A 115343-nucleotide genomic window follows, 5' to 3' on the forward strand; every position below is an offset into this window, starting at 1 on the left:
CCCGTATGCAGCAGCTGGTCAGCGAGTTTCAGCACACGCTGGATGCGCTGGACAGCGTCATTGCCTCAAGGCTGATGCAGATGGCGCTGGAAGCCGCCCGTCAGGTGATCGGCCACGCGCCGGCGGTGGACAACACCGCGCTGATTAAACAAATTCAGGGTCTGCTTCAGCAGGAGCCGCTGTTCAGTGGGAAACCGCAGCTGCGCGTTCATCCGGACGACCTCCAGCGCGTGGAAGAGAGTCTGGGCGCCACGCTGAGCCTGCACGGCTGGCGTCTGCGCGGCGACCCGTCGCTGCATCACGGAGGCTGCAAGGTCTCTGCCGATGAAGGTGACCTGGATGCCAGCGTTGCGACCCGCTGGCAGGAACTGTGCCGCCTGGCAGCACCGGGAGTCGTCTGATGACTGCACGCCTCACCCGCTGGCTCAACACGCTCGATAATTTTGAAGCGAAGATGACGCAGCTGCCGTCCGTTCGCCGTTACGGACGACTCACGCGGGCCACCGGCCTGGTGCTGGAAGCCACTGGCCTGCAGCTTCCGCTGGGAGCCACCTGCGTGATTGAGCGTCAGGATGGACAAGAGACGCGTGAAGTTGAGAGCGAAGTCGTCGGTTTTAACGGCCAACGCCTGTTCCTGATGCCCCTTGAAGAAGTTGAAGGTATTCTGCCCGGTGCGCGCGTGTATGCGAAAAACATCAGCGGCGATGGACTGCAAAGCGGGAAACAGCTCCCGCTTGGCCCTGCCCTGCTTGGCCGCGTTCTGGACGGAAGCGGTAAACCGCTGGACGGCCTGCCCTCGCCGGATACCACCGAAACCGGCGCGCTGATCACCCAGCCGTTTAACCCCCTTCAGCGTACCGCCATCGAACATGTCCTCGACACCGGCGTACGCCCGATTAACGCCCTGCTGACCGTAGGCCGCGGGCAGCGTATGGGCCTGTTTGCCGGCTCAGGAGTGGGCAAATCCGTCCTGCTTGGCATGATGGCACGCTACACCCAGGCCGATGTCATCGTCGTGGGTCTGATCGGTGAACGTGGTCGCGAAGTAAAAGACTTTATTGAAAATATTCTCGGTGCAGAAGGCCGTGCCCGCTCGGTGGTCATCGCCGCACCGGCGGATGTCTCACCGTTACTGCGTATGCAGGGTGCTGCGTATGCCACCCGTATCGCGGAAGATTTCCGTGACCGCGGCCAGCACGTGCTGCTGATTATGGACTCCCTGACCCGCTATGCGATGGCGCAGCGTGAAATCGCTCTCGCCATCGGAGAACCTCCGGCGACCAAAGGTTATCCGCCTTCGGTCTTTGCCAAGCTCCCGGCGCTGGTCGAACGTGCAGGAAACGGCATCAGCGGCGGCGGCTCAATCACCGCTTTTTATACGGTTCTGACCGAAGGCGATGACCAGCAGGACCCGATTGCCGACTCCGCGCGTGCGATCCTCGACGGTCATATTGTGTTATCGCGCCGTCTGGCCGAAGCCGGTCACTACCCGGCAATTGATATCGAAGCATCAATCAGCCGTGCAATGACGGCATTGATCACAGAGAAGCACTACGCCCGCGTGCGTAACTTCAAACAACTCCTCTCCAGCTTCCAGCGCAACCGCGATCTGGTGAGCGTGGGGGCGTATGCCAAAGGCAGCGACCCGATGCTCGACAAAGCGATTAGCCTGTGGCCGCAGCTGGAGGCGTTTCTGCAACAAGGTATTTTTGAACGCGCCGACTGGGAAGACTCACTCCAGGCACTGGAGCTGATTTTCCCGCAGGTGTAACACAGGTGGAGGGCGAAGGTCATGGCGCAAAACAGCGCGTTATCAACGCTGAAAGATCTGGCTGAGAAAGAAGTTGATGATGCCGCATTGCAGCTCGGCGCAATGCGACGCGGGTGCCAGCAGGCTGAAGAGCAGTTGAAGATGTTAATCGACTATCAGCATGAATATCGCACCAACCTCAATACCGATATGACACAGGGCATTGGAAGCCAGCGCTGGATTAACTATCAGCAGTTTATTCAGACGCTGGAAAAGGCGATTGAACAGCATCGCCAGCAGCTTAACCAGTGGACCCAGAAAGTCGACACCGCGCTGAATTTCTGGCGCGAGAAAAAGCAGCGACTGCAGGCCTGGCAGACCTTACAGGACCGACAGATCGCGGCAACGACCCTGGCGGAAAACCGCCTGGATCAGAAGAAAATGGATGAGTTTGCCCAGCGCGCATCAATGAGGAAACCGGAATGATCACATTGCAACAACTGCTGATGACCGACAGCGACCTGTCGGGCGGCATGCAAACAGGGAAAGGCACCGACGGTGCACAAGACTTTCTTTCTCTGCTGGCAGGCGCCCTGACGGACGCAACAGGCCATAGCAACGATGCGCCGCTGACGCTGGCTGACCTGAAAGCAGCCGGCAGTAAGCTGTCAAAAGTTGCTCAGGAAGCCGGGGGAGAGAATACCCTGCAGGCCAAAATAGCCAACCTGCTCTCGCGTCAACCAGCCCTGACAGGCGATGAACCGACAGCAGCCACCCCGCTGGAAACCCTTGTTTCCGGGCTGGTGCCGGTTTCAAAAGGTGATGCCCTGAAGACCCTGAGCGCGGTGAAAACGCAGGATGACAGCAAAAGCGAGCTGAGCGAAGAAGAGCTGGCAGGGTTGAGCGCGCTGATGGCGATGCTGCCCCACCAGCAGACGGCAACGCCGGTGGCCTCTGGCGCGACAGGCAATGGCCTGACGGCGAAATCAACGCTGAACGCTGCCGCGCTTTCGCAAAATGGTGCAGGTCAACAGTCCATGAGCACCCTGCTGGCGGGCCATGAAAAAGCGCAACAAGCGTCGACTTATCAGGCGCAGGCGCAAAACGCCGATCCGTCTCAACCGGTCAGCGCACCGGCGACCCCGATCGTAGCCGCCGCCGCTGAGAAGCAGGATCTCGCCAGTTCACCCTCTTCAACAGCCCCGAGCGCAACGCTTGCGCCCGTCATTTCCAGCAACGTCAACAGCTACGCTGCCGCAACCGTTGCCACGGCACCGGTATTGAGCCAGCCGCTGGGAACCCAGGAGTGGCAGCAATCCCTGAGTCAGCACATTACGTTGTTCACGAAACAGGGCCAGCAGACCGCAGAGTTGCGTCTGCACCCGGAAGATCTGGGCCAGGTCCAGATTACCCTGAAACTGGATGATAACCAGGCACAACTGCAAATGGTGTCGGCGCACAGCCACGTGCGTGCGGCCCTGGAAGCTGCACTGCCTGTCCTGCGCACGTCGCTTGCTGAGAGTGGCATTCAGCTCGCGCAAAGCAGTGTCAGCAGCGAGAGCTTTGCCGGACAGCAGCAGTCCCCCTCTCAACAGCAGCAACAGGCTTCACGTTCCGGTAATACCGGCGGTTTTAATGAGGAGAGCGATGAGTTACTGCCTGCCCCTGCCGCCCTGCAATCCGCGGCGCGTGGCAACAGTGCCGTAGACATCTTTGCCTAAACGCCAGAGGTAGCGTGATTATCCCCGTCTTTTCCACGCTTTGACGACAGCAGGACACGGGATAATCACCTTATTAAGCTGTACCGAAACAGGAAGCTCGTATCAGATGACTGACTCCGCGATCACCAAAAAAAGCAAGCGTTCCATCTGGATCCCGCTGCTGGTGTTAATCACGCTCGCCGCCTGCGCTACCGCGGGCTATAGTTACTGGCGTATGCAGCAGGAACCTTCTACCGCTGCGGCCAAAGCCGAACCGCCTCCTCCGCCGGCACCGGTATTCTTCCCACTGGATACCTTCACCGTGAATCTGGGTGATGCGGATCGTGTGCTGTATGTGGGTATTACGTTACGCCTGAAAGATGAAGCCACGCGTGCGCGCCTGAATGATTATCTTCCTGAAGTGCGTAGCCGTCTGCTGCTGCTGTTCTCTCGTCAGGACGCCTCAACGCTTGCTACCGATGACGGTAAGCAAAAGCTGGTCGACGCCATTAAACAGACGCTGGCGACCCCGCTGGTAAACGGTCAACCCAAGCAGGAAGTCACTGACGTTCTGTATACAGCCTTCATACTGCGGTAACGACATGGGCGACAGTATTCTTTCTCAGGCAGAAATCGATGCGCTTCTTAACGGCGACAGCGATAAGAACGATGATCCGCAACCGGGTATTGGCGGCGATAGCGATATTCGTCCTTATGATCCCAATACCCAGCGCCGCGTAGTACGTGAACGTCTGCAGGCGCTGGAGATCATTAACGAACGCTTTGCACGTCAGTTCCGTATGGGGCTGTTTAACCTGCTGCGTCGTAGCCCGGATATCACGGTCGGTGCGATCCGTATTCAGCCGTATCATGAGTTTGCCCGCAACCTGCCGGTGCCAACGAACCTTAACCTGATCCACCTGAAACCGCTGCGCGGCACAGGTCTGGTGGTGTTTTCGCCAAGCCTGGTGTTCATTGCGGTGGATAACCTGTTTGGTGGCGACGGGCGTTTCCCAACCAAAGTGGAAGGGCGTGAATTTACCCACACCGAGCAGCGCGTCATCAACCGCATGCTGAAGCTGGCGCTGGAATCTTACAGCGACGCGTGGAAAGCGATTAACCCGCTGGAAGTGGAGTACGTACGTTCTGAGATGCAGGTGAAATTTACCAATATCACCACCTCCCCGAACGATATCGTCGTGAATACCCCGTTCCATGTGGAGATCGGTAACCTGACCGGTGAGTTCAACATCTGCCTGCCGTTCAGCATGATCGAACCGCTGCGTGAACTGCTGGTCAACCCGCCGCTGGAGAACTCACGCAACGAAGATCAGAACTGGCGTGAAAACCTGGTGCGTCAGGTTCAGCATTCTCAGCTTGAGCTGGTGGCGAGCTTCGCGGATATCCCGCTGCGCTTATCCCAGATCCTGAAATTACAACCCGGCGATGTTTTGCCGATAGAAAAACCCGACCGCATTATTGCCCATGTGGATGGTGTCCCCGTGCTGACAAGTCAGTACGGCACAATTAACGGTCAGTATGCGTTACGCGTTGAGCACTTGATCAACCCGATATTGAATTCGCTGAATGAGGAACAGCCCAAATGAGTGACATGAACAATCCGTCCGATGAAAACAGCGGAGCACTGGACGATCTGTGGGCTGACGCGTTAAACGAGCAAAAAACGACTCCGGCCAAAAGTGCAGCGGATGCTGTGTTCCAGCAGCTCGGCGGCGGCGATGTCAGCGGTACGCTGCAGGATATTGATCTGATTATGGATATCCCGGTTAAGCTGACCGTGGAACTGGGCCGCACCCGGATGACCATTAAAGAGCTGCTGCGTCTGACGCAGGGTTCCGTGGTGGCCCTTGACGGTCTCGCCGGCGAACCGCTGGATATTCTGATCAACGGTTATCTCATTGCCCAGGGTGAAGTCGTGGTGGTTGCCGATAAATACGGCGTGCGCATCACCGACATTATTACGCCATCTGAACGTATGCGTCGTCTGAGCCGTTAAGCATGAAAACCCAGGCAACAATATCACAGCCCTCTGCCGTTCCCGGCTCTCCGCTGCTCCAGGTGAGCGGCGCGTTGCTCGGTATTATTGCCTTTATTCTTATCGCCGCATGGCTGGCGAAGCGCTTCGGCCTGGCGGGTAAAACCGCCGGCACCCGCGGTCTGAAGGTCAGCGCCAGCACGACACTGGGGCCACGCGAGCGCGTGGTCGTTGTCGATGTGGAAGATGCACGGCTGGTGCTGGGCGTGACTGCCTCCAGCATCAACGTCTTGCATAAACTGCCGCCAGCCCCGGCAACGGGTGACGAGCGCGCAGAAGTCCCTGCGGATTTTCAGTCCGTCATGAAGAGTTTGCTTAAGCGTTCCGGGAGATCCTGATGCGCCGTTTGTTATCCCTTACGCTTGCGGGCGTCGGCCTGTTTGCCCCTGCGGTTTACGCGCAACTGCCCGGTCTGGTCTCAACCCCTCTTGCAGGCGGCGGGCAAAGCTGGTCGCTGCCGGTGCAGACGCTGGTTTTCATCACCTCGCTGACGTTTATTCCGGCGATCCTGCTGATGATGACCAGCTTCACCCGAATCATCATCGTCTTTGGCCTGCTGCGCAATGCGCTGGGCACCCCGTCCGCGCCGCCTAACCAGGTACTGCTGGGTCTGGCGCTGTTTTTAACCTTTTTCATTATGTCGCCGGTTATCGACAAGATTTATACCGACGCATACCAGCCGTTTAGCGAAGATAAAATCTCCATGCAGGAGGCGCTCGATAAAGGGGCTCAGCCGCTGCGGGAGTTTATGCTCCGCCAGACCCGGGAAGCGGACCTGGCACTCTTCGCCCGCCTGTCCAATACCGGCGAGCTTCAGGGACCGGAAGCCGTTCCGATGCGTATTCTGCTGCCTGCGTATGTCACCAGTGAGCTGAAAACGGCCTTTCAGATTGGCTTTACCATCTTTATTCCGTTCCTGATTATCGATCTGGTGATCGCCAGCGTTCTGATGGCGCTCGGGATGATGATGGTGCCCCCGGCCACCATTGCCCTGCCCTTTAAGATCATGCTCTTTGTCCTGGTCGATGGCTGGCAACTGCTGGTCAGTTCGCTGGCGCAGAGTTTCTACAGTTAAGGAGCCGTAATGACGCCAGAATCGGTCATGATGATGGGCACGGAAGCGATGAAAATCGCGATAGCCGTTGCCGCGCCGTTACTGCTTGTCGCGCTGGTGACCGGTCTGATTATCAGTATCCTGCAGGCCGCCACGCAGATTAACGAAATGACGCTGTCATTTATCCCAAAAATTATCGCCGTGTTCGTGGCGATTATCGTTGCCGGGCCGTGGATGCTGAACCTGTTGCTGGACTATATGCGCAACCTGTTTACCAATCTGCCGTACATCATCGGCTGACCCGACGATGCTGCACTTCACCAGTGACCAGTGGGTTCAATGGCTTGGCGTCTATTTCTGGCCGATGCTGCGTATTCTGGCGCTGATTACAACGGCCCCCATTCTCAGTGAGAAAACGATACCCAAGCGCGTCAAAGTGGGGCTGGGCATCATCATCACCATTATCGTCGCCCCTTCTCTCCCGCCCGTGGATATTCCGATCTTCTCGGCGAAAGCGGTGTGGGTTGCACTGCAACAGGTGATGATTGGCGTGGCCGTAGGCTTTACCATGCAGCTTGCCTTCGCGGCCGTGCGGACCGCCGGCGAACTGATTGGCCTGCAAATGGGTTTATCATTCGCCACGTTTGTGGATCCCGGCAGCCACCTCAACATGCCGGTGCTGGCGCGCATTATCGATCTGCTCGCCATGCTGCTGTTCCTGTCGTTCAACGGCCATCTGTGGCTGATCTCCATGCTGGTGGATACTTTCCATACGCTGCCGATTGGGGAAAACCCGGTGAACAGCAACGCGTTTCTGGCGCTTACGCGTGCGGCCGGGCTTGTTTTCCTGAATGGCCTGATGCTGGCGCTGCCGATTATCACCCTGCTGCTGACCGTGAACCTCGCCTTAGGGTTACTCAACCGAATGGCACCGCAGCTCTCGGTGTTCGTCATTGGTTTTCCGCTGACGCTGACGGTCGGTATTTTATTAATGTCATTACTGATGCCCCTTATCGCCCCCTTCTGTGAGCACTTATTCGGCGAGATATTCAATCTGTTAGCAGATATTGTCAGTGAGCTACCGCGTAAATAATAGCCCTCACAGTTGATATTGTCTTTCTGAGGATATTCCTAAAATAAAACGTGAAAAACATCTTCCAGGATATATCTGACGCGGTTTAATTGTTTCTAACCACCTCACAATACTTAATATTTACTTTACTTTAAGAAGATTCCTGGCAAATTATACGTAACTTTACGGGATAGTGAGTCCGCCTGAAAGTCTTTGTCATGCTCACAGGTTTATTAATTTTTTCCATCCCGTATGGCTGTTATGAGCTCTCAGGCAGATGGTGAATTATCGTTACGCATTGAGTGAGGGTATGCCATGTCAACGATCATTATGGATTTATGCAGCTACACCCGGCTAGGGTTAACCGGGTACCTGGCAAGCAGAGGGGTAAGAAAGAGAGACATCAACGATGCACACACCGTTGACGAACTCGCAGCCGCTTGTGACGAACTTAAACCAGGCGTGGTGTTTATTAATGAGGACTGTTTCATTCACGATCCAGCCAACAGTCAGCACATTAAGCAAATCATTAATCAGCATCCAAAAACCCTGTTTATTGTTTTTATGGCGATCGCGAATATCCATTTCGATGAGTATTTGTTGGTTCGCAAAAATTTATTGATCAGTTCTAAATCGATTAAACCAGAGTCGCTGGATGACATTCTGGGTGATTATTTGAATAAAGAAGTTAAAAATGTAGGAGCGGTTAACTTACCCACCCTATCATTAAGCAGGACTGAATCAAGCATGCTGCGAATGTGGATGGCAGGGCAAGGGACTATTCAGATCTCAGACCAGATGAATATTAAAGCCAAAACCGTTTCGTCACATAAAGGAAATATTAAAAGGAAAATTAAAACGCATAATAAGCAAGTGATCTATCACGTGGTACGCCTCACCGATAATGTGACGAACGGGATTTTCGTCAACATGCGTTAGTCGCTAAAAAAACCCTTTGCACCCTACCTTTGATCTCTGGCCTGGCCAGAGATTTTTGCTTCTGTGGACAGTGTCGGGCGCGCCAGTCGCCACCCGACGCCATGCTATTGCGCTTTCTCTACAAAGATGCCATCCGGGTGTCCCAGTTCGTTAAAAAACCAGATGCCGAGCGGGTAGTCTTCAAGTGATACCAGGTACATCGTGCCTTCACTAAATTCTTCAATTGCCAGGACCACACCCGGGCGGCGCGGTCCACCGTCCGTTTTAACGGTTACCCGATCGTTGACCTTCATACGTTCCTCCTCTGGTTTTGAGCCAGTGTAGAACAAAACGCCTTAACTGGCATCGCTGCCCGGTGTGAATGGCGTTTTTGTGCGCAGTCTATACTTACGGTTGGAGACGGCAAAATGAGGTACCCCGTAATGAAGACCGACAAAGAGTACAGCGACACCATCAAACGCGAGGTTGAGGTGGATGTCGATGCCCTGCTGGCCGCCATCAATGAAATCAGTGAGTCAGAAGTCCTTCGTTCAGACGACAATTCAGACAGGGTCATTGTGAACGGAAGGGATTATCACACCTACCGTGAACTGGCGGAGGCCTTCGAGCTTGATATTCATGATTTTAGCGTGTCTGAAGCAAATCGTTAGGACGAAAAAAATCCCGGTCATGGGGATGGCCGGGATCAAAACTTGCTTATGCAAGAAGCACTTGAAAATTCGTTACACCAGGAAATCTGATGTACACAAAACACTATCCTCAACCATTTTGTATGACAAGCATATATTCTCATGGCGAATATAATATTTGGTACATAATAAATTTAGTTATGAGGGACAACATGCGCCGAATGCGGGTTTGGCAGGAAAGATACCCTTTTGCCTCACTTAAGCATTAGGAATTTTTTTAGGAATATTCTTAGGTGGCAGTTTGTCAGTTATCAGGAGTCGTTATGCCTTCACTGCAGGATAGCCTGCTGATCTTTTCCGATCTCGACGGCTCGTTGCTCGATATTCATACGTACGAGTGGCAACCGGCCATGCCCTGGCTGGACACCCTCCAGGATAACCAGGTGCCGGTTATTCTCTGCAGCAGCAAGACCGCGGCAGAAATGCTGGATATCCAGCAGGATCTGGGCCTGGAGGGGTTGCCCTTCATAGCTGAGAATGGCGCGGTGATTCAGCCCGACGTGCGCTGGGAGACAGGTCGACGCCACATCAGGGGGATGACGCACCGTGATATTCGCCCGCTGATCGACCAGATTCGCCAGCAGCGGGGCTTTAAATTCACCACCTTTGATGACGTCGACGAACGGGTAATCAGCGAGTGGACGGGGCTGACGCGCTATCGTTCGACCCTCGCGCGCCGACACGAAGCCTCCGTTACGCTCATCTGGCGCGACAGCGATGAAAAAATGGCGCAATTTGACGAGGCGCTGGCGCAGTGCGGCCTGAAATGCCTGCAGGGAGCCCGCTTCTGGCATGTTCTGGATGCTCGCTGCGGTAAAGACGTTGCGGTTGACTGGCTGATTGAGCAGTACCGTGAGCGGGAAGGCATTGTGCCGGTCACCCTGGGGCTTGGCGATGGTCCAAATGATGCCCCGCTGCTGGACAGCGTGGACTACGCCGTGGTGATCAAGGGCATTAACCGGCAGGGCATCACGTTACGTGACGATAACCCCGCCCGGGTGTACCACACGCAACAGCCCGGACCCGCGGGCTGGCAGGAGGGGCTGGATCACTTCTTATCCTGATCGTGCCAGAACACCCGGTTGCGCCCGCACTGCTTGGCCTGATACAACCGGGCATCCGCCACTGACTGCAGCTGTTCGAAATCGTAATTGTCCTTTTCCTGGGCGCTACTTACCCCCAGTGAGGCACTGATACGCACGGTGGTACTCTTTTTCACCAGGATCTCTTTACTGTTGATGCGTGAGCGAATGCGTTCCGCAATCCCCCTCGCCTCTTCAAGCCCGCTACCGGGCAGTACCACGCAGAACTCTTCCCCACCCACGCGTCCGGCAACATCATTCTTGCGCAGTGCGCTGCCAATCAGGCCCGCGGCATGGGAAAGCACTTTGTCCCCGGCCTGATGGCCAAAGCGATCGTTAATGCTTTTAAAATGGTCGAGATCGATTTGAATCACCGAGAACGGCAGCGACTGCTGCCGACATTTTTCCGACAGCATTTTGGCACGCTCAAACAGGGCACCACGGTTATTCAGGCGGGTGAGCGGATCGTGCCAGGCCTGCCACTGCAAAGAGTGCTGAAGCGTGTACATATTGCTGACCATCCGACGGATAACCAGCCACGAGATAAGAAGCATGGCGGTGAAGAGTGCCCAGAGCAGCGCCAGCACGATACTGATACTGCCGAAGTCCCCCTTCACGCCTTCATGCAGGGTATGAACGCGTAAAATCACACCATCGAAGTGATCGAGCCTCTCCCAGCTGATAAAGCGGCTTCCGAGGCGGATCCCCCCGCCGGTATCGTTCTCGATTGCGTGTGCTATCTGCGCCGTTTCGCGTTCGTCAAACCGGTTCACCAGGCTGCCGGCCTCTTCTGACGTGGCAATCATATTCAGCCGGGTGTCGTACAGCTGATATTCCCCCTCTGTACGCTCTTGCGTTGCCTCTTCCAGCAGATGTTTCATGGTCTTCAATGAGAAATCCATCGCCACAACGCCATACCAGTAATGGTCAAAATAGATCGGCACGCTGGCCGTGATCATCCGTTCACCACCGGTCCAGGGGGACGGGCTGGAGATAAACCAGCGCACCGCGCGAGCGCGATTGTTACGTTCAGACTGCTGGGTAAACCACGGCTGGGTAACCAGATAGTAATAGCGCTGGCTAATATCACTCGTCTGTTCAGGCGCGTCCGTCGCAAGGTAAAACCCGGCGCGTGACGCATAGATAACCCGCTCTTCACTTTGCCCCACCGAGGACGCCAGTCGGAGTAAATACCCCACTTCGAGGGCGGCAGAAATTTCATTGCTGATACGCTCAGGATCACGATTCAACAGCGTGGTTTTTTCGACGAACGCATCCGACACGCCGTTAATGGGGAGAGTGCGTTTTTTATCAACGGCGAGCTGCCAGCTGGGGCGCGTGCGAAAGGCGTTAAAGCGTGAAATCGCTTCATACAGGACATCAAAGGCCAGCGGCGTCTGGATGGCATCACGCATGCTTTTGCGGAAAAAAAGCATTTTATCCACGCTGTACTGTAACTGCCGGTCCAGCGAAGTGGCTACCGTTTCCAGATGATTACGCTGGCTGGAGATATACGCATCTTCCAGTACCACCACCTCTCGCCAGGTCAGGAGCGTGGAAAATATCAGTACGATGAGAAAACAGAGATTAACAATCAACCCCGGATTGCTACGCATATGCAGCCATTGCAGAAAAGATCGTCTTACAACAAAGGTCTCGCGCTGCACACACACTCCCTGATTACTGCCCGACGCCGGATACGGAAGGTAAAAACGCCCGGCAAAGCCGGGCGTTATGTCATTAAGCCTTGTCTCGCTTGCGCTGCCCGTCTCCCGGCTGAAGCTCATCTTCACGGAACGCTTCCCGCTTGATGCTATAACCGTCGTGCCACCGGCATTCCACCATACCGCTGGAATACCCGGTGACAATCATACGTGGGCCGCCCTTCTTAGGCTTAACTTCATCACTGACCAAAAAGACCATACCTGCCTCCTGTATCAGGGTGAAACGTTTTCAATTTAGACGAGGAATGATCTTTTTGCACCCCGCAACAGGTAACAATTAGTGCGACGTTCCGCGGATTTTTTCGACCAGTTTTACGGCCCCAACCACGATAATGCCAATGATAAAGCCCAGCACAAGATTAAGCAGCGTGGGCAGAATTGCCGCCACTATGCTGCCCTGCGCCGAGGCGAAATGTTCAATAGCATGGTGCAGCGGCGCGATACCGTGAACCACAATACCGCCTCCGACAAGGAACATCGCCAGCGTACCCACCACTGACAGGCTCTTCATCAGCCAGGGCGCGGTCACCAGCAGGCTTTTGCCGATACCTTTGGCGATAGCGCTCGATTTTTCTTCCAGCCAGTAGCCGATATCATCCAGCTTAACGATAAGCCCCACCAGCCCGTACACCCCCACCGTGACCAGAATAGCGATCCCGGAGAGGATCAGGACCTGGTTCAGAAGCGGTGCTTCAGAGACAATACCTAACGTAATGGCCACGATCTCCGCCGACAGAATAAAGTCGGTACGAATGGCACCTTTCACCTTATCACGCTCGAAGGTTTTAGGATCCTGCGCGGCCAGCGCCTCAAGACGCTGCTGGCGCATTTCCGGCGTGTCGCTGTTCTTACGTGCGGCGAACGAGTGCAGGATTTTCTCAGCGCCTTCGAAGCATAAAAATGCGCCGCCAATCATCAGCAACGGCGTGATCGCCCAAGGGATAAACGCGCTGATCAGCAGCGCAAGCGGCACCAGGATCACCTTATTCAGGAATGAACCCTTCGCTACGCCCCATACCACCGGTAATTCACGGTTGGCCCGAACGCCGCTCACCTGCTGGGCGTTGAGCGATAAATCATCTCCCAGAACCCCGGCGGTTTTCTTCGCCGCCAGTTTCCCCATCACCGAAATGTCATCCAGTAAGGTGGCAATATCATCCAGTAATGTTAATAAGCTACTTCCTGCCAAAATCTCATTCCTTCTTTTTTTGGTAATTAAGTGAATAGTATGGAGCAAAAGTGTAAACCCGGAAACAGGCACCTCGCGTCAACAAAAAATTCACATCAACTACACAATTAAAGCGCTCGCCAGCCCGATAGTTTTGGCGTTTACTGTCAGCGACCTTTTCATTTTGTCGCGAGGGATTATGCGTTTCCGGCAACTGCTACCGCTCATTGGGGCACTTTTTTCGCTGTATATCATCTGGGGTTCCACCTACTTTGTCATTCGTATCGGCGTGGAGAGCTGGCCGCCGCTCATGATGGCGGGCGTACGCTTTCTCTCGGCGGGCGTGTTACTGATGGCCTTCCTGCTGTTACGGGGCCATAAGCTGCCTCCGCTTCGCCCGATGCTCAATGCCGCCCTGATTGGCCTGCTGCTACTGGCCATAGGGAATGGGTTTGTGACGGTCGCCGAGCACCAGAACGTGCCGTCCGGAATTGCCGCCGTCGTGGTCGCGACCGTCCCGCTGTTTACGCTGTGCTTTAGCCGTCTTTTCGGCATCCGCACCCGCAAGCTCGAATGGGTAGGGATTGGGATCGGGCTTGCCGGGATCATCCTGCTCAACAGCGGCGGTAACCTGAGCGGAAATCCGTGGGGCGCAGTGATTATCCTGATCGGCTCCATGAGCTGGGCATTTGGGTCGGTATACGGTTCACGAATTGAGCTGCCGACCGGCATGATGGCGGGCGCGATTGAGATGCTCGCGGCGGGAATTGTGCTGCTGATTGCCTCAACGCTGACGGGCGAAAAACTGACAGCCATGCCGGACATTTCGGGCTTCCTGGCCGTGGGTTACCTGGCATTATTTGGCTCTGTCATCGCCATTAACGCCTATATGTTCTTGATCCGCAATGTCTCGCCGGCGATCGCGACCAGCTACGCTTACGTGAACCCGGTGGTTGCCGTACTGCTGGGCACCAGCTTTGCGGGCGAAACGTTGTCCCCGGTGGAATGGCTGGCGCTGGGCGTGATTGTCTTTGCCGTTGTGCTGGTAACGCTGGGGAAATATCTGCTTCCTGCGAAGCCGGTTGTTACGCCGTGTGAGGTGGAGAAACCGTAAGCGGGTGAATACCCTGGGTGTCGATCTGCGCGGCCTGCCCGCCGCCGCAGATCCACTCTTCCAGCCGTTCTGTCAGGTCGGCATCGTTACGTCTTAATCTGCCGCGCAGCGCGCACTCCCAGACAATCAACACCCGCCAGCCCTGCGCGAGAAGCGTGCTAAGGTCACGGTTGTCCCGCGCGACGTTCTTGCCAATCTTCTCCAGCCAGAAATCCGTACGCGTCGCGGGAACCTTAAACAGGTAGCAGTCGTGGTGATGCCAGAAACAGCCGTGGGTAAAGATGATGCATTGATACGCATCGATAACGAAATCAGGACGGCCCGCAAGCGCGGCATCCTGCACGCGGAAATCAAACCCCGCCTCGGTCAGCAGCCCGGCTAGCCGCTTTTCAATGGCGGTATCACGCGTGCCGATGGCACGCATGTTTTTACTGCGCGTCGCCTTATTGTGAACATCCGTCATTGACGGCCTCACTCTCACGTAACGCCACGGCCTGTCTGATGCGGGAGGCCAGCAGTTTTGCCACCGCCGCAAACGCGGGAACGACCACCGAGTTACCAAACTGCCGATAAGCCTGGGTGTCCGACACCGGAATGCGGAAGGTATAACCCTGCGGGGTCTCAAACCCCATCAGCCGAGCGCATTCACGTGGCGTTAAGCGGCGCGGACGGTGACGCTGGTTATCGGGATCGTCAAAATCTTTCTCCCCCAGCGCTTTATCCCAGCCCCGGTCGATCAGGATCTCTGCGCCATCTTTATAGTAGCGAGCGGACAACGTGCGCGTCACACAGTGCGGATCGTTCGGATTAACCATCCCGAAGCCAAAACCGTTGCCTTTGGCCTGGTGTTTTTTCGCATAGCGGTAGAGGTATTTCCACAGCACCTGGGTGAGGATAAATTTCGCGTCGACGACAGGTTCCAGCAGGTCGGCCACGGTTGGGCGACGCGCAGGGTATAAAGAGGGAATATCCCGCAGGGTAAAATCCCCCTTCAGGTTGAGGTCGCGGCGAAAACCAACCAGCACAATGCGTTCGCGGTGCTGTGGCAGGAAATGTTTACCGTCGATGATTTTCGGGTCATCCGCGCCCATATGCTGAGCATCCGCTACGTCATACCCCAGCTCATCGAGCGTTTGCATGATAATGCGGAAGGTCTTTCCGCCGTCATGGCTCTTGAGATTTTTGACGTTCTCCAGCACGAAAATCGCCGGACGACGGGCGTCGATAATGCGGACAACATCAAAGAACAGCGTGCCTTGCGTATCGCAGGCAAAACCGTGGGCGCGTCCGAGGGCATTCTTTTTCGACACGCCGGCCAGCGAGAAAGGCTGGCACGGGAAGCCCGCCAGCAGGACATCATGGGCCGGAATTGACTGGCGAATGTGCTCAGCCGCCTCTTCATCACTCACGCCGCTTTTGTGGCTCAGCGTAACATCACGGATATCGGCGTTGAAACGGTGTTCATGGGGATCGCAGTACCAGTTGGCTTTGTAGGTACGGACCGCATGTTTGTTCCACTCGCTGGTAAACACACACTGCCCGCCAATGGCCTCAAACCCGTGTCGAATGCCGCCAATGCCGGCAAACAGATCGATAAAACGGAAGGCATAGTTCGGGTGCGCGGCTGAAGGACGCGGAAGCAGGTTTTGCAGGTAACGAAACTCGCCCTCACTCAGACGCTGCCCTGCCCGCTCGCTGGTCAGCAGTCTCTTCAGGATTGCCGGGCTCCAGTGGCTCTCACCGTGCGCCACCAGCTGATTCGCCAGCGTTTTAGCATCATAGATATCCAGCAGCTGGCGCAATAAAGCCTGCACCGTTGCCGTTGATTTCTCAGCCTGCTCTGGCGCGGGCTCACTCACTGATCGATTTTCCTGCATTCTTTTAACCGGAGAATAAAGACTGGAAACAGATTACCACAGTTCACTCGCTCAAACTGCGACGGAAGCGGCTCAGCACCTGGCTATCCAGCCCCAGGCAGTCGCCCTGTAATTCGGCACTTAATTTCGCCATAAACTGGATGAGAAAATCGGCGTTGTGTTGCGCAAGTTCGCGCCCCACGTCTGTGTGCATTGTATCAGGCAAGCGCAGCAGCTTGGTCTGAAAATGGTCGAGGGCAAAGGCGCGGTCATTAAGGGTGCGCGCATCGGCAAACGGGTCTTCAGCGTTAAAGAGCGCCACGCCCAGCGCCCCCGATACCGCAAAGACGCGCGCAAGACCAATAGCACCAAGCGCTTCCAGCCGGTCAGCATCCTGAACAATTTTGGCTTCAAGACTGTGCGGTGCGATACCGGCGCTAAAACTGTGCGCTTCAATGGCATGCTCCACGGCCGCATAGCGTTCAGAGGAGAAATCCGGAAAATCGCGACGCAGAATATCGAGCGTCTTGCTGGCCGCCAGACGTGATGACTGGCTGCGTTGGGGATGGTTTTTCGGCAGGCTGACAATGTCATGGAAATAACAGGCGGTCAGTACCACCAGTGAATCGACCGCCTGGTTCGCCATGATTTTTTGCGCCGTCATCCAGACACGACGAAAGTGCGAAATATCATGCGCGGCGTCGTGGGTCGCGTGGTTTTCATCGAGCCAACGCTCAAAGCGAGACTGCCACTGCGTAAGTTCCATCATCACGTCCTGTTGTTAAAAAGGCTACAATAGCAACTTTCCCCGCCGCTATCACGGCTTGTCCTGACAGGGACGCGTGTACCCTGCATTCCCGAGGAAATATATTTAATATCAATTGGAGATATTAAATAATACTGCCGCTAAATACTTAATGATAATTTATTTCTATACATCCTTAACTCTAATTCACCAGAAAAATAAAGCGACAGATAGAAATGTTTTGCAATATTTCTACGATTTTAATTACATTTATTTTTGAACCAAAATGACATTGCGTAGAATAGTATCAATTCTGTAATGACAGAGAGTGATTACATATATTCATATTAATTATCTTTAAAGGGAATATATAATGAAAAGAAAAGTCCTGGCAATTCTCGTACCCGCGTTATTAATGGCTGGCGCAGCACATGCAGCTGAAATGTATAACAAAAACGGCAATAAAGTTGATCTGTACGGTAAGATCGATGCGCGCCATACCTTCTCTGATCACCCTGGGGATGATGGCGATGAAACCTATGTACAAATTGGTTTCAAAGGCGAAACACAAATCACTAACGATGTTATTGGTTATGGCCAGTGGGAATATAAAACCTACGCCAATAATACCGAAGACGCCGGTGATACTTCATTTAACCGTCTGGCGTACGCTGGCCTGAAATATGGCGAATACGGTTCATTCGATTACGGTCGTAATTACGGCGTCGTGTATGATGTTGAAGCCTGGACCGATATGCTGCCCGTATTTGGGGGCGATTCTTATACCTGGACCGACAACTTCATGGTCGGCCGTGCAAACGGTGTGGCGACCTACCGTAATGCCGATTTCTTCGGCCTGGTTGAGGGTCTGAACTTTGCGCTGCAGTATCAGGGGGCAAACGAAGGTCAGGACGCAACAGAAGATCAGGAAGGGACCAAGAACGGTCATAACGACGTGCGTTTCCAGAACGGTGACGGCTTCGGTATGTCCACGACCTATGATTTCTCCGGCGATCTGTCTGGCCTGACCTTAGGCGCGGCCTACTCCTCTTCTGACCGTACCAATGAGCAGGAAGCGAAGGGTATACAAGACAGCGCACGTTTCGCCGGCGGTAAGACTGCGGAAGCGTGGACCGTTGGCGCGAAATATGATGCCAACAGCGTTTATCTGGCGATGATGTATGCGCAAACCCGTAATATGACGCCATATGGCGATACCGGGATTGCGGATGAGACGCAGAACTTTGAAGTCGTGGCGCAATACCAGTTCGACTTCGGTCTGCGTCCGTCCCTGGCATGGGTTTACTCCAAAGGCAAGGATATGACTTATCCTGGCAATGCGGGTAACCCACAGGGCCAGCATGGCGACATGGATCTGGTTAACTATATCGACGTCGGCATGACCTACAACTTTAACAAAAACTTCTCCACCTATGTTGATTACAAAATCAACATGCTGGACAACGACGAAAGCTTCTACGAAGCAAACGGCATCTCTACAGATGACATCGTTGGCGTAGGTATGACGTACCAGTTCTAACTTCCCAATACGATAAAAGCCCGCATCGCGGGCTTTTTTTATTCAACAGAGAAATGTTACGGAGCTTCCTGCAGTGCCAGACGAATAAAGCCGTTGTTCTGCGCCAGCAGTTCATGCGCCTTCCAGGCATCCAGCCCTGTCAGCACCATCAGCACCGCTGTTTTACAGTTATGGTTGCAACTCTCCAGCGCGGCTTTCGCCGCTGACCGGGTGCATCCCCCCGCTTCCATGACGATGGCAATTTGCCGTTCAGACCATTTGGTGTTGCTGGCGTCCAGATCCACGCGCAGGTTGCTGAACACGCGTCCGGTTCGAACCGCCAGGCCGGTGGTTATCATGGTCAGGATCATTTTTTGTGCGATCCCGGCTTTGGTATTGATATAACCCGCGATCGCGTCCGCGCCAAGCTCCGGGGCAATCACCATGCTCGCCAGCTGCGCGGCTTCACTTTGCGCGTCATCCGTAATAGCCGCGACCGGGGAACCCAACGACCACGCATGGCGCATCGCGCCCCAGACCCACGGTGTTTTGCCGCTGACGGTGACCGCCAGCATCATATCCTGTTCACCAAATTTGATGGCCTGCAGGTCAGCGACACCGCGCTCGTAGCTGCCCGCCTCCTCTCCCGCCGTTATGGCGATCACTGGCGTTTTTCCCGGGGCATACTCATCGGCTGCCTGCTGCGCGACACGGCCTGACGGGCCGGCGCCAACAATGACCAGACGACCACCGTGACTCAGGGTCGCAGCGGCGTTATCCACCACGCGGGCGATCATTGTTAAACATGGGGTTATTGCAGCGGAGATGAGGGCATCATCCTGGTGAATGACTTTCAGCATGTCCAGCGTGGACAATCTATCGATATTCATCGTGCTGGCGTGCCGTCTTTCCTTGACCGAACCGGTAAGCGTAATGCTCATAAACAACCTCCTTATTATGAGTACCCCTACACTATAAAGTGTTTTAGACAGGTGACCTGCGAGGAGGGTCACGAAAAGAGGACCGAATCCATGCCTTTACATGGCTTTAAGAAACGCGCGTCATCGGCGATAATTACCCCTTTCTTAATCATCGCGGAGTTTTGATGAGCGATTTGCAGCCCTTCCCCCTGACGCGCAAGCGCCCCATGAAACTGAACACCCTGGTCACGTTAATGGTGTGCGCGATTATCGGTTCTGTGCTGCTGTTGGTATTTGCGCTCTATTCCGTCCAAATCACCCGCGCCACCCGCGATGATGTTAAGGATACGGCCCTTGGGATCGCGCGAACGCTGGCCGACAGTCCCGAAATTCAACGCGGTCTGATGCAGGCTCCCCAGGCGGATATTATTCAACCCATCGCCCAGGCGGTCACCAGGCGCAACGACCTGCTCTTCACCGTCGTCACCGACATGCGCGGTATTCGTTACTCGCACCCGAACGAAGCCCTGCTAGGTCTGCACTTTATCGGCGATGACCTGACGCCTGCGCTGGAAGGAAAGGAGCATGTCGCCGTTAACCGGGGTGCCCTCGCCGAAGCGCTTCGCGTCTTCACACCCGTCTTTGATAGCCAGCACGAGCAGATCGGCGTAGTGGTGGTCGGAATCTCCCTTAAAAAAGTGGAAGATCAGATTGCCCGTGGGCGGCTTAACGCCATCTGGACCATATTATTCAGTATATTAATGAGCTCGCTGGCCATCTGGGGTCTGGTTCGCGTGCTCAAACGTATCCTGTTCGGCCTTGAGCCGTATGAGATCTCGGCGCTGTTCGAACAGCGGCAGGCGATGCTGCAGTCGCTTCGCGAAGGGGTACTGGCCGTGGATATTCAGGGTCGGGTGACGATGATTAACCACACCGCCAGAGAAATATTGCTTCTGCCTTCCGGCAAACAGACCGAAAATGCCAGTGCTCCCCTGCTGGCAAGCCTGCGGGAAGTCTCGAAGAGTGGCATTTCACGCAAGGATCAGGAGATCAGCTGCAACGGGCGACTCTTGCTGTGCAACATGGTGCCTGTTAAAAGCCAGGAGCGGGTTATTGGTGCCATCACCACTTTTCGCGATAAAACGGAAATCAGCCAGCTGATGCAGCGTATTGATGGCATGGTCAATTATGTCGATGCCCTGCGCTCCCATACGCACGAGTTTATGAACAAACTGCACGTGATCCTCGGTCTGCTGCATATGAAGCGCTACGACAAACTTGAAGAGTACATCATCCAGACGGCGCATAATTATCAGACCGATATTGGTACCATTCAGAGCAAAGTTAAATCTCCGGTGATAGCCGGGTTCCTGTTGGGTAAAATCAACCGGGCTAAGGAAGCAGGGATCGCCCTGACGCTGGCCGATGAGTGCCAGATACCGGATACCGCCAACGAAGAGCAGGTTGCGGTGCTGATTACCGTGCTGGGTAACCTCATTGAAAACGCGCTCGACGCGATGGAAGGACAGCAGGAAGGCGAAATTGGCCTGCTGCTACATTATCAGAATGGCTGGCTCAGTTGCGAAGTCAGCGACGATGGCCCCGGTATTGATCCGGCTCAGCTCGAGGCTGTTTTTACAAAGGGCTTCTCAACCAAAGGCGAAAATCGCGGCGTTGGGCTGTTCCTTGCTCGTCAGCAGATCCAGAACCTGGGCGGAGACATTACCGTCGAGTCTGAGCCTGGCGTATTTACCCAATTTTTTGTTCACATCCCCTGGGATAGCGAGAGGAATATCGCGTGATAAATGTGTTAATTGTCGATGATGATGCCATGGTGGCCGACCTCAACCGTCTGTATGTCAACCGTGTTGAAGGCTTTAGCTGCTGCGGCGTCGCCTCCACGCTCAACCAGGCCAGGGCCATCATTAACGACCCCAGCCAGCCTGTCGATCTGGTGCTGCTGGATGTCTATATGCAGCAGGATAACGGGCTGGATCTCCTTCCCGTCATCCGTGCCTCAGGCCGGCCGATCGATGTCATTATGATCTCCTCCGCCGCCGATGCCGCCACCATCCAGACCTCCATCCATTACGGTGTGGTGGATTATCTGATTAAACCGTTCCAGTTCCCGCGTTTTGAAGAGGCGCTGAACGGCTGGAAGGCAAAGCACAGCCTGATGGGATCGCATCAGTACTATGAGCAGGCCGACGTCGACAGATTGATCCACGGCGGTGCGCCGGAACTGGCGGACAGTAAAAAACTGCCGAAAGGGTTAACGCCGCAAACGCTGCGTACGATTTGTCAGTGGATTGATGCGCACCCGGAGACGGAGTTTTCCACCGATGATCTGGCAAACGCGGTCAATATCTCGCGCGTGTCCTGTCGCAAGTACCTGATCTGGCTGGCGCAAATCAACATTCTGTTCACCAGCATTCACTACGGTGCCACCGGGCGGCCGGTATATCGCTATCGCCTGCAGCCCGAGCAGACGGCACTGCTCAAGCAGTACTGTCAGTAACGCGGTAGCTGTTATCCAGCAAGGTAAAGCGGAAGTGGTGCGCTGAAGAGAGCACCACTTCTTTTGTTTTGGTCACGAAGATTGCTTCAATGTCGGGTCGTGCACGCAGCGCTGAACAGCCTTTACTGACGCCCATGCCGTACATCAGCGTGGTCCAGATATCACCATCAATGGAGTTTTTCGAAATGATGGTGACGCTGTCCAGTTCGTTATCCAGCGGATAGCCGGTGCGCGGGTCAAGTATGTGGTGATAACGCCTGCCGTTCTGCTCAAAAAAGCGTTCGTAGGTACCCGATGTCACCACCGACATGTTCTCTACGGTCATCGTACCGATCAGCGCCTCCCCGGCGAACGGTTTTTTGAGCCCCACGCTCCAGCCCCCTTCTGGTGAACCCAGCGTCTGGATATTACCGCCAAGATTAATAAGCCCCAGTTGAGCACCCTCTTTACGCAGGTAATCGCGCACTCTGTCGGCGATATAGCCTTTGGCGATGGCCCCCAGATCAATCTCCATGCCCGCCCGGGTCAGGAACACGCTGCTGCTGGCCTCATCAAGGACCACATCCTCAGGATGGGTAATGGCGAGCAACGACGCGATTTCATCGGCAGGCGGAACGCTATCTCCCCGAAAACCGATTTTCCAGCGTTTCACCAGCGGGCCGATGGCCAGGTTAAATGCGCTGTCCTTGAGCTGGCTTGCCGCTTTCGCACAGCGGATAAGCTCAAAAACCGGGCGACTGACGGTGACAGGATGCTGGCCGGCAGCATGGTTGATATCCATCACCTGCGAGCTGGCACGGTTGACGGTCAGCAGGTCTTCATACTGTTTAATCAGTCTAAAAACGCGAGAAGCGAGGGCTTCATCATGAGAGAAAAGCTTCAGGAGAATGGGCGATCCCATCAGAACGGCGGAGTAACTGTAGACGCGGTGGTCAGAAGACATGGTGCAAGCTCCCTGGTTGAAATGCCGGATACACGGGGCGTATCCGGCATACCCTTACGGCTGACTTACGCCCTTTTCGCGCGCATCGCCGCCTGATGTCCGGCAAGCGTACCAAAAATAATGATATCTGCCACCGCGTTACCCCCGATGCGGTTACCACCGTGGATACCACCGACCACTTCACCGGCCGCAAATGCCCCTGGCAGCACGTTGAGGTTGCTGTCCAGTACGCAGGTTTCGGTGTTAATGGTCACACCGCCCATGGTGTGGTGCACGCCCGGCGCAATCTGAATGGCATAGAATGGCCCTTCGTTGATTGGTGCACGCAGCGCGGTCGTACGGCCAAAATCGTCATCGTGCTGTTTTTCAACAAAGCCGTTGTAACGCTCCAGGGTCGCCAGGAAGGCGTGATAATCCATACCCAGGGCTTCAGCCAGCGCTTTAGGTGAGCTGGCGCTGGTGACAAACCCTTTGGCGATGTACTCATCTGCCGCTTTGTTTTTGGCGCGGACATGCTCATCAAAGACGATGTAAGCGTATTTCTCCGGCAGGGCGATAATTTGTGCAGAGACTTTATCGCGGGTTTCCATCTCGTTGAAGAAACGGTTCCCCTGCTGGTTCACCAGAATCGCCCCGCCACCGCGGATGGATTCGGAAATCAGGTACGAGGTTTTCTGCTCAACGGTTGGGTGGATCTGGATTTCACCCATATCGACCGTACCGGCGCCAATACGCTCCAGCAGCGCGATACCTCCCCCTGTCGCCCCTTTGTGGTTGGTGGTCACGAAACCTTCCAGGTCAGGACGGTACTTAACCACCATCTGGCTATTGGCGCTGAAACCACCGGTAGCCACAATGACGCTTTTGGTTGCTACGGTAAGGGTTTCGTTTTCTTCCGTGGTCAGACGTACGCCTGTGACTTCGCCGTTCTCGAAAAGAATGTCGCTGACCGACGTATCGAGCATGACCTCGATGTTGCGTTTGTTGACGTTACGCACCAGGCCGCTAATCAGATAGCCGCCCACCGCAGAACCGTCTTTTGGACGGTGAGTACGGTCGATGCTCATCCCGCCGGTGGTGGTGATGTCGTTGAGCATAATGCCGCGGGTCGCCAGCCACTCGATCGCCTGTGGGGCATTTTCAACAAAGCGGCGCAGCAGTGCCGGGTTGTTCTTGTTTTTACCGCCTTTCAGGCTTTCCTGATAGAACAGCTCTTTGCTGTCCTGAATCCCTTTCACCCGCTGGAAGCGTGTTTCCGCGGCGTTCATCCCCGCAGACGCTTTAATGGTGTTACCGCCGATGGAGGGCATTTTCTCGACAATCAGCACGCTTGCGCCTTCGTCATGCGCCTGGATTGCTGCGGCCAGACCCGCGCCACCGCTACCGACCACCACAACGTCAACGCTTCGGGTCTCGTTCGGGTCGACACCCTCTTCGGCTGCCAGCGCTTTGCTGGATTTCAGCATGGCTTTGGACACCGCTTTTTTGACCGCTTCACTCTGGCTGGTTGCACCGGTAATGGCATCCACGTGCGGGGTGTTTGCATCCAGAATACGGGTGCGGATCTCTTCGAAGCTGGTGACAAACTCAACGTCCTGGGTCGGGCCAGAAGCCAGTTCAATGTCGGCGATGCGGTCGGTCTCCAGGCTGACGTTAATCACCAGTTCGTTGCTATCGTCCCGAACATTCTCAATAAACATGCCCGGTTTAAATTTCGATTCACCCATGCTCATATCGCGGATCATCGCCTCCACCAGCGAGAAACGCCACAGCGGCTCAGGGATGCTTAGCGCTTCGCGTCGGGTGCTGTCCATAAACAGTTCCAGCGTTTCTCCCGCCGCGATGCGGTCTGTCCAGTCCGGATAGGCGATGGTGGCGCGGCCTACGGCGATAAGATCGTAGCCATGTTCCAGCGCCTCGTTCGCATCCGCGGCATTGACCACGCCACCGACGCCCATGACCGGCACCTGCGCCAGCGTGTCAGAACGCATTGCGCGGTATTTTTCGATAAGCGGGGTCGGATCCTGCGTGTCGACAATAGAAGGACGCAGGGTTGCGCCAACGGAGAAGTGCAGATAATCCACACCGCGCGCGGCCAGCTTTTCCAGCAGGTACATGGTGTCTTCAAAGCGGATGCCCGGCTCTTCCAGCTCTTCAGGGGAGAAGCGATAGCCGATGATAAAGGCGTCATCGGCGTACTGGCGCACCATTTTATGGGTGATGTCGAGCACGGCCAGCGGGAATTTCGCGCGGTTATCGCGGCTGCCACCCCACTCGTCGTCACGCTGGTTAGAGTTTGGAGAGTAGAACTGCTGAATCAAATAGGTGTTGGCCCCATGGATTTCAACGCCATCGAAACCCGCCTGAATCGCACGGCGTACTGCTTCACCGAACTTACCGATCATCCCTTCGACTTCTTCTCCCGTCAGGGCAACCGGCGTGGCGGCGCCGTCACGTGGCGCGGCAACGGCACTTGGCCCCACCGGCGTGCGGCCACCGATCAGTTTCGGATCAACCATGCGGCCGCCGTGGTAGATCTGCAGCAGCGCTTTAGATCCTTTGGACTTAATCGCCTCAGCGATCTTCGCCAGCCCGGCGATTTTCTCGTCGTTATCAATGCCAATCGCCCCCGGGAAGGCGAGACCGAGATCGTCAACAAAGCAGCACTCAACAATAATGGTACCAATACTGCCTGAGCGGGCGCGATAGTACTCAACCAGCTCGCTGGTCACCGTACCGTCGTAATAACCGGTACAGGTCGTCATAGGGGCCATTAACAAACGGTTTTTCAGTTCGGTACCATTCGGTAATGTGAAGGGGCTTAGAATACGTTCGTTAGTGCTCATAATAGAAACTCCAAACTTTAAAATTAAGAATTCGTTATCGGGCTCAGTTTTATTTCGATTTTTTATTCCGATGTCATAATACTAATATAATGATTTTTTTAGTTTCTAAAGCCATTACGTTAGTTAAAAAACTATTTAATCCCTTCAATAACATTAATAACACATTGGTGTTAGCAATATTAATTACTCTATTCACAATCCTTTAAACACTGTTAACGTATCAATGACCTTTTCACGATCCCAAGAGACAAAAACAAACCATTAAAAACATAGAGTTATATGAAAATGGTTATTTGAAATGTTAACAATATTGAGTAAAATCCATATCAAAAATAAATAATACCCACATACGCCAGAGTGGTTATTATCAACTGAACAAAAACACCCCCGCAATTCTATTTTTTTGATCGCGATCAAGCATCGAGACAGTCAAAAGCGCAATATATAAATATCATCAATTTTTAATTTAGCGCATCAAAAATGCGTTAAATCGCTATTACTGAAATAGCAAATGCGCACCTTTAGCAACTAAATAAAATAAAAACAAACTAAAGAAAGCAAATGAATATTTCAGCGCATAACCGAATTCCTGACAACTTAAGACGCGAAACTATGAATACAAAAACTGCTGTAACGCCCCCTGGGGCGAGTCACGCATCCAACGGAAAGGCAAAACGTCTGCTAATGATGGCATTGCCCGTTGTCGTTGCCGTGCTGTTACTGTTTGTTCCGGTCCCGGAAGGGCTTCCTCCTTACGCGTGGCACTACTTCGCTATCTTTGTCGGCGTGATTGTCGGTTTGATCTTCGAACCGCTGCCAGGCGCGGTCATTGGCCTGACCGGCGTCGTGGCGATTGCGCTCTGCAGCCAGTGGGTGTTGTTCAGCCCGGAACAGCTGGCTGACCCGAAATTCAAACTGGCGGGTGCCTCCTTTAAATGGGCCGTGAGCGGTTTTGGTAACTCTACCGTATGGCTGATTTTCGGTGCCTTCATGTTTGCCGCAGGCTATGACAAAACCCGCTTCGGCCGCCGTCTGGCACTGATTCTGGTGAAATATCTGGGTCGTCGCAGCCTGACGCTCGGTTACGCTATCACCTTCGCGGACCTGCTGCTGGCACCGTTTACACCTTCCAACACCGCGCGTAGCGGCGGGACCATCTATCCGATTATCGCTAACCTGCCGCCGCTGTATGGTTCAAAACCGAACGATCCAAGCGCGCGTAAAATTGGTTCTTACCTGATGTGGGTGGCGATCACCGCGGCCTGTATTACCAGCTCAATGTTCCTGTCTGCCCTCGCACCGAACCTGCTGGCGCTGGCGCTGGTGAAAAGCACCGTGGGGATCGACATCTCCTGGGGCACCTGGTTTATCGCATTCCTGCCGCTGGGCGTGCTGCTGATTCTGACCATGCCGCTGCTGGCCTACTGGTTCTACCCGCCTGAAGTTAAAGTGAACAACGAAGTGCCGCTGTGGGCGACCCGAGAACTGGAAAAACTGGGCAAACTGTCCCGTAACGAAATCCTGCTGCTGATTTTCGTCTGCTGTGCGCTGCTGATGTGGATCTTCGCCGCCGCGTGGATTGAACCGGCGATGGCTGCACTGTTAATCGTGGGTCTGATGCTGTGGACCGGGGTGCTGGAGTGGAACGATATCACCGGGAATAAAGCCGCCTGGAACACCTTCGTCTGGTTCGCCACCCTGGTTGCGCTGGCGGATGGCCTCTCCTCCACGGGCTTCATTAGCTGGCTGGGTAAAGAAGGCGGTCTGCTGATGAGCGGTATCTCGCCGGGTGTTGCCACCATCGTACTGCTGCTGGCGTTCTACCTGCTGCACTACCTGTTTGCCAGCACCACCGCACACACCACGGCGCTGCTGCCAGCGATGCTGACCATCGCCTCTACCATTCCGGGCATGAATATGGAGGTGTTCGTCCTGCTGATGGTGACCTCCCTGGGGGTCATGGGGATTATCACCCCTTACGGTACCGGCCCTAGCCCTATCTACTACGGTAGCGGCTACCTGCCAACCAAAGACTACTGGCGCCTCGGCACCATCTTTGGTGCCATCTTCCTGGCGGCCCTGCTGCTGATTGGTTATCCGTGGATGTCCATGATGTTCTGATCCCTGACCGCCGGGCTACCTCTCCGGCGGTTTTATTTTTTTGGAGCAATACGCTATGTCAAACAAACCGTTTTACTACCAGAACCCCTTCCCTCTCGCACACGACGATACCGAATACTATCTGCTGACCAAAGAACACGTCTCTGTTGCCGAATTTGAGGGTCAGGAGATCCTGAAAGTGGAACCCGAAGCGCTGACGCTGCTGGCACAGCAGGCCTTCCACGACGCCGCCTTTATGCTGCGCCCTTCGCATCAGAAACAGGTTGCCGCTATTCTTAACGACCCACAAGCCAGCGAAAATGATAAATACGTTGCCCTGCAGTTCCTGCGCAACTCTGAAATCGCGGCCAAAGGTGTGCTGCCCACCTGCCAGGATACCGGCACGGCGATCATCATGGGTAAAAAAGGCCAGCGCGTCTGGACCGGTGGCGGTGACGAAGCCGCGCTGAGTCAGGGTGTCTATAACACCTACATCGAAGATAATCTGCGTTATTCCCAGAATGCCGCGCTGGATATGTATAAAGAGGTCAACACCGGCACTAACCTGCCTGCGCAGATCGATCTCTACAGCGTCGACGGGGACGAGTATAAATTCCTGTGCATGGCAAAAGGCGGCGGTTCCGCGAATAAAACCTATCTCTATCAGGAAACCAAAGCGCTGATTACCCCGGCGAAGCTGAAAAACTACCTGGTTGAGAAAATGCGTACCCTGGGTACCGCGGCCTGCCCGCCTTACCATATTGCCTTCGTGATTGGGGGAACGTCGGCTGAAGCGACGCTGAAAACCGTGAAGCTCGCTTCCACGCGCTATTACGACGCGCTGCCCACCGAAGGTAACGAACACGGTCAGGCGTTCCGTGATGTTCAGCTCGAACAGGAACTGCTTCAGGAAGCACAGAACCTTGGCCTGGGCGCGCAGTTTGGCGGGAAATACTTCGCCCATGATATTCGCGTGATCCGTCTGCCGCGCCACGGTGCCTCCTGCCCAATCGGCATGGGCGTCTCCTGCTCCGCTGACCGCAACATCAAAGCCAAAATCAACCGCGACGGTATCTGGATTGAAAAACTGGAGCACAATCCGGGCCAGTATATTCCAGAATCCCTGCGTCAACAGGGTGAAGGCGACGTGGTCAGCATCAATCTGAATAAGCCGATGAATGAGATCCTGGCCCAGCTTTCTGCTCATCCGGTCTCTACCCGCCTGTCGCTGAACGGCACCATCATCGTGGCGCGCGACATTGCCCACGCGAAGCTGAAAGAGCTGCTCGACAACGGTGAAGAACTGCCGCAGTACGTCAAAGACCATCCAATCTACTACGCAGGCCCGGCCAAGACTCCGGAAGGCTATGCATCAGGCTCTCTCGGCCCAACCACGGCAGGACGGATGGATTCGTACGTCGACCTGCTGCAGTCTCACGGTGCGAGCATGATCATGCTGGCGAAAGGCAACCGTAGCCAGCAGGTGACCGATGCCTGCCATAAGCACGGCGGTTTCTACCTCGGCAGCATCGGCGGCCCGGCGGCGGTACTGGCACAAAACAGCATCAAGCGTCTGGAGTGCGTGGCCTATCCTGAGCTGGGTATGGAAGCCATCTGGAAAATCGAAGTGGAAAACTTCCCGGCGTTTATCCTGGTGGATGACAAGGGTAACGACTTCTTCCAGCAGATCCAGAATCAGCAGTGCAATGGGTGTTCACAGCGCTGAGTTTTTCCACAACGCCGGTAACAGCGACAGCGTTTCAGCGATCCTCTCTCGCTTGTCGCTTCCCGGCTTCCAGATGATCACCATCGTCTGACTTATCCCCTGGCTGCCCACTTCGGTGTGCAGCCTTTTTACCTTTTTCCACCCGGTCGGCTGGAAATGCGTCGGTAAAAATCCCCAGCCGCATCCCTGCTCCAGCAGGCCCCGCAACATCTCCAGCTCATTGGTGAAAAGGGTGTGCCCCGAAATCTGCAGACGACGTGCCACCGGCTCATCCGAGGCGGCGTGCATAATCACCTGCGGCACCAGCGACAACTCAAGCAGCGACAGCGGCTGCGTGGCTTCAGCGAACAGCGTGTTGCAGGCGTAGAAATCCATATCGATCGCCCCGAGCGCCCGCCACTCCATTTCATTACCCACACTGCGATTACGTGCCTGGCAAATGCCCAGATCCGCCTGCCCGCTGGCCAGCATCGCTTCAGCCTCATCCCGGGAGGCGCTGACCAGGCTCAGACGTAAGTGTCGCTTCGCCATCTCGCCAATCAGCGCCTGCAAAAATGGTCTCGAGGTAAAGGGATCGTAAACCAGCATGATGTCCTGCGTAGCACGCTCCGGTACCGCGCTGGCAAATGCCTCAAAGGCTTTCACCTGGCGCATCAGCAGGTGCGCCTGCCGCTGCAGCTGCTCGCCCTCAGGGGTCAGACGCAGCGTGCGTCCTTCACGCACAAACAGCCTGTACCCTAATCCATCTTCGAGAAAATCAATCAGGTCGCGCAGCGTCGTACGATCTTTCCCGAGCTTCATCGCCGCTTTTGCCAGGCCACCGTATTCCACCACGGCGGTAAACGCTTCCAGTTGGGCAAAGGAATAAATTACCGTCGACACGCCACTCTCCATTCAGTTTTCGGGGGGAATTTCCCCCATTACGCGTTTTTTATTATAAGTCGCGGGTTCTTAAACTGAAGGCGTTCCTAATCACAGCGAGAAAAATGATGAATTATCCTTCACTGAACCGCACGCTGCTGGCGGGCGTTGTAATTAGCCTGTGCAGCGGTCTGTTTGCGCCTGTCGCGCTGGCGGCCTGCGACGGTACTGACCTGAACACCTGCCCTGCTCCGTTCGACAAACAACTTCCTGACACGCACAAGATGCTCACCTGGAGCCAGGCGGATCGCGTGGTCGGCTTTCGAAATGACTACCGCAACTACGCGGGAGATGTGTTCCATCACGGCAACGCCACGCCGCTGCTCAGCGCAGAGAAACCGCTCACTGACGCCCGCTATCAGGTCAACGGCAAGACCTATAACCTGCAGGACTACCTGAAACGTCAGAACGTGAGCGGCATGCTGGTACTGAAAGACGGCAAAATCGCGTGGAAATATCTCGGCGAAGGCAATACGGATACGACGCTCTGGACCTCCCGTTCGGTCGGGAAATCCGTGGTCTCAACGCTGGTTGGCGTGGCTCTCAAAGAGGGAAAAATCCGCTCACTCGACGACCTGGTCACGCAATACGAGCCAGACCTGAAAGGCACCGCCTGGGACGGTGTGACGTTAAAACAGCTGATCACCCACACCTCCGGCGTGGCATGGAACGAAGACTACACCAATCCCGCCTCCGATTTCGCACAGCTCACCGAGTGTGAAGCGAAACCAGGCACCTATGACTGCGTGCGTAAGCTGGTGTCCGGGCTAAAACGCGAACACCCGGCAGGCCAGCACTGGTCTTACTCCTCCGGTGGCGCCTGGCTGTTGGGTGACGTGCTTGAGCGTGCAACGGGCATGACCCTGGCCGCCTATCTTGAGAAGAGCATCTGGCAGCCGTACGGCATGGCGAGCGACGGTGTATGGCATGCCTACCGTAAAGGTCAGCATGATGTCGGCGCGCATGGCTTTAACGCCACGCTGGAAGACTGGGGACGCTTCGGGGAGTTTATCCTGCATAACGGCACACTACCGAATGGCAAACAGATCCTGCCCGACAACTGGGTGAAAGACGCCTCACGCTGGACGCAGGCTGATGGATCTGTCTCTGACGCACACCCGACCGGCTTGTACGGCTATCAGTGGTGGAACAACGAAGTGCCCGTCACGGCCACGAAGGTGGTGCCCGCGGCGAATGAGTCGCTGAAAGGCTCGCTCTGGGCGCTGGGGATCTTTGGGCAGATGATCATGGTAAACCAGGCGGAAAATCTGGTGATCGTTCAGTGGTCCACCTGGCCGCAGGCCGAACCGTCGTTTAGCGCACAGCCGCTGGAAGCCTCACTGATGTTCAGTGCGATTGCCAACGCGTTGCGGTAAGTCGCGGTAAGTGATAGTTAACAGCCAGGCATCGCCTGGCTTTTGTATTCGCTGCAAACAAGGGTGCCTCTGCGCGATGTCACAAAACGGCAATATCAGTGACTTACCCAAACTGGTGAATAAAAAATCAATTAATTGTTAAGTTGTTGTTACGACAATCACTCCCGATCGGCTCTTCGCCATTGATGCGTTAAATGCATCAGTCCATGTATTAATTGCGCTTATAAATTTGGGGTTCTTGATCCAGTTTTCAGAAACAGACGAGCAAAACGTCAACAATAAACTGGAGATAACCATGTTTTCCTCAACCTCACCTGCAACCGTTCGCTCGAAAGCGGGCGCGATACTTCGCGTGACGTCCGGCAACTTTCTCGAGCAATTCGACTTCTTTCTCTTCGGCTTTTATGCGACCTACATCGCGCACACCTTTTTCCCGGCGAGCAGTGAATTTGCTTCCCTGATGATGACGTTTGCCGTCTTCGGCGCAGGATTTTTAATGCGCCCCATCGGGGCAATCGTACTGGGTGCCTATATCGACAAGGTTGGGCGCAGAAAAGGACTCATCGTGACCCTGTCGATTATGGCGGCGGGTACCTTCCTGATCGTGCTTATTCCGTCTTATCACAGCATAGGTCTGTGGGCACCGTTACTGGTTCTGACTGGCCGACTGTTGCAGGGGTTTTCTGCCGGAGCGGAGCTGGGTGGCGTATCGGTCTATCTGGCAGAAATTGCCACGCCCGGCCGCAAAGGTTTTTACACCAGCTGGCAGTCTGGCAGCCAGCAGGTCGCGATTATGGTTGCGGCAGCCATGGGGTTTGCGCTGAATGCGCTGATGGCAGAGAGCGCCATTCGTGAATGGGGCTGGCGTATCCCGTTCCTGGTCGGCTGTTTAATCGTACCGTTTATCTTTTTCCTGCGCCGCAAGCTGGAAGAGACAGAGGAATTCAACGCACGCCGCCATCATCTGGAGATGCATCAGGTCTTTAAAACCCTGCTCGGTAACTGGCAGGTGGTCATTGCCGGCATGCTGATGGTGGCAATGACCACCACGGCCTTTTATCTGATCACCGTTTACGCGCCGACTTTCGGGAAAAAAGTGCTGATGCTCAGCGCTTCGGACAGCCTGCTGGTTACGCTTCTGGTGGCAATTTCCAACTTTATCTGGCTGCCGATAGGCGGTGCGCTGTCGGACCGCTTTGGGCGTAAACCGGTGCTTATCGCCATGACGCTGCTGGCTCTGGCGACGAGCTACCCGGCACTGACGCTGCTGGCGCAGGCACCGAGCTTCTCAATGATGCTGAGCGTCCTGCTGTGGCTCTCTTTCCTCTATGGCCTGTACAACGGTGCGATGATCCCGGCGCTCACGGAGATCATGCCTTCTGAAGTTCGGGTAGCGGGGTTCTCCCTAGCTTACAGTCTGGCAACGGCGGTATTTGGAGGGTTCACGCCGGTAATGTCTACCGCGCTGATTGAATATACCGGGGATAAAGCCTCTCCCGGCTACTGGATGAGTTTCGCTGCGGTGTGCGCCCTGCTGGCAACGCTCTACCTGTACCGTCGTCGTGCAGTGACGCTGCAAAATACCGTGAAATCAGAGGGGGCGGCATGAGACTGATTCCTCGACTGACCACCAGCGCGTTGATACTGACCGTCCTGAGCTTCAGTGCCTCAGCGAAAGAGGTGACGGTCATGATCTCAGGCGGTTTTAAAGCCGCCCTTGAAAAGCTGGCACCGGAATATGAACGCCAGACCGGAGATAACATTGTGCTCATTCCCGGCCCGTCTATGGGAACGACTCCGCAGGCAATTCCTAACCGGCTTGCGCGCGGGGAAAAAGCCGACGTGGTGATCATGGTGGGCGATGCGCTGGCAACACTTGAAAAGGACAACCTGACTCAGCCAGGCTCGCGCACGGAACTTGCGGACTCCCCTGTCGGTATGGTGGTAAAAAAAGGCGCAGACGTCCCGGATATCAGTAACGAGGCGAAACTTCGCCATACGCTGCTTCAGGCGGAGTCCATCGCCTACTCCGACAGCGCCAGCGGCAGATACGTCAGCCAGACGCTGTTCAAAACGCTGGGGATTGAAAAAGAGGTGATGGGTAAAGCAACGAAGGTTGAGCGCATCCCCGTCGCCGAAGAAGTGGCGAAAGGGAAATATGCGGTAGGTTTCCAGCAGGTCAGCGAACTGCTGCCGATTCCAGGGGTGACGTTTGTTGGCAAACTCCCGGACAACCTGCAATACATCACCCGCTTTGCGGGTGCCGTGACCCGCCACGCCGACCATCCTGGCGAAGGGAAAGCGCTGCTGGATTACCTTTCCTCGACACAGTCCAGCGCCGTGATTCGCGACACGGGGATGAGCCCCGTCACGTCCCGCGGTACTGCTCAGTAATGTGTTTTTCCAGTTCAGCCGCAATGTAAGACTGGATACGCCCCCGGCGTCGAATCAACCCCACAGTGCGTTTCACCTCCGGTGCCACGAGCGGGACAGACGTCAGTAGCGAGTGCTCTGACGTCGGCATCGACATGGCGGGCACGGCAGCAATGCCGATGCCCGCCTCTACCATACCGAGCATCGTGGTCACATGGCGCGTTTCGCAAACGCTGGGACGCTCAGGCACGATATCCCCCAGCATCCGGTCGAGCAGGTTACGGTTGCCTGACGTTTTGTCGAGGATGATATAGTCCTGCTGATAAAACGCCTGCCACGTCAGGTGAGTCTTTTTTGCCAGAGGGTGATCGCGCCTGCACGCGGCGACATAGCTATCTTCCACAAGGGGGAAAAACTCGATTTCAGAGGGCAAACTCCCGGCGAAACAGATCCCGAAATCCGCCTGGCTACGGGCAACCGCATCAATGACATTCCCCGCGCTACTGTCGATGAGCTTAATCCGGACACGCGGATAACGGGACTGAAAGCGACGAATGACATCCGGCATAAAGTAATAGGCCGCAGACGGTACCGTAGCGACGGTAATCAGCCCGGTCCGCTCTTCACTCACTTTATCAATATCAGCCAGCATGGACTCAACGTTATCGAGCAACTGCGCTGAACGTTCAGCAAAGTTCTGCCCGTACAATGTCAGAGCCACGTGGCGGGTGGTCCGGTCAAACAGCTTCGCTCCCAGCGCCACCTCCAGTTTTTCAATCCTGCGGCTCAGTGCTGACGGGGACAAACAGATAGATTCAGCAGCAACCCGAAAGTTGCCGTATTCCACTAACGCTCTGAAAGCATAAAGATCGTTAAGGTCAAAATTTACGGGCATAGCGTCTGAATGTCCTGTCTGGCAATACGAACGAAAGTCAAAAATAATAGCGGCTTATTGTCCTGCCGCAACCGGTGAAGCGCCGAAATTCCTTAAGGAGTTGGTTTTCACGCTGACCTTAATGGGGTAAGTGTCATAAGATTAGGCTTCGACTGAGTTCACAAAATGAAGGTGATACCAGCAAACCGCTATCCACCGTTACGTACGAAGTGATAGTTTATCCAGGCTGGAATTGAAGCAATGACCGAATGTCTGGCATTTTAACAGAACCTTACCTTCCCCTTTTGTTCAAGTGACGAGTTTGCGAGCAAAGCGATGATTAAGTGGCCCTGGAAAACGAATGACGCTGGCCGAAATATGGCGCTGCCGTGGGATGAAGCGCTGGCGATCCCTGTTCTGGCTAATCTTCAGCCGGATGAACAATCAAAACTGGTTCAACTGGCGGATCGCTTTTTGCAGCAAAAACGTCTGGTTCCGCTGCAGGGCTTCGAGCTGGATCCCCTGAAAAACGCGCGTATCGCCCTGCTTTTCTGTCTGCCGGTACTGGAACTCGGTATTGAGTGGCTGGATGGCTTCCATGAAGTACTCATCTACCCTGCACCGTTCGTGGTGGACGATGAATGGCAGGACGATTTCGGCCTGGTGCATAACCAGCGGGTGGTGCAGTCCGGGCAAAGCTGGCAGCAAGGACCGATCATTCTGAACTGGCTTGATATTCAGGACTCGTTCGACGCATCAGGCTTTAACCTGATCATTCACGAAGTGGCGCATAAGCTGGATACCCGCAACGGGGATCGTGCCAGCGGTGTACCGCTGATCCCGCTTCGTGAGGTTGCAGGTTGGGAACACGATCTGCATGCGGCAATGGATAATATCCAGGATGAGATAGATCTGGTGGGCGAAAGTGCCGCCAGCATCGATGCCTATGCGGCAACCGATCCTGCGGAGTGCTTTGCGGTGCTGTCAGAATATTTCTTTAGCGCACCTGAGCTTTTCGCCCCCCGTTTCCCGGCCCTGTGGCAACGGTTCTGTCAGTTTTATCAGCAAGACCCTCTGCTGCGTCTGCGGCAAAATGAGGATCCTGCCGGCAATTCATCTCACCAGCTCCATTAAGACGGGTCGACATGGGTACGATTGACCGCCCGTACCCATAGGCTCATCACCAGAAACATCAGCGCCATCACCCAGGCGGCCTGCGTTAAAAATACCTCGCCGAATAAACGCGTGACGACAGGCACCAGCAGCGCACTCAGGCCGTAGCCCAGCGTGTGGCTGGTGGCAATCACTCCCGCCCCTTTTCCGGTGGTCAGCCGTTCATTCAGCAGCAGCTGGTATCCCGGCGTCGCCATGGCGGCTCCCAGCGACGTCATGACAATTCCCACGTAGAACAACACCAGCCCGGCAATACACATTAGCCCCAGTCCCGTCACCATCAGTACCGCGGCCAGGCAGAGCAATGTCACCGGGCTGAAATGCTGCGGACGGACCACCAGAAATTGCGCAGCGAGGGTTGCCAGCGCGGCCAGACTCAGCAGCAGCGCGACATGATGGCTTACCTCTCGTGGGTTACCGTCCAGCAGAGGGCTGAGATGCGGTGACAGGCCAAGCTGCATCAGGCTCACCAGTGCGGCCAGAAGCAACGCCAGCACAAGGTACGGCAGCATTGAAACCTGCACACGCGTCGCCTGATGCGCGACCGCCGGCAGCGGCGGATCGGCGACCTCTCGAAGGACCAGCAGGAGAGCAATAAACGGTGCAATCGCCATCAACCAGAGGGGAGCCACCGGATTGATACTAAGCATCATCGCCGCCAGCGGCGGCCCCAGCAGACGACCGCAGCTGAGGCCGGAGCTTATGGTCGCCAGCGCGGCCATGCGTTTATCCAGACCCGCGCGCTGGATGGCCCATGTCTGAGCCGCGGGCACCAGCCCTGAGACGGTCAGGCCGTACAGCGTACGCGAGAGGATCAGGCCCGCCAGCCCCCAGACAGCACTCATCATCCCGCTTGCCATCGCCCAGACCACCAGCGCCATCACGACGAAACTTGCCAGATAGCCACTTAGCGAGGCCAGCATCACGACCTTGCAGCCGTGTCGCTCACTCTGGCGTCCCCACCACGGCGATGCGGGTAAAAAGAGCATGGAGCCGAACATTAACAGCCCCGCCCAGACGGAGAGCGATAACCCGGTCAGGGTGACCAGTTGCGGCAGCATGACCAGCAAACCGTTTTGCCCAATGCCTAACAATCCGGCGCATAACGCCAGTGGCCAGTTCGCTTTCGGGGTGAGGTTTTCCGTCAGTGTTTCAGGGTAAGTGCGCATGAGAATGTGAACATAGTGTCAATAAATGTGTGGAAATCATGAAGTTTATGAAAACAAATATTGCAAAAATAGTTGCGACTGTAAACAGAATGCATATCATAACGATAATTATTATCAATCATGGAATGAGGTACACCTATGCGTACTCTGCCCCGCTCCGCCGGTACAGACGTTGCGGCCCAGTGTTTTTTGAACGCCCTGTTGCGTGAAACGAAGGACTGGCGCTATCTCCCCGCTACCGTTGCGGATGAGCTATCGCAGATTCATATTCCGCTCTCTTCAACCCAGGCCATTCGGGTTCCGGTACGCTATTTCTCTCCAACTCAGCATCATCAGTATCACTTTCCGGCGACGCTTATCCAGCGCGACAGCGACAGCGGTGACGCCGTCACTTTCACGCAACTGGTTGACTTAATTCTGGAAAAACCTTCAGTTAAAGGCTCACTCGACACCGAAACGCTGGCGCGCTTTAAGCAACGCGCCCTTGAAAGCCATGCCCACACCTGGCAGGCCATAGATCTGCGCCACAACTGGGCAAACCTGCGTGACAAACCGCTGAATTTTGCGCAAGCAGAACAGGCGCTGCTGGTGGGGCATGCGTTTCACCCGGCCCCCAAATCTCACGAGCCGTTTAACGAAAGTGAAGCGCGCCGCTATTTGCCTGATTTTGCCTCCCGCTTCCCGCTGCGCTGGTTTGCGGTTAAGCGTGAATTGATTGCCGGCGACAGCCTGGCCGTCTCTCTTCGCGAACGCCTGCTGCGCTTCGCAGCGCAGAGTGCCCCTGAGCTCCTCGGTCACTTCACCGACACCTGCTGGCTGCTGCCGATGCATCCGTGGCAGGCCGAGCATTTGCTGGGTCAGGCCTGGTGCCAGCGTCTTGTGGCTAACGGCGACCTGCAGGATTTGGGCGAAGCGGGCGCGCAGTGGCTGCCCACCAGCTCCTCGCGCTCGCTCTACAGCGAAACCAACAATGACATGATCAAGTTTTCCCTCAGCGTGCGCCTGACCAACTCCGTGCGCACGCTGTCGGTGAAAGAGGTTAAACGCGGTATGCGCCTGGCGCGTCTGGCTAAGACAGCGCGCTGGCAGACCTTACAGGCACGCTACCCGACCCTGCGTGTTATGCAGGAAGACGGCTGGGCGGGGCTGCGTGATGAAAATGGCGTCATCCAGGACGAGAGCCTGATGGCCCTGCGCGTGAACCTGCTGTTTGAGACGCCAGAGAGCCAGACCAACGTACTGGTGAGCCTGACGCAGGCGGCACCGGACGGAGGTGACAGTCTGCTGGTTGCGGCGGTACGTCGTCTGAGCCAGCGCCTGGATTTACCCCTCGCCGAGGCTGCGCGCTGCTGGGTGCAGGCGTATTGCGATCGCGTCTTACTTCCGCTGTTTAGCGCGGAAGCGGATTACGGCCTGGTTCTGCTGGCGCACCAGCAAAATATCCTCGTTGAGATGCAGCAGGATTTCCCCGTCGGGCTGATCTACCGCGATTGTCAGGGCAGCGCCTGGACTGAAGGGGCCGATGAATGGCTAAAAGAGGCGGGTGAACATGATGTGGAAAACCGTTTTGGCGAAAGCCAGCTGCTGCGCTACTTCCCCTACTACCTGCTGCTGAACTCAACGCTTGCCGTGACTGCCGCCCTCGCCGCCGCCGGTTTCGACAGCGAAGAGAGCCTGATGGCGCAGGTGCGTGACGCACTGGCCGAATTACGCAAAACAGCGAAACAGACCCGCTGCCTCGACTACGTGCTCGACAGCCCAACCTGGAACTGTAAAGGCAACTTTTTCTGCTATCTGCACGATCGCAACGAAAACACCATCGCCGATCCGGCAGTGATCTATTTCGACTTTAGCAACCCGTTTTACAAGGAGAAGGCGTGATGGCAAACGCGAATATCGCCCATTCTGGCTATGGCTTTCGCTGCACCGCAACGGAGAACACTCTGCCCCTGACGTTAGGTCTCGACGGCAGCGCAGTGCTTGAGCGCGTGAGTGGTATCCCGGAAGGCTGGTTAGTCGACGCGCTGGATCAGCTGTTCATCGCCGCACCGGCACTGACCGGCGTCACGCTCCCCTGGTCTGCCTGGCAGGATGAACCGCAGGCGCAGGCGCTGTTTACGCTTGCCAGCGGAGATTATCTGGCGCGCGAAACGTTCTGGCAGTTGCCTCTGTGGCTGCAGGGAGAACGGCCCCAGAACCACGGCGGCATGCAGTTCGATGAAAGCCGTCAGCTTTACTTCCCGCTGCGCCCTCACCGCCCGCAAGGTGAAGTCTATCGCCGTTACGACCCGCAGATTAAACGCACCCTGAGTTTCCGCGTGGCCGATGTGGCGCAGGACGGCGAACGTTTCACCCGCTGGATGAACACCCCGCGCGTTAACGCCTTCTGGGAGATGGCCGGCCCGCAGGCGGAGCAGGAAAATTACCTGCGCCGTCAGCTCGACTCGACCTATTGTTATCCGCTTATCGGCTGCTTTGATGACCAGCCGTTCGGCTACTTTGAAATTTACTGGGCGGCGGAAGACCGTATTGGCCGTCACTATCGCTGGCAGCCGTTTGACCGCGGCCTGCACATGCTGGTTGGGGAAGAAAACTGGCGCGGCGCGCAGTATATCCGCAGCTGGCTGCGCGGTCTGAGCCATTATCTGTGGCTGGATGAGCCACGCACAACACGCATCGTTGCCGAGCCACGTTTCGACAACCAACGCCTGTTCCGCCATCTTTCGTCTGCCGGTTTCGAAACCGTGAAAGAGTTCGACTTCCCGCATAAACGCTCGCGCCTCATCATGAACCAGCGTCACCGCTTCTTCAGCGAGGTGGGACTGTGAACGTGTACTGGCAGAAAGTGAACCGCGACATGGTGGCGAAGATCCTCGCCGAGCTGGAATATGAACGCACCCTGAGCGCCCGGCAGTTGGCAGACAATCGATGGCAAATCACCATGGGCGCGGAGACCTGGCAGTTCCAGGCCACGCGCGGGATCTGGGGCTGGCTGCATATCGACCCCGAGAGCCTGACCACCGTCAGCGGTAACGCAGTGGACGCAGAAACTGCACTGCTGCAGCTTGCGACGGTACTGGAGATGAGCGACGCGCAGACCGCGGAGCATCTGGAAGATCTCTATGCCACGCTGCGGGGTGATATTCAGCTGTTACAGGCGCGCGAAACGCTGGATGCTGACGCGCTCATTCATCTCGACCCGGACGAATTACAGTGCCTGATGAGCGGCCATCCTAAGTTTATCTTTAATAAGGGACGCCGCGGCTGGGGGCTGGATGCGCTACGCCAGTATGCCCCGGAATACCGTGGCCGTTTTCGCCTGCACTGGGTCGCCGTGCAACGTGCGCACCTGGTCTGGAGCAGCGATGTTGATTGCGATATCAATACTCTGCTGGCGAGCGCCATGGATAACGCCGAGCGCGCCCGGTTTGATGCCCGCTGGCAGGCGCTGGATCTTGATGATAACTGGCTGCCCGTGCCGCTGCATCCGTGGCAGTGGCAACAAAAGATTGCTGTCCATTTCCTGGCGCAACTCGCGCGCGGCGAAATGGTTGAGCTGGGCGAGTTTGGCGACGAGTACCTGGCGCAGCAATCGTTGCGTACCCTCACCAATGCCAGCCGCCGCGCGCCGTTTGACATCAAGCTGCCGCTGACCATTTACAACACCTCCTGCTATCGCGGTATTCCGGGTAAGTACATTGCCGCTGGCCCGCTGGCCTCACGCTGGTTACAGCAGCAGTTCGCCAGCGATGCCACGCTTATTCGCTGTGGCGCGCAGGTGCTTGGCGAGCCCGCGGCCGGGTATCTTTCCCACCCGGGTTACGCCGCGCTGCCGAAAGCGCCTTACCGCTATCAGGAGATGCTGGGGGTTATCTGGCGCGAAAATCCGTCCTGTTATCTTCAGCAGGGTGAAGAAGCGGTGCTGATGGCTGCGTTGATGGAGAGCGATAACGCCGGACGCCCCTTGATTGACGCATGGATCGCCCAATCCGGTTTGACCGCTGAAGCCTGGCTGGAAAAGCTCTTTGACGCGACGGTCATCCCCTTCTATCACCTGCTCTGCCGCTACGGCGTGGCGCTTATCGCCCACGGCCAGAACGTGACGCTGGTGATGAAAGACGCCATCCCGCAACGCATCCTGCTGAAAGATTTCCAGGGGGACATGCGCCTGGTGGATGAAGATTTCCCGCAGGCAGCAAGCCTGCCTGAACAGGTGAAGTCCGTCACGGCGCGCCTGAGTGCGGATTACATCATTCACGATCTGCAAACCGGTAATTTTGTCACGGTGCTGCGGTTTATTTCACGCCTTACCCTGCAAAGCGGCGTCAGCGAAACCCGTTTCTACCAGATCCTGGCCGAGGTATTGCGCCGCTATATGGCCGCGCATCCCGATCTCGCCGAACGCTTTGCGAAGTTTGATCTGTTTAAGCCGCAAATTATTCGCGTGATCCTCAACCCGGTCAAACTGACCTTCTCCGAACACGACGGCGGCAGCCGCATGTTGCCGAACTATGTCACCGATCTTGATAACCCTCTTTTTCTGGTCTCCCAGGAGTCAGCGCAATGAAAACGTATGATTTCATCGGCATTGGTATTGGCCCGTTTAACCTCAGCATCGCCGCACTGGCTGAGGGACTGGACGGTTTTAGTTCGCTGTTTCTTGAACGCAAGCCGCATTTCTCCTGGCACCCTGGCATGATGGTGCCGGACTGCCATATGCAAACCAGCTTCCTGAAAGATCTGGTGAGCGCCGTGGAGCCCACCAATCGCCACAGTTTTCTTAACTATCTGGTGCAGCGTAAAAAGTTCTATCGTTTTCTGACCACCGAGCAGCGTACCGTTTCTCGCGAAGAGTTTGCCGATTACCTGTGCTGGGCCGCGGAAAATCTCACTAACCTGTCCTTCAGCCAGCAGGTACAGCAGGTCAGTTTTGATGAAAAAAACGGTCTGTTCGACGTGGTGACTCAGCGCGATCGCTTCCTGGCGCGTAACGTCTGCGTGGGAATTGGCAAACAGATTAACCTGCCTGACTGCGCTCCGGCGCAGGATGACAGCTGCTTCCACGCTAGCGAGATGATGCTGCGCACGCCGGACTTAGCGGGCAAGCGCGTCACCGTCGTCGGCGGAGGTCAGAGTGGTGCGGATCTGTTTCTGAATATCTTCCGCGGGGAGTGGGGTCAGCCACTGAGCCTGAACTGGGTTTCCCGACGCAACAATTATAACGCGCTGGATGAAGCGGCTTTCGCCAACGAGTATTTCACACCGGAATATGTAGACAGCTTCTCTACGCTTGGCGAAGAGGCGCGTCGTCAGATGCTGCACGAGCAGAAGATGACCTCTGACGGCATCACTACGGAGTCTCTGCTGGCGATTTATCGCGCCATGTATCACCGCTTCGAAGTGCTGCGGGAAAAACCGTGGGCACACCTCCTGCCCTCTCGCTCGGTCACCGCGATCGCGCAGCAGGAGAACGGTAAGCGCCTGACGTTACAGCATCACCTTGACGGCGGCCGTGAACAACTCGATACCGACGTGGTGATTTTCGCGACCGGCTATCGCACCGTGCAGCCTGCGTTTCTGGCACCGCTCTCCCATCGCCTGCGTCTGGACGCCGACGAAACCTTCTGCATCAACAATGATTTCACCCTTGAATGGGACGGTCCGCAGAGCAACCGCCTGTTCGCCGTGAATGCCGGGATGCACCGTCTTGGCATTGCCGAACCCCAGCTCAGCCTGATGGCCTGGCGCGCCGCGCGAATTCTGAATCGCGCGCACGACGACGAGCCGTTTGAGCTGGCCACCACCCCTGGCGTGATCCACTGGCGAAGCACTCCCCGCCCGGACAGCAGCCAGGTTTATCAATCTTTAGCAAGAACCACCGAGTACTGACACACACATTCAGGAACTACATAACAATGAAACGTTCTCATCTTTGGGTTTTAAATCCTTGCTTGCTTGCAATGCTTTCTACCTCTGCGTGGGCGGAAGAACAAAAGGAAGAAAATATTGTTGTCTCCGCCAGCCGCGCGCACCGCAGCGTGGCGGAGATGGCGCAGACTACCTGGGTTATTGAGCGTGCTGAGATTGAACAGCAGGTTCAGGGTGGAAAAGAGATTAAAGAAGTCCTGGCGCAGTTGATCCCGGGCATGGACGTCAGCAGCCAGGGCCGCACCAACTACGGTATGAACCTGCGCGGCCGCTCGATGATGGTGATGGTGGATGGCGTGCGTCTTAACTCGTCCCGCAGCGACAGCCGCCAGCTTGACTCTATCGATCCGTTCAACATTGACCGTATCGAAGTGATCTCCGGCGCCACGTCCCTCTACGGCGGCGGCAGCACCGGCGGTCTGGTGAATATCGTGACCAAAAAAGGCCAGCCGGATACCGAAGTGGAGTTCCAGACCGGAGCAAAGAGTGGCTTTAACAGCCACAACGACCACGATGAGAACGTGTCAGCCGCGGTGAGCGGCGGCAACGACAATGCCTCTGGCCGGCTGTCAGTATCGTATCAGCGCTACGGCGGCTGGTACGACGGCAAAGGCAACGAGGTGATTATTGATAACACCCAGACCGGATTACAGTATTCCGACCGTCTGGATGTGATGGGAACAGGCACCCTCAACATCGACGATCATCAGCAGCTGCAGCTTACGACGCAATACTACAAGAGCGAGTCCGACGGGAAGCACGGCCTGTTCCTTGGGGAAAACTTCTCCGCGGTTACGGGTGATGCCAAAGCCTACAATAAAGGCAACCTGAACTCTGACCGCCTGCCGGGCACAGAGCGGCATCTGATTAACCTGCAGTACTCCAACACCGATTTCTGGGGCCAGGATCTGGTCGCACAGATTTACTATCGTGACGAAAGCCTGACCTACTACCCGTTCCCGACACTGACCAAAGGCGTGGTGAGCAGCATCGGTGCGTCGCAGCAGAAAACCGATTTTTACGGCGGCAAGCTGACGCTGAACAGCAAACCGATGGATGATTTAACGCTGACCTGGGGTGTGGATGCTGACCACGAAACCTTCGACGCTAACCAGCAGTTCTTCAACCTGGACAAAGCGGCAGCAAGCGGCGGTATGGATCTGGAGAACGCCTATAACGTGGGCCGTTACCCGGGTTACAGCATTACCAACCTCGCCCCGTTCCTGCAGGCCAGCTACGACATTGATGCCATTACCCTGAGCGGCGGCGTGCGCTATCAGTACACCGAAAACAAGGTGGATGACTTCGTTGGTTATACCCAGCAACAGGCCATCGCTAACGGGAAAGCCACATCGGCTGATGCGGTACCGGGCGGGAAAACCAATTACAACAACTTCCTGTTCAACGCCGGGATCCTTGGCCGTCTGACCGAACAGCAGCAGCTGTGGTTTAATTTCTCCCAGGGCTTCGAAATTCCGGACCTGGCGAAGTATTACGGCTCCGGTACCTACCAGCTTGTCGACGGGCACTATCGCCTGCTGAACAGCGTGAACGTTAACGACTCGACGCTGGACGGCATTAAGGTTAACGCGTATGAGCTGGGCTGGCGCTACACCGGCGACAACCTGCGCACGCAGGTTGCGGCGTACTACTCGCTCTCGGATAAAACCATCACCATCAACAAAACGGACATGACCATCAACCTGGAAGACGACAAACGTCGTATCTACGGGATTGAAGGCCAGGTGGACTATTTCTTCACCAACAGCGACTGGAGCACCGGCGCGAACTTTAACGCCATTAAGTCTGAAACCCGCGAAAACGGTAAATGGGAGAAGCTGACGGTAGACAGCGCCAGCCCATCGAAAGCCAGCGCCTGGGTCAACTGGGCACCGGGCGACTGGACCCTGCGCGTGCAGAGTACGCAGACCTTTGACGTGTCTGATGCCGACGGTAAGAAGATCGATGGCTATAACACGGTCGACTTCCTGGGCAGCTACGACCTGCCGGTGGGTAAAGTGAGCTTCAGCGTGGAAAACGTGCTGGACAAAGACTACACCACCGCCTGGGGTCAGCGTGCGCCGGGGCTGTATAGCCCAACCTACGGTGCACCAGGTCTGTATACTTATAAAGGCCGTGGCCGTACGTTTGGTCTTAACTACTCCGTACTGTTCTAATCCTGCGCGCCGCCTGCGGGCGGCGCAATTTACTGTGTAATTTCAGCACAAATTTGCTATAAAATCAGCGATTTGCTGAAATTGTCGGCAAACGAACGAAAAATGCGTTTTCCCCCTTTGACAAGACGAACTGAGGTCGATACTATGCGCCTCGTTCACACGATTCCTCTGTAGTTCAGTCGGTAGAACGGCGGACTGTTAATCCGTATGTCACTGGTTCGAGTCCAGTCAGAGGAGCCAATTTAAAGAAACCAGATGTCTACTGACGTCTGGTTTTTTGCTTTCTATCAATTGGTTAATCCTTCTAGCTTGTCTACTCACGTCTAGTAAAAAACACCCGAAGCTACACCCTTTTGCTGGTAAAGCTGGTTCGGTTTTTCTTTTACCAGCATCCAGGGGTAACCGCCATGCCACTTACTGATACCAAAGTAAAAAATGCTAAACCCGCTTAAAAGCCCGTTAAGCTCACTGATGGGTTCGGCCTCTACCTTCTGGTACATCCTAACGGTTCAACGTACTGGCAGTTGGGTTATCGCTTTGAAGCGAAACAAAAGGTGTTTTCCATAGGTGTCTACCCTGCCGTTTCTCTGGCAGACGCAAGGCAACGCCGCGACGAAGCCAAAAAGCTTTTAGCATCAGGAGTTGATCCCAGCGCTAAAAAACAGGCTGACAACAAAACCACGATGGAAAAGCGTAACAATACCCGCGCTTTTAAAACCGTTGCTAAAAGCTGGTTTGCAACCAAAACTAACTGGTCAGAAGATTATCAGTGCTCAGTCTGGACTCGTCTTGAAACTTACCTGTTTCATGATATCGGTAACAAAGATATAGGTGAGTTAGATACGGGTGATCTTTTGGTTCCAATCAAGAAGATTGAAACACTCGGTTATCTTGAAATCGCTATGCGTGTAAAACAGTACGCTACCGCTATCCTACGATATGCTGTTCAGCAAAAGATAATCCGCTTCAATCCTGCCTATGATCTGGAAGGTGCAGTACAGAAGCCACAGACAAAACATCGACCTGCAATTGAACTGGAAGATATACCAGCACTTCTGGAACGTATTGATGGTTATCAGGGACGTAGCAGGCTCACGTTACTGGCGATCAAGCTCAATCCCCTGACGTTTGTGCCTTCCAGTGAACTACGATTCGCCAGATGGTCAGAAATCGATTTTAAGGGTGGGCTTTGGGTCATCCCGGAACAGCGTGAAGCAATTGAGGGCATTAAGCATTCTGCTCGTGGTGCTAAAATGCGAAGGAAACATTACGTGCCACTGTGTAATCAGGCTCTAATCATTATTGAAGAGATAAAGACACTGACTTATGGCGTAAACAATGATAACGATTTTATCTTTACGGGCTGTTATGACGCGATGAAGCCTATGAGTGAAAACACAATCAACAAGGCGCTACGTAAAATGGGCTATAACACCAAAACCGACTTGTGCGGTCATGGTTTCCGTACCCTAGCTTGTAGTGATCTGATTGAATCAGGTATCTGGTCAGAAGATGTTGTTGAACTTCAAATGAGCCATATGGAAAAGAACAATGTCCGTGCAGCCTACACACATAAGGTCAAACATCTTGAACAGCGCCGCTTAATGTTACAATGGTGGGCTGATTTTCTCGATGCAAATAAGAATTCTATAGTAAGACCGTTTGATTTCGCAACTAATAAAAATCATTAGAATAACGATAACGGGAAGGCCCCTCTATAAGGGGCTAAATGGTAAAGAAAAATTAATAATAAAATCCAGCAATGACATTCAAGCAAAAAATGTTAATACTGAATATTAAATTTAATTCCTGCCGCACCCGGTGGGTTTGTCCAACCCTTCACAGACCAAAACAAGTTTTAGTCAGTTCAGCGTTATATCTGAAAAGCCTTTACTTGATTCATAGCAGTTAAAGCTGTCTTATCTTTTTTACACTGTTCGAGTGCTCTGGACAACTTTTCATGAAACCGCTGATTTGAATATATCTGAGCGATATCTTTACCCGACATCGTCATTATGTTTCCAACGTTTTTCCTGTAATTTTTAATAAAACTTTCAATATCAAACTTAAACTCATCATTGAAGATGTTTTCAAATTCAGATGTCGCAATCTCCGGATAACAATCTGAGAGAATGGAGAACAGAAAAAAAGCCATATGATCTGTTGCTGCCGCAATGACCTCATCATTGCTTTCTCTACCTTCCAAATTAATCTCATTCATTTTTATTTTTCTTCTCTGTCAGTTTCTTTTCGAGCATTGCGGAAAAAGTGTTATTAAGCTGCATTGCCTTTCCCTTTTCAGTATTTTTGTCATTGTATCAGGCTGAATAACACTTCCCGATTCATGATATAACTTAATATCGTCTTTTTCATGAGCATTTTTTATATAATTTTTATTTCTTTGCTCTTTTCTCAGACTTTCATTTTCTCTGGCTCTGCCCCAGTTACTTAACCAGGTTTTTCGTTGTACATCTGTCGAGCTGGCGAAAGTCAGTAGAAAACCAATTAACAAATCATGATTAATATCCAGCCCCAGATACTTTGCCACCTCACCGCCAAGCACAATTGGTTCCGGACACGTCAGTGCCATCCGGTTCGGTCAGCAAATCATCTCTGAATTTAAACGCGACCGCCTTCACAGGGAGGTGGCCCGCACTCAGGGAACCCGTGAACAGACCCGCCGGTATGACAGTCTCGGCAGACGTACCGGGCAGCGCAGTTTCTCACCCGACCTGCCGGAACAGACAATCTTCGAACGCGCCTTCAACTACACCGGGCGTGGAGAATTGTCAGACGTCAGTGACACCCTGCGTGGCAACACAATTTACGGCTATGATGAGGAAGGCCGTTTTCTCAGGCACTACGAAGCCCGTCCGGACCACAGTAACAGGAGGTTCCGGTACGACGCTGCGGATAACCTGCTGCCGGATGATGACCTTCCTGCCCTGTCGCTGAGGGATAACCGCCTCACGCACTGGCAGAACCTGTTTATGAAATACGACTGGTGGGGTAACCTGGTCTTTCGCCGAAGTGGTCTGTATGAACAGCATTATGTATACGACGCGGAAAACCGCCTGATACGGGCCGGGGGCAATGGACCAGAAGGCAATTTTACCGCCCGCTACCATTATGACGCCCTGGGCCGCCGCACACGCAAAACGGTCACCATGCCACACGGCACCACAAAGACCCGCTTTCTGTGGCAGGGATACCGGCTGTTGCAGGAACAGCAGCAGAACGGACAGTGTCAGACATATGTTTACGACCCGAACGAAACATACAGCCCGCTGGCGCGTATTGACCATTTGCGTGACGAAACCAGCGGAGAGGTTCTCTGGTTCACAACCGATCTGAACGGTGCACCGCTGGATATCACTGATGAACAGGGACAACTCCGGTGGAGCGGTCATTACGGGAATTTTGGTGAGGTTGCACGACAGACGGAAGGCTTCCACAGATTCACGCAGCAAACTGCCCTCGCTCATCAGCCACTGCGCTATGCCGGGCAGTACGCAGACAGTGAAACGGGATTACACTATAATATGTTCCGTTATTACGATCCGAAGGTTGGGCGGTTTACGGTGCAGGACCCGATTGGATTACTGGGAGGCTGGAATCTTTATCAGTATGCACCGAATCCGCTGGGTTGGATTGATCCGTGGGGGTTAGCTAACAGGCCAAATAATGGTGAATATCATATTTTTCATGATTATTCACTTGACCCTCAATATCGATATTCCAGTGATGCAGTCCAGTTCAACAGAGCTAATGTGGATTTTGTTCAGAAAATGGAGACGAATCCGGAATTTCGCCAAGATATGCTCAACAGATATCCAAAACTAAATGACTGGCTCAAAGATGGGGATATGAGCAGAAGTCCTTCGGGATTAACCTGGCATCACCATGAAGATATAAACAGACTGACTCTGGTCGACAGAGCAGACCACAGATCTAATCATTCTTTATATCATCCAACTGGTAAAGGTGGACGTGATATATGGGGTGGTGGAAAACCTGGACGACAAGGTAAGCTTGATGGTCCTACTGGTAGAAAAATTTGTAGCTAAACCTAAATAAAAAGGGGATAGTATGTCGATTAAAGGTAACCATATGAAATTGAAAGATATAATTGATATCATGGTTAAATCGCGTTGTGAAGATGATAATTTTTGCATTTATGGCTCAGACGGAGAGTTATTCGGAGAAAAAGAATATTTTGTCTCCGGTTATCCACAGGTAGATGAAAACGATAAAGAAGTCTATCCGCAAGATGCGGCTAGCAGAGATTTATCATATATTTATTCTGGTGAGCAGTTTGCTGATGTAATCTTATCAGTAATCGAACAAAAACCTTCTGCCAGTAATCAAGATTTTATTGATGCTTTAAACTATTACCTTGAGAATGATGATTTTTTAGATTTCTGACATTTATCCAGACAGCCTGCACACTATTTTTAAGGGTTGCAGGCTGTATTAAACTATTTTCAGCGCCATCTTCATCAGAAATTAACTGAGGATATGAACAGACGTTAGTCTCGCGAGGACAATCACTTGTAATCATTTCATGACATTCGTGAAAGCCATTATTCTAACTTAATTCTTTTGTTGAGGATGATTTTCAAACAGCCCTCGCTCATCAGCCATTGCGCTATGCCGACAGTGAAACGGGATTACACTATAATCTGTTCCGTTATTACGATCCGCAGGTCGGGCGTTTTACGGTGCAGGTGACCTTCCCCCAGTATTAGCTACAACCGTCAGTTAGTAATGTCGGTTTGTTTACCTTCACATTTTCCATTTCGCCACCGTGCTGCAAACTCTGATGGCGTCTGATAATTCAGTGCCGAATGTGGCCGACACTCGTTATAATCCTGCCGCCAGTCATTAATCGTTTTCCGGGCATGAAGAATATCGCTGAACCAGTATTCATTCAGACACTCATCGCGACAGCGTCCGTTAAAACTCTCAATAAATCTGTTCTGCGTTGGCTTACCTGGCTGGATAAGCCGTAGTTCCACGCCATGCTCAAAGGCCCATTGATCGAGCGCGCGGCAGGTAAATTCCGGGCCCTGATCGGTTCTTATTGTCGTCGGATAGCCCCGAAATAGCGCGATGCTGTCCAGAATACGCGTGACCTGAACGCCTGAAATACCGAAAGCAGCGGTGATCGTCAGACACTCCTTCGTGAAATCATCCACACAGGTCAGGCACTTGATCCTGCGACCGTTGGCCAGTGCGTCCATAACGAAATCCATCAACCATATAAGGTTCGGCGCATCCGGGCGCAGAAGCGGAAACCGTTCGGTCGCAAGCCCTTTACGGCGTCGTCTGCGTTTTACGCTCAGTCCATTAAGGTGGTAAATACGGTATACCCGCTTGTGATTGACGTGAAGGCACTCCCTACGCAGCAACTCCCAGATGCGCCGATAACCAAAACGTCTGCGTTCAAGCGCCAGCTCAGTAATACGCCCTGATAAATGTGCATCAGCAGCCGGACGCTGAGCATCATAACGGCAGGTCGACAGGGACAAACCTGTAAGCCTGCAGGCACGACGTTGCGTCAAACCGGTCGCATCACACATCAACACCACGGCTTCACGCTTCTGCCCTGTCGTCAGTACTTTCGCCCCAGAGCCACCTGAAGCGCCTCCTTATCCAGCATGGCTTCGGCAAGCAGCTTCTTGAGCCTGGCGTTCTCTTCCTCAAGCGACTTCAGGCGCTTAACCTCAGGCACCTCCATACCGCCATACTTCTTACGCCAGGTGTAAAAGGTAGCGTCGGAAATGGCGTGCTTACGGCAGAGCTCACGGGCAGAAACCCCGGCTTCAGCCTCGCGGAGGATACTGATGATCTGTTCGTCGGAAAAACGCTTCTTCATGGGCATGTCCTCATGTGGCTTATGAAGACATTACTAACATCGCGGTGTATTAATCAACGGGGAGCAGGTCAACCGGCCAATCTGTCAGTAATACTCACTCAGGCCGTAAGATACTGATGATATTCGCCATAACGAATTTATTGTAATGTCTGTTTATCATCTTCAATGAAGCGTTATTTCACACAGACAGGAAAACTGGAATCATGATAAAGCTGATTGGCATGATGGATTCTCCTTATGTACGCCGCGTGGCGGTCTCCCTGGAACTTTATGGCGTTGCGTTTGAAAGCCAGCCGTTGTCCGTATTCAGCACATTTGAGGAATTTTCCCGGATTAACCCTGCGGTAAAAGCGCCAACGCTGGTTCTGGAGAATGGAACACGTCTGATGGACTCGTCTCTCATACTGAATTATTTTGAGGCTCAGGCCGCGCCTGAACGGAGACTCCTGCCCGTGACGCCGGATGCACTGGCGAACGATCTCCAGACGCTGGGCTTTATCCTCGCCGCCGCGGAGAAAGCTGTGCAAAATGTGTACGAACACAATCTGCGCCCGGCGGAGAAACAACATAATCCGTGGATAGAACGTATTACCGTCCAGCTGCTGGCTGCCTGTCGGGAATGGAACGCGCTGCTGGAAGCACGCCCGGAAAACGCGGTGGCCGATCAGGTTGCTGTTACCAGTACGGTTATCTGGACATTTATTCAGTCAATGATCCCTCACGTCGTTAACGCCGGGGATTTTAAAAAGATTCAAGCGGTAGCCGACGTTTTCGAAAACCAGGCGGCATTTAAAAAATACCCTTTTAGTTAACGCTTCGCTCGGCGTGTTATAGGGCTTTTCAGCCCCTTTTTTTTGCCGCACGCGAGTATTATCCTCATCTAAAAGAATCATATTTCTTTATTCTTATATGTAACCCAATGGAAATATGAGAAATATTTCAATATAAACCAATCTTATGACGTCACAGGGTATCGTTATTCATCAGGGTATTCTTGAGAACCAGTAGTCAGGAAATTAAACGGTTTCAATAAAAAAGCCTGCTTTAATTGCAGGCTTGTGCTTCTTGTCGACGGGGACGGGTGCTATAAGGGGCTTAAATCTGATAATCAATCGCCACTTCTTCTGGCTCCATCACCTGACGTTTAATCTCATCCACGGACAGCCCGGCGTTGCAGAGTTCGATAAAGCGCCACACATAGTTGCGCTGCAGTTGTCCACGCTTCAGGCCGAGCCATACGGTATTGGCATCAAAGAGATGACGCGTATCCAGTCGTACCAGGCTCTCCGTCTCGCGTTCACCACCGGACTGTTCCGCCACCAGACCAATGCCCAGCCCCAGCTCGACGTAGGTTTTGATCACATCAGAGTCCTGTGCACTCAGTACCACATCCGGCGTTAAGCCTTTGCGGTTAAAGGCTTCATCAATGCGCGAGCGTCCGGTAATACCCTGCCGGTAGGTAATCAGTGGCCATTTCGCGATATCTTCCAGCGTCAGTGGCGTAACCTGATTCAGTGGATGGTCGACGGGAAGTAACAGACTGTGGTACCAGCGAAACCACGGGAAAGCCACCAGCAGCGGATCGTTGCTCAGGCGTTCACTGGCAATGCCGATATCTGCCCCACCGTTTTGCAACAGCACGTCAATTTCCTGCGGTGTGCCCTGGATAAGCTCCAGACGGACGTCAGGGAAAAGTTCACGGAAGGCTTTAATCACCGGCGGCAGGCTGTAACGCGCCTGGGTGTGGGTGGTGGCGATAGTGAGGACGCCCGAGGCGTCACTGGTAAAGAGATCCGCCAGGCGACGCACATTGCTGGCCTCGTTGAGGATCCGCTCCGCGATGGTCAGCAAGGCTTTTCCCGGCTCCGTCATGCCAAGCAGACGCTTGCCGCGACGGATAAAAATCTCTATCCCCAGTTCTTCTTCCAGCTCGCGGATATGGCGACTGACGCCGGACTGAGAGGTATAAAGCATATTGGCGACCTCGGTCAGGTTGTAGTCCCGCCTGGCCGCCTCACGGATAATTTTAAGTTGCTGGAAATTCACGATTCACTCCGGCGCATCTGACATAACGCTATTGTTAGAGTCAGCCGACCTGCAGAACAAATAATAAAAACCAGCATCTTATGCTTTTATGGAATATCAACTCACCAGCTGCAGCTCACGGTTCTCCAGAGACGGTTTGCTGACCAGCGACATCAGAATCTCTTTTACCGCCTGCGCCTGAGGTGACAGCGATCCGCGCGCGGACATATTCAGCGACAGCGGTAAGCTCATCGAAGGCGTGGTGATGCGCGCCATCCAGCCGTTTGCCGCGCTGCACAGCGAACGTGCTGCGGATTCTGGCAGAACGGTCACACCCATACCGCTGGCTATAGCGGCGGTTAGCGTGGAGATGGAATCAATTTCACCGATAATTTTTGCCGTCAGGCGGCGCAGGGAGAACGCTTCATCCACACGCACGCGCACCGCGCTGTAGTCACGCGGCAGGAACAGATTCATTTCTGCAACGGCCGTCAGATCGACGCTCTGCCCCGGACAGTCGCGGGTGCCCACAAGGTAGAGATCTTCTTTCAGCAGCGGCTGGCTGGTGATCCCGGCCACCGGTGAGCGGTCGTACAGCACCGCCATATCCAGCTGGCCGCTAAGAAGTTTGTCATTCAGCACAGAACCGCTGTTCTCATGCAGGTAAACCAGTACTTCTGGCAGCTCTGCGCGGACGGCCTGCAGCAGCGGCATGGTAATAGAGGATGCGGCCGTTCCCGGAGCCAGCCCAATGGATACGTGGCCGCTCAGCGTCTGGCCCACGTTATTCACCGCCAGCTGCGCCTGTTCGCACTGGCGAAGGATGGTGCGCGCATGGGTATAAAGGATTTTGCCTGCTTCCGTTGGCGTCACGCCACGTTTGGTGCGGATCAACAGCTGCTGATCCATCTCGCCTTCCAGAGTAGCCACCTGCTGGCTCAGCGCAGGCTGCGCGATATGCAGCACTTCCGCCGCTTGAGTCAGGCTGCCGATATCGACGATTTTTACGAAGTATTTCAGTCGTCTTAAGTTCATTTTGCCCCCTGTTCGAAATGCTGTGCCGGTACTGGCTTTTCATTGTTGATAGGGTTTTGCAATATGAATGCCAGTTTTACGAAGAGGTCTGATTTGTCGCTAAGCGGCTGAAAATAAGGAAAGCTAATCATAAGCAGCAGTTTTATTACTGAAACAGCAGTTTATGATCTGCCCCATTAGGGGTATGTGCGCACCATTACGGTGCATTCCGGCGTCAAAAACGCCATTTTGCTGATTTTGTCAGCAAACGATCAAAAGGCGTTGATCCACCCTTTGACAAGGCCGGCTGACGTCGATAATATGCGCCCCGTTCACACGATTCCTCTGTAGTTCAGTCGGTAGAACGGCGGACTGTTAATCCGTATGTCACTGGTTCGAGTCCAGTCAGAGGAGCCAAATTTGAAAAGCCTGCTTTTATAGCAGGCTTTTTGCTTTTCTGCGGCAGGTAAAATTGCCCTCAGTTGCTGAGCTTAACCGGCATCCCTGACCGACGTTCCAGTTCCGCGCCCGCCCCCTCGTTGACAAGCTCGGTTCGCAGCGAGGCAGATAGCGGCAAAGGCACTTTCCGGGTCGATTCAAATTCCGCCCGGTTCCGTGATAGCGGTTCATGCACCTCTACCCAGCGGCTGCCGTCCGGCTCTGTCGTCACTTTAACGGGCTGATCGATAAGCTGCACACGGGTGCCTACCGGGACGTTATCGAAAAGATATTTAATGTCGTTATTGCGCAGACGAATACACCCCTGGCTCACCCGCAGTCCGATGCCAAAATTGGAGTTTGTCCCGTGAATGGCATACAGCCTGCCAATATAAATCGCATACAGTCCCATTGGGTTATCGGGCCCGGCGGGCACGAATGCAGGCAGCGTTTTCCCCTCTGCCGCATAAGCGCGGCGCGTATTCGGCGTAGGAGACCAGGTGGGGCCTTCCTGCTTACGTTCTACCGCTGTGACCCAGTTTCGCGGGGTTTCGCGCCCGGCCTGACCAATGCCGATGGGTAACACTTCAACGGTATTGCTGCCTGGTGGGTAATAGTAGAGGCGCATTTCTGCCGCATTAACGATAATTCCCTCGCGGACGGTGTCAGGCAAAATCAGCTGCTGGGGTATCACCAGTTGCGTACCGGATTTAGGCAAAAAAGGATCCACGCCCGGGTTCGCTTCCAGCATATTGCTCAGACCCTGCCCGTATTGCGCGGCAAACGCTTCGAGCGGTAGCGTATTGTGATCCGGCACGGTAATGGTTTGCGAAGTGCCCACCAGCCGACTGCCTGTCGGCGGTAAAGGATAACTTACCGCCTGAACGCTCTGGCTGATAAGTAATGCAGCAAGACAACTCAACACATTTATACGACACATATTCCCTTCCTCAGTCGCACCTCGATTTGCTAAGCATAGCGTAGCCGCTTTGCATTACCCATCAGGAAATAAAATCAGTTTGCACACGCGCCCTGGCGCGGTAGTCTCATACGTTCCGTTTATATGACGGTGGCTATGTGAGTGACCTTTTCTTATACCAATAATTAGAAATACGTGCAGACAGGACAACTATGGACTCCACTCTCACCTCCACACATCCCAACGAGGAGACACCTTCGCTCAATCGTGCCCGCCGCGCAGCCCTCGGCAGCTTCGCGGGTGCCGTCGTCGACTGGTATGATTTTCTGCTTTACGGCATTACTGCCGCGCTGGTGTTTAACCGCGAATTCTTCCCCCAGATTAGCCCGGCAATGGGTACGCTCGCCGCGTTTGCTACCTTTGGCGTCGGCTTCCTGTTTCGTCCACTGGGCGGAGTGATCTTCGGCCACTTCGGTGACCGTCTCGGACGCAAACGCATGCTGATGCTCACCGTCTGGATGATGGGCATCGCCACCGCGCTGATTGGCGTTCTCCCTTCATTTTCCACCATTGGCTGGTGGGCGCCGGTGCTGCTGGTTACGCTGCGCGCCATTCAGGGCTTCGCGGTAGGCGGCGAATGGGGTGGCGCGGCGCTGTTATCCGTTGAGAGTGCCCCGAAGAACAAGAAAGCGTTTTACAGCAGCGGCGTGCAGGTGGGCTATGGCGTAGGTCTGCTGTTCTCCACCGGGCTGGTGTCGCTGATGAGCCACTTCACCACCGATGAACAATTCCTGAGCTGGGGCTGGCGCATTCCGTTTATCTTCAGCATCGTGCTGGTTGTCGCTGCACTGTGGATCCGCAACGGCATGGAGGAATCTGCTGAGTTCGAACAACAGCGGCAAGAACCGCCCGTTGCCAGAAAACGGCTTCCGGTGATGGAGGCGCTTGTCCGGCATCCTGGCGCTTTTCTGAAAATTATCGCCCTGCGCCTGTGCGAACTGCTGACGATGTATATCGTGACCGCGTTTGCCCTCAATTATTCAACGCAAAATCTCGGTCTGCCCCGCGAGCTGTTCCTGAACATTGGCCTGCTGGTCGGCGGGATCAGCTGCCTGACTATCCCCTGCTTCGCCTGGCTGGCGGACAGGTTTGGTCGCCGTCGCGTCTATATCACTGGGGCGCTGATTGGCACCCTCAGCGCCTGGCCGTTCTTCATGGCGCTGGAGGCACAGTCGATCTTCTGGATTGTCTTCTTTGCCATCATGCTCGCTAACATCGCCCACGATATGGTGGTCTGCGTGCAGCAGCCCATGTTTACAGAACTGTTCGGGGCGAGCTATCGCTACAGCGGCGCGGGCGTAGGCTATCAGGTGGCAAGCGTGGTCGGCGGCGGGTTTACGCCATTTATTGCCGCCGCGCTGGTGACCTTCTCCGGGGGCAACTGGCACAGTGTGGCACTTTATCTGCTGGCCGGTTGCCTGCTGTCAGCGGCGACGGCGTTATTGATGAAAGAGACGAGCCACACCTGATCTCACTTTTGTTTCACAGGCGTGTGACATACTATCGGGTAGAGTCGCACACCTGTGGAACAAGGAGACAGAGATGAATAATAAGGGCTCCAGCCTGACCCCGGCTCAGGCACTGGAAAAACTCGATGCACTGTATGAACAGTCCGTCAACGCGCTGCGCAGCGCCATCAGTGAGTATATCGAAACAGGGAAACTCCCCGACGAAAAGGCCAGAAGTAAGGGCCTTTTTGTTTATCCATCGCTTTCCGTCACCTGGGACGGCAGCGCGACTAACACGCCGAAAACGCGCGCCTACGCACGCTTTACCCACTCCGGCTGCTACAGCACCACCGTCACCCGCCCTGCACTGTTCCGCCCTTATCTTGAAGAGCAACTCACGCTGTTGTATCAGGATTACGGCGCGCACATTGCCGTTGAACCCTCACAGCATGAGATCCCGTATCCGTATGTGATTGACGGTTCGGCATTAACCCTTGACCGCTCCATGAGCGCGGGGCTGACGCGCCATTTCCCGACCACCGAGCTGTCGCAGATTGGCGATGAGACGGCGGATGGTATCTACCACCCGGCAGAATTTTCACCGCTGTCGCACTTTGATGCCCGCCGCGTGGATTTCTCTCTGGCGCGCCTGCGTCACTACACCGGGACGCCCGTCGACCATTTCCAGCCCTTTGTACTGTTTACCAACTACACCCGCTATGTCGACGAGTTTGTCCGTTGGGGCTGTAGCCAGATCCTCGACCCGGATAGCCCTTACATCGCGCTGTCCTGCGCCGGCGGTATCTGGATCACCGCGGAAACCGAGGCACCCGAGCAGGCCATCTCCGACCTGGCGTGGAAAAAACACCAGATGCCTGCCTGGCACCTGATCACCGCTGACGGCCAGGGGATCACCTTAATTAACATCGGGGTTGGTCCGTCAAATGCCAAAACCATCTGCGATCATCTGGCAGTATTGCGCCCGGACGTGTGGCTGATGATTGGACACTGCGGTGGCCTGCGTGAAAGCCAGCTGATTGGCGACTACGTGCTGGCCCACGCCTATCTGCGTGATGACCATGTGCTTGACGCTGTGCTTCCACCGGATATTCCTATCCCGAGCATCGCCGAAGTGCAGCGTGCGCTGTATGACGCCACCAAAGAGGTGAGCGGTATGCCGGGTGAAGAGGTTAAACAGCGTCTGCGTACCGGTACGGTAGTGACGACGGATGACCGCAACTGGGAACTGCGTTACTCCGCCTCCGCGCTGCGTTTCAACCTCAGCCGTGCCGTCGCGATTGATATGGAAAGCGCCACCATCGCCGCACAGGGATATCGCTTCCGCGTCCCTTACGGCACGCTGCTGTGCGTTTCCGACAAACCGCTGCACGGCGAAATTAAGCTTCCGGGTCAGGCCAACCGTTTCTATGAAGGGGCAATCTCCGAACATCTGCAAATCGGCATTCGCGCCATTGATTTGCTGCGTGCGGAAGGTGACAGGCTGCATTCCCGTAAATTACGTACCTTCAACGAGCCGCCATTCCGCTAACCAGAACAAGGAATAACCATGCACACCCCATCACGCTTATCGGCCCTGCGCCGGTGGCTACAGGAAAACAATCTTGATGGCATGATCGTGCCGCGCGCGGATGCCTGGCAGAGTGAGTATTGCGCGCCGTACGATGAAAAGCTGGCCTGGCTGACGGGCTTTGATGGCTCCGCAGGTCTGGCGCTGATTCTGAAAAACACAGCCCTGCTGTTTGTCGATGGTCGCTATCAGGTTCAGGCTCGCCTTCAGGTCAATATGGATGAAATTGAAATCCACCATCTGCACAATGAACCGCTGGCCGAATGGCTCACAGCCAACGTCGGGGCCGGCATGCGTATTGGGTTTGAAGCACTGCTAATGACCAATACGGAGTTCGGGCAACTGTCTGCAACACCCTGTGAACTGGTTCCGCTCAGTCAGTCGCCGTTTGATACCTTATGGCACGATCGCCCTGCCGCGCCGGCGGGACGTATTCGAGAAATGCCGGTGGAGGTCAGTGGCGAAAGCAGCCTCGCCAAACGCCAGCGCGTTGCCGCCGTGCTGGCCGCACACGATGCCGATTATCTGGCCGTGACTCTGCCGGATAACATCGCCTGGCTGTTGAACGTGCGTGGCGCCGACATCCCATCCAGTCCTGTTCCCCTCTCCTTTGCCCTTCTTGACCGTGACGGTAGCGTGGAGTGGTTTGTTAACGACAATAAGCTCAGCGAGCTACCCGAGATCGTGAGAAACGCGTTCAGGATTGCGCCACAGGATGCCTTTATCGAACGCTGCCAGCGCCTGTCACAAGGCAAGCGGGTGATGGTTGATGCCGATTCCGCGCCGGTCGCCCTGCGCTTTGCCATTGAGCCAGAGGGCGAAATAGTCTGGCAAACCGATCCCATCACTCTGATGAAAGCCACTAAAAACCCGGTCGAACTTGCCGGGTATCGCGAGTGTCATCACCAGGACGGTGCTGCCTGGGTGAATTTCCTGGCCTGGCTAAGCCGTGAAGTCCCCCTGCGTGAGGCGGCGGGAAAACCGCTGACGGAGCTGGAAGCGCAGGCGCAGCAGCTTGCGTTCCGTAAACAGCAACCTGGATTTATTGAGCAAAGTTTTGCCACCATCTCCGCCTCCTCCAGTAATGCGGCGATGTGCCACTATCACTCAAGCGAAGCCAGCAATAAGCCCATCGGTCATCATCATTTTTACCTTAATGATTCCGGCGGTCAGTACCATAACGGCACCACTGACGCCACGCGTACGCTGGCATGGGGTAGCGTGCCGCCACAGCAGAAGTTGCACTACACCGCCGTACTGAGAGGGTTCCTGTCGTTGATAACCTTACAGTTTCCCTCCGGCAGCCAGGGCCATCAGCTCGATGCCTTCGCGCGTCGTCCGCTGTGGGAAATGGGGCTGGATTACGATCACGGGACAGGGCATGGCGTAGGACATCAGTTGCTTATCCATGAGAACCCGCATCGTCTCGCCAAAAAGGTTAATCCGTGGCCCCTGGTGGCCGGCACCATCATGACTATCGAGCCTGGATATTATCTGGCGGACAGCCATGGGATCCGCATTGAAAACCAGGTGGAGATTGTCGAAAGCCGTCCGGGATTCTGCACGTTTTCCTCACTGACGCTGATCCCGATCGACCTGAGCCAGGTCGAGTTACAGCTGTTGAACGAACAGGAAAAACAGTGGCTGGATGAGTATCATCAGCAGGTGCGTGAGGCCCTGTTACCGTTGGTCGACAGCGACGCGCGGCAATGGTTGCTTGAGGCGACGATGCCGGTTCGGGTTAACCATTAGAAATAGCAGTGGATGCCGGGCGGCGGTTTCGCCTGACCCGGCTGTAAGCCCGTCGCATCGGACCTTTTCAGAACGCAGAAAAGCAAAAAGCCTGCTATAAAAGCAGGCTTTTTAAATTTGGCTCCTCTGACTGGACTCGAACCAGTGACATACGGATTAACAGTCCGCCGTTCTACCGACTGAACTACAGAGGAATCGTGTGAACGGGGCGCATATTATCGATGCTCCCCGATGATGTCAAAGGCAGAATGCATATTTCTGACTGTTTGCCGAATTATTCTCCACTTCGCGCATTTGTCAGGCATTCTGTTGATTCTGTGGTCGTTGGTTCCTGTTTTATTCGCGGGTATTTCCAGAGCCAGCGCCCACTGACCATACGCCAGTAGAACAACGCCCCACGCACCGCCCAGTCAAGGAACATCCCCAGCCAGACGCCGACTACCCCCATGCCAAGCATGACCCCGAGCGTGTAACCCACCACCACACGGCAACCCCACATGCCGAGCATCGACACCCACATCGCGAAGCGTGCATCGCGTGCCCCTTTCAGCCCGGCAGGCAGAACCCATGAAGCCGCCCAGATGGGCATAAAGGCCGCATTCAGCCAGATCAGGATCTTAACGACCTCTTTGACATCATCTTCGTGGGTATAAAAAGAGGCCATAAGCCCGGCAAAGGGGGCGCTTCCCCAGGCGATCAGCGTCAGGCCAATGGTTGACAGCCAGAAGACGTGCCGCAACTGCCGTTCCGCCTGTCCTATCTGCCCTTTCCCCAGCCGTTTACCGGTGATGATGGTCGACGCCGAACCGAGGGCGTTGCCCGGCAGGTTTATCAGGGAGGCGATGGAGAAGGCAATAAAGTTACCGGCGATAACGTCGGTCCCCATCCCGGCGACAAACATTTGCGTCAGCAGCTTGCCCCCGTTAAACAACACGGATTCAATACTGGCGGGAATACCAATTCCCATCACTTCCCAGATAATGGCGAAGTTAAAGGGGCGGAAATAGCTCTTCAGCGTAAGGCGCAGTGACGGCGTGATCCCCGCCATCAGCACCCCGAGAATGGCGGCCGCACCGATATAACGTGAAATCGTTAACCCCAGCCCGGCGCCCACGAACCCGAGCCCGTCCCAGGAGAAGACGCCGTAGATCAGCACACTGCTGATAATAATATTCAGGATGTTCATCCCGCCGTTTATCAGCAACGGAATTTTGGTGTTGCCCGCCCCGCGCAGCGCGCCGCTGCCAATCAGCGCGATGGCTGCAGCCGGATAACTCAGGACCGTCATTTCCAGGTAGGTCAGCGCCAGGTCTTTAACTTCATTTGTGGCCTCACCGGCGACAAAATCGATAATTTCCTTGCCGAAATAGTGGATCACCGCCGCCAGCACGATCGAGAAAATGGTCATGATCATCAGCGACTGTCGGGCAGCCTCGCGCGCACGTTTAGGATCGAGCTTGCCGAGGCTAAAGGCGACGACAACCGTCGTCCCGAGGTCAATGGCAGCAAAGAACGAAATAACCACCATGTTAAAGCTGTCCGCCAGCCCGACACCGGCCATCGCCTCTTTACCCAGCCAGCTGACCAGGAAGGTACTCAGCACCCCCATCAACAGAACGCAGGTGTTTTCCAGGAAAATAGGCACGGCAAGGGGGGTGATTTCACGCCAGAACAGAACACGATAGCTTTTACGCTTTGCATACCATGGCGTGCGCATAATCGCCTGGCGTAGGGGGGCAGTGACGTTCAAAATGGACCTTAACGAGAAAGTTGAAACTCCATTTCAAATGATGGGGGAGAAATGCTAAACCTGCAAAGTATTTTCCATAAAAAGATGTGTGGATTTACAACAAACTGTCGACAGAATCATCAATCGATCGCTAATCGCTAAGATCAGGTTTGACAAAACTTTTTTCGCCGCTAAGATAAGCCTCCACAACGATTCCTCTGTAGTTCAGTCGGTAGAACGGCGGACTGTTAATCCGTATGTCACTGGTTCGAGTCCAGTCAGAGGAGCCAAATTTAAAAAGCCTGCTTTTATAGCAGGCTTTTTGCTTTGCTGGTGAGGGAAAATGAACGCTCTGTTTGTCTACGGCACGCTACGCCCGGGTCACGCGAATGCACATATTCTTGAAAACATCGGTGGCGAATGGCAGGCCGGTTTTGTCACCGGGACGTTTTACGAACGTGGCTGGGGCGCGGCGGCAGATTTTCCGGGGATAGTGCTGCACCCGGACGGCCCACGCGTGGAGGGCTTTCTGTTTATTTCTGATAGCCTGAGTGCACACTGGCCAATGCTGGACGAATTTGAAGACGGCTACGATCGGGTTGAGGTCAATGTGACCACGCCGGATGGAAAACAGATCAACGCCTGGATTTATCAGCTACAGCCGCGTACTGCGTAATAAAAAAGGCTCTCTGTCACCAGAGAGCCTTTTTTGTATTCATCGGCGATTACTCGCTTTTGGCTTCACCGTTTTTGATTTCGCCCATTACTTTCAGTTTCTTGGAGATATCACGGCGTTCTTTAGACAGCTCAGCGTTTTTGATGATGTAGTCATCAACGCGGTCTTCGTAGTCGCTCTTCATGCTGGCGATGATGCCCTGAATAGCCTCAACGCTCATGCCTGGCTTGATATAGTCGCTCAGGTTATCGAGCAGCAGGACACGTTTCTGGTTGTCACGGATCTTCTTCTCAACGTCCTGGATTTCACGCTGCAGTTTGTTTTTGCGGCGGAACAGGCGGACGAATTCCAGAACATCCTGGAACGAAGGCTTGGTAGTTTCCATTTTTACACCCCTGATAATGTGAGATTCGGATTCGTTAAAGCAACCGTTGTAACAATAACCTTACTGACAGCGGCTGCGAATGACAATGAGTATATCGTTTAAAGCTATCATAACCCCAATTGATGCTGAATCGAAGCAGCAGGCGTCACATATGGAGATAGCTGCTCTTTATTTGCGCAGCGCCCGGCAAATGAGATGCGACAGTAGCTCCAGCTGCCGCGCCAGCTCCATGCTCAGCCAGACATAACCATGAATAGGCGTTTCCGCAACGTTATCGCTCTGACGCTCATTCATTAACTGCTTCAGCTCAGCAACGATCTCATTCAGACGTTCACTGTTCGCCAGGATGGGCTGCGGGTTACCTTCATAAAGCGCGTGGGCGATGGTGAGCAGCGTTTGCTGCGTCATCTGCTGCGTCTCTTTTAAGGTATGGGCGTTGAGCATTAAAAGGTGGCTGGGACGAGAAGCCCAGTGCGCGTTGATTTGCAGCTCAAGCATGCATACCAGATTGCGGCTTACCGTCTGAATGGCTTCAAAAATAGATTTCTGGATATGGGTTTCTTTGCTGGCCGGGGTAATCAGCCCGCGCATCCTGACCACATCGTTGAGGATCGTTTGCAGATGTTTTTCCAGCCGGGGACGTTCCACCAGGTTAGGGGAAAATCCGGCCTGATAGACACGGTTGAATGCGGTGACATAGTTAGCCATCTGAATACGCCAGTGCAGAAAAGCACGCTGTGGCCAGATGCCGGTAAAGAGCATAGCCAGCAGTGAGCCGAGGATAACGTCCCCGCTTCGCCACAGGGCAGTCGTCATATCCCCCGCCGGTGCACCGACCACCACCGACAGCGTGATACCAATCAGCAGCGCCTGATAGGGCCTTTTGCCTAATGCCAGCCAGCCGCAAAGGAACATCGCGACACCGCACCAGATCAACATAACCGGAAACGAGATAAGCTCAAGCTTCAGCGCGATAAGCCCCAGGGCAGAGCCTAAAACGGTACCGCCAATGCGCTCGAAGGCGCGTGGAACAACGTTCCCCCAGAACGAAATAGGCCCCATCACGACCACCAGCGTGATAAGCGGCCATGTTCCCTCAGGAACATCCAGCAAACGAACCAGCACAAACGTCAACACAAAAGCCAGCGCGATACGGCACCCATGTACCACGCGGTAGTGTTTGTACAGACGAATTTCAAAAGGGGTTAATGATTTGTCGGGACGCACACCCGCTCTCCAGCTACACGGCAAATCACAATTGTACTGTGTTTTCAGCCGGGCGGATCACACCCGGCTGAAAAACCCTGTAATAACCAGGCTTAACCGGCTTTGTGCTCTACACCAATATACATTTCGATGTCCCAGTAACCGTCCGCGTTACCATCATTAAGGTAGCGCTCGAAGCAAGGTTTAGGGGCCATCTGGTAGCTGTTGTCCTGCAAGAGGGAATTAAAGAACTGGTTCCATGGGGTCGCGAAGTCATGGTTTTCAACGCGCGCCGTCGCCACCGCATACTCTCCAGCGGCGATTTCCGTCATCATGACGCCTTCGCTGTTTTCAGGAATGACAAAATCATCCGGGACCGTTACGGCCGTGTCACAGCGCAATTTTTCTGCCGGGACCTCGTCCGGATTATCGTAGTAAACCGCAACCCACTCCAGCGGCTGAATGTGACGTCCATCCACCCACATGACTAACTGTTCGAAGCCCTGTTTAACCGTTTTGTCCCACGGCCCGACCAGATGAAAGCCGGCGATTTTACGTTTCTGTTGCTGCTTGATGCTGTAGTCCATGCTGCCTCCTTTTATTACTGTATATTTATACACTATAAAGCAGGTTTTAACCGTTCAGCAAACGAGGAGTGTTTATTATGTGAGCAGACTCGCAACCGCGCCAGTCTGCTCATGTGCTTTAACGCAGGCCGTTACAGCGTGTGATGCAGATAATCGCTCAGACGGGAGAAGAGGCCACCTTTATTCACCGCTTCGAGCGTCACCAGAGGCCAGTGCGCCACGACTTTATCACGGTCGTAAAGCTGGATCTCCCCTACCCGCTGATGAGCCGCAATCGGCGCTTCCAGCTCTTTTTTATCCAGCACGTACTTGGCTTTGATGTTAGGAACTTCTGTTTTAGGCAAGGCCAGCCAGAAATCCTGGTCGGTGCCCAGTTCCACCTGCTCTTTATCGCCATACCAGATACGCTCTGTTCCCACTTTTTTGCCGTTATGCAGGATCTGCACCGTATCAAAGTTCTGCTGCCCCCAGTGCAGCAGCCTCCGGGCCTGTTCCTCACGCCCTTTCGGGCTGTCAGCGCCCATCACCACCGCGATTAAACGACGCTGACCGTCAACCGCTGACGCAATCAGGTTAAAGCCCGCTCCCGACGTGTGCCCCGTTTTCAGGCCATCAACGTTCATGGTTTTATCCCACAGCAGGCCGTTACGGTTTTGTTGGGTGATCCCGTTCCAGGTAAGGCTCTTTTCGCTGTACATGTGGTAGAACTCTGGCTCGCCGTGAATGATAGCCCGGGAGAGCACGGCCAGGTCATAGGCAGAGCTGTGCTGGCCCGGCGCGTCCAGACCGTGGACGGTTTCAAAGTGGGTATCGCGCAGGTTCAGCTTTTGTACATAGTCGTTCATCATCTTCACAAACTGCGGCTGACCACCCGCCACATGATCCGCCAGCGCCACGCAGGCGTCGTTACCGGAATCCACAATCAGTCCACGGCTCAGGTCACGCACCGAGACGCGATCGCCCTCTTTCAGGAACATCAGCGACGATCCTTCAAACACCGGGTTCCCTTTTGCCCACGCGTCGCGGCCAACGGTAACGATGTCATCCGGGGTAATGCGGTGGCTGTCGATGGCCCGATCGACAACGTAGCCCGTCATCAGCTTGGTAAGGCTCGCCGGATTACGTTGTTGATGTTCGTTGCCCGCCGTTAAGATCTGACCAGTCGTGTAATCCATTAGCACCCAGGAGCCCGCCTGAATGGCCGGAGGCTGCGGCGAAAAATCCAGTGGATCGGCCGCGAAGGCAGAAGAGACACTCGAAGCGAGTAAAGAAACAGCAATAAACAGACGGCGTTTCAACGGTATATCCTCAGGTCATTAAAAATCGATGACCTTTTTACGGGAGTTCTGTTGTCGTTACCTGGCTTAATTGCAAAAAAATGTGACAGAAAGCAGATTTTACGCTGAAGCGGCCTCGCAAATTTGCACGGTGAGGGCGCTTTTTATTCGGACTGACCTGCACGATCGTTTACCATAGAGACGTCATTTTTTAACAGGATGGTATTACTGGTGTCTGATTCAGCCGCGCGCCCTACATTTTTGTTCCACGACTACGAAACCTTTGGCACCCACCCGGCGCTGGATAGACCGGCACAGTTTGCGGCCATCCGTACCGACGATGAATTCAACATCATAGGCGAGCCTGAGGTCTTTTACTGTAAGCCGGCCGATGACTACCTGCCCCAGCCCGGCGCGGTAATGGTCACCGGGATCACCCCACAGGAAGCCCGGGACAAAGGCGTGAACGAGGCCGCATTCGCCCGGCGCATTCACGACCTCTTCACCGTCCCGAATACCTGCGTGGTCGGTTACAACAACATCCGTTTCGATGACGAAGTGACGCGCAATATCTTCTACCGCAACTTCTACGATCCTTATGCCTGGAGCTGGCAGAACCGCAACTCGCGCTGGGATTTGCTCGACATTATGCGTGCCTGCTATGCGCTGCGCCCGGAAGGCATCAACTGGCCTGAGAATGACGAAGGGCTGCCGAGTTTCAGACTGGAACACCTGACGCGCGCGAACGGTATTGAGCACAGTAATGCCCACGATGCGATGGCCGATGTCTACGCCACCATTGCTATGGCAAAGCTGGTGAAAACTGCTCAGCCGCGGCTGTTTGACTATCTGCTGAGCCACCGCAGCAAGCAGAAACTCACCACGCTGATTGATGTGCCGCAGATGAAACCACTGGTACATATCTCCGGTATGTTTGGCGCCTGGCGCGGCAATACCAGTTGGGTCGCTCCGCTGGCCTGGCATCCGGATAACCGTAATGCCGTGATTATGGTGGATTTAGCCGGTGATATTACACCGCTGCTCGATCTCGACAGCGATACGCTGCGCGAACGGCTCTATACCCCAAAAGATGAACTCGGCGATCTGCCCGCGGTGCCGGTCAAACTGGTCCATATCAATAAATGTCCGGTCCTGGCCCAGGCCAATACGCTGCGCGCAGAGGATGCCGACAGGCTGGGGATTAACCGTCAGCGTTGCCTGGATAACCTCAAGGTGCTGCGTGAAAACCCGCAGGTGCGTGAGAAAGCGGTGGCGATCTTTGCCGAAGCCGAACCCTTTGTTCCGTCCGACAACGTCGATGCGCAGCTGTACAACGGCTTTTTCAGCGACGCAGACCGTGCGGCAATGAATATTGTTCTGCAAACCGAACCGCGTAACTTACCCGCGCTGGATATTACCTTCGCGGATGCACGTATCGAAAAACTGATGTTTAATTACCGCGCGCGCAACTATCCTGGCACGCTGGATGAAACCGAACAGGCGCGCTGGCTTCAGCATCGTCGTCATGTGTTTACACCGGAGTTTCTGCAGAGCTACGCGCAGGAGCTGGAGATGCTGTATAGCCAGTATGAAGGAAATGCTGAAAAGCAGGCGCTGTTAAAAGCGCTGTATCAGTATGCGCAGGAAATCGTCTGACAGATTTTGGGCGAAAAAAAACCGGAGGCGATGGTCTCCGGTTTTTTTTTACTTAGCTCTTACGCAACGTCTTCGTACTGAGGAACCGGGTTACGGAAGCTCTTCGTGACGCACGCCAGGTAAACCAGGCCGATACCCGCCCAAATCAGGCCAAGCACCATGGAACTCTCTTCCAGGTTAACCCACAGCGCACCCACGGTCAGCGCACCACACATCGGCAGGAACAGATACTGGAAGTGGTCTTTCAGCGTTTTATTACGCTTTTCACGGATCCAGAACTGAGAAATAACCGACAGGTTAACAAAGGTGAACGCCACCAGCGCACCGAAGTTAATCAGCGCAGTTGCCATCACCAGGTCAAAGTTAATCGCCAGCAGAGCAATAGCGCCGACCAGGATGATGTTCATCGCCGGCGTACGCCAGGTTGGGTGAACGTAGCCGAAGAAGCTTTTCGGGAATACGCCGTCACGACCCATTACGTACATCAGACGTGCAACGCCTGCGTGCGCGGCCATGCCGGATGCCAGTACCGTGATGGTGGAGAAGATCAACGCGCCAACCTGGAACGCTTTACCCGCCACGTAGAGCATAATTTCTGGCTGAGAGGCATCCGGATCCTTAAAGCGAGAGATATCCGGGAAGTACAGCTGCAGGAAGTAGGTCGCAAAGATAAAGATCAGACCACCAATCAGCGCCGTCAGGAAGATAGCACGCGGGATAACACGCTCTGCGTCCTTGGTCTCTTCAGACAGGTTGCTGATGCCGTCAAAACCGGTAAAGGAGAAGCACAGAATGGTTGCCCCGGTAATCATCGGGATCACATGCGCATCACCAGACCAGAACGGCTTGCTGCTCGCCAGGGTACCTGCGCCTTCACCGTGGAAGACACCAAAGATAACCATGCCCAGAATCACGGCAATCAGGATGACCTGAAGCACAACAATAACGGAGTTAAAGTTCGCAACGGACTTGATGCTGCGCAGGTTGAACGCCGTCATAAAGGCCACCAGCGCCACGACGAACATCCACGAAGGGATCGACGGCACCAGTGCTTCAAAATAAATTTTAGCCAGCAGAATGTTGATCATCGGCGCGAACAGATAGTCGAGCAGCGAAGACCAGCCCACCATAAAGCCAACGGTCGGGCTGATGGATTTCTGGGCGTAGGTGTAGGCGGAACCGGCAGACGGATAGCGACGGACCAGTTTACCGTAGCTCAGCGCGGTAAAGAGGATCGCAATCAGCGCGAAGGCGTAAGCCGTCGGCACATGACCGTCTGTGAGGCCTGATACGATACCGAATGTATCGAACAGCGTCATTGGCTGCATATAGGCAAGGCCCATCATAACAACCGGAACTAACGTAAGGGTTTTACGTAATTCCACGCGAGAGGTGTTTGGAGTTGCGTTATGCGACATAGTTATTCTCCTTTACGGTGATAACCGCCACGTAAGCGAAAAATTGCCCCATTTCTGTATTCCTCAGCGACAACAACTGTCGGATTTTAGTAAATATCTATCCGGTACGAAGCCCGGCCTCTTGGTTTTTAGTTTCGTTTCATACGTGCAAAAAAAAATAACCGACGCCTTTTATATCGTCGATTATTCATTTGGTTGCAGCGGCGCATTTTGCCCCACATCGGATACAAAAGGCAATACTTTGCAACGCCCGGGGCGATTTTCTTTTTTCTAACTGGCTGATTTCTCGACGCTGCTTTGCGAGTAAACGGCAGCAATAGCACTATTTGCTAAAATTTCGTCCCGCCACCAGGCGCTTGCCAGCCCCGCAGTTTGTTCATTCCAGCCGACCCACACCGATTCATTGCTGCTTTGTGCAAGCACCTGTTTTTCAACAAGCGCACCGCTGTCTAAAAACCGCTGTGCCAGATAGCGGGGTAAATAGCCGCACCCCAGGCCACTGATTTGCAGCTCCAGCTTGGTTTTATAGTCGAACACCGTGATCGCCTCCTGCTCATCAAGCAACTGCGTGGAGGCCGCACAGTCGGGACGCGAGCTGTCACCGACCACAATGGCGCGGTAGCCTTTAATCGTGCGCCGGTTAAGGGGTTCCGGCTCCTGCGCGAGCGGATGGTGTGGCGCGACGGCGAAAACCTGCTCCAGCACACCCAGCCGGGCGAAACCGAAATCGCTTAACTGGGGCGGTTCATGCAGCGCACCGACAAAAATATCTGCCCTGCCCTGAGTTAAGGCATCCCATGAATCGCCCAGCACGCCATTAATGAAGATTAACCGGGTTACGCTGTGGTGCTGATAGAACGCCTCAATCAGCGGCGTCAGAAGAGAAAACGGAAAAGTATCATCAACGCCGATGACCAGTTCGTTCTCCCATCCCTGGTGCAGTTTGACGGCCTGTTTTTCCAGTTCGCGAACGGTATGCAGGACGTCGCGCCCTTTCTCCAGCAGCATCTGCCCGGTACGGGTAAAACGGGCGCGGTGACCAGAGCGATCGAGGATCTGGATATTAAGATCGCTTTCCAGTTTATGAACGGTATAGCTCAGCGCCGACGGGGTTTTGAAGAGCTTTGCCGAAGCAGCGGCAAAGCTCCCCTCTTTTTCCAGTGCATCCAGAATAATAAGAACATCCAGCAGCGGTTTCATGTTCGCCCCCTTCCGGTGTGCGATCGTTTCCGCTGAGAAACTTATTCCATCGGCATCACCAGCGGATCGGGATATTGATACTCAAACCCCAGCTCATGACAAATGCGATTGCCATCAACAATTTTGCCTTTACTTTCGTCCTTTGCTTCACCAAAAACAGGCGGAACCAGACCCAGCTGGCGTGCCATCAGCGGGTAAAACGTGCTACGCGCTGGATGAGAAGGCGCACATATATTATAGATGTGCCCACCTTTTGGAGCCTGTAAGAGTAGTTCTATTGCGGCAATTACGTCATCAAGATGCACAAGATTGACGCCATGTTGTCCGTCTGGCGCGGATTTTCCCGCGAAGAAGCGCCCTGGATGTCGTCCGGGGCCAACCAGACCTGCCAGCCGTACAATATCGACCTGGGTGCCGGGAAGATGATGCAGCCAGTCTTCCAGCTCTTTCAGCACTTTACCGCTCGCGGTAACGGGATGACGCTCAGAGGTCTCTTTCACCACGCCGTCAACATCGCCGTAGACCGAGGTTGAGCTGGTAAAAATAATGCGTGGGACGTGATGCGCCAGCGCGCTGTCGACAATCTCCTGCATCGCCTGCAGATAAAATGATTCGCCCGGGCCACTGCGCCGTGCCGGTAACGTAATCACCAGCGCATCAACGTTCATCAGCGTGTCCAGATCGTCAGCATCACACACCAGTTCGGGTTCCAGACGCAGCTCGACGCCGTCAATACCGCACATGCGCGCCGCTTCTACCCCATCCGCCGTGGTTTTGCTTCCGGTCACCTGCCAGCCTTTTGCGGCTAATGACATCGCCAGCGGCATTCCCAGCCAACCTAAACCGACAATCGCGACCTTTTTCATGCGAATTCTCCTGACTTTTACTCGTCTTTCTTAAGGCTACGCCAGCCCGACAGAACACACAATTCATAGCGTCAATATGAAATGAATTAATGATCAAAAAAAGCCCTTGCAATCAGTCATACAACTGGTTTAGGTTAAAAGACATCAAATGAATAAGCATTCATCGAGAATTTTATGACACGCGTTCAATTTAAACACCACCATCATCACCATCATCCTGACTAGTCTTTCAGGCGATGTGTGCTGGAAGACGTTTGGATCTTCCAGTGGTGCATGAACGCATGAAAAAGCCCCCGGAAGATCTTCTTCCGGGGGCTTTTTTTTTGGACCAAATTCAGACAGGTTAAAACAGGTTAACGAGGAAAACAGAATGTTAGATAACTCACGTTTACGCATAGCTATTCAAAAATCAGGCCGTTTGAGTGATGATTCACGCGAACTGCTCGCCCGCTGCGGGATTAAAATCAACCTGCACACCCAGCGCCTGATTGCCCTGGCTGAAAATATGCCCATCGACATTCTGCGCGTGCGTGATGACGATATTCCCGGCCTCGTGATGGATGGCGTTGTTGACCTCGGCATCATCGGTGAAAACGTGCTGGAAGAAGAGCTCCTGACCCGCCGTGCCCAGGGTGAAGATCCACGCTATTTTACCCTGCGTCGTCTGGACTTCGGCGGCTGCCGCCTGTCGCTGGCCACGCCTGTCGATGAAGCCTGGGACGGCCCGGCCGCGCTGAACGGCAAGCGTATCGCCACCTCCTACCCTCACCTGTTAAAACGTTACCTGGATCAGAAAGGCGTGCAGTTTAAATCCTGCCTGCTGAACGGCTCTGTTGAGGTGGCACCGCGCGCGGGTCTGGCTGACGCCATCTGTGACCTCGTCTCTACGGGCGCCACGCTGGAAGCGAACGGTCTGCGCGAAGTGGAAGTGATTTACCGCTCCAAAGCGTGCCTTATCCAGCGCGACGGCGAAATGGCCGATGCGAAACAGCAGTTGATCGACAAACTGCTGACCCGTATTCAGGGCGTGATTCAGGCCCGTGAATCGAAATACATCATGATGCACGCGCCAACCGAACGTCTTGATGAGGTCATTGCCCTGCTGCCAGGCGCAGAGCGCCCGACCATCCTGCCTCTGGCCGGTGATCAGCAGCGCGTCGCCATGCACATGGTCAGTAGCGAAACCCTGTTCTGGGAGACCATGGAAAAACTGAAGGCGCTGGGCGCAAGCTCAATTCTGGTGCTGCCAATTGAGAAGATGATGGAGTGATGGCCATGAGCTTTAACACAATCATCAACTGGAACGATTGTTCGCAAGAACAACAGCGCGCGCTGCTGATGCGTCCGGCGATTTCTGCCTCAGAAAGCATTACCCGCACCGTGGCCGAGATCCTTGATAACGTCAAAGCCCGTGGCGACGATGCGCTGCGGGAATACAGCGCAAAGTTTGATAAAACCGAGGTTGGCGCTTTAAAGGTAACCGAACAGGAAATCACGGACGCGGAAAGCCGCCTCGGTGACGAGATCAAACAGGCGATGGCCGTCGCGGTGAAAAACATTGATACCTTCCACACCGCGCAGATATTGCAGGCGGTCGATGTGGAAACCGTGCCCGGCGTACGCTGCCAGCAGGTCACGCGTCCGGTTGCGTCGGTGGGGCTTTACATCCCCGGTGGTTCCGCCCCGCTGTTCTCTACCGTATTAATGCTGGCAACCCCGGCACGCATCGCCGGTTGTCAGAAAGTAGTGCTGTGCTCGCCGCCTCCGATTGCCGATGAAATTCTCTATGCGGCAAAACTGTGTGGCGTACAGGCGGTGTATAAAGTGGGGGGTGCACAGGCAATTTCCGCGCTGGCGTTTGGTACCGAATCCATTCCTAAAGTGGACAAAATTTTTGGCCCGGGCAACGCGTATGTGACCGAAGCAAAGCGTCAGGTCAGCCAGCGTCTGGACGGTGTCGCAATTGATATGCCTGCCGGTCCTTCTGAGGTGCTGGTGATTGCCGACAGCGGTGCAACGCCGGACTTCGTCGCCTCCGATCTGTTATCCCAGGCAGAACATGGCCCGGACTCACAGGTTATTTTGCTGACGCCGGATGCGGATATGGCAAAACGCGTGGGTGAAGCCGTTGAACGTCAGCTTGCCGACCTGCCGCGCGCCGACACGGCACGCCAGGCACTCTCAGCAAGCCGCCTGATTGTGGCGCGCGATCTGGCGCAGTGCATTGCCATCTCAAACCAGTACGGCCCGGAACACCTGATTATCCAGACGCGCAATGCGCGCGATCTGGTTGACAGCATTACCAGCGCAGGTTCGGTCTTCCTTGGCGACTGGTCACCGGAATCCGCCGGCGATTACGCTTCCGGCACCAACCACGTTCTGCCAACCTACGGCTATACATCAACCTGTTCGAGCCTCGGACTGGCGGATTTCCAGAAACGCATGACCGTACAGGAGCTGTCCCGCGAGGGGTTTGCCTCTCTGGCCTCCACCATTGAGACCCTGGCCGCCGCCGAACGTCTGACCGCCCACAAAAACGCCGTTACGCTGCGCGTTGCAGCCCTGAAGGAGCAAGCATGAGCATTGAAGAATTAGCCCGCGAAAATGTCCGTCGCCTGACGCCTTATCAGTCTGCTCGTCGTCTGGGTGGCAACGGTGATGTCTGGCTGAACGCCAACGAATACCCGACGGCCGTACAGTTCGAGCTGTCGCAGCAAACGCTGAACCGCTATCCGGAATGCCAGCCGAAAGCGGTTATCGAAAATTACGCCCGGTACGCAGGCGTAAAGCCTGAGCAGGTGCTGGTCAGCCGGGGTGCAGATGAAGGCATTGAACTGCTGATCCGAGCCTTCTGCGAACCGGGGAAAGACGCGGTGATGTACTGCCAGCCAACCTACGGAATGTACAGCGTCAGCGCAGAAACCTTTGGCGTGGCGTGCCGTAACGTGCTTTCGCTGGAAGACTGGCAGCTCGATCTGCAGGGGATTGCCGACAATCTTGACGGCGTGAAAGTGGTGTTCGTCTGCAGTCCAAATAACCCGACCGGGCAGATTATCAACCCGCAGGACATTCGAACCCTGCTGGAGATGACGCGCGGTAAAGCGCTGGTGGTGGCTGACGAAGCCTATATTGAGTTCTGCCCGCAGGCGACGCTGGCTGGCTGGCTCGAGGAGTACCCGCACCTGGTTGTACTGCGTACGCTGTCAAAAGCTTTCGCTCTCGCTGGCCTGCGCTGCGGCTTTACGCTGGCCAATAAAGAAGTCATCGACCTGCTGATGAAAGTGATTGCGCCATATCCACTCTCTACGCCGGTTGCCGACATTGCGGCGCAGGCTTTGGCCCCTCAGGGGATCAAGGCAATGCGCGAACGCGTGGCACAAATTCTTGAAGAACGGCAGTATCTGGTCACTGCCCTGAAAGATATTCCCTGCGTGGAGCAGGTATTCGACTCTGAAACCAACTACATCCTGGTACGCTTTACCGCGTCGAGTGCCGTATTTAAATCTTTATGGGATCAGGGCATTATCTTACGAGACCAAAATAAACAACCATCCTTAAGCGGCTGTTTGCGTATTACCGTAGGCACCCGTGCAGAAAGTCAGCGCGTGATTGACGCCCTGAAAGCGGAGAAAGTATGAGCCAGAAGACCCTCTTTATCGATCGTGACGGTACCCTTATTTCGGAGCCGCCAACCGATTTTCAGGTCGATCGTTTCGACAAACTGGCTTTTGAACCCGATGTAATCCCGGTGCTGCTCAAGCTGCAGAAAGCCGGCTATAAGCTGGTGATGATCACGAACCAGGACGGGCTGGGTACCGACAGTTTCCCGCAGGCAGATTTTGATGGCCCGCATAACCTGATGATGCAGGTGCTGACCTCTCAGGGCGTTGAATTTGATGAGGTGCTGATCTGCCCACACCTGCCTGCCGATGAATGTGACTGCCGCAAGCCGAAGGTAAAGCTGGTCGAACGCTACCTGGCGGATGACGTGCTGGATAAAGCCAATAGCTATGTCATTGGCGATCGCATGACCGATATTACGCTGGCGGAGAACATGGGTATCTCCGGGCTGCGCTATGACCGTTCCACCCTTAACTGGGCAAAAATTGGTGAGCAGTTGACGCAGCGTGACCGCTACTCGCACGTTGAGCGCAACACCAAAGAGACGCAAATCGACGTTAAGGTCTGGTTGGATCGTGAAGGCGGCAGCAAGATCCACACCGGTGTGGGTTTCTTTGACCATATGCTGGACCAGATCGCGACCCATGGTGGTTTCCGCATGGAGATCGCCGTGAAAGGCGATTTGTATATCGACGATCACCACACCGTGGAAGATACCGGCCTGGCGCTGGGTGAAGCGCTGAAGCTGGCACTCGGCGACAAACGCGGCATCAACCGTTTTGGTTTTGTGCTGCCGATGGACGAGTGCCTGGCGCGCTGCGCAATGGATATCTCCGGGCGCCCACACCTGGAATACAAAGCGGATTTCACCTACCAGCGCGTGGGCGACCTCAGCACCGAAATGGTTGAACACTTCTTCCGTTCATTGTCCTACACCATGGGCCTGACGTTGCACCTCAAGACCAAGGGCAAGAACGACCACCACCGCGTGGAAAGCCTGTTCAAAGCCTTTGGCCGTACCCTCCGCCAGGCGATTCGTGTGGAAGGTGACGCCCTGCCCTCATCGAAAGGAGTGCTGTAATGAATGTGGTGATTCTGGATACCGGATGCGCCAACCTGAACTCCGTAAAATCGGCAATTGCCCGTCACGGCTATGCGCCGGACGTGAGTCGCGACCCTGACGTCGTACTGCGCGCCGATAAGCTTTTTCTGCCCGGCGTAGGGACAGCGCAGGCGGCGATGGATCAGATCCACGAGCGCGAGCTGGTGAGTCTCATCAAAGCCTGTACTCAACCGGTGCTGGGAATTTGTCTGGGCATGCAGCTCTTGGGCCGACGCAGTGAAGAGAGTAACGGTGTTGATCTGCTCGGGATTATCGACGAAGACGTGCCGAAAATGACCGATCACGGTCTGCCTCTGCCGCACATGGGCTGGAACCGTGTTTATGCCAAAGCCGGTGACAGACTGTTTCGCGGCATTGAAGACGGGGCCTATTTTTACTTCGTGCACAGCTACGCCATGCCGGTAAATCCGTACACCATTGCCCAGTGCAATTACGGCGAAGCATTTACCGCGGCGGTGCAGAAAGATAACTTCTTCGGCGTGCAGTTTCACCCGGAACGTTCGGGTGCCGCAGGCGCACAGTTGCTGAAAAACTTCCTGGAGATGTAATGATTATTCCCGCTTTAGATTTAATCGACGGCACGGTTGTCCGTCTCCATCAGGGCGATTACGGGCAGCAACGCGACTACGGTAACGACCCCTTGCCACGTCTGCAGGATTACGCCGCCCAGGGCGCGCAGGTGTTGCACCTTGTGGATTTGACTGGCGCAAAAGATCCGACAAAACGTCAAATCCCACTTCTTAAAAAACTGGTGGCCGGCGTGGATGTGCCCGTCCAGGTAGGCGGTGGCGTACGTACGGAAGATGACGTTGCGGCGCTGCTGGACGCTGGCGTGGCGCGCGTGGTCGTCGGCTCGACTGCCGTTAACGATCCTGAAAAGGTTAAAGCCTGGTTCCGCCGCTTTGGCGCTGACGCGCTGGTGCTGGCGCTGGATGTTCGTATCGACGAACAGGGTAACAAGCAGGTTGCAGTCAGCGGCTGGCAGGAAAATTCCGGGGTGACGCTGGAAGAACTGGTCGAGAGGTATCTGCCCGTTGGCCTGAAGCACGTGCTGTGCACCGATATCTCCCGCGACGGCACGCTGGCAGGCTCTAACGTTTCTTTATACCAAGAAGTCTGTGCGCGTTATCCGCAGGTGGCCTTCCAGTCATCGGGGGGTATTGGTGATATCGCTGATATTGCCGCGCTGCGCGGAACGGGTGTACAGGGCGTGATTGTGGGCCGGGCCCTGCTGGAAGGTAAATTTACTGTGACGGAGGCGATTCAATGCTGGCAAAACGGATAATCCCTTGCCTGGACGTACGTGACGGCCAGGTAGTGAAAGGCGTGCAGTTCCGCAACCACGAAATCATTGGCGATATCGTCCCGCTGGCAAAACGCTACGCTGAAGAAGGCGCAGATGAGCTGGTGTTTTACGATATCACCGCCTCCAGTGATGGCCGCGTCGTGGATAAAAGCTGGGTCGCGCGCGTGGCAGAAGTGATTGATATTCCCTTCTGCGTGGCAGGCGGGATTAAATCTGCGGAAGACGCGGCAAAAATTCTCTCCTTTGGTGCCGATAAGATTTCCATTAACTCCCCTGCTTTGGCAGACCCGGAGCTGATTACCCGTCTGGCCGATCGCTTTGGCGTACAGTGTATTGTCGTGGGGATTGACACCTGGTATGACGCCGCAACGGGTAAATACCATGTCAACCAGTACACCGGCGACGAAAGCCGGACCCGCGTAACCCAATGGGAGACGCTGGACTGGGTGCAGGAAGTCCAGAAACGTGGTGCAGGCGAAATTGTGCTGAACATGATGAACCAGGACGGCGTGCGTAACGGCTATGACCTTGAGCAGCTGAAAAAAGTCCGCGCGGTCTGCCACGTACCGCTGATTGCTTCCGGCGGTGCAGGCACCATGGAACACTTCCTCGAAGCCTTCCGCGATGCAAACGTTGACGGCGCGCTGGCGGCCTCCGTGTTCCACAAACAGATTATTAATATTGGTGAGTTAAAAACGTACCTGGCCGACCAGGGCGTGGAGATCAGGGTATGTTAACAGAGCAACAACAGGCACAACTGGACTGGGAAAAAACTGACGGATTACTGCCGGTGGTTGTACAGCATGCCGTCTCAGGTGAAGTGCTGATGCTGGGATATATGAACCAGGATGCACTAACCAAAACCATCGACAGCTGCAAGGTCACCTTTTTCTCGCGTACCAAACAACGCCTGTGGACCAAAGGGGAAACCTCTGGCCATTTCTTGAATGTGGTCAGCATTACGCCGGACTGCGATAACGATACGCTTCTGGTACTGGCGAATCCGATCGGCCCAACCTGCCACAAAGGGACCAGCAGCTGCTTCGGAGATGCAAGCCACCAGTGGCTGTTCCTGTATCAACTGGAACAGTTACTCGCTGAGCGTAAAACGGCGGATCCTGAAAGTTCGTATACGGCTAAGCTGTACGCCAGCGGGACTAAACGTATTGCGCAAAAGGTGGGGGAAGAAGGTGTTGAGACCGCGCTGGCCGCGACCGTGCATGACCGCGAGGAGCTGACCAACGAGGCGTCGGATTTGATGTATCACCTGCTGGTACTGCTGCAGGATCAGGAGCTTGATTTAACGGCGGTGATTGAGAATTTACGTAAGAGACATAAATAAAAAAACCGGGGAATTTCCCCGGTTTTTTTATCTGATGAGAATCACGCTTTTGGTTTGTAGTTCCGCAATGCGTTGCGGCCGAGAACCAAACCCGAACCAATAATCCCGCCAAGCAGGACTGCCAAAGTTAAAATAATTGCCTTTTTCGGGCTGTCACGTCGGACTGGAAGATCCGGTTTCATAACATAGCGATATACGTGGATTGTGTCAGGGTTCACATTCAGTTTTTCGATATCCAGCAAATTTTGCTTAGTCTGATAGTACGCACCTGAGAACACCAACGGACGAGACGCTTCGTTTTCAATCATTGACTTCAGCGCTTCGCTGCCAAGCAGGAACATAGTTTCCTGCGTCACGTCCTGAGTTTGCTGAATTTGCGGAGAGGTGATTTTCGCTGCCTCTGCGTTCTTCAGCGCTTCCGTAATCTGTTTAATGCGCAGATCTTTTTGCTCTTGAGCGACCTTCTCCTGGTTCTCTAGAGAGTCGTTCAGGGTTTTAATCTGCTCTTTGATATTGTCTTTAAGATCAACGGAAAGTTCTTTTGCAGTTTGCTCATCAACCTGCTGGATGTACTGTGCTAGTTGCTTTTGAGCAGCTTCAGCGGACTCCGCGACATAAGTCACAGTCAGGGGCAATTCTTGATTTTTGACTGTAGGCCCGATGGACAGTTTCTCAGGTTGTTCCTGATTTCCTAGAGCCTGTGCTAAAGCTGAGAATGAGGAATTAAAACGTCCAATTGCTCGCGTTTGAATATCGAGCATAGCAGGAGCTGCGCTGCCATAAAGGATATTTAATGCATTTGAGTAAGTAGCAATCTGAGCCGCATCAGGTTGAGCGATGATGGCGGATGATGTCCATTTCTCTTTTGCAACCGTAATATAAATCCCCGCAAGCACGACAAATAGAGCGACAAAAGCTACTACAGTCCACTTCCCACGCCATACTTGCAACACTAAATCAATTAAATCAATTTGCTCCGGGTCATTGCTTCGGTTGACCTGGCTATAGTTGTTCTGCGTCATACAATCCCTAACAGATGAAAAAGGGCAAAAACAATTGTGTTTGCATAGTGTATCTGTTGCTACAGATTTTTCTATAAGAATCCGATGAGTTAAATCGGAAAGATGGGTTATGTAACTGGCATCCGCCGCGCTATGATAGACGCAATGTGATGCGTGATGGCATCAGTAAGAACACATATTTATGAGGGAAGGTATGAAATTTCTGGTAACGGGTGCAGCAGGCTTTATCGGCGCAAATGTCAGCAAACGACTCCTGGATGCCGGTCATCAGGTCGTCGGTATTGATAACCTGAATGACTACTATGATGTCAATCTTAAGCTGGCACGTCTGGATCTGCTGACATCTGACAGTTTCGCCTTCCACAAGCTGGACCTGGCCGACCGTGAAGGCATGGCCACACTGTTCGCCCGTGAGAAATTTGATCGCGTCATCCACCTGGCCGCACAGGCAGGTGTACGCTACTCGCTTGAAAACCCTCACGCCTATGCAGATGCCAACCTGGTAGGCCACCTCAACGTGCTGGAAGGCTGTCGCCATCACAAGGTACAGCATCTTCTGTATGCGTCTTCCAGCTCCGTTTACGGTCTGAATCGTAAGATGCCTTTTTCGACTGACGATTCGGTCGATCACCCTGTCTCACTTTATGCCGCGACCAAAAAAGCCAATGAACTGATGTCGCATACCTATTCCCACCTGTACAACCTGCCCACGACGGGCCTGCGTTTCTTTACCGTGTACGGTCCGTGGGGTCGTCCGGATATGGCGCTGTTTAAGTTCACCAAAGCGATGATTGAAGGCAAAAGCATTGATGTCTACAACTACGGTAAGATGAAGCGTGACTTCACCTATATTGATGACATCGCCGAAGCCATTATCCGTCTGCAGGATGTTATTCCTCAGGCCGATGCAAACTGGACCGTTGAAACCGGTTCACCGGCAACCAGCTCTGCGCCTTATCGCGTCTATAACATCGGAAACAGCTCTCCGGTTGAACTGATGGATTACATTACGGCTCTTGAAGAGGCGCTCGGGAAAAAGGCAGAGAAGAATATGATGCCAATCCAGCCGGGTGACGTACTGGAAACCAGCGCAGATACTAAAGCGCTGTATGACGTTATTGGCTTCAAACCGCAGACTTCCGTTAAAGAAGGCGTGAAGAATTTCGTTGACTGGTATCGCGACTTCTACAAAGTATAAAAACATAAAAAAACCGGCACTTGGCCGGTTTTTTATGCCCCTTAAGCAGAGACTCAGTCGCTACCAAACAGATCGCGGGTATACACTTTATCCGCCACGTCGGCCAGTTCTTCCGCCATACGGTTAGAGATAATCACATCCGCTTCCTGCTTGAACGCATCCAGGTCACGAATCACACGAGAATGGAAGAATTCATCTTCCTGCATCGCTGGCTCATAAATAATCACCTGAACGCCTTTAGCCTTAATACGCTTCATGATCCCCTGAATGGAAGAGGCGCGGAAGTTATCAGAACCGCTCTTCATGATCAGGCGATATACGCCCACCACTTTCGGCTGACGCGCGAGAATGGAATCGGAAATAAAGTCCTTACGCGTACGGTTTGCATCAACAATCGCTGAAATCAAATTGTTTGGCACAGCCTGATAGTTCGCCAGCAACTGTTTCGTATCTTTAGGCAGGCAGTAGCCGCCGTAACCAAACGACGGGTTGTTGTAATGGTTGCCGATACGCGGGTCGAGGCACACGCCTTCGATGATCTGGCGGGTATTCAGGCCCAGACTCTCGGCATAGCTGTCCAGCTCGTTGAAGTAAGCCACGCGCATTGCCAGGTAGGTATTCGCGAACAGCTTGATCGCTTCGGCTTCGGTGGAATCGGTAAACAGCACCGGAATATCTTTCTTGATTGCACCTTCTTGAAGCAGAGCAGCAAAACGCTTCGCGCGCTCAGAGCGCTCACCGATCACGATACGGGATGGGTGCAGGTTATCGTATAACGCCCTGCCCTCGCGCAGAAACTCTGGCGAGAAGAAGACATTATCAATACCCAACTCTTCTTTGATTGATTTAGTGAAACCGACCGGAATGGTCGACTTAATGATCATCACTGCATTCGGGTTAATCGCGATAACGTCTTTGATCACCGCTTCAACTGTCGAAGTGTTGAAATAGTTGGTTTTTGGATCGTAGTCTGTTGGGGTCGCAATGATGACAAAGTCCGCATCACGATAAGCATCTTCTTTATCGGTGGTAGCACGGAAATTCAGCGGTTTGTTCGAAAGGTAATCCTGGATTTCTTTGTCTACAATCGGCGATTTCTTCTGATTCAGCATATCCACTTTGGACTGTACGATGTCCAGCGCAACCACTTCATGGTTCTGGGCAATCAGAATGCCGTTTGAGAGACCGACATAGCCTGTTCCGGAGATTGTTATTTTCATTCGCTAATGACTTCTGTGAGTTAACTGTACTGATGGCCGCCTGACCATCGCGATAAACCTGACTGTTGGGCTTTGTACCTCCTGGCCAACAGAACTGTCAAGGCAAACCAGGAGTAATCCCTGCTCGCAGGATGACATTCAGACTACTTCGAGTATCGCGAGCCAAATTTTGCGTAAAAAAAACCCGGAGACGAGCTCCGGGCCTTAATTACAACGCGTTATTTAACTTATTCCATCCATTCGGTATGGAATACACCTTCTTTATCAGTACGCTTATAGGTATGCGCACCAAAATAGTCGCGCTGTGCCTGAATCAGGTTCGCAGGCAGAACGGCAGCACGGTAGCTGTCGTAGTACGCCACTGCTGCGGAGAAGGTCGGAACAGGAATACCGTTCTGCACAGCGTAGGCCACAACGTCACGCAGCGCCTGCTGGTATTCGTCGGCAATCTTCTTGAAGTATGGCGCCAGCAGAAGGTTAGCAATACCCGCGTTTTCCGCATAAGCATCGGTGATTTTCTGCAGGAATTGTGCACGAATGATGCAACCTGCGCGGAAGATCTTCGCGATTTCGCCGTAGTTCAGATCCCAGTTGTTCTCGTCTGACGCGGCACGCAGCTGAGAGAAGCCCTGCGCGTAAGAGACGATTTTACCCAGGTACAGAGCGCGGCGAACTTTCTCGACGAATTCAGCTTTGTCACCCGCAGGTTTAGCCTGTGGGCCAGACAGCACTTTGGATGCCGCAACACGCTGCTCTTTCAGGGAAGAGATGTAACGCGCAAATACGGATTCGGTGATCAGAGACAGCGGTTCACCCAGATCCAGAGAGCTCTGGCTGGTCCATTTACCGGTACCTTTGTTCGCAGCTTCGTCCAGAATCACATCAACCAGGTATTTACCCTCTTCATCTTTCTTGGTGAAGATATCTTTGGTGATGTCAATCAGGTAGCTGTTCAGCTCACCTTTGTTCCACTCGGTAAAGGTTTCAGCCAGCTCTTCGTTAGAGAGGTTCAGGCCGCCTTTCAGAAGAGAGTAAGCTTCTGCGATGAGTTGCATGTCGCCGTATTCGATGCCGTTGTGAACCATCTTCACATAATGGCCCGCACCGTCTGGACCAATATAGGTCACACACGGCTCGCCATCTTCAGCAACCGCAGCGATTTTTGTCAGGATTGGCGCAACCAGTTCGTACGCCTCTTTCTGACCACCAGGCATGATAGATGGGCCTTTCAGTGCGCCCTCTTCACCACCGGAAACACCGGTACCGATGAAGTTAAAACCTTCAGCAGACAGTTCACGGTTGCGACGAATGGTGTCCTGGAAGAAGGTGTTGCCGCCATCAATGATGATGTCGCCTTTTTCGAGGAAAGGTTTCAGAGAGTCGATAGCAGCATCGGTACCCGCGCCCGCTTTCACCATTAACAGGATACGACGAGGCGTTTCCAGGGACTCAACAAATTCTTTCACCGTATAGAACGGAACCAGTTTCTTGCCTGGGTTCTCGGCAATCACTTCTTCAGTCTTATCACGGGAGCGGTTGAAAACGGAGACGGTATAACCACGGCTTTCGATGTTGAGCGCCAGGTTGCGCCCCATCACTGCCATACCGACAACGCCGATCTGTTGCTTGGACATTACATACTCCTGTCAGGTGTGGTCCCGCCGGGTACTTCCCGGCGGATATAATATTGAATTATCTTAACTCAGAAAACGAGAGCAGAGGTAGGTATTTATGGTCATTAATCCATTTAAGCCATACCAAAAGCAAGGCTTTAACGTGCGATTATTTTTTCGTCGATGAGACACATGAGTTTTTATTTTTATATTCTTTAATGATTTCTTGATAATTATAATAACTTAACTTTGGCGTTCGTCTTAATGTCTTATCTTCAAAATCAACACCAATTATGCCAAACCTATTTTTGTAGCCCCAGAGCCATTCGAAATTATCGAGTAAACTCCAGAAAAGATAGCCCTGGATATCCAGGCCATCCTTTTTTGCTTCCATAATTGCAGACACATGTCTAACGAGATAGTCGGCTCTCAACTTATCAGAAATGACGCCGTCTTTAAGTTTTTCATCATCTGGACCAAAACCAGCCCCATTCTCAGTAATAATAAAGGTAGGATGGGCGTATTTAGCATCGATCTTTTCCATCATCGTAACCAATGCTTCTGGAGAAACCGGACCGTTGACAGAGGGTTTTTTATCAGGATTAGGAGCATTCCCTATTTCAAACGCTTCAGTTTTATCATGCTTGACCAACGTAGGGCCATAATAATTTACGCCGATAAAATCAGGTTTGCCTTGGGTAATAAGTTGCATATCCTGAGAGGTAGGCTTGAATTGAGGATATGCAGACTGATACATTTTCAATACTGTATCTGGATATTTCCCCTTATAAAGCGCATCCAGGATCCAGTTATTATGGAGATCGTTACATAACTGTTCAGTAGGACTGTTTGGTTGACCACTGTCGATGCATGGAGATAAGTTTAAAGCAATACCAACGCGACCATCATATTTCGCCTTATGGTAATTACGTACCACTAACGCATTCGCAATCAAAAGATTATGCAGTGCTACCGCTTGCTTTCCGCGTGAAGCTGCAGACAAAACGTCACGATATCCGTCCGTTTTTTTTGCAATGAGATTCTCAGCAAGAGGTTCCAGAGTAAAAACATAACCTTCAGGCTCATTAAAGGTGATGAAATCATGAGCTTTATTACCAAAGTTCTTAAAAATTACTTCAGCATATTTTTCGAACCAGACAGGTGATTCAGGATTAGACCAACTACCTTTTTCATACAGCGCTAATGGCATATCCCAGTGGTAAAGTGTAATGACAGGCTCAATATTGGCATCTTTTAAATCAGCAATCAGTTGATTATAATAAGCCAACCCCTTCTGATTTACTGTAACTCCATCTGGCATTATTCGAGACCAGGAAATGGAGAAGCGGTATGAATTTACTCCTAATTCCTTCATGAGTTGTATATCTTTAAGATAAACATCACGTGAAATTTGATTAGCCGCGACATCGCCATTTTCAGCGGTACCAATAATATATTTGGTCACTTCATTATGGGTAAAGTAATCCCAATTTGAAGGGCCCTTTCCACCTTCATTCCAACCACCCTCAACTTGATATGAGGAGGATGCAGTGCCCCAGAGGAAATCGCATTGCTGTTTTTCGTCAGAAAATGCAGGGGGTAACAAAAATACAGAGGTAAAGAAAAAAAATTTTGCTTTCATATTAGATAATTATAACCTGATAGCCATAAAACATATAATATTATGATATTTCTGTAATCGCTATTTGCTATTCTTAATTAAATTAATCAAATATTGACCGTAATTGGTCTTGCTCATCTCATTCCCGTAGGTCAGAACTTCATCCACAGTGAGCCAACCATTGCGGTAAGCAATTTCCTCAAGGCAGGCAATTTTAAAGCCCTGTCGCTTCTCAATCGTATGAATAAATTGTGATGCTTCGATTAGACTATCATGGGTACCGGTATCGAGCCATGCAAAGCCACGGCCAAGCAATTCTACCTGAAGATTTCCCTGCTCCAGGTACATCTCATTAAGGGTAGTAATTTCAAGCTCACCGCGAGCTGATGGCTTAACATGTTTAGCCATATCAACCACGTTTTCATCATAAAAGTAGAGACCAGTAACCGCCCAGTTGGATTTTGGTGCCGAAGGTTTTTCTTCTATACTTAATGCTTTGTAGTTTTCATCAAACTCAACAACGCCGAACCGCTCAGGGTCCATTACCTGATAACCAAAAACAGTAGCGCCTGTATTGCCTGAAACAACCGATTCAAGTTTCCTGCCAAAGCTCTGCCCGAAGAAAATATTATCGCCTAATACCAGGGCACATTTATCACCAGCGATAAACTCTTCACCAATAATGAATGCCTGCGCGAGGCCATCAGGAGAAGGTTGAATTTCATAGGATAAATTAATTCCGAAACGACTACCATCGCCCAACAAACGTTTAAATGATGGCAGATCCTCAGGCGTTGTGATTAAGAGAATGTCTCGGATACCCGCAAGCATAAGCACCGACATTGGATAATAAACCATCGGTTTATCATATATGGGCAAGAGCTGTTTAGAGACTCCACGCGTAATTGGGTGCAAACGAGTTCCTGAACCACCTGCCAGAATAATACCCTTCATTCTACTACCTCAATACTTTAAGCTAAATTAGATTAGATATTTATGAATTAAACTGCATCTTTACTGATATCAGCTGAGCACAATGTGCTTATCCAAGAGTCTACACTATAACGCGAAATTTCATCTGAGTAAGTGTCGTCAAACGAGACATTAAAAAAAGCAGAGTCAATATAGATATTTTCACGGTTGATGAAATAAAAATTTTTCGCTGAATAAAAATCGTAGTCTTTAACTCTGGAATTTGTGGTTATAAATTTCCTCTTTAGAGGCAAACATTCTATTGTTCTCATAGTCAGACCAGTCTGACGGGGGTGCTGAATATCAAGAACAGCATCAGCATCGGAGAAAAATGCTGCAATCTGCTTTTTATTCCTGGAGCGAAGTGTAAAACTGAAAAGTCTGAACTTAATTACATCTTTGATATTGGAGGCAAGAAAACCCGCCAATACAACAACTGATGGAAAATAAAGAACAAATCTCAAATCATATTCATTTTTATACTTTTTATAAATTGCGCCCAGCAGTTTGTATCTGTCACTATGAACGGTGCCCAGAAATGCAATGCTCGGCTTAACATTCGGTAATGCATTTTTTTTCGCAGTGCTTACGAAATCAGGTGAGTAAAATAATGGTAGATGATTCATAAAATCATACTCACGCGCATCGTTATCATCGAATGTAAATACCCGATCAAATAAGTTTAAATACTCCTGTATATGGGGATAATTTTTAATAGAATCCCATGCATAGTAAATAAACGTGGCATTCTTGTATTTCTCTTTAAATTTAAGTAGATTTTTTCTGTTAAGAGACTCACCTTTGAGGACAATGACATAGTCATAATCATCAGAAGTTTGAAGCAAAATCCTATCAAAATACGCATCTGAAATGCGCTTAAGAAAGTTATTTTCTTTCCAAAGCCTGAGTAATATTTTAAAAAATACGTTATTAAATGGCTTTTCATCGAAATAATCAACGATGGCTCCGGCTCGTCTCAAACCATCTGATATTTCGTTTTCATAATTAAAAAAGCGTGGGCATAAAAACAACACTTTCATTTCAAATACTCTTCTTCACAATCGCCGGAATGCCTACAAGTAGTACATTGTCATCACAGGACTGCATTACAACAGCATTAGCAGCAACAATAACATTGTCGCCAATTCGAATACCACCAAGAACTTTCGCTCCTGAAGCAATCACCACATTATCACCCAAAACAGGACGATTTGCGTGATTAAAGGGGATATCTACATTCTTCGCACCAAGAGTAACCTGTTGGTAAATCGTTGCATTAACGCCAATTTTAGATGCACCAATAACGACACCTTGCGAGTGCGGAATAAAAAAACCACCGCCAATTTCACAATTGGAAGCGATCTCAACACCAAAAATAATAAAATTAAGTAGCGAGAAGATTTTCCCTATAACAGGAATTCTTTTTTTATAGCAGAAATGACTCATGCGATATAATATAACAGGAGTCATCTTCATACCAAAAAATGCTGACACTATTCCTAGTAAAGATACTTTTGATTTGTTACGCCCAGTCAGATTGTAATATCTCAGTACATCATCTTTCACCAACTCAAACATGAGGTTGACTCCGAATATTTATTTTAATTCTCACAAAGACAAGAGTTACAATGAAAAGCAAGAAATACGTCTGGATAAAAAATAAATTATAAAAACCACTAAATATCGCACATTGCATCGCAATAGCGTAAGGAAAAAGACTATAACGATACGATCTTAATAAATTCTTATAGGCCACACTAAAAAGCAACAATAAACAAGTGACCACAATAAGTGAACCCGCGATGCCAAGATCGGGCATTAACTTTTCAAACATGGTTGAAACATTGGCATTATCATCTACCAATGCCATCGTATCGTGAAAGCCTAGATCAGTGTAAATTAGATTTCGGATAACGCTAGGGAAAAGATCCTGGAAGCTTGTGAAGTCGTATACCGGAACTATGTGCGCAAAATTATATGCCAGGTTAGCAAGTCCAGCAGTAATATAAACATAAAACCATGTAAAACCAGAAGGCAGACTTCCCAGGAATTGCCCTTGGGGTGACAATAAATATTGATATGGGTTTTCTGCTCCCCTAATATCACCTACAGCTCCGAACAGTAACACTATTGTCACAACAGCAAGAACTGTATAAATAAACATCTTTCTTGTGAATTTTTTATAGATAAAGAATAAAAAGAATATTTCCACGAGGCCAGACATAAGGATCCCTCGCCTGAACACCAGCATTTCCCAAATGCTCATTAAAAGTAATATAAGGAGAAACATTTTCCGCCTTGATAAAAGGAAATGATAATACAGAGATGGGAAAATAAAAAGGAATAGCATATTAACTATCCCATGATATGTCGGTATTCCGAACTCAGTGTAATTATACCCCCCTCTAAATTGCATAATCATCGGAATGCCACCTGCCACAATCACATCTGGAATTATCGCAAAGCACCAAATAATTAGCCATATTTTAGTCGCTCGCCAGGACGGCATAATGTCATTAAGGCGAACACGATTAATACTACCAGGTGTGACAAATGGAAGTGCAAAAATCAAACCCAGAACGATATTAATGGATAAAAATACAGTCATCTCATTTGAGAGCGAGCTGATATTAGTCGTCAGCCCAAGTGAGTACAATAAGATTGTGAAAAGCCAGGTTGAAGCATATACAAACCCTGGGGACATAAAAAAAATACTCATCCTAGTTCCTCAAGAATCGAAGTCTTCCACCTTCAATGTATGAAAGTGCCAATACGATCTTATATAAGAAATCTGGTATTTTAATTGCTTTGGTATCTAACATTTCGCACAACCGAAGAAGGAATTTTCTTGTCGTTGTTAGAGGAAGCTTATGTATGATACTGATGAGCAATTTACTGAGGAGTCTATTATCGTCCAACATCACTTCATAGGATGAAAAGAGGCTATCCTTAACACACTCTGGATGTTTTTCTTTCAGCACAGGGAATGATTTAGATGCATACACAATCATTCTTTCTGAAGCTCGGCGCAACGTAGGTGTATCGCTGTCTTCTGCCCTTGCATCGGGTAAAAAATAAAAGTCATACTTTGCTTTTGCAACTCGGATACCGAGTTCTTCATCTTCACAGCCGTAATGATAAAATGTCTCATCAAAACAACCAATCGTATCAATAATATCCCGCGTCAGGATAATGCCATCGCTTGCGAAGAAGCGGGTACTTATAGTCCCTTCAGGTATATTTCGTGCCCCCAGGTAACGACTATCAAAATAGCGGAGATAATTGCTAGTGTAGAGTCTGGCGGGATCGATTCGTATATTAATTCTGGCTGCTGTGTATTGCTTACCATGAAAAAAGGAAACAATCTTTTTTATCGCCTTAGGTTCAATAAGATTATCGATGTCAATAAACATTATCAAAGAATTTGACGCAAGAGAAATACCCACATTGCGGGAAATTGCCCGACCAGAATTGACATGATTCCTGTGGAATAAGAAAGTTATCTTATCTTTAAATCTTTCCGCATAAGATGCTGCGATTTCAGCCAGAGAAACCGGACTGCAATCGTCAATAAGAATTAATTCAACAAGGTTGTTTGGATAATCAATTTTCAGTATGGCATCCATGAACCGCTTGACTTTCGATGGTTCACAGTAAGCAGGAACCACTATTGAAATCTTATCATTGTACTGCACTAATGCACCTCGAAGAATAAATTATATTGAAAGCGTAAACCACTGCTAAACCAATGACAATATTACTCACGCCTACATAATGGAAAATAGCCGGCACAATAGCGACAACTAGACAGAAAGCTATTAGCCATTTAATCGCTAATTTCTTTAATTGCTTCATTCTGATTAAAACCATACTGAGTAATTGGTCTATAGCTAAAATAGGTGTTAACCATACAAAAGTCCGTAAATAACTATAGGCATTAACGAGTTTAGTACCATAAAGAATATGAATTATTATATCGGCAAGTACTGTGGTAGCTAGTGCACCGGCACAGGTAACGGCAAGTGTAGCGAAGATACAGAACGGCAATTTTCTTTTTATTGTTGCAATATCAATAAATTTAAAGATAAAGATTGGTGCAATTGCCTGAACAAAAAGAATACATATTGCATACCAATTATCGACTAACTGGAGTGCTGCTGCATAGTTTGAATACGTTTCTCCGGAAATTTTTCCTTCGAGATATACTCGGTCAAACTTCATGGTCACCTGCTGCATAATCAGACAGAACCATACTGCGACTCCAATCTTGAAATACGCAAAAACCTCCGTATCAACTTTCACGAATCTAAAACCTGTAGCCTTTCTAAACGTATAAAAGATAAAGCCACAAGGTAAAAGTGATTCGATAACCCAAGCCACCCAGAGATAGTTTATTGGTAATTGATTTTTTACACCAATATAAATGACAATCAGCTTAATTATTGCAGCGAGCATCAGCACAAGGCAAGGCAATTTGAGGCGGGCCTGGCTTTGGTACCATGTTAAACCGACAATGAACGTTTCTCGCAATGCCACAGATATAGCCAAACCAATAATAAACTGTCTGGACAATCCACTGGCCGCAAACATTCCCCATGCCATCATGCATAATGCAACGCAAATCCCTGCTGCAAGACGTAATACAATTACATTGCTAATTATGGAGTTTATTTTGGATGGCGCATCCAGCAATTTAGGAATAACCACCTCGGCACCACAGATCCAGGTGCCTGTCATAAATATGGCTAAAATGACGAGAGAATATTGCCAGCTACTGAAATCACCAAAATCATAGTGATTAATTAACAACCGGTTAATGATAATGATTATAACAAGCTGAGTGATTCGCTCAAGACTAAGATAAAAAAAGTTAATAAAGACTTTTCTTTTATCTTCTTCCGCCACAATTTTTTTTATAGCTAACAATAAAAATTTAGACATCTGTCATATTCTTTTTAAAGTTATCAATCATTATCTCTATATCTGACAAGACATTGTTATAGACATGACCAAACTCATTTACAGTTCTGGTGTTATCTGTCGGTGGGAAGTATTCACCTTTAAAGCCTTCATGCCATTTGATCGAACAACCTGTTCGACTAGCAATTAAATCAGCAATATCAGAGGCTGTTGTATTCACACCAGAAGCAATATTGTAAATATCATACTCATTCTTACGACTGATCTGATAAATAACTTCTGCGACATCCTTAACTGAAACATAATCTTTTGCATATGAAGGCGCAACATACATGTCAATATGTTTATTCGAAATCGCATTTCTGATAATGCTTGGCAGGAATAGCTTACTCTTCAATGCCAAACCATATACGTTACTCGGCCTGACAATAATCGTATCTCTAGTGCTTTTTAAGCATAACTCTTCACTCACTAGTTTGGTTAAGTTAAAAAGTCTTCGGTTATCGTTACTGCATACCGTAAGATTATCATCCTCTGAAGCGCCATCTTGTTCCATATATACACGCGTTGATGAAATATAGATTAACTTTGAGAATTTGGCGCGTTCAAGTACTGTAGCGAGCAATTCGGTGTTCGATTTGTAAACATCAAATGGTGTGTTTGCACAATCACCATTGCCAGCAGCATAGATTACAATCCCCAGATCTTTTTCAAACAGAGTCTCATCATCTCGCGGTGGAACCACAACTGTTTCGCCTTTCGCCAGAAGGTTTTCAACGATTTCGCTGCCAATGAAACCACGCCCACCGATCACTGTATAATGTATTTTCATAACGTTTTTTTGTACTCAGCAAGTGTAATTAATTTAACATCTTTTTCAGAGAGTAGTGGTGATGTTACCGGCCATTCAATCGCAATATCCGGATCGTTCCAGATAATCCCACCTTCATCCTTTGGATCGTAAAAGTCAGTACACTTGTAATGGAAATCGGCATATTCACTTAATACGCAGAATCCATGAGCAAACCCAGGGGGAACGTATATTTGGTTATTCTTCTCGCCAGAAAGAATAACACCTACGTACTGACCAAACGTATCAGAATCCTGGCGAAGATCTACTGCAACATCATAAACTTCACCACTGATTACGCTGACTAATTTCCCCTGGGGTTTCGTTTTCTGGAAATGCAATCCGCGCAAAACATTTCGACTCGAACGTGAGCGGTTATCCTGTACAAAATTACCTTTAATTCCTGCATCTTCGTATTTTTCTTTATGCCAGGCTTCAAGGAAAAAACCACGGGTATCACCAAAAACCTGAGGCTCAATGATCACACAATCTTTTAAAGGGGTTTGAATTACTTTCATTTAAAATCCTTCGATGGGAAAGTATCACTTTCCCATCAAGTTTGTTGATTACAATCAGATTAACGTCGTGACTAATACTGCTTAGCTTTTATTCTCTTTCCAGAGTAAGTCACAGATATCATCGGTTGGATTAAATGCGGTTGGCGCGTTTAGCAATATTTCGCGTACCTGCTCATAATCAAAATTGCTACATGAGGTATCAAGCTTTGCAAGAATGTCTTTCATTTCCACCCAAGGAAGCATGACTTCATTCGCAGTTTTGATTCTCGGATGCTGTGTAATGGAGACGTTATCACCAATTAACAGTTCTTCGTAAAGTTTCTCACCCGGTCGCAATCCCGTCATTTTGATAGCAATATCCCCATAAGGATTTTTATCATCACGAACGGTAAGCCCCTGTAAAGCAATCATTCGATGCGCGAGATCAATAATTTTAACCGGCTCACCCATATCCAGCACGAAGACATCCCCTCCGCTGCCCATTGCTCCAGCTTGAATCACAAGCTGTGCAGCCTCAGGAATGGTCATGAAATAACGAGTGATATCAGGATGCGTTAACGTTACCGGGCCACCTGCAGCAATCTGCTTTTCAAACAATGGAACAACGGAACCGGACGAACCTAAGACATTTCCGAACCTGACCATACTGAAACAGGTTTTACGGGACTCTGATGCTCGCGCCTGAAGGATGAGCTCCGCCATACGCTTCGTTGCACCCATAGTGTTTGTTGGCCGCACAGCTTTATCCGTAGAGATCAGAACAAAACTTTCGACGCCACAATTTTCCGCAGCTTGAGCACAACTCCAGGTTCCGAAGATATTATTTCGGACACCGTCAATTACGTTGAATTCAACTAGCGGAACGTGCTTATAGGCTGCAGCATGGTAAATCGTCTCAACGTTGAATGCCTTAATTAGCCTTTCAAGATGTTCCATATTCTGAACATTCCCCAGGATTGGGTAAATCTTAATATTGAGCGATTTCGATACAATTAAATTTCGGAGTTCAGAATCAATAGAATATAGTGAGAACTCTGATAATTCGAAAAGAATTAGTTGAGAAGGCCTATTTCTGATGATTTGTCGGCATAACTCAGAACCGATCGAGCCACCTGCGCCAGTTACCATGACTGTTTTACCCTGAATATTCTTTGATACTAACTCAGGGATTGGAGAAACAGGATCGCGGCCCAGAAGGTCGGTAATCACAACTTTACGCAAGGAATCGATTCTTGCTTTTCCTTCAACCAGGTCAACCATCCCCGGAATTGAAAGTACCTCGCAAGGGAGCCCCTCCAGGGTGGATATTACCTCGTTTTTTCTCGCGCGGCTTGCACTTGGCATTGCCAGCAGGATTTTCTTCGCCTCATACTTATCAATCAGCCATGCTAATTTTTCTGGTGAAAATACGCTTACTCCATGGATGACCTGACCCTGCAAGGAGCGATTGTCGTCGACAAACGCAACAGGATAGTATTCGTCCATCTGACTCAAGGCGGGAAGTAACTGGCGTCCGGAAGCTCCGGCCCCATATATAATTACTCGAGTGCCTAATTTTAAACCGCGGTTTATCAACATTCTCATTCCAAGACGTGAGCCGGCAATGAGCAAGACGCCAAACGAGAAGTAAATGAACGGAATTGTCCTTGGGAGATATAAATTAGTATAAAAGGCGGCGATAATCAGTAGCAACGATGAAGTCATCATCCCAACAGCTACAACAAGTAGTATTTTCGCTGTTATATAACGTATTACTGCCCGATAAAGACCCAGTTTAACGAATATTGCCAAAGTAATGACAATTACTGATGTAAGTAATAGCCAATGTGATACGCTAGTTAATGGCGTCATAGAGTCAATACGGACCCAAAATGCAAACCAGAATGCGCACATTAACAGAACAACATCAATAGAGAGTGTTATAATCCGTTTTACCGGTCTTGGCAAAGAAATTAAATAAGTTAGCATACTAAAAACTAGTCGCCTCGTTAAAGCTTGCTATTAGTTTATAAAATAGTACCAGGAGGGCATATGACATGCTCGTCCACTGTAGCACTATATCCACCCACTGTTCCCGCCTGGAGAAATGCCGATTTACCGATATTCGCTCCCCCAGCAAGATGCACACCCACACCTAAGTGCGCAAAATCACCAAGAGTAGAATCATGATCCACCGTTGAATGACAATTAACTATCGTTCCCTGCCCCAAGACTGAGTTTGCGCCAATAACGGCACCGGCTAAAACTACACTGCCGTTCCCCAAAGTAGCGGAAGGACTCACGAATGTAAAAGGGTGAACGAGCGTTATAGGGGTAATGTTTAAGGAGTAAAGCTGCTGATGGAACAACTCTCTAAGCTTATTGTTGCCAATCCCAATAACAATATATTTGGCAGTGCTCGCATAGAGCTTAAGCTCGGAGGTTTTCCCGATAACACGAATTTCTGCCATGTCAGAGCACAATTCATTATCATCGAGGAAGGCAATATTTTCATACCCTAAAAGTTTAGCCGTATCATACAGCGTACGTCCATGACCACCAGCGCCTACAATAATCAGGTCATACATTTATGTGTTCTCTTTATCTTTGACTCCAGCACCACATTTGAAAGCAATAAAAATCAACGGTAACCATGCAATGATTAGGCCTGTGATTCCGTCAATTTTTGCCGAAATGATTAGGTATGCAATGGGGAATAACCAAATGATATTGATTGCGATCGCTGCCAAAGTAACTGGCACATGACTCTTATATTTCCGGGCAAGTATTTGGTAGCAATGGCTTGCATGTGCTTCGTATACCTTTTTTCCCGCGAGTAATCTTCGAAGCAAGGTTGTGGTTGCGTCAACAATGAAAATACCAAGCAGGCAGAGTTCCGCGATCAAAACATGGGGATCTAGCTTAGCAAAATAAAGAATCATCAGGCCAATGGTAATGCCTAAAAATCCACTTCCGGCATCCCCCATAAAGATCCTCGCCACTGGGAAGTTCCAGACAATGAATCCCACCGCAGCCCCAGCGAGCGCCATTGCAATCATCGCCATCGCATCAGAGGAGCCAGAGTAGTGATTGAGCGTTATCAACGCGACGCTGCACAGCGAAAAGGTAATAGCTTGCGCACTTGCAAGACCATTAATGCCATCCATAAAGTTATAGAGATTAAGCATCCACACTAAATAGACGCTTCCGAGAATCATTCCAATCCATGGCAAGGACACGACATAGCCAAACATATCAATTTCAGGGAACGAGTCTAAGAAATAGAGCCCTATTGCTGCAGCTAAAAAATGCATTAGCAGACGCCAACGTGCTGCAATATGGCCATGATCGTCAAGGAAACCAATAACAGCAATCAATACCCCCGGCACGAAGAAACCTAAAAATGTCTCCAGAGAGAGATGGCTGGTGAATACCAGCCAAACTAATGTAGCTAACAATGTTAATACTATAGCTACCCCTCCCCCACGTGGCGTTGGCACACTGTGTGAGCTTCGTTGGTTTGGCTGATCGATCACATTATTCTTGATGGCGTATAATCTTAATCCCCAGGTCAATGCACATGATAAACAGAATGCAAAAACGATAATCTCCAGATACAACATTATTTGTTACCTTCAATAAAATTCTTTGCTGTTTTTACCATCGTTTCTTGCAATGTAACAGGTGGCGTCCACTGAAGTTGCTCTCTTGATTTCTTTGAATCTACTTCCAGATCGCCAAAGAGTTGATCATAGATATTTTTTTTACCTAATACTGAAAGCAATACTTTCAATATACTCTTGGGAAAATAAACCATCCGACCTTTCATCCCCATCCCGGTTGAGAAGGCTTTTATCATTTCTCCGGTCGAAGGATGTTCCTGGTCGGCTAATAGATAGAGCTGATTCTTTGCTTTTTCATTCGTAACACATTCGCTGACAAAGCTGACTACGTTGTCTAAAGAAACCAGAGCACGTTTGTTTTTTACTGATTTAAATGGTAATGGAAGATTTCGAGATACTAGTTTTAATAAGCGTTGAATATTGCCAGGAGCATTTGGACCACAGATCAATGCCGGGCGGACAATGGTTATAGCCATTGCACTCCCTGAAAATGTCTTGAGAAGACTTTCCTCGGCTTCGAGCTTAGATATAGCATAATCGGACGTGGGCTTGGCCGGTGTCAATTCACTGAAAGGCATCCCTGAAGTGGAATTGCCATTAACACCTATTGAACTGATGAAGATGAAATGTTTTATGCCACAGTTTGCAGCGTCATTCGCTAATTTCATTGTCGCATCATGGTTTACACGACGAAATTCGGTCAGCGCATCTTTGGCGTCATCATTAAGGATATGTGCTCTGCCAGCTGTATGAATGACGGTATCACAACCTTGTAAAATTGTGCTCCAATCAGTTTGCGCAGAGATATCTCCAAGGTTGTACATACCCTGCTCGGTATTCTCTTCTCGACGCGTAGTAGATATTACCTGATGACCTGCTGCTCTCAGCGTATTGACTAAAGTAGCACCGAGAAAACCAGTCCCCCCTGTCACTAAAACTTTCATTATCATCCCCTATCAGCTAATTAACTTTTTGCAATAAACGAAATGAACAGCCCTTAACGATTCTGATAATTGAGTGCAATCCAGGATTTATAATTACCGCTTTTAACGTTATCCACCCATTCTTTATTTGCCAAATACCATTCAACAGTTTTACGGATCCCACTTTCGAAGGTCTCCACTGGCTTCCAGCCCAGCTCAATTCCAATTTTCTCAGCGTCAATGGCGTAGCGACGGTCATGGCCCGGACGGTCAGCAACATACGTAATCTGATCGCGATAAGAGCCCTCTTTTGGCATAATCTCATCCAGCAGATCGCAAATAGTATGTACGACCTCCAGGTTCTGCTTCTCGTTATGGCCACCTATATTATAGGTCTCTCCCGGTTTCCCCTGGGTGACAACGGTGTAGAGTGCACGCGCATGATCTTCTACATACAGCCAGTCACGAATCTGATCGCCCTTGCCGTAAATAGGCAGTGCTTTACCGTCCAGCGCATTCAGGATGACCAGCGGGATCAGCTTTTCCGGGAAGTGGTATGGGCCGTAGTTGTTTGAACAGTTGGTGACAATGGTCGGGAAACCGTAGGTACGCAGCCAGGCGCGAACCAGATGGTCGCTGGATGCTTTCGACGCTGAATATGGGCTGCTAGGTGCATACGCGGTAGTTTCCGTAAAGAGTGGCAGCTCAGTTAATGCCGGATGCTCATCAGGATGCGGTAAATCACCATACACTTCGTCGGTAGAGATGTGATGGAAACGAAACGCTTTCTTCGCCTGCTCATCCAACATTGACCAGTACGCGCGAGCGGCTTCCAGCAGCACATAAGTGCCGACGATATTCGTTTCAATAAACGCGGCCGGGCCGGTAATTGAACGATCGACGTGACTTTCAGCAGCCAGATGCATTACCGCATCAGGTTTATGCTTTGCGAAGATACGTTCCAAGGCGTCTTTGTCGCAAATGTCCGCATGTTCAAAAGCATATCGTTCGCTGTCACTGACTTCACTAAGCGACTCAAGGTTGCCGGCATAAGTCAGCTTATCCACATTGACGACGACGTCCTGGGTATTCTTAATAATATGTCGTACAACCGCTGAGCCGATAAAGCCGGCTCCACCCGTCACAAGAATTTTCACGTTATCTATTCCGCCTGTTGGAAATGTCTGGATACTGGCGCTCTGAAATCCGATCGTTTATTAACGCTTTCAGAAATTAAGCACGCTACCGCCCCTGGCTTGACAGCTACCAGTGCACTGAGCGATGTTTGATTAAATGATTTTTCTTGTCTGGATACAGACAAAAAACTGGCGTTAATTGTCGTCCTAAATGGCATCAGAAACAAGCACAAATCGTTACAAATTCGTCGAGATTTAAATCAGATAACTCTCTGTTATCACTGAAATTAATAACAAAAAGCGGTAGCCCGCATTCTGGTTATGTTACAACACCAAAATACCGACTACCGCTTATATAAAGTGAAAAGATGTGAATCAGTCGTTAGCCAGCAACTTCTCAATCCGGCTTCTGAACTTCTGACCTTCCTTCAGGTTACGCAGGCCATACTTCACAAATGCCTGCATATAGCCCAGTTTCTTACCGCAGTCGTAGCTGTCACCGGTCATCAGCATCGCATCAACAGACTGCTTCTTAGCCAGTTCAGCAATCGCATCGGTCAGCTGGATACGGCCCCAGGCACCCGGCTCGGTTTTTTCCAGCTCGGCCCAGATATCCGCGTTGAGAACATAACGGCCAACGGCCATCAGGTCAGAATCCAGCGTCTGCGGCTGATCCGGTTTCTCGATAAACTCAACGATACGGCTCACCTGCCCTTCCGTCTCCAGCGCTTCTTTAGTCTGGATAACAGAGTACTCGGAGAGATCGCCTTTCATGCGCTTAGCAAGTACCTGGCTACGGCCCGTTTCGTTGAAGCGCGCCACCATTGCCGCCAGGTTGTAACGCAGCGGATCGGCAGATGCGCTGTCGATAATGATATCCGGCAGTACAACGATGAACGGGTTGTCACCCACGACCGGGCGCGCGCAAAGAATGGAGTGGCCCAGACCCAGCGGCTGCGCCTGACGCACGTTCATGATGGTTACGCCAGGAGGACAGATAGACTGCACTTCAGCCAGCAGCTGGCGTTTTACGCGCTGCTCAAGCAACGCTTCGAGTTCGTAAGAGGTGTCGAAGTGGTTTTCTACCGCATTCTTGGAGGAGTGCGTAACCAGGACGATTTCTTTGATCCCTGCAGCAACAATTTCATCGACAATGTATTGAATCATCGGTTTGTCGACAATCGGCAGCATCTCTTTAGGAATGGCTTTTGTGGCTGGCAACATATGCATGCCCAGGCCTGCTACCGGAATGACTGCTTTCAAATTAATCATTATTTCTTCCACCTTAAAATGGTTGACGAATTATAGCTCTTTAACCTGTTTTCGCCAGCATGATTTGCCGTGATTCTTATATGATGTTAGGGGACCACATCACAAAAAACAGTAGTTGTAATCTGAATAGATCGCGTTTCTGTGCCAGGAATAGTCGCAAAAAAAGACAATTGTCGATTATCTGTGCGGGAGCGCAAAATTCAGCCGCTCCGTATTCACCACCTGCTGGTCCACGCGGTCAATATCCACGGAGCTCTGCCCTTTCTCATTCACAGCCTTGATGTTCGCCAGCGACAGTAGGGTCTCATCTTTAGCCATAAACTTGCCTCGCACATCCTTACGCAGGTCGAAATTCATCTTCAGCGCCGGGCCGACGGCAGCTTCCTGCATCACGTTGATATTACGCAAGAAGAGGTGCTGCGGTTTGTTGTGCAACTCAAGCGTAGCCCGCTGCATCTCAACGTTGGTGATGGCCACAAAGGAGGTGGCGTTGCCGGAGGAAATTTGTATTCCGCGCAGTTTGTACGCAAGCTGGCGATTATCCAGGCGAATGTCGTTCAGCTTAAAGTTCTGAGGTATCGAGAGATAGTCGCCCTTTATTACACCGTAGCCGATCAGCATGCCGGCACTATTGACCATATCGACATTATCAATAATGAAATTATCACAGCCATAAATGGCTACCGTGGCGTTGTCTATTCCCGCCTTCTTGCTGAAGTCAGGAGTGATATTCTTGGCCTTAATATTGCGAATAATAAAGTGCTTACCGTTTTCGACGTGGACTAACTGACGACAGTTGCTGCCGGTGATATTTGCCACCACGAAGTTCTTCACGGTTTGCTTTTCCGGATAATCGTTGTCGTAGGTGCTGCCGGCGAGACCAATGCCGATGCCCCAGTTGATCTTGCCGTTCGTACAGTTAATGTTGTCAATCACATGATCGGAGATCAGGATGTTACGGTCATTAATGGCGACGTTCCACTCAATCGCGTCGCCCTGGAGATGGCTGAATTTACTGTTGGTGATGCGCGCGCCATCTATCTGATTATGGAATCCCTGGCGCAGGATGGCGTAGTTCGCCTGGCTTACGCTGATGTTATCAATCAGCAGGTTGCGCATGACGCGCGGCTTTTTGCCGCCAATGTAGATCTGCGTCACCGGTCCAAAGCCGCTCATTGCCAGCCCTTTAATCACACAGTCTGAACCGCGAATGTCCAGCGTAATGTTCTCCGTGCGACCGTCACCTTCACCAATCACTTTACTGCCTTCCTGCAGCACGAAGCGTCCGCGACCATTTCCCGTTAACGCACCGCGGATCAACAGCGTTTTACCGTCAGGAATGAAAATGCCCGTATTGATGTTTTTACAGGTGAGCCCGGCAGGGACAACAACGGTGTCGCCTTCGTTAAATGCCTGCTTAAAGGCGGCGATCCAGTCGTTGTTGTTGTACTGGTTAACAGAGACCGTCTTTCCGGTTGCCGCCCGCGCAATGCGGGACGACAGCAGCGGCGTAGCCGCCAGGACGGATAAAGAAGAGACAAAGGTGCGTCGGGTAATCTTTTTCAGCATACAACCTCGGCGTTACAACGTTTGCAGCAGGCTCGCTAACTGGCGATTAATCACCTGCTGGTTAAAATCTGCTTCAACTTTTTGTCGGGCGTTGTGGATAACGGGCTCCAGCGCCTGTTGGTCGATGCCGCTAAATTCGGCTAAACGATCCGCAAGGGCCATCGCATTATTCTCCGGTACCAGCCAGCCGGAGTAATCAGACTTGATTAACTCCGGGATCCCGCTGTGCAGGGTCGACACCACCGGAATACCGACGGCCATCGCCTCCATTAACGCAACCGGGATCCCCTCCATATCGCCATCGGCGCCGGTGACGGAAGGCAGCAGGAATACATCCGCCTCATCCAGCATGGCCTTCACCTCGTGGCTTGGCTTAAAGCCTGGCATCTCCACATAATCTTCCAGCTGATACTGTTCGATAAGCGTGCGAAGACGACGCTCCCACGGGCCAATACCGAGAATGCGATAGCGGAAATCCACGCCGCGCGCTCGCAGCTGGCGGCAGGCTTCGATGGCCACGTGCAGACCTTTTTTCTCCGTCAGACGCGCAACAGAGATTATCTGCAGCGGTTTTCCCGGTACCTTGACCGGGCGGCGGGTAAAGCGCTCTAAATCCACGCCCATACGCGAAACGGTGATTTTTTCCTGCGGACAGCCCATGTTTTTCAGACGCCCGGCCCACAGGTCGCTGATGGGCAGCATCATGTCGCCACGGCGGAAAAGCTGCTGATACTCCGGCGTGTAGTGGTTCAATACCTCGCGGCTGGAGATGTCGATACCGTGGAAGATGGTCGCAATCTTACCGTCAATCACCCCCAGCTCACGCAGTTTGGCGGCGGTCACGCCCGCCGGGCCAAAGTGAGCAATAAACACATCGGCGCGGTACGGCTGCGCCGTTTGACCACAAATGGCAGACAGGATCAGGTTGCGAGATTCCGCGCCATAGCGGGAAACATTCAGCGCGCGCCAGGTCGACGCACGATGGATCCCGCGTAAGGTCTGGCTGGCCCGGTGGCGCAGCTTATTTACTCTTCCTGAGGGCTCGTCCTGCAGCCAGCGGGTTTTCGCCTCCAGCCCATACTGCGTATACGCCGCATGGGTATTTTGTGTATCGCCCTTTTGCAGGGCGATGATCTCCACGTCGTATCCCATATCGATAAACGCGGTGATTTGGTTCAGCACAAAGGTTTCAGACGACAGCGGAAATTTCAGTAAGAAGAAACCAACCTTCATTTCCCCTCCCGGACGCGGTCGAGCACCGATTTCACCATCCCAATTCCCTTCTCGCGCTCGGCTTTCACCGCGACGGCCAGGCGTTCATTGATGGCAGGCAATTGCCCCAGGGTATCGCCCACCATCGCGCCAAGCGAACCATCCAGCAGATGACGAATATCAACGGCCATTTCAGGCATGCCAAGCTGCTGCATAATGCCGGCTGACTTGTGCTCGTAGTTAATCGCAATGGCCGGCGTGCCAAAGTTCATCGAAATGATCGCCGAGTGCAGACGCGTGCCCACGGTGAGGTCACAGGCTGAGAGCAATTTGCCCATCTCGAGGTCGTTCAGTTCGTCCATTACTACGTGATAACGGGACGGATCGTTTACCAGGTTGCGCAGGTTCAGCGCCACCATGCGGTCATCTTTGTTATAGCTGTCGATGCCGGTACAGGTTGAAAGCGCCAGCACCTGGTATCCGCTGTCCAGCACGCGGTTAACCACGTCAGCAAACGCTTTCTCATACGCCGCCTGGGTGGTGCCTAAACGTTTATCAAACGGTGCAAGTTCGCGCAGGGTGATGGCGACCGTTTTCTGTTTCCCCGCCACGTCCAGCCAGTGCTGCACTGCGTAGCTCGCCTGGAAACTGTCGTCCTGATGATCCACCAGCCAGGCGGTGTCCACCCCGTGTTCCACTTTAGAGGTGTCAATCTCGCTGCGTTTCATCATATCGAGGCTTACCGACTCACGCAGGATCAGGGCATCGCAGTGACCGAAGACATAGTTTGCCAGCTGGTTAAACTGCGGATCCTGGAACGGCCCGACGCTGTGACCAATCATAAACAGCGGTTTTTTCGCCATGAATGTGCAGAGTGCGTGCTCAAACTGCGGCACACCGTAAAGATCGACGAAGAACGATCCGCCGACCTGAATAATGGCGTCGTAGCCCGACAGCAGTCGAACGAAATCCGTGAAGCCCTGAGCAATGGCGATGTTACGCAGCTTGCCGGTATCAGTTACACGGGACAGCAACACCTGGTGCTGATAGCGACGGCGCAGAACTTTCTTCACGCGTCCCATCACGCCGGCAGCGTTGTTGTGCTGCTTCATCTGGCTGTAGAGCGGGTCGCCCATTACCGGGCGGTTCAATAACCAGGAAGAGCTGACCGGATAACGGCTCATCACGTCCACTTCAGTCTCAGGCTTAAGGGTGTTAATCGCATCCAATAAACCGCGCAGAATGGCGCTGTCGCCACGGTTGCCACAGGTATGGTTGCCAAGAATAAGTAATTTCATAATGGCCTCTTAAATAACTAGCCTGCGCGAAGCAGCGTTTTCATTTTTTCGTTACGGCAAAACTGGCGCTTCATCTCTACCACCAGCGCATTACGTGACAGCACAATCATCGCGCCAAACGCCAGTGCACCTGCTGCGACCTGTATTGCCAGCATGGCCGCGAGCGGCAGATGGCCAGTGAGCACGATGCCCAGTCCATAGCTCACCACAAGGGTAGGCAGTGACAGATAAAACGGCAGCCACAGGCTCAGAATGTACTGCCGGTAGCTGGAGCCCAGCACCGGCTTGATCATCACGAAGTAGCTCAGAACGGTGTTGATGATCTGCACCAGCAGAAAACCAAGCGTGACCCCAATGGCGCCGGCCATATGTCCACCGACGATAATCGCCGGAATAAACAGGAACGTTTTAAACACGTTGAATTTGAAGCTGATATCAACCCGCGCTTTAGCCATTAGCAGTGAGCCAATCGGGTTTCCAACGGATCGCAGCAGCCCCACCACGCACAGCAGCTGCAGGATCGGGATAATGCTGTTCCACTTCTCGCCAAACACCAGCGGCACGAAGTTGCTCGAGACCACCATCAGCCCCAGCAAAACCGGGAAATTGATAATGCCCACCACAGAGAGCAGCTTGTAAAAATTGACGCGCAGCTTCTCGGTGTCGTCCTGAATTTTGGCGAACGCCGGGAACAGTACGCGGGTGATAATCGGGTTGAGCTTCATTGGTGGTACTACCGCGACGTTGTACGCCAGGTTGTACCCCCCCGCGACGCTCGCCCCGAGGATGCGTGCCAGCACCAGCGTGGAGAGGTTGGTGTTGACATAGTTGATGATGCTGTCGGCGGTGAGCCACGCACCAAAACGCAGGTTGGATGACACCGAAGCGAGAGAGAAATGCAGCCCAGGACGGTAAATCTTGCGACCAAAGTAGCCGAACAGCAGCGTACGCACGGCAGAGTTAACCAGATACCCGAGGATAGCGGTCATGGCCAGCGGCCAGAAATGGGCGCTGACCACGGTAAAGGTAAATCCTGCGAGAACGGCGCTGGTCTCGATCATCCCAATCTTGTTGAATTCCAGCTCTTTCTGCATCAGCGCGCGGAACTGTTGCCCGTGCGGGATCACCACAAAAGCAAACGAGAGCGTACGCATCAGCGGTGCCAGATCGGGGTTGTGCAGCACGCTGGCGATGGTATCGCTCAACAGGAACACCAGCACGAAAACGAACACCCCCAGCCCAACGTTCAACCAGTAGAGCGTGGTCAGTTCCAGATGGCTGATCTCTTTGCGCTGGATAATCGAGTTAGCAATGCCGAAGTCAGACAACGTATCGGCCAGCGCGATAATCACCAGCGAGACGGTCAGCAGACCGAACTGGTGGTTATCGATAATGCGCGCCAGCACCGTCATCTGCACCAGGCCGAGGCCAATGATGACAATGGTCGCCATCGCTGACCATTTGGCGCCACTGATGGTTTTTTCACGTAAGCTCATCTTAGTACGCCGCTTTGTTCACGAAACCTTTGAAGATGGTCAGAAAGACGATCTTGATATCGAACCAGAGGCTCCATTCACGGATGTACTCCAGGTCGAATTCGATGCGTTTTTCCATTTTTTCCAGCGTGTCGGTCTCGCCGCGCCAGCCGTTGATCTGCGCCCAGCCGGTAATGCCTGGCTTCACTTTATGGCGCAACATGTAGCCTTCAATCAGCGAGCGGTACTGTTCGTTGTGAGCCACGGCATGGGGACGGGGTCCGACAATCGACATGCCACCGGTAAAGACGTTGATAAACTGCGGCAGCTCATCCAGCGAGGTACGGCGCAGGAAGTTCCCCACCCGCGTAACACGTGGATCGTTCTGCGTCGCCTGGGTCACGACCTTGTCGTTCTCCATCACCTTCATTGAGCGGAATTTCCACACCATGATGGGCTTACCGTCCATGCCGTAGCGGGTCTGACGGAAGATAACCGGGCCCGGGGAGCTCAGCTTCACCGCCAGAGCAATGCAGCACAGCACCGGGGAGATCAGCAGTAAGATCAGTGAAGAGAGCACGATATCTTCCAGGCGCTTGAGCACGCGATTGATACCCGACAGCGGGGTGTCATACAGCGGCACGACCGGCACGCCGTTCACTTCTTCAATACGGGAATGGAGGATGTTAAAGGTAAAGACGTCCGGGATCAGGATCACCGAACAGGTGGTATCGGCCAGTTCACGCATCAGTTTCTTAATGCGGGATTCATCTTTCATCTGCATCGCGATGTAGACGTTATGAATTTTGCCGGCTTTGGCGTCCTCAATAAGCTGTTCGTAGTTACCAGCCCAGTCTGAAGGCACGCCGCCAGGCTTCGCGTCGTGATAAATCCCGACCACTTCAAAACCTAACCATGGCTCTTTGCGGAAGCTATCGAGAAGCACCTTCCCTACCGGCAAATCCCCCGCCACGGCGACAAAGCGACGGTTATAACCGCGATTACGCAGCCAGCCGGCGCCAAAACGGATCAGGGTGCGGCATACCACCATGCCGACGCTGGTAATCAGATACCAGCACAGATACGTCACCAGGCGATTATCAAAATCCTGACTGAATGCCACCAGACCTGCACTGAAGATCAGGCTTAATGTCCAGTTCTGCAGCAACAGCATCAGTTCGGTGGTCATTTTCACACCACGCCACGAACGGTAGAAGTCGGTCATCCCCCCGATCATCTGGAACACAACCAGCGCAATCAGCGCCATGAGCAGATGCATGTAGAAGAAGGATTGCCCGCTTACCCAACTCACCACCCATAATCCGCCGACCATGATGGTGATATCAGAAAAACGCTGCACCATGGAGATTAACGATGCATTCGTTCTCGCTCGTTCGCGTTTTTTTAGATTCGTCATCGTTGTTCCTTTAGTTCAACACCTGCCCCCTCACCCCACATCAGGGTGAGGGGGAAAGCTATTTACTGATTCAACAGCGCCAGAATGTCCTTCGTTCGCGCTTCCATCAGCGCGGTATCCGCGCGGGATTCCACGTTCAGGCGCACCACCGGCTCGGTATTTGAAGAGCGCAGGTTAAAACGCCACTGCGGGAACGCCATACTGATGCCGTCGGTACGGTCAATTTCCAGCGCATGGAGGGCAAAATGCTGCTCCACGCGGGCAATGGCCTCGGCCGGCTGCGCCAGTTTGCTGTTGATTTCGCCACTTGCCGGGAAGGCCGCCATGCGGTCGCGTACCAGCTCGCCAAGGGTCTTCCCTTTCAGACACAGCAGCTCGGTGACCAGCAGCCACGGGATCATCCCGCTGTCGCAGTAGGCAAAATCACGGAAATAGTGATGGGCGCTCATCTCGCCGCCATAAATGGCGTCTTCTTCGCGCATACGCTCTTTGATGAAGGCATGACCGGTTTTGGACATCACCGGCTGGCCGCCCGCGGCGTTCACCACATCCACGGTGTTCCAGGACAGACGCGGATCGTGAATGATCTTCGCGCCCGGGTTTTTCTCAAGGAACGCTTCCGCCAGCAGGCCGACAATGTAGTAGCCTTCGATGAACTGGCCTTTTTCGTCGAACAGGAAACAGCGGTCGAAATCGCCGTCAAAGGCGATACCCATATCGGCACCGTGTTCGATGACCGCGTTACGGGTGTCGTCGCGGCACTCCGGCAGCAGCGGGTTCGGGATACCGTTCGGGAAGTTGCCGTCCGGGGTGTTATGGACCTTAACGAAGGTTACCGGCACATTCAGGGCCTTAAAGCGGGCTTCGAGCGCATCCACCACCGGGCCGGCCGCGCCGTTACCGGAGTTGATCACCAGCTTCAGCGGTTTCAGGTTTGCAACGTTGATGTAGCCCAGCAGGTGGTCGATGTACGCTTTACGCAGGTCGATCTGCTTATAGCTGCCGCGTTTTGCTTCATTCACCGGCGGGAAATCGTTAGCTTCGGCGAGACGCTGCACGTCACGCAGACCGGTATCGCCGCTGATAGGACGCGCGCCCTTGCGCACCAGCTTCATACCGTTGTAGTCCATTGGGTTATGGCTGGCCGTCACTTCGATACCGCCGTCCACGCCGAGGTGGAAGGTGGCAAAGTAAATCTCTTCGGTGCCGGACAAGCCGATATCCAGCACGTCCACTCCCGCATCCTGCAGCCCTTTTGCCAGCGCCAGCTTCAGGGACTCACTGGTCAGGCGCACATCGCCGCCAAGGACAATCGTTTGTGGCTTAAGATATTCGCCGTATGCGCGGCCAATGCGCCACGCAATGTCTTCATTCAGCTCTTCGCCCAGCTTGCCGCGAATATCGTAGGCTTTAAAACAGGTTAATTTTTCCATGATGACCCCTTTTTCAGGCAACAGTTGGCCCGCCCGATTAACAGGCAAATTTGTTTTTATTCATTCGCAGGCCGGATGCGCGAAACGCTATCCGGCTTTAGAGACGGCGCTATACCCGCCCGTAACGGTCCTGGAAACGGACAATATCGTCTTCTTCCAGGTACGAACCGGAGCGCACTTCAATTAAGTCGAGAGGAATTTTCCCCGGGTTTTCCAGGCAGTGCGTGGCTCCCAGCGGAATATAGATTGACTCGTTTTCGCCCAGCAGTTTCACTTCGCCATCAATCGTGACTTTGGCGGTACCCGCCACCACGACCCAGTGCTCGGCACGGTGGTGGTGCATCTGTACCGACAGCCCCTCACCCGGTTTCACGGTGATGCGTTTCACCTGGTAACGTTCACCGGCATCGATGGAGTCATATTTGCCCCACGGACGATACACTTCGCGGTGGATATGGTGTTCATGGCGACCATCGGCCTTGATCTTCTCCACCACTTTTTTAACGTCCTGCACGGCATTACGGTCAGCAATCAGCACGGCGTCTTTCGTCTGTACGACCACCAGATCCTTCACGCCAACAGTGGTCACCAGACCGGACTCGGCGTAGACATAGCTGTTTTCCGTTTTGTGGCTGATAACATCACCGTGGTGGACGTTACCCTCCGGGGTATGGGCGCTGATCTCCCACAGGGAGGACCAGGAGCCAACATCACTCCAGCCCGCATCCATCGGTACCACAACGGCATCGGCCGTGCGTTCCATTACCGCATAGTCAATTGACTCTTCCGGGCAGGCGAGGAAAGACGCTTCGTCAACACGGATAAAATCGAGATCCGGATCCACTACCGCCATCGCTTTCTCGCAGGCGTCCAGAATATCCGGGCGATATTTGCGCAGCTCTTCCAGGTAGCGGCCAGCGCGGAACAGGAACATCCCGCTGTTCCAGTAATATTCACCGCTGGCCACATACGCCTGCGCGGTTTCCAGATTCGGTTTTTCGACAAACTGCGCCACGTCAAACGCTACGCTGTCGCCTTCGCCCGGGGTCACATTGCCACGACGAATATACCCGTAGCCGGTTTCCGGCAGGTCCGGCACGATGCCGAAAGTCACCAGTTTGCCGTTTTCGGCGTAAGGAATAGCCGCGCGTACCGCCTCGCGGAACGACTCTTCCTGTTGAATAACATGGTCTGCCGCCAGAACCAGCATCAGCGGATCGCAATCCGGGCTGCTGCGTTTGGCCGCCAGCGCAGCCAGCGCAATCGCGGGGGCGGTGTTACGTCCGGCAGGCTCCAGAATGATATTTTCTGTGAGTTTGTTCAGCTGGCGCAGCTGCTCGGCAACAATAAAGCGGTGTTGTTCGTTACAAATCACCACCGGGCTTTCACACTCCACACCCTGCAGGCGGTTAACCGTCGTCTGCAGCATGGTGAGCTCCCCTTTCAGGCAGAGGAACTGTTTTGGATAGAGCACGCGGGACAGCGGCCACAACCGGCTACCAGAGCCACCTGCCATCACAACCGGATACAAAGTGGTTTGACTCATGATTTATCCCCGTATATCTGCAATAAATTGGCTCAGCACGTTCTCTTTCTCGAGCGTGCGTTCGGCATATTCACGTGCCACCGTGTTCGTTTTTGGCATGGCAAGTGCCCGTTCAATGCCAGTGACCAGCGCCGGGACCGATTCCGGTTCCACGCAAACGGCGATCCCCGGATAGCTGTCGCACAGCTGGCCTAATTCTGTTTCGGCTTCCGCCGTGATCACCGCGTTACCGCCCACTGCCAGAATGTTGGTCAGCTTGGACGGCAGCACCGCGTCTGCCGCGCCGCGCTTTTGTACCACCAGATGGCAGTCGCCCATCTTCAGCAACGCAGGCAGTGCCTCGTAAGACTGAAGCGGGAAAAATTTCACGTTCGTCAGGCCGCGGTCATTGGCCATTTTTTCCAGTCGCGCTTTTCCGCCGCCCTGCCCGACGATGACAAACATCCAGGGTTGATGGCTCAGTTGCTGTGCGGCGTCGATGACGCTCTCCAGCCCCTGCTTCTCGCCGATGTTGCCTGAGTAAAGAATGATTTTTTGGTCGTCAGGCAAACCGAGCTGAGCGCGTAGCGCCTGAGCGTCACTGTCTGTCACGTCGCGAAAACGCGCCACTTCAGACCAGTTAGGGAAAAAGATCACTTTTTCCGCCGGTACGCCCTTCTCCTGCGCTTTGTTCATCATTGAGCGCGAGATGGTCGAGACATAATCCACGTTATGCAGGCCGCTGCGCTCGAAGGCGCTGGCGAGTTTCGCCACCTTCCCGCTCTTACCTTTGCCGGCCATTCCCAGGCCGAGCATGGCGTCCACTTCATAATCCTGAATGTGAAGCAGCGTGCGCGCGCCGGAGAGTTTGCCCAGCAGGCGCATGCCTGGGGTGCAGAACAGCGTTGGCACCACACCGATAATGCGATCCGGCTTCCAGCGACGTTGCGCCATCAGCGGGAAGAAACTGCTCAGGGCAAAGCTGCCCAGATGAAGTAACCGTTTCAGCGTTGAGGGCTGTTTCGGCACGTACAGCGGGCAACGCCAGACGGTCGCGGCACCCTCTTCGCGACGGTAGCGCCAGCCTGAATAGCGCTCACCTACTTTCCATTCCGGGTAGTATGGCGGCGCGGTAATGACCCGCACGTCATGTCCCTGGCTCGCCATCCACTCGACCATTTCGCCGGTGTATTTACCGATGCCGGTTAACTCCGGCGAATAGTTGATTCCGTACACCAGAATTTTCATAAGCCCGGCACTCCGGACTGACGATCGGCCAGGAAATAGGCACGACTGTTGTCATGCACCTTGTCACTGGCCAGCAACGCCTCTGGCGTCTGCCAGCGGTAGTCGTCATGCTGAGAATCAGGCAGACGCAGGTCTGCCTCACTCACCTTCAGGCGAAAACCGAGCACCACATAGTGCGTGGTGAAACCGGTGCCCGAAAAGTTATCGTCATAGAAGTGCTGCCAGACCCCGTAAAACTGGCCTGCCGCCATCGGCAGTTGCAGGCCCAGTTCCGCCAGAGTGAGACGCTCAAAAGCATTTTCCAGCGTCTCATCCTTCTGCACGCGCCCGCCGGGCACGAACCAAAAGCCCTGTGCAGGACGGTTGGTTCGTTTTCCCAGCAAGAACTCGCCGCGTTCGTTTTCCACCACCAAATCAATTGAGATGAGCGGAGTGGAACGCACTACCGTGGCAAAATCTTCCTGACTTAAAAACATCATTACCCCCGGAAGCGGTGCTGGTTTTCAAGGAACCACTGGTAGGTGCTTGCCAGCCCCTGCTCCAGAGATACCTCGTGATACCAGCCCAGCTGATGCAGACGGGTCACGTCCAGCAGTTTGCGCGGCGTGCCGTCCGGTTTGGTGGCGTCAAAGACCACGCGGCCTTTGTAACCCACCACCTGCGCGATGGTTTGCGCCAGCTCGCGAATGGTGCAATCCACGCCAGTACCGACGTTAATGTGTGACAGCATCGGTTCGGTGTTTTCCTGCCACACCTCACGATCCAGCTCCATTACGTGAATGCTGGCAGCCGCCATGTCATCCACATGCAGGAATTCACGCATTGGCGTCCCGCTGCCCCACACCACCACATCCGGTGCATTTTCGGCCGTTGCCTCGTGGAAACGACGCAGCAGCGCCGGGATCACGTGCGAATTGCTCGGGTGGAAGTTGTCATGCGGTCCGTACAGGTTGGTCGGCATCACCGAACGATAGTCGCGGTTATACTGACGGTTGTAGGATTCGCACAGCTTGATCCCGGCAATCTTGGCAATCGCATACGGCTCGTTGGTTGCTTCCAGCGTGCCCTGCAGCAGTTCGCTCTCAGCGATCGGCTGCTTCGCCATTTTCGGGTAGATACAGGATGAGCCGAGGAACAACAGCTTATTCACGTTGTGCAGATGCGCTGCGTGAATGATGTTGCTCTCAATCATCATGTTCTCGTAGATGAAATCCGCCGGATACGTGTTGTTGGCAACAATGCCGCCCACTTTCGCCGCCGCCAGATACACCTGGTCAATACGTTCACTGGCGAAGAAGTCCTGTACCGCTTTGCTGTCGAGCAGGTTCAGCTCGTCACGGGTACGGACAATCACATCGACATCACCGCGCTGTTCAAGCTGGCGAACAATCGCGGAACCCACCATTCCGCGATGACCCGCGACAAAAATACGTTGTTTTGTCATTCTCAGGACTCCAGCGCGATGGCAACCTCGTAGCCATGAGACTTGAGCAGGGAGTGTTTTTTCGCTGCTTCAAGATCTTTGGCAACCATCTCGGAAACCATCTCCTGCAGAGTCGTTTCTGGTTTCCAGCCCAGTGTTTCGTGTGCTTTGGTTGGGTCGCCCAGCAGGGTTTCCACTTCAGCAGGACGGAAGTAACGTGGGTCAACCTGTACAATCACGTCGCCCGGTTTCACGCCCGGTGCGTCATGGCCCGTTACGGAAACCACGATGCCTTTCTCTTCCACGCCGGTACCTTCGAAGCGCAGTTTGATACCCAGCTGAGCGGCAGCCATCTCAACGAACTGACGTACGGAGTACTGCACGCCGGTTGCGATAACGAAGTCTTCTGGTTTTTCCTGCTGCAGCATCATCCACTGCATTTTTACGTAGTCTTTGGCATGGCCCCAGTCACGCAGGGAATCCATGTTGCCGAGGTGCAGGCAAGATTCCAGACCCTGTGCGATGTTAGCGATAGCGCGGGTGATTTTACGGGTAACGAAAGTTTCACCACGACGTGGGGATTCGTGGTTGAACAGAATGCCGTTACAGGCATACATGCCGTAGGATTCACGGTAGTTCACGGTGATCCAGTACGCGTACAATTTCGCCACGGCGTACGGAGAACGTGGATAGAACGGGGTAGTCTCTTTCTGAGGAATTTCCTGCACCAGACCGTACAGCTCAGAGGTGGATGCCTGGTAGAAACGGGTTTTCTTCTCAAGGCCGAGGAAGCGAATCGCTTCCAGCAGACGCAGCGTACCCATTGCGTCAACGTCAGCGGTGTATTCCGGAGATTCGAAGGAGACCGCAACGTGGCTCATCGCGCCCAGGTTGTACACTTCATCCGGCTGCACTTCCTGCAGAATACGGGTCAGGTTGGAAGTATCGGTCAGGTCGCCGTAGTGCAGATGGAATTTCGGGTTCGCCGCATGAGGATCCTGATAAATGTGATCCACACGTTCGGTGTTGAATGAAGAAGCACGACGCTTAATACCGTGTACTTCATAACCTTTTTCCAGCAGCAGTTCTGCCAGGTAAGAACCATCCTGTCCGGTAACGCCGGTGATGAGAGCGACTTTAGACATGTTTATATTCCTCTACTTATGAATTTAATCAGTTTCAACGCGTTCGCGTATCACCACTGCGGGGTTGCCACGGCAAATTTTATTTGCCGGTAGCGATTTAAAAACGCTGCTGCGGGCACCGACTACCGTGCCATCGCCAACAGAAACACCAGGTGCAACAAAAACATCTGTCGCCAGCCAGCATTTTTCGCCAATCACAATCGGAGTGGCGGTAATATCAAAATGCTGACTCATAAAATCGTGACTGCCGGTGCACAAATAACACTTCTGTGAAACCACTGAATTTGCGCCAATCGTAATATCGCCAAGGGTATATAACACCGCGTCATCCCCTACCCACGCATAATCCCCAAGCGTTAATTTCCACGGGTAGGTAATTTTTACCGACGGGCGAATGACTACGTTTTTTCCGATTTTTGCGCCAAACAGACGCAATAAAAAAGCTCGCCAGCGGTACAGTATTTGCGGTGACCAGGCAAATAAGGTGGCCTGTACGGCCCACCACAACTGCACTTTAATACCGCTCCCGCCCCGAAAGCCTTTCGGCACGGAGAAACCATTAAGATCCTGCATTACGTTTCCTTATATTCAGGCTTTGTTATATAAGGTTTTCGTTTTACCCGTGGTACGCAGACGTAATAAATAAGATAATTCCGCCCAGAACCCCGGCACGCCTAATATTTTACGCTGCACATTTCTAGCATCCTGGCACAGTTCCAGATTATTAGACGTTGACACACCGCCCATTGAAAATTCAGATACCAGCCCTTTAATTCGACGGAACGGGTAACCTGATTTATACAGGCTGGCAGTCAGCGCATAATCTGAAGAAACTTTATACTGCAGATCGTAAGGCTGTTTTTTCAGACCTTTTACCGGGAAGAAAATGGCCTGATGGCTGGCAGGCAAACTGTGGTAGATATACCAGCCGGGTTTCGCACTGCGGCAAACTTTATGGCCATCGCCAAAATCGAGCAGCGCGTCGCCAATGTACATCGCATCCTCTTTCTGGCGCGCCAGCTGACGGGCAAATAACGCCACATCCTCATGGAATACGTCACCGGAATTCAGGAAGATGGCATAACGGCCTTGCGCCATGTCGATGCCTTTATTCATCGCATCGTAGATGCCTTTATCTTTCTCGCTGATGAAACGTAAGTTGAACTCACCGTTGAGTTTTTCCAGAAACTCCGCCGTACCATCGTTCGAGCCGCCATCGACCACAATCCACTCGAAGGTGAGGCTTGGATCGCGCGCCAGGTTGCGCAGCGAGCGCCAGGTTTTTACCACCCCTTCGTAATTACGAAAAGCGACAGTAATGACGCTAAGAAACATAAATCACCTCATTTCGTCATACGTTCGTAATATTAAGCGCTTTGCGCAGAATAAACGGACAGACAATCAAGAAAGCATATTCCGGGCTAAATATTGACCCGGTAAAAAACAACGACACCGGTGTAAACAGATAAAGCTGCACGCGAAAGTTCTGGTTATCACCAAACGCGTTAATCATCATTTTGAAAACTTTAAACAGATACCACAGTGTCAACAGTACGGCGAACCACGAAAAATAGATAATTAACAGATACAGGCCATTGTCTATGGTTTTACCGACATCCGCACCGTTAAAGATTCCGAATGATGCAACATATTCGTAAAGTGAGCCGAATCTTACTACACCATCGATATGGGTTAAGGAATAACC

Annotated in this window: 105 protein-coding genes, 4 tRNA genes, 4 pseudogenes and 1 other annotated feature (2 of these 114 running past the window's edge); of the genes and pseudogenes, 52 read left to right on the top strand and 61 right to left on the bottom strand. The window is 52.6% G+C overall.

All coding sequences use genetic code 11. The annotated features are described in order from the left end of the window. The 12 genes and pseudogenes from fliH to rcsA form a co-directional block, all read left to right on the top strand. Nucleotides 1–401, top strand: the 3' portion of a protein-coding gene (fliH, locus tag L462_RS13350) for a flagellar assembly protein FliH (RefSeq protein ID WP_032678466.1). The gene continues 307 nt to the left of window position 1, outside the view; 401 of the gene's 708 nt are visible here — the last part of the coding sequence; its start codon lies beyond the left edge, outside the window; the stop codon is at nt 399–401. Beyond that, nucleotides 401–1771, top strand: a complete 1371-nt coding sequence (gene fliI / locus L462_RS13345; protein WP_032678467.1) for a flagellar protein export ATPase FliI — start codon at nt 401–403, stop codon at nt 1769–1771. Before fliH ends, fliI begins: the two co-directional genes overlap by 1 nt. A gap of 21 nt (nt 1772–1792) precedes the next feature. Beyond that, complete coding sequence (fliJ, locus tag L462_RS13340; RefSeq protein WP_014170734.1) at nt 1793–2236, top strand: flagellar export protein FliJ; 444 nt, start codon at nt 1793–1795, stop codon at nt 2234–2236. Beyond that, nucleotides 2233–3471 carry a flagellar hook length control protein FliK gene (gene fliK / locus L462_RS13335; protein WP_032678468.1) on the top strand — a complete coding sequence of 413 codons (1239 nt, stop codon included), beginning with the start codon at nt 2233–2235 and terminating at the stop codon, nt 3469–3471. The genes fliJ and fliK overlap by 4 nt, the downstream gene beginning before the upstream one ends. A gap of 106 nt (nt 3472–3577) precedes the next feature. Next, nucleotides 3578–4048 carry a flagellar basal body-associated protein FliL gene (gene fliL, locus L462_RS13330; protein WP_020883336.1) on the top strand — a complete coding sequence of 157 codons (471 nt, stop codon included), beginning with the start codon at nt 3578–3580 and terminating at the stop codon, nt 4046–4048. Nucleotides 4049–4052: 4 nt separating this feature from the next. Continuing rightward, on the top strand, nt 4053–5057 hold the full coding sequence (fliM, locus tag L462_RS13325) for a flagellar motor switch protein FliM (protein WP_014170737.1): 1005 nt from the start codon (nt 4053–4055) through the stop codon (nt 5055–5057). Next, on the top strand, nt 5054–5467 hold the full coding sequence (fliN, locus tag L462_RS13320) for a flagellar motor switch protein FliN (RefSeq protein WP_014170738.1): 414 nt from the start codon (nt 5054–5056) through the stop codon (nt 5465–5467). Before fliM ends, fliN begins: the two co-directional genes overlap by 4 nt. Nucleotides 5468–5469: 2 nt before the next feature. After that, nucleotides 5470–5844 (top strand): flagellar biosynthetic protein FliO, encoded by a 375-nt coding sequence (gene fliO, locus L462_RS13315; protein ID WP_025203802.1) that lies wholly within the window; start codon nt 5470–5472, stop codon nt 5842–5844. Beyond that, nucleotides 5844–6581 carry a flagellar type III secretion system pore protein FliP gene (fliP, locus tag L462_RS13310; protein ID WP_008500316.1) on the top strand — a complete coding sequence of 246 codons (738 nt, stop codon included), beginning with the start codon at nt 5844–5846 and terminating at the stop codon, nt 6579–6581. Before fliO ends, fliP begins: the two co-directional genes overlap by 1 nt. Nucleotides 6582–6590: 9 nt before the next feature. Continuing rightward, entirely contained in the window at nt 6591–6860 is a 270-nt protein-coding gene (fliQ, locus tag L462_RS13305) for a flagellar biosynthesis protein FliQ (RefSeq protein WP_008500315.1), read from the top strand. A 7-nt stretch (nt 6861–6867) separates the two neighbouring features. After that, nucleotides 6868–7669, top strand: a pseudogene (fliR, locus tag L462_RS13300) (flagellar biosynthetic protein FliR). Nucleotides 7670–7947: 278 nt separating this feature from the next. Then, nucleotides 7948–8571, top strand: coding sequence for a transcriptional regulator RcsA (rcsA, locus tag L462_RS13295; RefSeq protein WP_008500313.1), 624 nt, complete (start codon nt 7948–7950; stop codon nt 8569–8571). A 104-nt stretch (nt 8572–8675) separates the two neighbouring features. Here rcsA and dsrB read toward each other — a convergent pair whose 3' ends face one another. Next, the gene (gene dsrB, locus L462_RS13290; RefSeq protein WP_020883333.1) at nt 8676–8864 is read right to left on the bottom strand and encodes a protein DsrB; all 189 of its coding nucleotides are present in this window, start codon (nt 8862–8864) and stop codon (nt 8676–8678) included. Between the two features lie 129 nt (nt 8865–8993). Here dsrB and yodD point away from each other — a divergent pair, with 129 nt between their 5' ends. Together yodD and L462_RS13280 are read left to right on the top strand one after the other, a co-directional pair. Next, nucleotides 8994–9221: a YodD family peroxide/acid resistance protein gene (yodD, locus tag L462_RS13285; protein ID WP_032678469.1), complete on the top strand. Its 228-nt coding sequence runs from the start codon at nt 8994–8996 to the stop codon at nt 9219–9221. A gap of 302 nt (nt 9222–9523) precedes the next feature. Continuing rightward, nucleotides 9524–10324: a mannosyl-3-phosphoglycerate phosphatase-related protein gene (locus L462_RS13280; protein ID WP_032678470.1), complete on the top strand. Its 801-nt coding sequence runs from the start codon at nt 9524–9526 to the stop codon at nt 10322–10324. On the opposite strand, the gene dgcQ is transcribed toward L462_RS13280, so the two are convergent. From dgcQ to L462_RS13265, 3 genes are all read right to left on the bottom strand, one after another. Continuing rightward, the gene (gene dgcQ, locus L462_RS13275; RefSeq protein ID WP_032678471.1) at nt 10309–12009 is read right to left on the bottom strand and encodes a cellulose biosynthesis regulator diguanylate cyclase DgcQ; all 1701 of its coding nucleotides are present in this window, start codon (nt 12007–12009) and stop codon (nt 10309–10311) included. The two genes, L462_RS13280 and dgcQ, sit on opposite strands and share 16 nt — an antisense overlap. 73 nt (nt 12010–12082) lie before the next feature. Then, nucleotides 12083–12265 (bottom strand): YodC family protein, encoded by a 183-nt coding sequence (locus tag L462_RS13270; protein ID WP_014170745.1) that lies wholly within the window; start codon nt 12263–12265, stop codon nt 12083–12085. Nucleotides 12266–12343: 78 nt separating this feature from the next. Then, the gene (locus L462_RS13265; protein ID WP_020883330.1) at nt 12344–13255 is read right to left on the bottom strand and encodes a DUF808 domain-containing protein; all 912 of its coding nucleotides are present in this window, start codon (nt 13253–13255) and stop codon (nt 12344–12346) included. Between the two features lie 178 nt (nt 13256–13433). Here L462_RS13265 and yedA point away from each other — a divergent pair, with 178 nt between their 5' ends. Further along, nucleotides 13434–14348 (top strand): drug/metabolite exporter YedA, encoded by a 915-nt coding sequence (yedA, locus tag L462_RS13260; RefSeq protein ID WP_032678472.1) that lies wholly within the window; start codon nt 13434–13436, stop codon nt 14346–14348. Here yedA and L462_RS13255 read toward each other — a convergent pair. The 3 genes from L462_RS13255 to L462_RS13245 all read right to left on the bottom strand — a co-directional run bounded on the left by L462_RS13255 (nt 14320) and on the right by L462_RS13245 (nt 16970). Next, nucleotides 14320–14811: a very short patch repair endonuclease gene (locus L462_RS13255; RefSeq protein ID WP_032678473.1), complete on the bottom strand. Its 492-nt coding sequence runs from the start codon at nt 14809–14811 to the stop codon at nt 14320–14322. The two genes, yedA and L462_RS13255, sit on opposite strands and share 29 nt — an antisense overlap. Continuing rightward, nucleotides 14792–16207: a DNA cytosine methyltransferase gene (locus L462_RS13250; RefSeq protein WP_032678474.1), complete on the bottom strand. Its 1416-nt coding sequence runs from the start codon at nt 16205–16207 to the stop codon at nt 14792–14794. The genes L462_RS13255 and L462_RS13250 overlap by 20 nt, the downstream gene beginning before the upstream one ends. A 61-nt stretch (nt 16208–16268) precedes the next feature. After that, complete coding sequence (locus tag L462_RS13245) at nt 16269–16970, bottom strand: phosphohydrolase (RefSeq protein ID WP_020883326.1); 702 nt, start codon at nt 16968–16970, stop codon at nt 16269–16271. Between the two features lie 352 nt (nt 16971–17322). On the opposite strand from L462_RS13245, the gene ompC reads away from it, so the two are divergent. Further along, nucleotides 17323–18489 carry a porin OmpC gene (gene ompC / locus L462_RS13240; protein WP_032678475.1) on the top strand — a complete coding sequence of 389 codons (1167 nt, stop codon included), beginning with the start codon at nt 17323–17325 and terminating at the stop codon, nt 18487–18489. A gap of 56 nt (nt 18490–18545) precedes the next feature. On the opposite strand, the gene L462_RS13235 is transcribed toward ompC, so the two are convergent. After that, the gene (locus L462_RS13235; RefSeq protein WP_032678476.1) at nt 18546–19409 is read right to left on the bottom strand and encodes an N-acetylmuramic acid 6-phosphate etherase; all 864 of its coding nucleotides are present in this window, start codon (nt 19407–19409) and stop codon (nt 18546–18548) included. A 164-nt stretch (nt 19410–19573) separates the two neighbouring features. Here L462_RS13235 and L462_RS13230 point away from each other — a divergent pair, with 164 nt between their 5' ends. Together L462_RS13230 and dcuR are read left to right on the top strand one after the other, a co-directional pair. Beyond that, nucleotides 19574–21190, top strand: coding sequence for a sensor histidine kinase (locus L462_RS13230; RefSeq protein WP_032678477.1), 1617 nt, complete (start codon nt 19574–19576; stop codon nt 21188–21190). Next, nucleotides 21187–21906 carry a two-component system response regulator DcuR gene (gene dcuR, locus L462_RS13225; RefSeq protein ID WP_014170753.1) on the top strand — a complete coding sequence of 240 codons (720 nt, stop codon included), beginning with the start codon at nt 21187–21189 and terminating at the stop codon, nt 21904–21906. The genes L462_RS13230 and dcuR overlap by 4 nt, the downstream gene beginning before the upstream one ends. Here dcuR and L462_RS13220 read toward each other — a convergent pair. Beyond that, a complete protein-coding gene (locus L462_RS13220; RefSeq protein WP_032678478.1) occupies nt 21887–22849 on the bottom strand; it encodes an FAD:protein FMN transferase in 963 nt (320 codons plus the stop codon). The two genes, dcuR and L462_RS13220, sit on opposite strands and share 20 nt — an antisense overlap. A 65-nt stretch (nt 22850–22914) precedes the next feature. After that, the gene (locus tag L462_RS13215) at nt 22915–25695 is read right to left on the bottom strand and encodes a flavocytochrome c (protein WP_032678479.1); all 2781 of its coding nucleotides are present in this window, start codon (nt 25693–25695) and stop codon (nt 22915–22917) included. Between the two features lie 612 nt (nt 25696–26307). Between L462_RS13215 and L462_RS13210 the strand changes: the two genes are divergently transcribed. After that, nucleotides 26308–27816 (top strand): anion permease, encoded by a 1509-nt coding sequence (locus L462_RS13210; RefSeq protein WP_106504299.1) that lies wholly within the window; start codon nt 26308–26310, stop codon nt 27814–27816. 55 nt (nt 27817–27871) lie between these two features. Continuing rightward, on the top strand, nt 27872–29521 hold the full coding sequence (gene fumA / locus L462_RS13205; protein ID WP_032678480.1) for a class I fumarate hydratase FumA: 1650 nt from the start codon (nt 27872–27874) through the stop codon (nt 29519–29521). Here fumA and L462_RS13200 read toward each other — a convergent pair. After that, nucleotides 29510–30415, bottom strand: coding sequence for a LysR family transcriptional regulator (locus tag L462_RS13200; protein WP_032678481.1), 906 nt, complete (start codon nt 30413–30415; stop codon nt 29510–29512). The genes fumA and L462_RS13200 overlap by 12 nt on opposite strands. Before the next feature lie 95 nt (nt 30416–30510). Here L462_RS13200 and L462_RS13195 point away from each other — a divergent pair, with 95 nt between their 5' ends. The 3 genes from L462_RS13195 (at nt 30511) to L462_RS13185 (ending at nt 34212) form a co-directional block, all read left to right on the top strand. Then, nucleotides 30511–31818, top strand: coding sequence for a serine hydrolase domain-containing protein (locus L462_RS13195; protein WP_032679710.1), 1308 nt, complete (start codon nt 30511–30513; stop codon nt 31816–31818). Nucleotides 31819–32113: 295 nt separating this feature from the next. Beyond that, complete coding sequence (locus L462_RS13190; RefSeq protein WP_020883317.1) at nt 32114–33427, top strand: MFS transporter; 1314 nt, start codon at nt 32114–32116, stop codon at nt 33425–33427. Continuing rightward, on the top strand, nt 33424–34212 hold the full coding sequence (locus L462_RS13185) for a substrate-binding domain-containing protein (protein ID WP_032678482.1): 789 nt from the start codon (nt 33424–33426) through the stop codon (nt 34210–34212). Before L462_RS13190 ends, L462_RS13185 begins: the two co-directional genes overlap by 4 nt. Here L462_RS13185 and L462_RS13180 read toward each other — a convergent pair. After that, nucleotides 34187–35086, bottom strand: a complete 900-nt coding sequence (locus L462_RS13180) for an L-proline-binding transcription factor PsrA (RefSeq protein WP_032678483.1) — start codon at nt 35084–35086, stop codon at nt 34187–34189. The two genes, L462_RS13185 and L462_RS13180, sit on opposite strands and share 26 nt — an antisense overlap. A gap of 315 nt (nt 35087–35401) precedes the next feature. On the opposite strand from L462_RS13180, the gene mtfA reads away from it, so the two are divergent. Next, a complete protein-coding gene (gene mtfA / locus L462_RS13175; protein WP_014170764.1) occupies nt 35402–36199 on the top strand; it encodes a DgsA anti-repressor MtfA in 798 nt (265 codons plus the stop codon). On the opposite strand, the gene L462_RS13170 is transcribed toward mtfA, so the two are convergent. Beyond that, nucleotides 36196–37407 (bottom strand): MFS transporter, encoded by a 1212-nt coding sequence (locus L462_RS13170; RefSeq protein WP_032678484.1) that lies wholly within the window; start codon nt 37405–37407, stop codon nt 36196–36198. The two genes, mtfA and L462_RS13170, sit on opposite strands and share 4 nt — an antisense overlap. A gap of 138 nt (nt 37408–37545) precedes the next feature. Between L462_RS13170 and L462_RS13165 the strand changes: the two genes are divergently transcribed. The 7 genes and pseudogenes from L462_RS13165 to L462_RS0123570 all read left to right on the top strand — a co-directional run bounded on the left by L462_RS13165 (nt 37546) and on the right by L462_RS0123570 (nt 47203). Continuing rightward, on the top strand, nt 37546–39288 hold the full coding sequence (locus L462_RS13165) for an IucA/IucC family protein (protein WP_032678485.1): 1743 nt from the start codon (nt 37546–37548) through the stop codon (nt 39286–39288). After that, on the top strand, nt 39288–40235 hold the full coding sequence (locus L462_RS13160) for a GNAT family N-acetyltransferase (RefSeq protein ID WP_032678486.1): 948 nt from the start codon (nt 39288–39290) through the stop codon (nt 40233–40235). The genes L462_RS13165 and L462_RS13160 overlap by 1 nt, the downstream gene beginning before the upstream one ends. Then, entirely contained in the window at nt 40232–41974 is a 1743-nt protein-coding gene (gene iucC / locus L462_RS13155; RefSeq protein WP_020883311.1) for an IucA/IucC family protein, read from the top strand. The genes L462_RS13160 and iucC overlap by 4 nt, the downstream gene beginning before the upstream one ends. Beyond that, nucleotides 41971–43296: a lysine N(6)-hydroxylase/L-ornithine N(5)-oxygenase family protein gene (locus L462_RS13150; RefSeq protein WP_032678487.1), complete on the top strand. Its 1326-nt coding sequence runs from the start codon at nt 41971–41973 to the stop codon at nt 43294–43296. The genes iucC and L462_RS13150 overlap by 4 nt, the downstream gene beginning before the upstream one ends. A gap of 26 nt (nt 43297–43322) precedes the next feature. After that, nucleotides 43323–45512, top strand: coding sequence for a TonB-dependent siderophore receptor (locus L462_RS13145; protein WP_032678488.1), 2190 nt, complete (start codon nt 43323–43325; stop codon nt 45510–45512). Nucleotides 45513–45676: 164 nt separating this feature from the next. Then, nucleotides 45677–45752: transfer RNA gene (locus tag L462_RS13140), tRNA-Asn, on the top strand. A gap of 167 nt (nt 45753–45919) precedes the next feature. Further along, a pseudogene (locus L462_RS0123570) lies at nt 45920–47203 on the top strand (tyrosine-type recombinase/integrase). A gap of 182 nt (nt 47204–47385) precedes the next feature. On the opposite strand, the gene L462_RS13135 reads toward L462_RS0123570, so the two are convergent. Next, nucleotides 47386–47733: a hypothetical protein gene (locus tag L462_RS13135; protein WP_032678489.1), complete on the bottom strand. Its 348-nt coding sequence runs from the start codon at nt 47731–47733 to the stop codon at nt 47386–47388. Nucleotides 47734–47751: 18 nt separating this feature from the next. After that, nucleotides 47752–48075 (bottom strand): hypothetical protein, encoded by a 324-nt coding sequence (locus L462_RS0123575; RefSeq protein WP_032678490.1) that lies wholly within the window; start codon nt 48073–48075, stop codon nt 47752–47754. A 4-nt stretch (nt 48076–48079) separates the two neighbouring features. Here L462_RS0123575 and L462_RS13130 point away from each other — a divergent pair. The 3 genes and pseudogenes from L462_RS13130 to L462_RS25120 form a co-directional block, all read left to right on the top strand. After that, nucleotides 48080–49579 (top strand): annotated as a pseudogene (locus L462_RS13130) (RHS repeat-associated core domain-containing protein); the annotation flags it as partial. Between the two features lie 22 nt (nt 49580–49601). Next, nucleotides 49602–49937: a DUF7716 domain-containing protein gene (locus tag L462_RS13125; protein WP_032678492.1), complete on the top strand. Its 336-nt coding sequence runs from the start codon at nt 49602–49604 to the stop codon at nt 49935–49937. Between the two features lie 194 nt (nt 49938–50131). After that, nucleotides 50132–50239 (top strand): annotated as a pseudogene (locus L462_RS25120) (RHS repeat-associated core domain-containing protein); the annotation flags it as partial. A 30-nt stretch (nt 50240–50269) separates the two neighbouring features. Here L462_RS25120 and L462_RS0123580 read toward each other — a convergent pair. After that, nucleotides 50270–51390, bottom strand: a protein-coding gene (locus tag L462_RS0123580) for an IS3 family transposase (protein WP_155964429.1) whose coding sequence is annotated in 2 segments (ribosomal slippage) — nt 50270–51132 and nt 51132–51390 — 1122 coding nt in all. Because the reading frame shifts where the segments join, the coding sequence is not laid out codon by codon here. Between the two features lie 203 nt (nt 51391–51593). Between L462_RS0123580 and L462_RS13115 the strand changes: the two genes are divergently transcribed. After that, a complete protein-coding gene (locus L462_RS13115) occupies nt 51594–52202 on the top strand; it encodes a glutathione S-transferase family protein (RefSeq protein ID WP_014884434.1) in 609 nt (202 codons plus the stop codon). 283 nt (nt 52203–52485) lie between these two features. On the opposite strand, the gene cbl is transcribed toward L462_RS13115, so the two are convergent. Further along, on the bottom strand, nt 52486–53436 hold the full coding sequence (gene cbl / locus L462_RS13110) for an HTH-type transcriptional regulator Cbl (RefSeq protein WP_032678494.1): 951 nt from the start codon (nt 53434–53436) through the stop codon (nt 52486–52488). A gap of 96 nt (nt 53437–53532) precedes the next feature. Next, nucleotides 53533–54450: a nitrogen assimilation transcriptional regulator NAC gene (gene nac, locus L462_RS13105; protein WP_014170773.1), complete on the bottom strand. Its 918-nt coding sequence runs from the start codon at nt 54448–54450 to the stop codon at nt 53533–53535. Between the two features lie 320 nt (nt 54451–54770). Between nac and L462_RS13100 the strand changes: the two genes are divergently transcribed. Continuing rightward, nucleotides 54771–54846, top strand: a tRNA-Asn gene (locus L462_RS13100). Nucleotides 54847–54907: 61 nt separating this feature from the next. Here L462_RS13100 and ldtA read toward each other — a convergent pair. Then, a complete protein-coding gene (gene ldtA / locus L462_RS13095) occupies nt 54908–55807 on the bottom strand; it encodes a L,D-transpeptidase (RefSeq protein ID WP_032678495.1) in 900 nt (299 codons plus the stop codon). A gap of 191 nt (nt 55808–55998) precedes the next feature. Here ldtA and shiA point away from each other — a divergent pair, with 191 nt between their 5' ends. The 3 genes from shiA to L462_RS13080 all read left to right on the top strand — a co-directional run bounded on the left by shiA (nt 55999) and on the right by L462_RS13080 (nt 60634). Next, nucleotides 55999–57315, top strand: coding sequence for a shikimate transporter (gene shiA / locus L462_RS13090; protein ID WP_032678496.1), 1317 nt, complete (start codon nt 55999–56001; stop codon nt 57313–57315). A gap of 73 nt (nt 57316–57388) precedes the next feature. Beyond that, a complete protein-coding gene (locus L462_RS13085; protein WP_014170778.1) occupies nt 57389–58843 on the top strand; it encodes an AMP nucleosidase in 1455 nt (484 codons plus the stop codon). Nucleotides 58844–58861: 18 nt separating this feature from the next. After that, nucleotides 58862–60634 carry an aminopeptidase P family protein gene (locus L462_RS13080; RefSeq protein ID WP_032678497.1) on the top strand — a complete coding sequence of 591 codons (1773 nt, stop codon included), beginning with the start codon at nt 58862–58864 and terminating at the stop codon, nt 60632–60634. A gap of 118 nt (nt 60635–60752) precedes the next feature. Here the strand turns inward: L462_RS13080 and L462_RS13075 are convergent. Further along, nucleotides 60753–60828 (bottom strand) — tRNA-Asn (locus L462_RS13075). Nucleotides 60829–60908: 80 nt separating this feature from the next. Then, nucleotides 60909–62384, bottom strand: a complete 1476-nt coding sequence (emmdR, locus tag L462_RS13070) for a multidrug efflux MATE transporter EmmdR (protein ID WP_072031449.1) — start codon at nt 62382–62384, stop codon at nt 60909–60911. A 193-nt stretch (nt 62385–62577) separates the two neighbouring features. Between emmdR and L462_RS13065 the strand changes: the two genes are divergently transcribed. After that, a tRNA-Asn gene (locus L462_RS13065) sits at nt 62578–62653 on the top strand. 53 nt (nt 62654–62706) lie between these two features. Further along, on the top strand, nt 62707–63039 hold the full coding sequence (locus L462_RS13060) for a gamma-glutamylcyclotransferase family protein (RefSeq protein ID WP_014170780.1): 333 nt from the start codon (nt 62707–62709) through the stop codon (nt 63037–63039). Between the two features lie 49 nt (nt 63040–63088). Here the strand turns inward: L462_RS13060 and L462_RS13055 are convergent, their stop codons facing one another. From L462_RS13055 to dacD, 4 genes are all read right to left on the bottom strand, one after another. Next, complete coding sequence (locus L462_RS13055; RefSeq protein ID WP_008499467.1) at nt 63089–63424, bottom strand: DUF496 family protein; 336 nt, start codon at nt 63422–63424, stop codon at nt 63089–63091. 168 nt (nt 63425–63592) lie between these two features. Further along, nucleotides 63593–64651 carry an FUSC family protein gene (locus L462_RS13050; RefSeq protein ID WP_032678500.1) on the bottom strand — a complete coding sequence of 353 codons (1059 nt, stop codon included), beginning with the start codon at nt 64649–64651 and terminating at the stop codon, nt 63593–63595. 92 nt (nt 64652–64743) lie between these two features. Further along, a complete protein-coding gene (sbmC, locus tag L462_RS13045) occupies nt 64744–65217 on the bottom strand; it encodes a DNA gyrase inhibitor SbmC (RefSeq protein ID WP_032678501.1) in 474 nt (157 codons plus the stop codon). 131 nt (nt 65218–65348) lie between these two features. Next, nucleotides 65349–66515: a serine-type D-Ala-D-Ala carboxypeptidase DacD gene (gene dacD, locus L462_RS13040; protein WP_032678502.1), complete on the bottom strand. Its 1167-nt coding sequence runs from the start codon at nt 66513–66515 to the stop codon at nt 65349–65351. 198 nt (nt 66516–66713) lie between these two features. Between dacD and sbcB the strand changes: the two genes are divergently transcribed. Then, on the top strand, nt 66714–68150 hold the full coding sequence (gene sbcB, locus L462_RS13035) for an exodeoxyribonuclease I (RefSeq protein WP_369797549.1): 1437 nt from the start codon (nt 66714–66716) through the stop codon (nt 68148–68150). A 59-nt stretch (nt 68151–68209) separates the two neighbouring features. Here sbcB and plaP read toward each other — a convergent pair whose 3' ends face one another. The 4 genes from plaP to L462_RS13020 all read right to left on the bottom strand — a co-directional run bounded on the left by plaP (nt 68210) and on the right by L462_RS13020 (nt 71634). Further along, on the bottom strand, nt 68210–69568 hold the full coding sequence (gene plaP, locus L462_RS13030) for a putrescine/proton symporter PlaP (RefSeq protein WP_014170786.1): 1359 nt from the start codon (nt 69566–69568) through the stop codon (nt 68210–68212). Beyond that, entirely contained in the window at nt 69558–69620 is a 63-nt protein-coding gene (yoeI, locus tag L462_RS25125) for a membrane protein YoeI (protein ID WP_099458931.1), read from the bottom strand. The genes plaP and yoeI overlap by 11 nt, the downstream gene beginning before the upstream one ends. 218 nt (nt 69621–69838) lie before the next feature. Next, nucleotides 69839–70768 (bottom strand): LysR substrate-binding domain-containing protein, encoded by a 930-nt coding sequence (locus tag L462_RS13025; RefSeq protein WP_014170787.1) that lies wholly within the window; start codon nt 70766–70768, stop codon nt 69839–69841. 41 nt (nt 70769–70809) lie between these two features. After that, entirely contained in the window at nt 70810–71634 is an 825-nt protein-coding gene (locus L462_RS13020) for an SDR family oxidoreductase (RefSeq protein ID WP_014170788.1), read from the bottom strand. 174 nt (nt 71635–71808) lie between these two features. On the opposite strand from L462_RS13020, the gene hisL reads away from it, so the two are divergent. The 9 genes from hisL to hisIE all read left to right on the top strand — a co-directional run bounded on the left by hisL (nt 71809) and on the right by hisIE (nt 79026). After that, nucleotides 71809–71859 (top strand): his operon leader peptide, encoded by a 51-nt coding sequence (gene hisL / locus L462_RS25130; protein ID WP_001364200.1) that lies wholly within the window; start codon nt 71809–71811, stop codon nt 71857–71859. Beyond that, nucleotides 71835–71958, top strand: a sequence feature (His leader region). (Overlaps the previous gene by 25 nt.) Before the next feature lie 46 nt (nt 71959–72004). Beyond that, complete coding sequence (gene hisG / locus L462_RS13015) at nt 72005–72904, top strand: ATP phosphoribosyltransferase (RefSeq protein WP_000886595.1); 900 nt, start codon at nt 72005–72007, stop codon at nt 72902–72904. A 5-nt stretch (nt 72905–72909) separates the two neighbouring features. Continuing rightward, nucleotides 72910–74214 (top strand): histidinol dehydrogenase, encoded by a 1305-nt coding sequence (gene hisD, locus L462_RS13010; protein WP_032679711.1) that lies wholly within the window; start codon nt 72910–72912, stop codon nt 74212–74214. Further along, complete coding sequence (gene hisC / locus L462_RS13005; protein ID WP_032678504.1) at nt 74211–75272, top strand: histidinol-phosphate transaminase; 1062 nt, start codon at nt 74211–74213, stop codon at nt 75270–75272. Before hisD ends, hisC begins: the two co-directional genes overlap by 4 nt. After that, nucleotides 75269–76336, top strand: a complete 1068-nt coding sequence (gene hisB, locus L462_RS13000; RefSeq protein ID WP_032678505.1) for a bifunctional histidinol-phosphatase/imidazoleglycerol-phosphate dehydratase HisB — start codon at nt 75269–75271, stop codon at nt 76334–76336. Before hisC ends, hisB begins: the two co-directional genes overlap by 4 nt. Continuing rightward, entirely contained in the window at nt 76336–76926 is a 591-nt protein-coding gene (hisH, locus tag L462_RS12995) for an imidazole glycerol phosphate synthase subunit HisH (protein ID WP_020883288.1), read from the top strand. The genes hisB and hisH overlap by 1 nt, the downstream gene beginning before the upstream one ends. After that, entirely contained in the window at nt 76926–77663 is a 738-nt protein-coding gene (gene hisA / locus L462_RS12990) for a 1-(5-phosphoribosyl)-5-[(5-phosphoribosylamino)methylideneamino]imidazole-4-carboxamide isomerase (protein WP_032678506.1), read from the top strand. The genes hisH and hisA overlap by 1 nt, the downstream gene beginning before the upstream one ends. Beyond that, nucleotides 77645–78421, top strand: coding sequence for an imidazole glycerol phosphate synthase subunit HisF (gene hisF, locus L462_RS12985; RefSeq protein WP_014170794.1), 777 nt, complete (start codon nt 77645–77647; stop codon nt 78419–78421). The genes hisA and hisF overlap by 19 nt, the downstream gene beginning before the upstream one ends. Then, entirely contained in the window at nt 78415–79026 is a 612-nt protein-coding gene (gene hisIE, locus L462_RS12980) for a bifunctional phosphoribosyl-AMP cyclohydrolase/phosphoribosyl-ATP diphosphatase HisIE (protein ID WP_032678507.1), read from the top strand. The genes hisF and hisIE overlap by 7 nt, the downstream gene beginning before the upstream one ends. Before the next feature lie 41 nt (nt 79027–79067). Here hisIE and wzzB read toward each other — a convergent pair whose 3' ends face one another. Further along, nucleotides 79068–80048, bottom strand: coding sequence for an LPS O-antigen chain length determinant protein WzzB (gene wzzB / locus L462_RS12975; protein WP_032678508.1), 981 nt, complete (start codon nt 80046–80048; stop codon nt 79068–79070). A 193-nt stretch (nt 80049–80241) separates the two neighbouring features. On the opposite strand from wzzB, the gene L462_RS12970 reads away from it, so the two are divergent. After that, entirely contained in the window at nt 80242–81246 is a 1005-nt protein-coding gene (locus tag L462_RS12970) for an NAD-dependent epimerase (RefSeq protein WP_032678509.1), read from the top strand. Between the two features lie 53 nt (nt 81247–81299). On the opposite strand, the gene ugd is transcribed toward L462_RS12970, so the two are convergent. From ugd to wcaD, 31 genes are all read right to left on the bottom strand, one after another. Next, complete coding sequence (ugd, locus tag L462_RS12965; protein ID WP_032678511.1) at nt 81300–82466, bottom strand: UDP-glucose 6-dehydrogenase; 1167 nt, start codon at nt 82464–82466, stop codon at nt 81300–81302. A gap of 227 nt (nt 82467–82693) precedes the next feature. Next, nucleotides 82694–84100: an NADP-dependent phosphogluconate dehydrogenase gene (gene gndA / locus L462_RS12960; protein WP_032678512.1), complete on the bottom strand. Its 1407-nt coding sequence runs from the start codon at nt 84098–84100 to the stop codon at nt 82694–82696. Nucleotides 84101–84248: 148 nt separating this feature from the next. Next, on the bottom strand, nt 84249–85721 hold the full coding sequence (locus L462_RS12955; RefSeq protein WP_082209484.1) for a glycoside hydrolase family 1 protein: 1473 nt from the start codon (nt 85719–85721) through the stop codon (nt 84249–84251). 60 nt (nt 85722–85781) lie between these two features. Continuing rightward, complete coding sequence (gene rfbA / locus L462_RS12950) at nt 85782–86654, bottom strand: glucose-1-phosphate thymidylyltransferase RfbA (RefSeq protein WP_032678513.1); 873 nt, start codon at nt 86652–86654, stop codon at nt 85782–85784. 47 nt (nt 86655–86701) lie between these two features. Further along, nucleotides 86702–87712, bottom strand: coding sequence for a WaaS/CpsH family glycosyltransferase (locus tag L462_RS12945; protein WP_032678514.1), 1011 nt, complete (start codon nt 87710–87712; stop codon nt 86702–86704). Between the two features lies 1 nt (nt 87713). Beyond that, nucleotides 87714–88250 carry a serine O-acetyltransferase gene (locus L462_RS12940; RefSeq protein ID WP_032678515.1) on the bottom strand — a complete coding sequence of 179 codons (537 nt, stop codon included), beginning with the start codon at nt 88248–88250 and terminating at the stop codon, nt 87714–87716. Next, the gene (locus L462_RS12935; RefSeq protein ID WP_032678516.1) at nt 88243–89391 is read right to left on the bottom strand and encodes an O-antigen polymerase; all 1149 of its coding nucleotides are present in this window, start codon (nt 89389–89391) and stop codon (nt 88243–88245) included. The genes L462_RS12940 and L462_RS12935 overlap by 8 nt, the downstream gene beginning before the upstream one ends. A 1-nt stretch (nt 89392) precedes the next feature. Continuing rightward, complete coding sequence (locus L462_RS12930; protein WP_032678517.1) at nt 89393–90367, bottom strand: glycosyltransferase family 2 protein; 975 nt, start codon at nt 90365–90367, stop codon at nt 89393–89395. Beyond that, nucleotides 90354–91613, bottom strand: coding sequence for an O45 family O-antigen flippase (wzx, locus tag L462_RS12925; RefSeq protein ID WP_032678518.1), 1260 nt, complete (start codon nt 91611–91613; stop codon nt 90354–90356). Before wzx ends, L462_RS12930 begins: the two co-directional genes overlap by 14 nt. Next, nucleotides 91606–92424 carry an NAD-dependent epimerase/dehydratase family protein gene (locus L462_RS12920; protein WP_032678519.1) on the bottom strand — a complete coding sequence of 273 codons (819 nt, stop codon included), beginning with the start codon at nt 92422–92424 and terminating at the stop codon, nt 91606–91608. Before L462_RS12920 ends, wzx begins: the two co-directional genes overlap by 8 nt. Then, nucleotides 92421–92960 carry a dTDP-4-dehydrorhamnose 3,5-epimerase gene (gene rfbC, locus L462_RS12915; protein WP_032678520.1) on the bottom strand — a complete coding sequence of 180 codons (540 nt, stop codon included), beginning with the start codon at nt 92958–92960 and terminating at the stop codon, nt 92421–92423. The genes L462_RS12920 and rfbC overlap by 4 nt, the downstream gene beginning before the upstream one ends. Before the next feature lie 81 nt (nt 92961–93041). Then, the gene (locus L462_RS12910; RefSeq protein ID WP_032678521.1) at nt 93042–94928 is read right to left on the bottom strand and encodes a polysaccharide biosynthesis protein; all 1887 of its coding nucleotides are present in this window, start codon (nt 94926–94928) and stop codon (nt 93042–93044) included. 38 nt (nt 94929–94966) lie between these two features. Continuing rightward, nucleotides 94967–95527, bottom strand: a complete 561-nt coding sequence (locus tag L462_RS12905) for a PglD-related sugar-binding protein (protein WP_032678522.1) — start codon at nt 95525–95527, stop codon at nt 94967–94969. After that, nucleotides 95528–96562 (bottom strand): MraY family glycosyltransferase, encoded by a 1035-nt coding sequence (locus L462_RS12900; RefSeq protein WP_032678523.1) that lies wholly within the window; start codon nt 96560–96562, stop codon nt 95528–95530. Further along, entirely contained in the window at nt 96562–97506 is a 945-nt protein-coding gene (locus tag L462_RS12895) for an NAD-dependent epimerase/dehydratase family protein (protein WP_032678524.1), read from the bottom strand. Before L462_RS12895 ends, L462_RS12900 begins: the two co-directional genes overlap by 1 nt. 53 nt (nt 97507–97559) lie before the next feature. After that, on the bottom strand, nt 97560–98642 hold the full coding sequence (gene rfbB / locus L462_RS12890; RefSeq protein ID WP_032678525.1) for a dTDP-glucose 4,6-dehydratase: 1083 nt from the start codon (nt 98640–98642) through the stop codon (nt 97560–97562). Nucleotides 98643–98996: 354 nt separating this feature from the next. Further along, nucleotides 98997–99893, bottom strand: coding sequence for a GalU regulator GalF (gene galF / locus L462_RS12885; RefSeq protein ID WP_032678526.1), 897 nt, complete (start codon nt 99891–99893; stop codon nt 98997–98999). Nucleotides 99894–100070: 177 nt separating this feature from the next. Continuing rightward, a complete protein-coding gene (gene wcaM / locus L462_RS12880; RefSeq protein WP_025203690.1) occupies nt 100071–101462 on the bottom strand; it encodes a colanic acid biosynthesis protein WcaM in 1392 nt (463 codons plus the stop codon). A 12-nt stretch (nt 101463–101474) separates the two neighbouring features. Then, nucleotides 101475–102695 carry a colanic acid biosynthesis glycosyltransferase WcaL gene (wcaL, locus tag L462_RS12875; RefSeq protein WP_014170810.1) on the bottom strand — a complete coding sequence of 407 codons (1221 nt, stop codon included), beginning with the start codon at nt 102693–102695 and terminating at the stop codon, nt 101475–101477. Then, nucleotides 102692–103972, bottom strand: coding sequence for a colanic acid biosynthesis pyruvyl transferase WcaK (gene wcaK, locus L462_RS12870; protein ID WP_032678527.1), 1281 nt, complete (start codon nt 103970–103972; stop codon nt 102692–102694). Before wcaK ends, wcaL begins: the two co-directional genes overlap by 4 nt. A 17-nt stretch (nt 103973–103989) precedes the next feature. Beyond that, nucleotides 103990–105468 (bottom strand): colanic acid undecaprenyl disphosphate flippase WzxC, encoded by a 1479-nt coding sequence (wzxC, locus tag L462_RS12865; RefSeq protein WP_032678528.1) that lies wholly within the window; start codon nt 105466–105468, stop codon nt 103990–103992. Nucleotide 105469: 1 nt separating this feature from the next. Then, nucleotides 105470–106864 (bottom strand): undecaprenyl-phosphate glucose phosphotransferase, encoded by a 1395-nt coding sequence (wcaJ, locus tag L462_RS12860; RefSeq protein WP_032678529.1) that lies wholly within the window; start codon nt 106862–106864, stop codon nt 105470–105472. A 62-nt stretch (nt 106865–106926) separates the two neighbouring features. Beyond that, nucleotides 106927–108297 carry a colanic acid biosynthesis phosphomannomutase CpsG gene (gene cpsG, locus L462_RS12855; RefSeq protein ID WP_032678530.1) on the bottom strand — a complete coding sequence of 457 codons (1371 nt, stop codon included), beginning with the start codon at nt 108295–108297 and terminating at the stop codon, nt 106927–106929. A gap of 109 nt (nt 108298–108406) precedes the next feature. Continuing rightward, nucleotides 108407–109843 (bottom strand): mannose-1-phosphate guanyltransferase, encoded by a 1437-nt coding sequence (cpsB, locus tag L462_RS12850; protein ID WP_014170815.1) that lies wholly within the window; start codon nt 109841–109843, stop codon nt 108407–108409. 3 nt (nt 109844–109846) lie between these two features. Further along, entirely contained in the window at nt 109847–111070 is a 1224-nt protein-coding gene (wcaI, locus tag L462_RS12845) for a colanic acid biosynthesis fucosyltransferase WcaI (protein ID WP_032678531.1), read from the bottom strand. Continuing rightward, nucleotides 111067–111546 (bottom strand): GDP-mannose mannosyl hydrolase, encoded by a 480-nt coding sequence (locus tag L462_RS12840; protein ID WP_074439217.1) that lies wholly within the window; start codon nt 111544–111546, stop codon nt 111067–111069. The genes wcaI and L462_RS12840 overlap by 4 nt, the downstream gene beginning before the upstream one ends. Before the next feature lie 2 nt (nt 111547–111548). Further along, nucleotides 111549–112514 (bottom strand): GDP-L-fucose synthase, encoded by a 966-nt coding sequence (locus L462_RS12835; protein WP_014170818.1) that lies wholly within the window; start codon nt 112512–112514, stop codon nt 111549–111551. Nucleotides 112515–112516: 2 nt separating this feature from the next. After that, a complete protein-coding gene (gene gmd, locus L462_RS12830) occupies nt 112517–113638 on the bottom strand; it encodes a GDP-mannose 4,6-dehydratase (RefSeq protein WP_014170819.1) in 1122 nt (373 codons plus the stop codon). A 24-nt stretch (nt 113639–113662) separates the two neighbouring features. Further along, nucleotides 113663–114211, bottom strand: a complete 549-nt coding sequence (gene wcaF / locus L462_RS12825) for a colanic acid biosynthesis acetyltransferase WcaF (protein WP_032678533.1) — start codon at nt 114209–114211, stop codon at nt 113663–113665. Nucleotides 114212–114226: 15 nt separating this feature from the next. Then, nucleotides 114227–114973, bottom strand: coding sequence for a colanic acid biosynthesis glycosyltransferase WcaE (gene wcaE, locus L462_RS12820; protein ID WP_014170821.1), 747 nt, complete (start codon nt 114971–114973; stop codon nt 114227–114229). A gap of 16 nt (nt 114974–114989) precedes the next feature. Next, on the bottom strand, nt 114990–115343 hold the 3' end of the coding sequence (gene wcaD, locus L462_RS12815) for a colanic acid polymerase WcaD (RefSeq protein WP_020883262.1). It continues 867 nt past the right edge of the window; the window shows 354 of its 1221 coding nt (coding positions 868–1221); its start codon lies beyond the right edge, outside the window — the gene reads right to left on this strand; it ends in the stop codon at nt 114990–114992.

Source organism: Enterobacter sp. BIDMC 26 (genome assembly GCF_000534435.1).
GTDB lineage: Bacteria > Pseudomonadota > Gammaproteobacteria > Enterobacterales > Enterobacteriaceae > Enterobacter > Enterobacter ludwigii.

Bases quoted from the DNA above. Each gene is read 5' to 3' on its own strand.
- fliI (WP_032678467.1), top strand. From the start codon at position 401: ATGACTGCACGCCTCACCCGCTGGCTCAACACGCTCGATAATTTTGAA.
- fliJ (WP_014170734.1), top strand. From the start codon at position 1,793: ATGGCGCAAAACAGCGCGTTATCAACGCTGAAAGATCTGGCTGAGAAA.
- fliK (WP_032678468.1), top strand. From the start codon at position 2,233: ATGATCACATTGCAACAACTGCTGATGACCGACAGCGACCTGTCGGGC.
- fliL (WP_020883336.1), top strand. From the start codon at position 3,578: ATGACTGACTCCGCGATCACCAAAAAAAGCAAGCGTTCCATCTGGATC.
- fliM (WP_014170737.1), top strand. From the start codon at position 4,053: ATGGGCGACAGTATTCTTTCTCAGGCAGAAATCGATGCGCTTCTTAAC.
- fliN (WP_014170738.1), top strand. From the start codon at position 5,054: ATGAGTGACATGAACAATCCGTCCGATGAAAACAGCGGAGCACTGGAC.
- fliO (WP_025203802.1), top strand. From the start codon at position 5,470: ATGAAAACCCAGGCAACAATATCACAGCCCTCTGCCGTTCCCGGCTCT.
- fliP (WP_008500316.1), top strand. From the start codon at position 5,844: ATGCGCCGTTTGTTATCCCTTACGCTTGCGGGCGTCGGCCTGTTTGCC.
- fliQ (WP_008500315.1), top strand. From the start codon at position 6,591: ATGACGCCAGAATCGGTCATGATGATGGGCACGGAAGCGATGAAAATC.
- rcsA (WP_008500313.1), top strand. From the start codon at position 7,948: ATGTCAACGATCATTATGGATTTATGCAGCTACACCCGGCTAGGGTTA.
- dsrB (WP_020883333.1), bottom strand. From the start codon at position 8,864: ATGAAGGTCAACGATCGGGTAACCGTTAAAACGGACGGTGGACCGCGC.
- yodD (WP_032678469.1), top strand. From the start codon at position 8,994: ATGAAGACCGACAAAGAGTACAGCGACACCATCAAACGCGAGGTTGAG.
- L462_RS13280 (WP_032678470.1), top strand. From the start codon at position 9,524: ATGCCTTCACTGCAGGATAGCCTGCTGATCTTTTCCGATCTCGACGGC.
- L462_RS13270 (WP_014170745.1), bottom strand. From the start codon at position 12,265: ATGGTCTTTTTGGTCAGTGATGAAGTTAAGCCTAAGAAGGGCGGCCCA.
- yedA (WP_032678472.1), top strand. From the start codon at position 13,434: ATGCGTTTCCGGCAACTGCTACCGCTCATTGGGGCACTTTTTTCGCTG.
- L462_RS13255 (WP_032678473.1), bottom strand. From the start codon at position 14,811: ATGACGGATGTTCACAATAAGGCGACGCGCAGTAAAAACATGCGTGCC.
- L462_RS13245 (WP_020883326.1), bottom strand. From the start codon at position 16,970: ATGGAACTTACGCAGTGGCAGTCTCGCTTTGAGCGTTGGCTCGATGAA.
- ompC (WP_032678475.1), top strand. From the start codon at position 17,323: ATGAAAAGAAAAGTCCTGGCAATTCTCGTACCCGCGTTATTAATGGCT.
- L462_RS13235 (WP_032678476.1), bottom strand. From the start codon at position 19,409: ATGAGCATTACGCTTACCGGTTCGGTCAAGGAAAGACGGCACGCCAGC.
- L462_RS13230 (WP_032678477.1), top strand. From the start codon at position 19,574: ATGAGCGATTTGCAGCCCTTCCCCCTGACGCGCAAGCGCCCCATGAAA.
- L462_RS13220 (WP_032678478.1), bottom strand. From the start codon at position 22,849: ATGTCTTCTGACCACCGCGTCTACAGTTACTCCGCCGTTCTGATGGGA.
- L462_RS13215 (WP_032678479.1), bottom strand. From the start codon at position 25,695: ATGAGCACTAACGAACGTATTCTAAGCCCCTTCACATTACCGAATGGT.
- L462_RS13210 (WP_106504299.1), top strand. From the start codon at position 26,308: ATGAATACAAAAACTGCTGTAACGCCCCCTGGGGCGAGTCACGCATCC.
- fumA (WP_032678480.1), top strand. From the start codon at position 27,872: ATGTCAAACAAACCGTTTTACTACCAGAACCCCTTCCCTCTCGCACAC.
- L462_RS13200 (WP_032678481.1), bottom strand. From the start codon at position 30,415: ATGGAGAGTGGCGTGTCGACGGTAATTTATTCCTTTGCCCAACTGGAA.
- L462_RS13195 (WP_032679710.1), top strand. From the start codon at position 30,511: ATGAATTATCCTTCACTGAACCGCACGCTGCTGGCGGGCGTTGTAATT.
- L462_RS13190 (WP_020883317.1), top strand. From the start codon at position 32,114: ATGTTTTCCTCAACCTCACCTGCAACCGTTCGCTCGAAAGCGGGCGCG.
- L462_RS13185 (WP_032678482.1), top strand. From the start codon at position 33,424: ATGAGACTGATTCCTCGACTGACCACCAGCGCGTTGATACTGACCGTC.
- L462_RS13180 (WP_032678483.1), bottom strand. From the start codon at position 35,086: ATGCCCGTAAATTTTGACCTTAACGATCTTTATGCTTTCAGAGCGTTA.
- mtfA (WP_014170764.1), top strand. From the start codon at position 35,402: ATGATTAAGTGGCCCTGGAAAACGAATGACGCTGGCCGAAATATGGCG.
- L462_RS13170 (WP_032678484.1), bottom strand. From the start codon at position 37,407: ATGCGCACTTACCCTGAAACACTGACGGAAAACCTCACCCCGAAAGCG.
- L462_RS13165 (WP_032678485.1), top strand. From the start codon at position 37,546: ATGCGTACTCTGCCCCGCTCCGCCGGTACAGACGTTGCGGCCCAGTGT.
- L462_RS13160 (WP_032678486.1), top strand. From the start codon at position 39,288: ATGGCAAACGCGAATATCGCCCATTCTGGCTATGGCTTTCGCTGCACC.
- L462_RS13150 (WP_032678487.1), top strand. From the start codon at position 41,971: ATGAAAACGTATGATTTCATCGGCATTGGTATTGGCCCGTTTAACCTC.
- L462_RS13145 (WP_032678488.1), top strand. From the start codon at position 43,323: ATGAAACGTTCTCATCTTTGGGTTTTAAATCCTTGCTTGCTTGCAATG.
- L462_RS13135 (WP_032678489.1), bottom strand. From the start codon at position 47,733: ATGAATGAGATTAATTTGGAAGGTAGAGAAAGCAATGATGAGGTCATT.
- L462_RS13125 (WP_032678492.1), top strand. From the start codon at position 49,602: ATGTCGATTAAAGGTAACCATATGAAATTGAAAGATATAATTGATATC.
- L462_RS13115 (WP_014884434.1), top strand. From the start codon at position 51,594: ATGATAAAGCTGATTGGCATGATGGATTCTCCTTATGTACGCCGCGTG.
- nac (WP_014170773.1), bottom strand. From the start codon at position 54,450: ATGAACTTAAGACGACTGAAATACTTCGTAAAAATCGTCGATATCGGC.
- ldtA (WP_032678495.1), bottom strand. From the start codon at position 55,807: ATGTGTCGTATAAATGTGTTGAGTTGTCTTGCTGCATTACTTATCAGC.
- shiA (WP_032678496.1), top strand. From the start codon at position 55,999: ATGGACTCCACTCTCACCTCCACACATCCCAACGAGGAGACACCTTCG.
- L462_RS13085 (WP_014170778.1), top strand. From the start codon at position 57,389: ATGAATAATAAGGGCTCCAGCCTGACCCCGGCTCAGGCACTGGAAAAA.
- L462_RS13080 (WP_032678497.1), top strand. From the start codon at position 58,862: ATGCACACCCCATCACGCTTATCGGCCCTGCGCCGGTGGCTACAGGAA.
- L462_RS13060 (WP_014170780.1), top strand. From the start codon at position 62,707: ATGAACGCTCTGTTTGTCTACGGCACGCTACGCCCGGGTCACGCGAAT.
- L462_RS13055 (WP_008499467.1), bottom strand. From the start codon at position 63,424: ATGGAAACTACCAAGCCTTCGTTCCAGGATGTTCTGGAATTCGTCCGC.
- sbmC (WP_032678501.1), bottom strand. From the start codon at position 65,217: ATGGACTACAGCATCAAGCAGCAACAGAAACGTAAAATCGCCGGCTTT.
- sbcB (WP_369797549.1), top strand. From the start codon at position 66,714: ATGGTATTACTGGTGTCTGATTCAGCCGCGCGCCCTACATTTTTGTTC.
- plaP (WP_014170786.1), bottom strand. From the start codon at position 69,568: ATGTCGCATAACGCAACTCCAAACACCTCTCGCGTGGAATTACGTAAA.
- L462_RS13025 (WP_014170787.1), bottom strand. From the start codon at position 70,768: ATGAAACCGCTGCTGGATGTTCTTATTATTCTGGATGCACTGGAAAAA.
- L462_RS13020 (WP_014170788.1), bottom strand. From the start codon at position 71,634: ATGAAAAAGGTCGCGATTGTCGGTTTAGGTTGGCTGGGAATGCCGCTG.
- hisG (WP_000886595.1), top strand. From the start codon at position 72,005: ATGTTAGATAACTCACGTTTACGCATAGCTATTCAAAAATCAGGCCGT.
- hisD (WP_032679711.1), top strand. From the start codon at position 72,910: ATGAGCTTTAACACAATCATCAACTGGAACGATTGTTCGCAAGAACAA.
- hisC (WP_032678504.1), top strand. From the start codon at position 74,211: ATGAGCATTGAAGAATTAGCCCGCGAAAATGTCCGTCGCCTGACGCCT.
- hisB (WP_032678505.1), top strand. From the start codon at position 75,269: ATGAGCCAGAAGACCCTCTTTATCGATCGTGACGGTACCCTTATTTCG.
- hisH (WP_020883288.1), top strand. From the start codon at position 76,336: ATGAATGTGGTGATTCTGGATACCGGATGCGCCAACCTGAACTCCGTA.
- hisA (WP_032678506.1), top strand. From the start codon at position 76,926: ATGATTATTCCCGCTTTAGATTTAATCGACGGCACGGTTGTCCGTCTC.
- hisF (WP_014170794.1), top strand. From the start codon at position 77,645: ATGCTGGCAAAACGGATAATCCCTTGCCTGGACGTACGTGACGGCCAG.
- hisIE (WP_032678507.1), top strand. From the start codon at position 78,415: ATGTTAACAGAGCAACAACAGGCACAACTGGACTGGGAAAAAACTGAC.
- wzzB (WP_032678508.1), bottom strand. From the start codon at position 80,048: ATGACGCAGAACAACTATAGCCAGGTCAACCGAAGCAATGACCCGGAG.
- L462_RS12970 (WP_032678509.1), top strand. From the start codon at position 80,242: ATGAAATTTCTGGTAACGGGTGCAGCAGGCTTTATCGGCGCAAATGTC.
- ugd (WP_032678511.1), bottom strand. From the start codon at position 82,466: ATGAAAATAACAATCTCCGGAACAGGCTATGTCGGTCTCTCAAACGGC.
- gndA (WP_032678512.1), bottom strand. From the start codon at position 84,100: ATGTCCAAGCAACAGATCGGCGTTGTCGGTATGGCAGTGATGGGGCGC.
- L462_RS12955 (WP_082209484.1), bottom strand. From the start codon at position 85,721: ATGAAAGCAAAATTTTTTTTCTTTACCTCTGTATTTTTGTTACCCCCT.
- rfbA (WP_032678513.1), bottom strand. From the start codon at position 86,654: ATGAAGGGTATTATTCTGGCAGGTGGTTCAGGAACTCGTTTGCACCCA.
- L462_RS12945 (WP_032678514.1), bottom strand. From the start codon at position 87,712: ATGAAAGTGTTGTTTTTATGCCCACGCTTTTTTAATTATGAAAACGAA.
- L462_RS12940 (WP_032678515.1), bottom strand. From the start codon at position 88,250: ATGTTTGAGTTGGTGAAAGATGATGTACTGAGATATTACAATCTGACT.
- L462_RS12935 (WP_032678516.1), bottom strand. From the start codon at position 89,391: ATGAGTATTTTTTTTATGTCCCCAGGGTTTGTATATGCTTCAACCTGG.
- wzx (WP_032678518.1), bottom strand. From the start codon at position 91,613: ATGTCTAAATTTTTATTGTTAGCTATAAAAAAAATTGTGGCGGAAGAA.
- L462_RS12920 (WP_032678519.1), bottom strand. From the start codon at position 92,424: ATGAAAATACATTATACAGTGATCGGTGGGCGTGGTTTCATTGGCAGC.
- rfbC (WP_032678520.1), bottom strand. From the start codon at position 92,960: ATGAAAGTAATTCAAACCCCTTTAAAAGATTGTGTGATCATTGAGCCT.
- L462_RS12910 (WP_032678521.1), bottom strand. From the start codon at position 94,928: ATGCTAACTTATTTAATTTCTTTGCCAAGACCGGTAAAACGGATTATA.
- L462_RS12905 (WP_032678522.1), bottom strand. From the start codon at position 95,527: ATGTATGACCTGATTATTGTAGGCGCTGGTGGTCATGGACGTACGCTG.
- L462_RS12900 (WP_032678523.1), bottom strand. From the start codon at position 96,562: ATGTTGTATCTGGAGATTATCGTTTTTGCATTCTGTTTATCATGTGCA.
- L462_RS12895 (WP_032678524.1), bottom strand. From the start codon at position 97,506: ATGAAAGTTTTAGTGACAGGGGGGACTGGTTTTCTCGGTGCTACTTTA.
- galF (WP_032678526.1), bottom strand. From the start codon at position 99,893: ATGATTAATTTGAAAGCAGTCATTCCGGTAGCAGGCCTGGGCATGCAT.
- wcaM (WP_025203690.1), bottom strand. From the start codon at position 101,462: ATGCTGAAAAAGATTACCCGACGCACCTTTGTCTCTTCTTTATCCGTC.
- wcaL (WP_014170810.1), bottom strand. From the start codon at position 102,695: ATGAAGGTTGGTTTCTTCTTACTGAAATTTCCGCTGTCGTCTGAAACC.
- wcaK (WP_032678527.1), bottom strand. From the start codon at position 103,972: ATGAAATTACTTATTCTTGGCAACCATACCTGTGGCAACCGTGGCGAC.
- wzxC (WP_032678528.1), bottom strand. From the start codon at position 105,468: ATGAGCTTACGTGAAAAAACCATCAGTGGCGCCAAATGGTCAGCGATG.
- wcaJ (WP_032678529.1), bottom strand. From the start codon at position 106,864: ATGACGAATCTAAAAAAACGCGAACGAGCGAGAACGAATGCATCGTTA.
- cpsG (WP_032678530.1), bottom strand. From the start codon at position 108,297: ATGGAAAAATTAACCTGTTTTAAAGCCTACGATATTCGCGGCAAGCTG.
- cpsB (WP_014170815.1), bottom strand. From the start codon at position 109,843: ATGAGTCAAACCACTTTGTATCCGGTTGTGATGGCAGGTGGCTCTGGT.
- wcaI (WP_032678531.1), bottom strand. From the start codon at position 111,070: ATGAAAATTCTGGTGTACGGAATCAACTATTCGCCGGAGTTAACCGGC.
- L462_RS12840 (WP_074439217.1), bottom strand. From the start codon at position 111,546: ATGTTTTTAAGTCAGGAAGATTTTGCCACGGTAGTGCGTTCCACTCCG.
- L462_RS12835 (WP_014170818.1), bottom strand. From the start codon at position 112,514: ATGACAAAACAACGTATTTTTGTCGCGGGTCATCGCGGAATGGTGGGT.
- gmd (WP_014170819.1), bottom strand. From the start codon at position 113,638: ATGTCTAAAGTCGCTCTCATCACCGGCGTTACCGGACAGGATGGTTCT.
- wcaF (WP_032678533.1), bottom strand. From the start codon at position 114,211: ATGCAGGATCTTAATGGTTTCTCCGTGCCGAAAGGCTTTCGGGGCGGG.
- wcaE (WP_014170821.1), bottom strand. From the start codon at position 114,973: ATGTTTCTTAGCGTCATTACTGTCGCTTTTCGTAATTACGAAGGGGTG.